Below are 115,343 nucleotides of genomic sequence, written 5' to 3'. Positions count from 1 at the left end.
TGATATCCAAGAACGATATCTCCCTGTGCCCGGAGTATACCGATAACATCAGTCAAATAATATTCCTGCTGGTTATTGGTATTGGTTACCTTCTCCAGAGCGGCAAATAGCTTAACGTTATCAAAACAATAAGTGCCTGTATTGATTTCGCTGACAGCGGCTTCGCTCTCTGTGCAGTCCTTCTGTTCTACAATCCTCTGCACTCCGCCATCTTCGCCACGGATAATCCGGCCATATCCGGCAGGCTGCTCCATAACAGCGGTGAGGACGGTTGCGGCAGCTTTCTGTGCTTCATGCAGCGCCATCAGCCCTTCCAGCGTCTCGGTCATTACCAGCGGAGTATCCCCGCAGATTACGATCGTAGTTCCTTCTTCGCCGCCAAGCAGATCTTTGGCTTGTTTGACGGCATGCCCGGTTCCAAGCTGGATATCCTGCAGCACATATTCGGCACTGTCGCCTACATAAGCTTTAACTTTCTCAGCGCCGTGACCTACGACGACGACTGTACGCTCGCATCCGGTCGCCTTTACTGTATCAAGCACGTGCCCTACCATCGGTTTGCCGCAGACGGGGTGCAGCACTTTGTATAATTTAGATTTCATGCGCTTGCCTTGGCCTGCAGCAAGTACAACAGCCATTCTTTTCAAGAATGCCAACCTCCTACTTCTTGAACTCACTACTGAATATATCTCATTCCGGGCAAAAAGAAAAGAGAACCATGAAGGCATGGTTCCCTTTTCTTCGAACCCCAATAAAATCCCCCCACAAAGTGGGGCTTTGGCTTCGAGGCTGACCTAGGTACTTTGCAGGGGCCCCAAAACATAAAATGTCTTATCTTAAAAAAACGGCATGGCTTTACGCCGCCCGGGAGGGCAGCAATCCTTGAGAGTCAGCGCTTCACAGCTTAAGCTCCCTCTTCAATGACTTCTTCTTCTTCCGTAGCGGCGCGTTCGTACTCGGCCAGAACCGCAGATTGAATCTTTTCGCGCGTTCCCGAAGAAATCGGGTGAGCGATATCGCGGAATTCACCGTCAGGTGTACGCTTGCTGGGCATTGCAACGAACATCCCGTTATTACCATCGATGACGCGTATGTCATGAACAACAAACTCGTTATCGATTGTAATGGATGCGATTGCTTTCATTCTCCCCTCAGAGTTGACGCGGCGGAGTCTGACATCCGTAATTTGCATGTGTGTGTTCACCACCTTTTTCCATCAGAGACTTGGTGTATAATTCCACACAGCAAAGCGAATTCCTTCTTTTTCATTCCATAAAATGCCTGAAAAAGAAGATTATTTTTGCAGAACCATTGATTTCGACACATTTCGTGCTGTTATCTTAGGATTCCTCACGGTTTCGACATTATGCACGGGTTTTTAATCTTGGAAATCCAGCTCCCTCAGGAGGGGAAATAGTTGCCGGGATACGCGGAAATGCGCCGCACCTTGGAATCTACCTCAGTAAGCTTTACGAGTGATACGTAATCATGCAGCAGGCGTTCTTCCTTCTCCACCGCTCCGGATTCTACAAGTACGCCTACACCGGCGACCTCAGCATTGAACTCACCGAGCAGATCAACCATCCCGCGTACGGTACCGCCCGCCTTCATGAAGTCATCCACGATCAGCACCCGGGATTTCTCACGCAGTGCCCGTCTGGACAGCGACATCGTATGTATGCTCTTGTGCGAACCCGAGACATAATTAATGCTTACCGCAGAACCCTCGGTCACCTGATGGTCGCGGCGCACCAGTACTACAGGTAGCCCAAGCTGTGCAGCCGTCGCATAAGCCAGCGGAATCCCCTTGGTCTCCACCGTCATCACGACATCAATCTCTACTCCGTAAAAAGCCGTAGCAATAATCTTACCGGCTTGCTCCATCAGGGACGGCAGTCCCAGCAGATCGGACATGTACAAATAACCGCCGGGCAGAATCCGGTCACTCTGCTCCAGCTGCCCGCACAGACGGTTCACGAAAGCTAGGGCCATGTCCATCTGCATCCGCGGAATATACCTGACTCCGCCTGCAGCACCCGCCAGGGTTTGCAGTTCGCCCATGCCTTCGCCTTCAAATACCTCTTTTATAATAGCCAGATCTTCACTGACCGATGACTTCGCTGCACCGTACCGCTCTGCGAAGGTCGAGAGCGGCAGCAGATCATGCGGCTTCTCAAGTAAAAATTGGGTCATATCAACCAATCGCTGGCTTCGTTTAAGTTTCTTCACGGAATGCTCCTCGCCAAAACCGAATATTATTATGAATAATATCATTTTTGTACGGATTTACACAAGCGAAAACGGTTATACCGTCCTTCAGTAGAAGACTTGTGCTTCGCTCAAGAAGAAACGGCTAAGCTGCCTGGGGCAGCGGTAACCGTTTCTGTGTGCCTCGGCTCAGCTCAGCGAACGCACGGCATAGACTTCCTTGCAGAATCCGCGGAGCCCGTTATAGATTCTTGCCACCTTGGACTGCTTCGATACCAGGCCGAATACTGTCGGTCCGCTGCCGGACATCAGTACCCCGTCTGCCCCCAGCTTCATCATCGCTTCCTTAAGCTGCTGTACCTCCGGGTGCAGCTTCAGGGTCACATCCTCCAGCACATTGCCCAGGCCCGCGCAGACCGCCGCGAAATCGCCGGCCTCAATCGCCTGCTGCATCCGGAGTGCGGACGGATGAACCGCGATGTTATTCGCGCGTACGCGTCCGTACACCTCAGCCGTCGATACATTAATCGGCGGCTTGGCCAGGACGACCCAGCATTGCGGCGGACTCGCTATTTGCGTCAGCCGTTCTCCCCTGCCCGTAGCCAGGGCAGTGCCTCCTGTGACGCAGAACGGGACGTCCGAGCCCAGCTCGGCGCCCAGTTCCTGCAGCTCCTGCGCCGGGATCCCGAGGCGCCAGAGCCGGTTCAGGCCGCGCAGCGTAGCCGCGGCGTCACTGCTGCCGCCGGCTAGGCCGGCAGCGACCGGAATTCTTTTGTCCAAGTGAATATGTACACCGCTTCTCACGTTATAGCGGTCTTTAATCAGTCTTGCGGCCTGGAAGGCCAGATTCTTCTCGTCCAGCGGAATATACCCGGCCTGGCTAGAGATAATAATGGAATCACGCTTCAGCTCGGAGAGCTCCAGACGGTCGGCCAGATCGACCATAGTCATAATCATTTCCACTTCATGAAATCCGTCAGCGCGCTTATGCAGCACATCCAGCATCAAATTAATCTTGGCCGGCGCTTTCTCATACATTTTCAAGGCGTTCACCCACCCTCAGCTTTTCCCGTAAAAACAACTTAACATATTATATGAGAAACTGGCAGTGAAGTCCATTAACAAAAGTTGAGTAAGCTTCTCCGGACCCCCGTATTTGGAAAAAGGTACCGCCAGCAGGCGATACCCAGGTTACAACTGCAGACCCCAGCTTTACGGCGTTACGATTTCCGTGCAGCCTGTTCAGCCAGCTGAATCGCTCTCTTGACCATGTTCCCGGCGTCAACTGCCCGGATTCCGCCCCAGCCTTCCTGCTCTACCGTTTCATAGAATCCAAGCTCCTTGGCCAGCTCTGTCTTCAGTTCCTCCGACATCATGCCCCGTCTTCTGCGGCTCATTACGGATTCCTCCCTGTATGCTATTGGATGATGAGCTACTGCTTATGTAGTATGCGGCCAAGGGGCACAGGTCATGCAGCGGAAAAACAAAAAACAGCCCCCCTGCAGGGAGACTGTCCGTGACGCTAAGCTTTAATATACATAATCCGCATCTGCCCATCGTCTTCGGTAACTGTGATTTCCACAGATTCAGTAAGGATATCGGCATAGCTATAGGAGACTCGCTTGAATGTTTGCTGCTCCTGATCCAGTTTGACAATAAATACAGAAGGGTACGTTTCTTCCAGGACACCGGTACGTTCAACGGTCTTGCGACGACCACCGTTAGCCCGCAACGTGATCTTATGACCGACGTGAGCTTCGAGACTGCGTTTGATTTCCAACAGCGCGTTATTAGCCATTGCCTGACGACCACCTCTTTCCTTGTCCATTATACAACTTTTCACAATCATTGTCAAAGCAAATAAATAATTATAGATGATGCTAAAATAGTTGTCAACGGAATTTTTTTAGAAGCACGAAGTCCCGGCTTAAGCGCCTTGTTATCGGTAATGCTGAACGCAAATCTGCCCATGAAAAAAGGAAGGATAAGCCGGATCGCTTATCCTTCCTTCTCTATATCCGCCGCTACAGCACCGAAGGCGCCACCTTCAGGGTAGCAAGATTCTGCAGCCGGGGCATCCCGATACGGAAGCTCCCGCGGGTCTCAATTCCGCCCATTCCCTGGTTGCCGCTAATGGTATGGTTCAATACATCGCTCAAATTGACCGTATCGCGGATCGATGTGAATGAAGCCTTGGCCGCAATATAGACGGGGTCCAGGGCATGAATGAGTATTCTTCCCGGTGAGCTGGCGAAATTCGCCCCTGTGCCCAGCAGCGCCTCGAAATGCGACTGGCAGGCCCCTGCAACAATCGTCAGGGCGTCGAAATTCCGCTCATACTCCCGGGCAACCTGGATAGCCGCAACAAAATTCTGCGAATTTTTGTAGCTGCTCAGGCTGTAGAGATCATAACCCTGCTGTTGCTTAAGTACTCCGTCATGACCGGTAATCACCACGATATCCGGACGCACACGGGGCAGCAGCCGGTACAAGGTCTCCGCCATTTTGGACTCATGAATATGATGCCCTTCGGCGGGTATGCGCAACTGCTCATACAGACTCAGGCTCTTCTTCAGGTACAGCGCGTCGCCATCCAAATGCAGCACCTTACCCGGCACTTCGAAAAATCCGGCTTCCTTCGGAGTTGGGGCCCATGTGCCAGTTGCTCCCGATACACTCTCTCCGCTGCGCTGGCTCTGCTCCTGACGGTCTTTGCGCAGCCAGCTCAGGGATTCTATGGCTTTGATCTGCGCCTGCTGCCCCCGCTCTGTAATCCGGGTAGGAGGCACCTGCACCAGATCATCCAGCGGAGAGTCCGCCAGCAACCGGAATTCCGTCCCCTTGATGACGGCTTTATTCTGCACTATATTCTCTACCCGGAAAGTCACATCGCCGCCATAAGATTTACGTATGACCAAGTCTCCTAAATTCATTACAACACCACCTCTACCCCATGTTATGGGCAAAGGTCCCGGTTGGTTCATCACCCGGAGTGTTTTCTGCTGATTATACGATTCCTGCGGCCAGCAGGACAGCGCTTAGCCGCGCATATTCCTCCAGGCTAAGTGTCTCTCCGCGGCGGGACGGCTCTATCCCTGCTTCAGCCAGCAGGGCCTCCAGACGCTCACGCCCCTCTTCAGCGAAGTAGCGGGCCTTCAGGTTATTGGCGATCGTCTTGCGCCGCTGGGTGAAGGATGCCTGGACAACATCGAAGAAATGCTTCTCGTCGGCAACTTCAACCGGAGGACGCTCTCTGACCTTCAGACGGATGACGGCTGATTCTACATTCGGCTGCGGAATGAACACTGTCCGGGGTACCATGCAGACCAGCTCGGGCTCGCTGTAATACTGGACGGCAATACTAAGACTTCCGTACTCTTTGCCCCCAGGAGAAGCAGCCATACGTTCGGCAACTTCCTTCTGGATCATAACGACGATGTTATCAAGCGGCAGCTTCTCTTCCAGCAGCTTCATGAGAATCGGGGTCGTCACATAATACGGGAGGTTGGCTACTACGCTAACCCGGTCCACACCGGCAAAATCTTCGGCAAACAGCTCCTGCATGTTGACCTTCAGTACATCATCATTGCGGATCTTTACATGGGGATAGGGTGACAGGACATCCCTGAGGATCGGGATCAGTCTGCGGTCAATCTCCACCGCTGTGACCGCACCTGCTGTCATCGCCAGCCTTTCCGTCAGGGCTCCGATACCCGGGCCAATCTCCAGTGCGCCTGCTGCAGAATCCAGACCTGCGGCATCGACAATTTTGTCCAGAATATTCTGGTCGATCAAAAAGTTCTGGCCCAGGCTTTTTTTGAACGAAAACCCGTACCGCTGTATGATTGCTTTGGTTCTAGTTGGGGATGAGATATTCAGAGTGTCGCTCATGAAGTAATGCCTCCCTGATCAATTTGGGCGAGAGCGCGCGCGAACTCTTCGCGTGTAATACCGAACATCGCCAGACGCTTGTACAGCTGCTTGCCGTTGCAATAACCGATACCCAGCAGATTGCCAAGCTGCATTCTTCTCTCTGCTGCCTGTGCGTGTACCATCATACCTGCGGCCATAAGATCATCCAGCCCGATTACAGCCGGTGCCCCTTCAAAAGAAGTGTGGACATGCTCCAGCGCATGGCGGATGGCCTCAGGCGAGGCATTCTCCACACCTATATCCCCTTTGCGGGTAGCATCCTTCTCCGGAATGAATGCGTGCTTGCATCCGGGTACCTTGGAGGAGACAATTTTGCGAATCCGCTCTCCGGCATGATCGGGATCCGTGAGGATGATAACCCCTCTGCGTTCCATGGCTAATGTAATCTTCGCAATGACCTTGCGGTCCACTGCGGAACCGCCTGTTTCAATCGTATCCGCTTCTACGGCCCGCTTAACGGCCACGGTATCGCTTTTACCTTCGACGACAATTAATTCTTTAATCATAAATAATTTACTCCCTTACTCTAAAACGCAAAAAGAAGAGGATTCGCTCCCCTTCTTTTTGGCTAAAGGATGTATAAGTGATGAGCGGCAGCTCTCTAAATTCCGTAAGTGCTACCCCCACTATATCTTATAAACCGCTAATTTGCAAAAGACTTGCCGCTTAGTTAAGCTCCGGCTTCACAGGTCCAATCACATAGATGGTCCGCGACTTCCGGCCGAAATTACGGGCATGGCTCAGTGAATCGTAGTAAACATCTACCTTGTTGCCTTTAATGGCACCGCCGGTATCCTCTGCTCGGCGAAACCCTAATCCCTCAATGTACACCCACCAGCCAATTGGTATTACATTCGGATCCACTGCAATAGTGCGGCCTTCCGTTACGCGTGTGCCGGAGGCGGTACGTGTTCCAATTCCCGGTTCTTCCGAGGAATACGCCGTCATGGATACGTTTTTGATCATTTTTTTGTATTCAAAATCTACGCCTGCCTTGCTCGTGACGTTGTTGCTCTTTGCGCTGACTTTGGATGATTTGGAGGTTGTAGTTGCTTTGGATGTAGTTGCTTTGGATGTAGTTGCTGCAGCTACAACAGGCTTCGGAACCGCTTTGGTACCGACAGCAATAACCTTATCTTTGGTTACCGTCTGAACTTCCTTGCCGACCATATTCATGGAGACTAGCTCCCCATCCTGATATATCTTCTCGATATGCTGGATGATCGCGCCCGGCTTGCCTGCCTGTGCAACTCTTACGTCTCCCTTATACAGAGAGGGGTCTGCGGTTTTGATGACCTTAAAAGGCAAGTTTACTGTCCGCTGTACGGTCTGCTTGGTAATACGGACAATCTTGACTTCCATGTCGGGTGTGACTGCGGTATCAAGCGAAGGGAAAATCTTGTCATTGCCCTCCAGGCTGTAACCCAGCTTGGTAATGGCATCTCCGAGCGAATCCTCGGTGGTGTATATGGTCTTGGTTGCACCGTCTGCAGTAAGCATAAGCTTCTGCGCACGGGTGATTACGACACGGTCGCCGTCTTGTATTTCATCACTAAGGCCAATAGATAGCTCATCATACGGCTGCAGCGAAATTTGTTCCTTTGCCAGCACATCACTGAGCAGCGCTTCCCGCGTCTCCAGTGTCTGTACCTGTCCGTCTATAACTAAAATAATTTCTTTATTACTCTGACCGTGTACGTACAGCAGAATTAACAGTGCGATAACAATCGATATCACACCTGCAAGTGAAAGTACGCGAGGATTCACTTGCTTCAACCGTAATGCGAAAGACCTGCTGGATGATTGCGAATCATGGGATACCTCTGGTTGGAATACGCCCACTCTCTCCATCCTCCTTACATAGCCCCGTCGTCCAAGTTATATCAAGGTGACTGCATCATTTCTGACGAAACTAGGTTTGAGATTGCAACAGGATACGCCCGCATTGCTCCAGCGTTTCCTGCTCATGGATCGCCTGCTCGGCATAGCTACTCCGGATATCTGTTATATAACAGTATGCCGGGAACATCCGCATTATTCAAAACAAAAAAAAGCCCAAAAAAGAGTTCACAGAGGACTCTTTCGTGGCTTCTCCGGTGTCGAATACGCGGGAATGTTTATGCACGAGGTTTCCTCTCTTACTTGCGCTTACGGGGTTAGCTGTCGGGTTCGGGCATAAGAGAGACGCCCTATCTCAGGTCACCCGCTCACGGCGGTTGCCCTCAAATTCACCCCAAAGACCACGTGAAGAAATCAAATAAATTCTGCGGCAATTCTGTGTTGTACTCTATGTACGGGCATGCGGCAGGGCATTTATTGGTTCCCCCGTTCTCCATACGGAGACTCAGCGAGACGATCCATGAAATAGTGACTGTCACAGTAACAACAGCTCACTGCACTGAAAAGATGATATCCTGTTTTGATGCATGTTGTAAAGGACGATTCAACCACGTTTACGTAAAAAAATGATTAAAATATTGTAATATTCAGCCGTTTTTAGACTATAAAAGTTTAATATATCGGCTATACTTCATTTTTCACCGCTTTTTCTCCCGTTTTCAGACAATTCCAAATCGTTCCAGTGCGTTCGCATACGTAATTTCCGCCAATTCCTGTAAATCAATCCCTTTTATTGCCGCAGCTGCCTCCGCTACCAGTCTTACGTGTGCGGTCTCATTCCGCTTGCCGCGGAAGGGGTGCGGAGTCAAATATGGGGAGTCCGTTTCGATCAGCAGCCGGTCCAGAGGAGTCTGGGCGAGCACCTCTTTGGGCACCCTGGCATTCTTAAACGTAATCGGTCCGCCGAAGGACAAATGGAAGCCGAGATCCAGACACATTTTGGCGCTTTCCCAGCTGCCGGAGAACGAATGCATCACCCCTCCAACCTCACCCGCTTTTTCCTCCCGCAGAATCCGGATTACATCCTCGTGGGCATCGCGGTTATGGATACAGATGGGCATCTTCAGTTCACGTGCCAGGCCAATTTGCTTGCGGAATACCTCATGCTGCACATCCTTAGGAGAGGTGTCCCAATAATAGTCAAGTCCGATCTCACCGATGGCCACTACCTTGGGATGACTGCAAAGCGAAGCGATCCATTCGAGGTCGCCCTCCTTCATACTGAATGCATCCTGTGGATGCCAGCCCACCGCTGCATAAATATAATCATATTTCTCTGCGAGCTCCATCGTTGTCGGAATCGTCTCCCGGTTGAAGCCGATATTGATCATTTTACTGACTCCGGACTCCAGCGCCCGGGCGATTACCTCCTCGCGGTCCTCGTCGAATTGCGGAGCATCCAAATGGGTATGTGTGTCGAATAACTGCATTATATTTCATCCTTTCCGCCTTCATTTCTATGATGAATTACAAGTATTTTAGGTTATTTTGCAAAAATATCTGCGATGGAGGGCGGCAGCTGTGGAAGGGCTTTCTGCAGCCTGTCCTGCGGGAAATAGAGATGGTATCTGCCTCGGTGAATCCCGCTGATTGAGCGTACAATATCCGATACCTCTGAGATCTCCCGCAGCTTATCATGACGGTCCAGAAGCAGAATCTGTTTGCTGTCAAAAGCATCCCCCGGACGGAATACATCATAAGGAAGATCTGTCGGAAAATCAATTTCCAGATCATAATCAGCACGCAGTCCGGCACCGGCAAAGCTGCGGCGGATTTCGTCAATTGTCTCTGTATCCAGATGCTCCATCTCCACATATTTATACAGTTTACGATGAATAAATCGGCTGCACAAGTCGCTTAAAATTTCATCTTTCTCCAGCGTCCACTGCATGAAGGCTGTCTGCATCAATGCCTCATCCAGCAGCAGGTACTGCTCCACCGTTACATCCCCGCGGAACAAATCACTTAGCGGCTCAATCATGAACCGGAAACCATAATCCTCCTGCACCAGCTCCTTGGCTCTGCGGAGAATCTGGCGCAGAATAATTTCCGAGCTGCGTGTTACCGGATGGAAATAGACCTGCCAGTACATCTGATAACGTGACATCAGGTAATCCTCAATCGCATGCATCCCGGATTCTTTGACAACTACCCGGCCGTCATAGGGGCGCAGCATCCGCAGAATCCGGTCAATGTCTATGGTTCCGTAATTTACCCCTGTATAATAGGCATCACGCAAAAGATAATCCATCCGGTCCGCATCCAGCGGCCCCGACACCAAATTGACAACAATTTCATGCTCATACGTTTTGGAGATCACAGAGGCTACTTTATTGGGGAAATCCTCAGCTACATCACGCAGAATAGCGGTGATTTCTGTATCCTCCAGAATGATCCGGCAGGTCCAGTCCTCATGATCCATTTCAAAAGCTTCTTCTATAGAATGGGAAAACGGGCCATGTCCCAAATCATGCAGCAGCGCCGCACACAGGGTAAGCAGACTCTCCTCAGGCATCCAATCCTTATATCCGCTCCGTTCAAACTGCGATATAATCCGCCGGGTAATTTCATAAACACCAAGCGAATGGGAAAACCGGCTGTGTTCTGCGCCATGGAAAGTCAGATAAGAGGTACCGAGCTGGCGGATGCGCCGCAGACGCTGGAACTCCTTGGTGTTAATCAGACGCCAGATAATGGTGTCCTGGACGTGAATGTAGTTATGAACCGGATCTTTAAATACCTTCTCTTCTGTCAGCGGTTGCTTCATGAGATCAACTCCTTTGAATAATATCCATAGAGATAGGGTGGAATTACAGTTATAATAATAAATATTGTCGTACTTTGTCGAATTATGACAATTTAGCAATTTACAAATCGACAAATATTTTCGAGGTTCTTTTTGGGATATATGCCTAACCAATGGCGGTATGAATGTTTCCTTCAAAGTTTCCTTAAAATTCGCCTCAAAAAAGGTTGACTGTTTTGGGAATGGTTGGTATTATAAATATCATAAAACAGTGAACAATGTCGAATATTGACGCTTTTGATAATTGAGAGGAGCAACGATTGTAATGATGAAATCAACAGGAATTGTACGTAAGGTAGATGAGCTTGGACGGGTCGTTATTCCAATTGAATTGCGCCGCACACTGGGTATTGGAGAAAAAGATGCGCTCGAAATTTACGTGGACGGTGAGCGGATCATGCTTAAGAAATATGAGCCTGCCTGCATTTTCTGCGGTAATGCTGAGAATGTAACCTATTTCAAAGGTAAAATTGTTTGTCATGAATGTATTTCTGCTATCCCTACCCCTGTGACAAACTAAACCAAATAGGTTATAATAGGAACTAATCACTAATCAAATTGTTAATTCTAACCTTTTTATATCTCCTTGGCCTCCCGTTAGCGCGGGAGGTATTTTTTTGCACTTTTTCGGGGACTTTCCCCGGATACCCCTTTACCCTATTTAAACATTAACTATTAAATTCATAACCCTTAGATCATAACCTTTAGATCATAAATCTTAGATCATAACCTTAACTTCTTCTTACCCTCCCAAACCCTCCCTATAGGGAGGGCCCCAAGGGCCCCGGCCCTCTGGACACCCGGAAGCTTGGTTAACTGTGCAGATGGAGCGGAAGGAAGTCATGTTCGGCGGTGGACCGGCCCTTTTCGGACTCCCTGAAGGTGCGTCCTCAGGGCCTTGCCATACGCAGTGTTTCGCCACACGCTTCGCTCTTGCGTCGGATGTGCGGCTACGCTCTTAGGTGACGCTAGCTCGTGGAACCGCTCTCCCTGCGGAATTGCTTTAAGGCGGAGCCGATTAGCAACTTTGGTGCGTACTGGTTATTTGCCTTCATGTTACCTTCGTGCTGCGGCACGCTCTCCCTGCGGGAATCGCTATCTGTCAGAGTGGCGTTAACATTGGTGCAGCCAGTTGATACTGGAAAATGTTTAGGTGCAATATTGGATAATTGGTCTTGGAAAAACTGGATAACTGCATTCTGTGCAGTTATTTAATACCAAAGTGAGTATCTGATTATTTTAGTTGTATTTCATGCAATTATATCCATACATATCCTCTAAATTATCCATTTTCCACAAATATAAATGCACAAAATACATTTATCTCTAATATTAGGAATAATTATATCCATATAAGTGTATAGAATACAATTATTTCATCAAGTATTCTAATCATCTGAGCTATTTCGGAGTTTATCTAACAGATGCTTAACTTGCAATAAACGTGATCAGTTCCGCTATCCTCTTATTCCCGCTCCAGCAGTGCATTATAAATATCGCGCTTGGCCAAGCCACGGTCAGAGGCCGCTTTTTTCATCGCGTCCTTACGCGGCAAGCCCGAGGTTTCATAGTGGGCAACGTGAGCTTCAATACTCAGCTCCCGCCACCAGGAAGACTCCGCGAGCTCCGCCTCTTCTTTGCTCTCTCCCTCAAGCACAATTACGTACTCACCAAGCGGAGGATGCTCCTCCAGCCAGGCACAACACTCTTCAATCGTACCGCGCAGAAACTCCTCATACCGTTTGGTCAGCTCACGGGCCAGTGTAACCCGGCGGTTGCCGAAGGCTTCCTGCAAATGGACCAGCGTCTTAGCGACACGATGTGGTGACTCATAGAAGAGCAGTGTGCCTTGAGCAGCACGGAGAGGTGCCAGAACGGCCCGGATATCCTTACGCTCTCTGGGCAGAAAACCGATAAATGTGAAACTGGTGGTAGGTAATCCGGAAGCAATCAAAGCTGACAGCGCCGCGTTAGCTCCGGGAATCGGAATGACCGGAATTTGATGACTTACAGCCAGTGCTACCAGGTCCGCTCCAGGGTCTGAAATCGCCGGCAGGCCGGCATCGCTGACAAGGGCTAAATTTTTACCTTCTATTATATAGCGTATCAATTCAGGTCCGCTTGCCGCCTTATTATGCTCATGGTAACTGAACAGCATGGAGGGTGTAATTTCAAAATGGCTCAGTAATTTACGCGTCTGTCTTGTATCCTCTGCGGCAATAATATCGCATTCCTTCAGCGTGCGCACCGCGCGGTACGTCATATCTTCCAGATTGCCGATCGGAGTAGCCACCAGATACAGACAGCCGCATCCTTCGGGCTTTGCTCCGTCATTGTTATTTTGAAAGCTGCTTTGGCAGGTTATCGTCATTGGCTGTTATCCTCTTTGTTCCCATAATAAATATCCATTATCTCAGGGCAGTATTGATTGTCCTCATTATATACGATTAAAGGCGGTTGTAAACGCACCTCCGGCTTCCCGTCGCGCGCCGCTTCAATCAGTACCATATTCGCCTCCAGATGCGCACGGGGATGTACAAAGCGGATCAGCTTAGGTTCCAGCCGGTGCTTACGCATTAGACTGATGATATCCACCAGACGCTGCGGTTTATGTACCATACTGACTTTGCCTCCAGTGCGGACCAGCCGGACACAGGCCTGAATGACCTCCTCCAGCGTACAGCCAATTTCATGACGGGCCATGGCCTGATGTGAATTCAGCTTCAGGTCGCTCCCGTTAAGCGGCATATAAGGGGGATTAACCGTTATTGCATCATATACACCATACCCTGCGGTATTATGCAGCTCCCGCAAATCACCTTCATGGATCAGCACCCGCTCCTCCAGCCTGTTCAAGGCTACACTGCGCCGGGCCATGTCGGCAAGACGGGGCTGAATTTCTATCCCTTCAATAGAAGCTTTGGTACGCGTGGTCAGCAGCATAGGGATAACTCCGTTGCCGGTGCATAGATCAAGTAATCTTCCGCGCGGCGGTATACTGGCGAACCGGGCCAGCAGCACAGCATCCATCGAGAAGCTGAATACTTCGTCACTCTGGATAATCCGCAGATCATGGGTTAACAAGTCATCGATCCGCTCTGCACTATGCAAGGGCACCGGGGTATCGTTAAACGAATGGGTCATTGTACATTCCTCCAAATTCAAAAAAAACCGTAGGCGAAAATCTCCTACGGCTGGATATCCTCATTTATTAAGAAAAGAAAGGCAGAACAGACAATCGCCTTCCGTCCGCAAATGCCCGAAATAGACATTGCAGATGTGGAAACCTTCATGGTACAGTCTGGCCAGATTATCGTAACCTTCTCCGACAACCTCTTCTTTGCCTTCGGCAGCCAGTATAGCCTCCGCCTCAGCAGAAAGCGCGGCCTTATCCAGAGGGGCTTCCCTTTTCAATATGATACGTAGCTGCTCATTCTCCAGACTAAGCTTCTGATTTGCTTCCATCAGCTCTTTAACCGTCTGTTTCCAATCTCCTAGAGTGGCGCGCATTTCATCCATCTGCGCTTCCATCTCCTGCATGTGTGCAAATATATTTTTCTTCTCCAAGTTTCCACCCCGAAAGTAACCTTATAATGGTTTACTTGACGACAACATCATCCATTGGAAGTTCTTTAACTTTGCCCACTTCAAACAACTGCACATGAACCGTGCGGCTTCCGGCATTGATACCTACTACTTTGCCATCACCCAGTGAGGTTACGACGATTTTGCCTACCGCCGGCATTTCTTCCTTCGTGCTCTCATAATTATCATGCTCAAACTTCAGACAACACATCAGCCGTCCGCATAATCCCGAGATCTTGGTCGGGTTCAGCGAGAGATTCTGGTCCTTGGCCATCTTGATGGACACCGGCTCGAAATCACCCAGCCAGGAGGAGCAGCAGAGCACCCGTCCGCAAGGTCCAAGTCCGCCAAGCATCTTGGCTTCATCACGCACACCAATTTGCCGGAGCTCGATGCGGGTTCGGAAAATACTTGCCAGGTCCTTAACCAGTTCGCGGAAATCCACGCGGCCCTCGGCAGTGAAATAAAAAATGATCTTATTACGGTCAAACGTAAATTCCACATCCACGAGCTTCATTTTGAGGCCATGATCGCGGATTTTATTTAAACAGGTGGTAAAAGCGTCCTTTGCAGCACCTTTGTTCTCTTCGACCACACGGGCGTCGGTTTCACCGGCAATACGCATGACCTTCTTGAGCGGCAGTACAACGTCTGCTTCCTGCACCTCTTTTTTGCCAACGACAACCTTACCGTATTCGACCCCTCTTGCTGTCTCAACAATAACGCATTGATCGCGCTCAATCGGGAAATCAAGTGGATCAAAATAATATATTTTACCCGCTTTTTTGAAGCGGACACCTACTACGCTGTACAAAAATTAACCCCCTTGTTTGCCGGTAAAAGGAATCCTTAAGCAAGCCTGCTTCCCAGATGATTCATGCTTGTCCTTCCTCATCCGTTAAACCCGTACTTCCAGGTGCTGAAGCGTTTATCCGGAGGATTTATCATAAATAACCCGGCCTGTTAACTTTCTAACCGGATTAAGAACTGCTCCAAACACAACTGGGTATTGGTATTGGAGCGGAGCCTGCGCTTGCTCTCCACCGCAAATTCCATGTAAGCCACCCATTGTTCCGTACTCCGCTGACGGGCAGCCTTGGAAATGAAGTCTAACTGATCTATGAAAACGATACTTTCGTGCTTTCGGTACAGGAAGTAGAGCATATCTTTGAACCATAAGTGAAACATGCTGAATAGAATATCCAAATGTTCACCAAGCCCGGTCTTGAACACCTTCTGCCCTGCAGTTGCTACTGCGGAGCTGCCTTTGCCCAAAGACTCCTTTGCTAATTGTAACACTAGATTTCTCATTTCTGCAAACCAATTCTGTGCCAAAAGTTCCCTGCAGCCGTCAAGACCTGCAGTCAGTGATACCGCGCACCGTGCCAGCGGCACCGGAACCCCTTCACTGGACAGCGCCTGAAGCATAATATCCGGATGCAGCGGGCTAAAGGGAATGCGCTGGGTTCTGGACTGGATCGTCGGCAGCAGGGAACTGCTGTTATCGGAGATAAGAATTCCTACCGCAGGAGCAGGAGGCTCCTCCAGAAATTTCAGCAGACTGTTGGCGGCTTGCACCGTCATTTTGTCCGCTCCTTCTATAATATAAACCTTCGGGTTAATTCCTTCCGAGCGGTAGGAAAAAACACGCTGAAGTTCACGGATCTGGTCAATCTTAATACTCGCCCCGTCGGGCCGCAGCAATGATAAATCGGGATGGTTGCCATGCTCCACCTTACGGCACTCCAGACATTCCCCGCAGGCATCATCCTTGCACTTCGTGCAGAATATCGCTTGGGCGAACGTCATAGCCATTCTGACCTGGCCGCTCCCTGGCGGACCGGTGAACAGATAGGCATGACTTACAGCGTCCTTGCGTAAGGCATTTTGAAGCAGCCGCTTGGCATCCTCCTGGCCTAATAGATCATGAAAAGACATATATTCCTCCAAGTTTGTCAGAACGAAAGGTTAATCAGCAGCCCGCGGATCTCTCCGACCCGTCCGAGCAGATCAATCCGGCCCTGCTCACTGTCCAGCAGATCATCTGCCATATTCAGCAGAGCGGCATCAATTTCATCCAGCAGCTTGTAACGTTTGCCCCGGCCGCGCCGGTCCCAGCCCTTGGTCTCCTTCAGGATCACTCCGCGGCGGGCGGTCTCCTCCAGGAACCGTTTGATCATGTTCCGGTAGATAGCCAGTTCACGGACGGTCATGGATTTGGATAGCCGGTCGCCTTGCTGCTGGATATCTTTAATCTGGCGGTTCAGTTCATCTATTGTTTTTTGCTCACTTTGCTGTTGAAATACATCGGTAAAGTTCTTTTGCTGAACAGGCCGCCGGTCAGCTTCCGTGGTCGACAATTCACTTTTTAAGGGCCTGTAGCCCGGGTTGATCTTCAAAGGTATCTACCGCCCTTATGGTTTATTGCTATATTATGCGTTAGTAATGCTCGAAACGATCAACCGGAAGGACGAATACTGTAGCTCCGCCTACCTGAACTTCCACGGGAAGAGGCAAATATGAATCTGTCGTACCGCTCATCGGTGTTACAGGTGTGACCAATTGTTCACGTACTTTACAGCTGTTGCGGATTACACTCAGTACTGCATCAACCTGAATATCATCTACCCCAATCAGAAAAGTGGTGTTGCCCGCCCGCAGAAATCCGCCTGTACTGGCCAGCTTGGTTGCACGGAAATTCGCTTTGACTAGTTCACTGGATAGCCGGTTGCTGTCCTTGTCCTGGATAATTGCAATGATCAAATTCATCTTCGTTTCCCCTCCTGCATGTTGTGTAATCACAGAATTTCTCGCAGCAGCAGCCAGCCCGCTGCAGGTCTGTGTGTAATCATTATACCTCTATTGTTTATTTGACAAAACCTCTTAGAAATCCTTTAATATCCGGTCTTTCAGTGTCTGTACAATGTCCTGCTCCACCATATGGATCGGGCGGTTGGCATCTAGTACAACAATCCGCTGCGGATCGGAATCCACCACGAGTTGATAACCGGCCTTAACCTTCTGGTGAAATTCAAGGCTTTCCAGATCCAGACGATTGACTTCCCGGTTCTGATTGGCTGCTATCCGAGACAATCCCACCTCAGGATCAACATCAAGATAGAAGGTAAGGTCAGGCATCCTGCCGCCGGTCGCGAACCGGTTAATTCCCCACACTTCCTCGATGCCAAGTCCTCTTGCATAGCCTTGATAGACCAGGCTGCTGTCAACAAAACGGTCGCAGAGCACAGTAATCCCCTCCTGCAGTGCAGGCTCGACTACTTCCGCCAGATGCTGGCTTCTTGCTGCCGCGTATAACAGGGCTTCTGTCCGGGCATCCATAGCCGTATGGGCCGGGTCCAGAATAATGGAGCGGATCTTCTCGGCGATTTCAATTCCGCCCGGTTCGCGGGTGATTAAGTAGGGCATGGAATGATTCTGCAGATAAGCCGCTACTCTGCCGAGTACGGTTGTTTTACCGGAGCCGTCGCCTCCCTCCAGAGTAATGAAGAAACCTTCTCGCTTCACTTATACTTCTCCGCCCTTCTGAATGTTGTATACCTTAATATGCTGTAAGGCGGGATCGGCACAGGCCTGAAATTTAGCCCCGCCATCGCGGAGGCTGCCCAGCCTGCCGCATATGGACTCTGTTATGATCTCTCCGGGATAAAGCAGCGGTATTCCGGGCGGATAGGGGATAACCATTTCGGCCGCCACCCTGCCCGCACTTGCTTCAAGCGATATACTCTCTGTCTCCTCAGCGGCAACCGGCTTCGTGGAGAACCGGACCGGAGCTGAGATCAGCGATGCGCTGAAATTGTTCCACGTGGAATTTGAGCTGGAAAAGGCTGACATAGCCTCTTCCCCATTATTGTATGATGCAGACGCCAGTATGGTCATGGAGGTGGGATCCGATTGAGATTCTGCGATAGGGCTAGAGGCAGCGACAAGGCCAGCGCCTGCTGCCTCATCAAGAGCAGAGCCGGATCCAGCAGCATACTTGGCCCCGGAGTCACAGGCTGCTTCTGTGCCTTCCGTCTGCGGCACCCCGCAGGCTGTCTGCGCCGCGATATCCCGCAGCGCCTCCAGCAGCACCGCTGCATCCTCTGCCTTCGAGCCGAGGCTGAAGGCCAGTACCACGTGCCGGTCGTCGCTCATCTCCGGCACGATCCCTCTTTCTTCGAGCCTGCGCTGCAGCTCGAAGCCCCCCAGGACCCCGGCGGCGTCATAAATGACCGCCTTAAAGGGGTCCTGTGTCCCGTACGCCGCCCCGCGCTGCGGCGGCGTATCTGTCTCTGCGGCGTCAGCATCGCCGCAGATGCGCTGCAGCGGCCCGGCCGGCTGCAGCAGCTGGAAGCGCGGCAGCGAAGCCAGGCCGCGCCGCAGGACGTCCACGGCGGCGAGCCCCGCCGTGAAGGCACCGGCGCGCTGGCTGTGCAGCAGCCGCCGGGCCAGATCGAGCGAAGCCATCACGGGGTATGATGGGCTGGAGCTCTGCACCATGGCGAGGCGCTGGCGGAGCAGCGCGCGGTCGAGCCATGGCCCTTGCACATGCAGCATGGCGCCCATCGTCAGCGCCGTCAGCATCTTGTGCGTGGACTGCACCACGCCGTCCGCGCCACAGGCAAGCGCCCCGGCTGGAAGCGCCGGGTGCTGTCCGTAATGCGCCCCGTGCGCCTCATCCACCAGCAGCGGAATCCCGCTGTCGTGACAGGCCTGCGCGAGGGGCGCAAGATCGCTGCCCATGCCGTAGTAATTCGGCATGGTAACCAGTACGGCGGCAGCCTGCGGATATGCCGCCAGTGCAGCCTGCACCGTTTCTGCCGCCGGTGCCACCGCAAGCCCGCTGCCAGGATCCATCTGCGGCTCCAGGAACACGGCGTGTGCCCCGGCCAGCATCAGTCCGTGGATTACAGATTTGTGGACATTACGCTGCAGAATAAGCAGCATTCCCGGCTCATAGCAAACGGTCAGGATAAGTGCAAGGTTCCCCGCTGTGCTGCCGCCAACCAGAAAGAAGCTCTCCTCTGCGCCGAAACAATCCGCTGCCAGCTCCTGTGCCTCCTGAATTACCCCTTCAGGATGATGCAGATCATCCGTTCCGGTAATCTCGGTCGCATCATAGCGCATCACGTCAGCCAGATACCCTGCACCCCCGGTATTCCGGTAAGCTTCGCCATTCTTGTGCCCCGGCACATGATAAGATATATTACCCTTAAGTCTATATTGTTCCAGCATTTCGTATACAGGTGCCCTGCCAGGCTGTAAATTGTTCATTTGTTCTTCCTTCCCTGGGGGTTACCTTCTATTTTAACGCAAATACACCCAAACGCCTATTATTATGCGCAAAGTCTTCCCGAAACAACAAAACGGCTTCCCACACCAGACCCTGGCGGAGAAACCGTTAGAGGAACTCTTTTATTTGCAGCCAACGCGACACACATCCACCGCCCGCTCTTTATATGCTTACTTGTAAATCGTTGCTGCTGCTCTCGGGTTAAGCATTCTTCTGCAGATTGATTTTCTTCATCCGGCCAATGAAAAAACGGTACTTGGCATCTTCAGCCTCTGTACGCACCATCTCACTCTCACAATCTTCACAGATGAAATGCGAGACAATCACAATGCCCTCTTCCTTTTCTTGCCCGCAGATGATGCAGGCCTGTGCGGTTTGCTGTTCCATATTCATCCCACCTTGACTCTTTTAAGATCAGTATGGTACACCTTCTATCATTTTAAACCTTTTCATAGTTTTTTCCTAATCCTTCATAGCCTGAAATATATATATTCGCCTAATGCCCATTCGGTGTATCTGATCCCGGGTTTAATAAAACACACGGTTAGGCCGATATTAATAACAAGAGAACTTGTGAGGAGGTCTGAATTTTCTTTATGGAACCAAACACCAAAGGCGCTGCTACATTCTATCAATACAAGCTTATCAAAAAAATTAATATTTCCGCATCCCTGCTGCGGGTCTATATTGCACTTCCTTTTGTGTTCCTTGTGCTGGAGACAGTTTTCCTGTCCTGGCTAAGCATTCTGTTCATGATTATTGCCGGACCCGTAATGCTGTGGATTCAATATGTTATTTCACGTTCAGTTCTGCTGATCTCCGGACACCCTATCGTAAAACGGTGGAAAATGTCCCTGCACCTGCCCTGGCCCGGTTATATGCCTGATCAATATATCAACTATGGCATCTTCCGCAAAGTACAAATGCATAACCTGTGGATCGGTCTCTGTATTACAGCGCTCTTTATCGTCTGGGCACCGCCTGCATTTACCGCATCTTTAGTAATATGCCATCTTTGGCTGCTGCTGCCCCGCCTGTATACTCTTCTGCGGCTGCGCAGCGAAGGGAAGGACGGCATGCTGAAATTTAATCCGGCGGATGCCTCCTATTACGCCCAATAATCTTAAGCGATCATACATACGGGCGCATATTCAACTTGCATCCCACACAAAAAAATCGCCGTCCGTATAGGGATGGCGATTTTTTTATTTGCTTTTTAATCCTTTGGTGGTGACTTTCTTTTCCTTCGGGATCATTACAATGAAGTAGCCATCATGCACGGTTAAGTGTACAATAAGTCCTTCCTTCTGAAAAACGCGGGAGCTTCCGGAATCCTCATTACTCTGCTCTTCCCATCCCCATGCCTTGATCTCCTCCAGATAAGGCTCAGGTACACCCTTCTTCTCTTTCAGCCCTGGTAAAGAGTACCTTACATAATCCATAGCCACGTTCGTAGTGGTCCTGTCGGGGGAACTGGCTTCTTTAGGAACGGGAAAGCTTTTCTCATTGAGCGCACCGTCAAAAGTCTCCCAGGTCGGCTCCTTCGTTCCGCAGCCGGCCAGCATAACTCCAACTATACAAAGAATAACTAATATCCATAAAGGTTGGGTTCGCTTCATACCTTAAATCCTCCTTACCTCTACCATGCATCTAAAGACGCAAGAAAATTCAAAGTTAGAATTTATCTGTAGTTCATTCGTATTAAGGCCTCTGCTTAATATTTGCACTTTTCTATTATACTTGGAACTATCGACACGTCGGTAACAAAAATGTCACTCGTTTGTAAGCGTTTCATTTATTGTTTCTGCTTATTTGTCCTCTTTTTCTCACTATATAAACAAAAAAGCCATTGTCGATTGCTCAACAATGGCTTCATGTGCTTGGCGGCGTCCTACTCTCCCAGGACCCTTCGGTCCAAGTACCATCGGCGCTGGAGGGCTTAACGGTCGTGTTCGGGATGGGTACGCGTGGAACCCCTCCGCTATCGCCACCAAACGGGCATTTACAGCGTAAATGCTTCAGGAATTTGATTCCTGAAAACTGAATCCGAAACGAATCTGCGTTGTTCGAAAGTTGGATAAGCCCTCGACCGATTAGTATTGGTCAGCTCCATGCATTGCTGCACTTCCACCTCCAACCTATCTACCTCGTCGTCTTCAAGGGGTCTTACTAATTGGGAAATCTCATCTTGAGGGGGGCTTCACGCTTAGATGCTTTCAGCGCTTATCCCGTCCGTACGTAGCTACTCAGCCATGCTCCTGGCGGAACAACTGATGCACCAGCGGTACGTCCATCCCGGTCCTCTCGTACTAAGGACAGCTCCTCTCAAATTTCCTGCGCCCACGACAGATAGGGACCGAACTGTCTCACGACGTTCTGAACCCAGCTCGCGTACCGCTTTAATGGGCGAACAGCCCAACCCTTGGGACCTACTTCAGCCCCAGGATGCGATGAGCCGACATCGAGGTGCCAAACCTCCCCGTCGATGTGGACTCTTGGGGGAGATAAGCCTGTTATCCCCAGGGTAGCTTTTATCCGTTGAGCGATGGCCCTTCCATGCGGTACCACCGGATCACTAAGTCCGACTTTCGTCCCTGCTCGACTTGTAGGTCTCGCAGTCAAGCTCCCTTATGCCTTTGCACTCTGCGAATGATTTCCAACCATTCTGAGGGAACCTTTGAACGCCTCCGTTACTCTTTAGGAGGCGACCGCCCCAGTCAAACTGCCCGCCTGACACGGTCCCCGTACCCGGTAAGGGCACTAGGTTAGAACCTAGATACGATCAGGGTGGTATCCCAACGGCGCCTCCGCAGAAGCTTGCGCTCCTGCCTCAACGGCTCCCACCTATCCTGTACAGATCGTACCCAAATTCAATATCAAGCTGCAGTAAAGCTCCATGGGGTCTTTCCGTCTTGTCGCGGGTAACCTGCATCTTCACAGGTATTAAAATTTCACCGGATCTCTCGTTGAGACAGCGCCCAAGTCGTTACGCCATTCGTGCGGGTCAGAATTTACCTGACAAGGAATTTCGCTACCTTAGGACCGTTATAGTTACGGCCGCCGTTTACTGGGGCTTCGGTTCACAGCTTCGGGTTTAACCCCTAACCACTCCCCTTAACCTTCCAGCACCGGGCAGGCGTCAGCCCGTATACTTCGCCTTGCGGCTTCGCACAGACCTGTGTTTTTGCTAAACAGTCGCTTGGGCCTTTTCACTGCGGCCCCCTCGGGCTATTCACCCTACCGAGGCACCTCTTCTCCCGAAGTTACGAGGTCATTTTGCCGAGTTCCTTAACGAGAGTTCTTCCGCGCGCCTTAGAATTCTCTTCTCGCCTACCTGTGTCGGTTTGCGGTACGGGCACCTTCTCCTGGCTAGAGGCTTTTCTTGGCAGTGTGAGATCATGACCTTCGCTACTACAATTTTCGCTCCCCATCACAGCCCAGCCTTAATGATGTGCGGATTTGCCTACACATCAGCCTCACTGCTTAGACGGACACATCCATCAGTCCGCGTCACTACCCTCCTGCGTCACCCCATCGCTCATAGCGGATTACGGTGGTACAGTAATTTCAAACTGTTGTCCTTCGACTACGCCTTTCGGCCTCGCCTTAGGTCCCGACTTACCCTGAGCGGACGAGCCTTCCTCAGGAAACCTTGGGCTTTCGGCGGATCAGATTCTCACTGATCTTTTCGTTACTCATACCGGCATTCTCACTTGTATGCTGTCCAGCGCTCCTTACGGTACACCTTCAACCTACATACAACGCTCCCCTACCCCAGATACAAAGTATCTAGCCATAGCTTCGGTGGTGTGTTTAGCCCCGTTACATTTTCGGCGCAGAGTCACTCGACCAGTGAGCTATTACGCACTCTTTCAATGGTGGCTGCTTCTAAGCCAACATCCTGGTTGTCTGTGCAACTCCACATCCTTTCCCACTTAACACACACTTGGGGACCTTAGCTGATGGTCTGGGCTGTTTCCCTTTTGACAATGGATCTTAGCACTCACTGTCTGACTCCCGGCAAGAAGTTAATGGCATTCGGAGTTTGACTGAGCTTGGTAACCCTTGCGGGCCCCGCACCCAATCAGTGCTCTACCTCCACCACTCCATTCACCGAGGCTAGCCCTAAAGCTATTTCGGGGAGAACCAGCTATCTCCGAGTTCGATTGGAATTTCTCCGCTACCCCCACCTCATCCCCGCATTTTTCAACATGCGTGGGTTCGGGCCTCCAGTGCGTGTTACCGCACCTTCACCCTGGACAGGGGTAGATCACACGGTTTCGGGTCTACGTCCACATACTCAATCGCCCTATTCAGACTCGCTTTCGCTGCGGCTCCGGCTTCTCACCTTAACCTTGCATGTTAAACGTAACTCGCCGGTTCATTCTACAAAAGGCACGCCATCACCCAGTAATAGGGCTCTGACTTTTTGTAAGCACACGGTTTCAGGTTCTATTTCACTCCCCTTCCGGGGTGCTTTTCACCTTTCCCTCACGGTACTGTTTCACTATCGGTCGCCAGGTAGTATTTAGCCTTAGCAGATGGTCCTGCTGGATTCATACGGGGTTTCACGTGCCCCGCACTACTCGGGATCCGTCTCGGAGAGAACACAGTTTAGGCTACAGGGCTTTTACCTCTATCGCGGGCCTTTCCAGACCTCTTCGCCTACCATATTCCTTTGTAACTCCATGTGAGACGTCCCACAACCCCAAGGGGCAAGCCCCTTGGTTTAGGCTGTTCCGCGTTCGCTCGCCGCTACTGACGGAATCACTATTGTTTTCTCTTCCTCAGGGTACTTAGATGTTTCAGTTCCCCTGGTCTGCCTCTACATTTCCTATGTATTCAGAAATGAGTAACTGCGAATTACCACAGCTGGGTTTCCCCATTCGGACACCCCCGGATCAAAGCTTGCTTACAGCTCCCCGAGGCAGTTTCGTTGTTCGCCACGTCCTTCGTCGGCTCCTGGCGCCTAGGCATCCTCCGTGTGCTCTTATTAGCTTAACCACAATTTTCTCCGCAGGAGAAATATTGAACATTGAATTGCTTCAAAGCCCGTTATTTCCTGACGAATGAATTGTATCAACTAATAACTATTTCAACTTGCTTACACAAGTTTCAGCTAAAAGATGTTCTAAAACGCAAATTCGTTTCGGTATCCAGTTTTCAAGGATCAAGTTCTTGCATATAATCTTGTAAAGAAGTATTGGTGGAGCCAAGCGGGATCGAACCGCTGACCTCCTGCTTGCAAGGCAGGCGCTCTCCCAGCTGAGCTATGGCCCCATATAGGTATTCAATTCTAAAATGTTATATGGTGGGCCTTGGTGGACTCGAACCACCGACCTCACCCTTATCAGAGGTGCGCTCTAACCAACTGAGCTAAAAGCCCATATAACAGATAACATTGTGAATCAACCAATAAATTGATTGTTCGCTTGGCGGCGTCCTACTCTCCCAGGACCCTTCGGTCCAAGTACCATCGGCGCTGGAGGGCTTAACGGTCGTGTTCGGGATGGGTACGTGTGGAACCCCTCCGCTATCGCCACCAAACGCATACGAAAGAGACTTGCTCTTTCAAAACTGAACACGAGTGAGTGTCCGAACCCGAAGGTTCTATTGTGGAAGCTTTAGCTTCCGATTTGAATGTCACCGTTGCAGGTGACGATTCTCCATAGAAAGGAGGTGATCCAGCCGCACCTTCCGATACGGCTACCTTGTTACGACTTCACCCCAATCATCTACCCCACCTTCGGCGGCTGGCTCCCTTGCGGGTTACCCCACCGACTTCGGGTGTTGTAAACTCTCGTGGTGTGACGGGCGGTGTGTACAAGACCCGGGAACGTATTCACCGCGGCATGCTGATCCGCGATTACTAGCAATTCCGACTTCATGCAGGCGAGTTGCAGCCTGCAATCCGAACTGAGACCGGCTTTGCTGGGATTGGCTCCACCTCGCGGTTTCGCTTCCCGTTGTACCGGCCATTGTAGTACGTGTGTAGCCCAGGTCATAAGGGGCATGATGATTTGACGTCATCCCCACCTTCCTCCGGTTTGTCACCGGCAGTCACTCTAGAGTGCCCAGCTTCACCTGCTGGCAACTAAAGTCAAGGGTTGCGCTCGTTGCGGGACTTAACCCAACATCTCACGACACGAGCTGACGACAACCATGCACCACCTGTCTCCGATGCTCCGAAGAGGGGCACTATCTCTAATGCTTTCATCGGGATGTCAAGACCTGGTAAGGTTCTTCGCGTTGCTTCGAATTAAACCACATACTCCACTGCTTGTGCGGGTCCCCGTCAATTCCTTTGAGTTTCAGTCTTGCGACCGTACTCCCCAGGCGGAGTGCTTACTGTGTTAACTTCGGCACCAAGGGTATCGAAACCCCTAACACCTAGCACTCATCGTTTACGGCGTGGACTACCAGGGTATCTAATCCTGTTTGCTCCCCACGCTTTCGCGCCTCAGCGTCAGTTACAGCCCAGAAAGTCGCCTTCGCCACTGGTGTTCCTCCACATATCTACGCATTTCACCGCTACACGTGGAATTCCACTTTCCTCTTCTGTACTCAAGTCACCCAGTTTCCAGTGCGACCCCAGGTTGAGCCCAAGGTTTAAACACCAGACTTAAATGACCGCCTGCGCGCGCTTTACGCCCAATAATTCCGGACAACGCTTGCCCCCTACGTATTACCGCGGCTGCTGGCACGTAGTTAGCCGGGGCTTTCTTCTCAGGTACCGTCACTCCGGTAGCAGTTACTCTACCGGACGTTCTTCCCTGGCAACAGAGCTTTACGATCCGAAAACCTTCATCACTCACGCGGCATTGCTCCGTCAGGCTTTCGCCCATTGCGGAAGATTCCCTACTGCTGCCTCCCGTAGGAGTCTGGGCCGTGTCTCAGTCCCAGTGTGGCCGTTCACCCTCTCAGGTCGGCTACGCATCGTCGCCTTGGTGAGCCGTTACCCCACCAACTAGCTAATGCGCCGCAGGCCCATCCCCAAGTGGCAGATTGCTCCGCCTTTCATTCTCTCTTCAGGAGAGGAAAGAAATTATCCGGTATTAGCTACCGTTTCCGGTAGTTATCCCAGTCTTGAGGGCAGGTTGCCTACGTGTTACTCACCCGTCCGCCGCTAAGTAAGAATGGAAGCAAGCTTCCATTCTTACTCCGCTCGACTTGCATGTATTAGGCATGCCGCCAGCGTTCGTCCTGAGCCAGGATCAAACTCTCCAAATTGTATTTAGAAAGAGCGATTGCTCATTTTGAAACATCTGACGAGAATTGTTATATTCTCTAATTTGGATCTCACCGAAGTGATTTCCGATACTCACTCGTTGTTCAGTTTTCAAAGATCAAGCTCGTTGTCAGCACCGCTTACCGCGTCACCAGCAACTCTTATAATATATCACATCCAACCGATCAATGCAAGCTCTTTTTTTAACTTCTTTTCGAGCTCGGCGTTGATGTTTCGCGGCCAGAAATAGAATATATCATGTATGGATTCTGATTGCAAGCATTATTTTGAAATCAATTATAAAAGCTATGCCCCTAATAACCGCCCGTACTCGGCCAGCCACAGATGACATAGCTTCTGTTAATCGTACCCGCTTCCCCTTAAGCAATAATCTCCTGAATATGCAGCTCGCGTTCATTGACCAGATTCACAATCCTGCCCTCTACCTGAACCATTGGTCTTGTGGGATTAGTGCGATCCGTGAAGATGATTTCTCCGTGACGCCCGTCGCTGAGCCGTATCCGTGTGCCATTATACAGATCCGTTGTTTTTTGAATGAAGGTTTGTACAATAACCGGGTCGAGCTTCCCGAAGCTCTCCTTCTGAAGCTGCTCCAGTACCAGATAAGGCGACTGAGCCTTTCTGTAGGCCTTTTCAAGCGTCATGGCATGAAAGATATCGGCTACTGCAACAATCTTGGCGTAGAAGTGAATCTGGGTGCCTTCCAGCTTAAGCGGATAACCGGAACCGTCGACCTTCTCATGATGCTGCAGGGCGGCTAGTCTGACGCCTTCGTTGATTGCTGTAACATTACGCAGCAGCTGGTATCCATAAGTGGTGTGCCTGCGTACTTCTTCTATCTCCGCACCCGTCAGGGGAGTCGGTTTGTGCAGCAAAGTCTCATCTACCTTAATGTTACCTATATCATGAAGCAAGCCGGCAAAGGCAGCCTGCATCCAATCCTTTTGCGGATATCCGCACCACTGGGCAATTTTATATGAAGTTAGGGCAGATAATACAGCGTTATGATAATTATAATCCTGGTCAAACAGGACACGCGGTGCAAACTTCAGGACATGATAATCCTTCAAATGGCTAATCAACAGCTCCAGTTGGCTCCGCAATTCAAAAATCGGAAGTACCGCTGCGGTTGCTGCACGATAGCTCTGCTTGATAAGCACCAGCATTTTCTCATACTCATCATGAAGCGGAGAATTACTTTTGGCTAGTACGGACTCATTGATCAGCGCACCTGCTTTGGCGGTCTGCTGCTTCGCTGGCGGTTTGGACACCTCTGGGGCTTTGTCCTCTCCCTGAACTCCCTCAATTTCAACTTGTCCTATCAAAAAAGCTTGGAGAATCTCAATATCCCGCGGAAGTATGATCTTGCCTTTACCGAATAACACTCCTCCCAAAGGAGTAATTACATCTTTAATAATCTTTGATCCCGCCTTGATCTCTCCAACGGATATGTTTGGCATAAATTCAGCCCCTTTATTTCTGTGACACCTGTAATTCTCTAATTATAGTATGTAACCCGGCAAGCGGCTAGAGAGAGGACTCCCTTTCCATAAATAAAAAAGCATGAGCTTCTATAATCAGAAACTCATGCTTTTGCTGCAAAGGATTATTCGACGCTACCGTCTTCGTTCCCGGTATCAGTTTCCGCTTCAGGCTCGCTGACTTCGCCATCGCCTTCTACTACTGCACCTTGAATTTCTTCGCCGTCCTCTTGCTCGGACAAGTCATCTTCCTCTTTATCCGCTCTGCAGAGCGTAGCCACTGCATCATCCTCACGGATGTTAATCAGCTTAACGCCCTGTGCGTACCGGCCCATGGTAGAAATTCCATCCATACTGGTCCGGATCAGGGTACCGCTGGTCGTGATAATCATCAGGTCCTCATCTGTCTTGACAACCTTCAGCCCGACTACCGGACCGTTCTTATCGGTAAGGTTAATGGTCTTGATGCCTTTACCCCCGCGTGTCTGGGAACGATAGTCGCCGGCAGGCGTCCGTTTACCATAACCCTTGGTAGTTACGATCAGCACTTCAAGATCCTTATCTACGCAGTCCATACCAATGACATGGTCATTGTCATCCAGCGTGATCCCTTTAACCCCTGTAGCACTGCGGCCCATGGAACGGACATCGCTCTCCGAGAAAGTAATCGACATTCCGCGTGCCGTACCAATAATCAGATTCTGCTCTCCATCTGTCAGCTTCACTTCGATCAGTGAATCTTCCTCACGCAGATTGATCGCTATCAGACCGCCCTTGCGGATGTTGTTGTAGTCTTCAAGAGGCGTCTTCTTCACGATTCCCTCGCGGGTAGCGAAGAACAGATATTTGTCGCTGTCCGCTTCCTCCACCTGGATTACCGCACTAATCTTCTCGCCCTGCTCAATTTGAATCAGGTTGATGATCGGCGTTCCCCGGGCGGTACGACCGAGCTCCGGAATCTCATAAGCCTTAATCCGGTACACTTTACCCTTGTCGGTGAAGAACATCAGGTAGTTATGGGAATTACTCACGAAGAGATGCTCCACAAAGTCCTGGTCCTTGGTGTCCATCCCGATTACCCCGCGGCCGCCGCGCTTCTGGCTGCGGTATGTGCTGACCGGAAGACGTTTGATGTAACCGGTATGTGTAATCGTGATTACAACCTCTTCACGCGGAATTAGATCCTCATCGAGAATACTCTCTTCCCCAACCGTAATTTCCGTACGGCGGTCATCAGAGTACTTATCACGAATCTCCTGCAGCTCATTGCTGATAATCTCCAGTACGAGATGCTCGTTAGCCAGAATCTCCTTGTATTCAGTGATTTTGGCGAGCAATTCGTTATATTCATTCTCAATCTTCTCACGTTCCAGACCGGTCAGGCGCTGCATCCGCATATCGAGGATCGCCTGAGCCTGCTCCAGGCTTAGACTGAAGGTCTCCATCAAGCCTTCACGGGCAATATCTGTTGTCCGTGAAGCACGGATAAGAGCAATAACCTCATCCAGATGATCGAGGGCAACACGCAGGCCTTCCAGAATATGCGCCCGGGCTTCCGCCTTCTTCAGGTCAAATACAGTCCGGCGGCGGATAACTTCGATCTGATGCTGCAAATAATGATACAGCACATCACGCAGGTTCAGAATCTTCGGTTCATTATTGACGATAGCCAGCATGTTAATCCCGAAGGTAGACTGCATAGAGGTATGTTTGTAGAGGTTATTGAGTACGACGCTAGGATTCACATCACGTCTCATTTCAACGACTACACGCATTCCGTTACGGTCAGATTCATCACGCAGATCCGTAATGCCCTCGATACGTTTCTCACGCACCAATTCAGCAATCTTCTCAACCAGTCTGGCTTTGTTGACCTGGTAAGGAAGCTCATGCACAATAATCCGCGCTTTACCGTTATTCTCTTCAATCGTCGCTTTGGCACGCATCGTAACCGATCCGCGTCCTGTGCGGTAAGCCTGACGGATACCTTCACGGCCCAAAATATAACCGGCCGTCGGGAAATCCGGGCCCTGAATATATTCCATAAGCTCCATAGGCGTAATGTCAGGATTCTTGATCATTGCCTGTACACCATCAATGACCTCGCCCAGATTGTGCGGAGGAATATTGGTAGCCATACCGACCGCAATCCCCGAAACCCCGTTCACAAGCAGGTTAGGGTAACGCGCCGGCAATACTACAGGCTCATTCTCTTCACCGTCATAGTTGGGAGCGAAGTCAACCGTTTCTTTGTTCAGATCGCGGAGCATTTCTCCGGCAATTTTGGACAGCCTCGCTTCGGTATAACGCATCGCAGCTGCCATATCTCCGTCAATAGAGCCGAAGTTTCCGTGGCCGTCTACGAGCATATAGCGCATGGAGAAATCCTGTGCCATACGTACCATTGTTTCATAAACCGCCGAGTCACCGTGAGGGTGATACTTACCGATAACCTCACCGACGATTCTCGCTGATTTCTTGTGAGGTTTATCCGAGGACATTCCAAGTTCCGACATCGCAAACAAAATGCGTCGGTGAACAGGCTTAAGTCCGTCCCGCACATCCGGCAAAGCCCGGCTTACAATGATGCTCATTGCGTAATCCATAAAGGATTCGCGCATTTCCACGCCAATGTCCCGATCCCTGATTTGCGGGTTATTTTGTTCAGCCATGAGTTGGTGGACCTCCTTCAGTTAAAAACCGCTACCCTTTATTATATTACTTTCACAAAAGCAGCACAATTAAACATGATAGCCTTTTATCTTCTATATTGATTTTCTTTTAGTACGGATAAGGATATACGCCCTTTCCGCTGGTGTCTTCAGTACATAGACTGTAAAGACAAGAAGAATGGCTTTATGACCCTGATTTCGTCCAAAAAAGCATAACCCCATATCCTTATATTATAACATTGTTTAGTTAGATTGTCCTGAAAATTCGCCACAGATGAACAAACGGATATACGTTCATCTGTGGCAAAACCGGCAACTGCACAACTACCCAAGGAGGCAGAAAATGAGGATTCAGCGCGTGTCCAGCAAGTGGGCAAAAACGAAAGTCATTCTTCAGAACCGCCTGCTCTCGGTCTTCATTCCGGAAACACGTAAATACGCCCTGGAAGATTTGAAAGAGCTGCTGGGTCTGTACGGAACGGTGTATATCAAACCTGACCGCGGCACCTACGGCAGCGGAGTCATGAGAGCTGAACAGCGGGTGGTTCATTTAAGCCCAAGCGAGCGGCAGCCGGACTTCATCCAACCGGAAACAGAACCTTTGACATGTGAAACAGAAGCACCGGCAGAACCCAAGCTGATGTATATTCTGAGATACGCCAAGGATGCAGAAATCTTCAATACACCGGAAGAGCTTCATGCTGCCCTATTGCCGCGGATTAAGGGACGTTCCTATCTCGTTCAGCAAGGCATTGATTTGCTTCAGCATCAGGACCGGCCGTTTGACCTGCGGGTACTAACCCAGAAGAATCTTCAGGGGTCCTGGGAGACTACAGGCATGCTCGGGCGGGTGGCTGCGCCGCAAAAGGTGGTCACCAACTATCACAACGGAGGCAGCATTTTTTCGGTAGATGCCCTGTTCAAAGAACATATGACGCCTGAAGAAAGGACGGCAACCATCCAGCAGCTGAAATCGCTGGGAGTCAGAATCGGGTCCCAGCTGGAAACTGCCTATCCGGGTCTCAAAGAAATTGGACTGGATGTGGCAATGGATCAGAATCATGATTTATGGCTGCTTGAAGTGAACACACTGCCTTCGATCATCGTCTTCAAAATGTTTCCGAACAAAGCCATTTACCGCCGTATCTACCGCTATGCTGTTGCCTATGGACGTTTGAAGCGCACCCGCCCGTCGCCAACCTACCGCCGCAGACGAACAGTCAAGCATTAAAATCACGCCAAAAACTCTCTGCCTGCATTAAAAAACCTCCGGTCCCCCCTATAAGGGAGGACCGGAGGTTCGTTATACAGCTTGCATTTAAATATCGAGATTTTTGACGGATTGGGCATGCTCCTGAATGAATTCACGGCGCGGCTCTACGTTATCACCCATCAGTGTATCGAAAATGCTGTCAGCCAGCATCGCATCCTCAATCGTTACCTGCAGCATCGTGCGGCTCTCAGGATCCATTGTAGTATCCCAAAGCTGCGCGGCATTCATCTCACCCAGACCTTTGTAGCGCTGAACGTTTACTTTGACGTTCTCACCAAAGCCGGCAATGATCTCATCGCGTTCCTTCTCGGTCTGCGCATAGCGGATGACTTTGTTGCGTTCGATCTTGAACAACGGCGGCTGGGCGATATAGATATATCCGGCATCGACAATCTTCCGCATGTAGCGGTAGAAGAACGTCAGCAGCAAGGTTCTGATGTGGGCACCGTCGACGTCCGCATCGGTCATAATTACAACCTTGTGGTAACGTGCCTTCGACAGATCAAAATCATCGCTGATGCTAGTCCCGAGAGCGGTAATAATCGCCCGGATTTCCGCATTGGACAAGATCCGGTCGAGCCGGGCTTTCTCTACGTTCAGGATCTTACCGCGCAGCGGCAGGATCGCCTGGAAATGACGGTCACGGCCTTGCTTGGCCGATCCGCCCGCAGAGTCACCTTCGACGATGTACAGCTCACTGATCGACGCATCCTTGGAGGAGCAGTCAGCCAGCTTGCCCGGAAGGGCGCTGACTTCAAGGGCACTCTTACGGCGGGTCAGCTCACGGGCCTTGCGGGCCGCTTCACGGGCACGGGAAGCCTGCAGCGACTTCTCCAGCACCTTGCGTGAGACAGCAGGATTCTCTTCCAGGAACTCCTGCAGCTTCTCGCCGAACAGAGATTCGACGATCCCGCGGACTTCACTGTTCCCCAGTTTGGTCTTGGTTTGGCCTTCGAACTGCGGCTCAGGAATTTTGACGGAAATAATCGCCGTCAGACCTTCACGGACATCATCTCCGGTAAGATTCTGGCTGCTATCCTTGATTACGCCTGCCTTGCGGGCATAATCATTGATAATCCGCGTCAAAGCACTCTTGAAGCCGGATTCATGCGTTCCGCCCTCATGGGTGTTGATATTGTTGGCGAAGGAATAGATGTTCTCTGTATAAGAATCGTTATATTGGAGAGCCACTTCAACGGCGATCATATCCCGTGAGCCTTCCACGTAGATCGGATCATCATGCAGGGCTTCTTTTTTCTCGTTGAGATACTTCACATACTCCACAATACCGCCGTCATACTTGAACGTATTGGACACTCCGGTCCGTTCATCCAGCAGAGACAGCTCAATGCCCTTGTTCAGGAAGGCAAGCTCGCGGATGCGGGTAAGCAGAGTGGAATATTCAAACACAGTAGTCTCGGTAAAGATCTCCGGATCCGGATGGAAGGTTGTTGTCGTTCCTGTCTCCTCGGTATCGCCAATTACCTTGATATCATATTGCGGCGCACCGCGTCTGTATTCCTGCTGGTAGACATGTCCGTCACGTTTGACCGTTACAACTACCTTCTCGGACAGTGCGTTAACTACCGAGATCCCCACACCGTGAAGACCGCCGGAAACCTTGTAACCCCCGCCGCCAAATTTACCGCCTGCATGCAGGACAGTCATTACGACTTCAAGCGTGGATTTCTTCAGCTTTACGTTCTCGCCGACAGGTATTCCCCGGCCGTTATCAATAACAGTCACACTGTTATCTTCATGAATTTTCACTTGAATCCGGTCGCAAAAACCTGCCAGCGCCTCATCGATACTATTATCGACAACCTCCCAGACCAAATGATGCAGACCTTTGGCGCTAGTGGAGCCAATGTACATGCCGGGACGTTTCCGAACCGCTTCCAGCCCTTCCAGTACCTGAATCTGGCTCTCATCATATGTCGGTTGATTCATTGACATGCCTTCACCTACTTCTTTCAGATTATCTCCTGTAACTACCGAAACATTATATTTCTAACAAGATTTTGGCTCTTTTTTTGAGAGTGGAGGAGGAGATAGGGGAGTAGTAGACAGTATTCTTGGTGACGACAATAGACTTCGCTTCCTCTTCACCAATGCGCTCCAGCTTCTTATCCTGCTGGGAATGAGTCATAAATTGCTTCGACACCTTGGAGGACTTCTCAATCGATATATCAAATATAGCAATCAACTCTGAGGATCGAATAATTTTCTCTCCGCCCAAATGAATATACATGGTCTTCCTCCGCTCTTTATAGCTCCACTGTGCCGCCGTGCACATGATACAGGCTTGCGCCTTTTAATTTATCGGCATTCAGTCCCTCTACACCGGTGGCGGTGATGAAGGTCTGTACCTTGCTTTGAAAGGTTTCGATAAGCTGGGTCTGACGATAGGGATCAAGTTCGGACAAAACATCATCAAGAAGCAGCACAGGATACTCTCCGATCTCCTCATGGATCAGTTCAATTTCCGCCAGCTTGAGCGATAAAGCTGCCGTACGTTGCTGTCCCTGGGAACCGTAGACCTGAGCTTCTCTTCCGTTGATAAAAAAGGACAGGTCATCCCTATGGGGACCCGTCAGCGTCATGCCGCGCCTGATTTCCTGATCTCTTGTTTGTGATAACTTTAACATAAATTTGTCCAATAAGACAGCTTCATCTTCCTCTTCACGCTCACCGAAAGAGGGGACATAGAGCAGTTTGAGCTCTTCTCCGCCGTTTGTAATGCCGCGATGGATGCTTTCTGCCCATATCTGCAGCTTCTTTATGAATTGTTTCCTTTTTTTGACGATTTTAACACCATGCTCTATAAGTTGCGCATCCCATATCTCCAGAAGCTCCTTGCCGGCAGCTTCTTTTCCCCATAGCTGCTTCAGCAGATTCCCTCTTTGGAGCAGCACCTTCTGGTATTGCTGCAGGTGAAACAGGTAGCTGGGCTGGACCTGGCCAATCTCCATGTCAAGGAACCGGCGCCTGATGCCCGGGGTGCCTTTGACAATCTCGAGATCCTCCGGAGCAAACATCACCACATTCAGTGAACCTACGAATTCACTAAGCCGGCGCTGCTCCAGTCCGTTAATTCTGGCTTTTTTGCCTTGGGGTGACAGGGTAAGCTCCAGCTTAAGATCACCGTATTTGCGCTCCACTTCGGCCACAATCTGTGCGGAACCTGCAGGAGCATCGAAGGATATGAGTTCCTTGTCCTTGGAGGTACGGTGGCTTTTGGTCATCGCCAGGACGAACAAAGCCTCCATGAGATTTGTTTTGCCTTGGGCGTTCTGACCGAGAATGAGGTTCACATCACCCAGGCTCTCCAGACGCAGCAGCCCATAGTTGCGGTAATACTGCAGACCGATATTTTTGACAAACAAGACCCTGTGCCTCCTTGGGTGTACTACTCTTTGACTCCGCCGCCTTCAACCTCGAATACGCCGTTATCCTGTACCTCTATCTTATCACCCGGGTAGAGCTTTCTGCCACGCCGTTCTTCTTTCTCCCCATTCACTTGTACGTGCCCTTCCTGCAGCAGCGCTTTGGCCATGCCACCTGTGGATACACAATCCGCCAGCTTCAAAAACTGGTCCAGCTTGATATATCCACTGTGGATAACTATTTTTTTCATCTTTTTTGTCCTTTCCACCACTTATCCACAGGCCATGGACAGGGCATTAATTAGTTGTGCGGTAAGGCAGAATGACGTACAGGCTGCGGCTCTCGTCGAGCGGTCTGAGAATAATCGGACTCATCATGCCGGTGAAGGCAATCACGAGCTGCTCACTCTCCACAACCTTCAGCACATCGAGCATATATTTGGAGTTGAAGGAGATCCGCAAAGGCTCACCTTTGAAATCAATTACTTCAAGTTCTTCCCGGACCTTACCCAGCTCTGATGAGCTGGAAGAAATCTCTACGTCGCCATTCTCAAGAGTCTGCATCCGGACGATGTTCGTTTTTTCTTCACGGGATAGCAAATAAGCGCGGTCAATCGATTCGCTGAGTTTTTTTGTATCAAGAGTTAGTTCTGTTTTGTAGGTGGTTGGAATAATTCTAGAAGTATCCGGATAAATTCCGTCCAGGATCCGCGAATAGAACAGCACTTTGTCGATTTTGAAGAGGACCTGGTTATCCGCAACGACAATATCCACCAGCATATTCTGATCCGGGATAATTTTGCTGAGCTCGTTCAGCGTTTTGCCGGCAATAACAATATTCGCAAACTGAACATTCTCTGTACCTTCCAGATGTGCTGCTCTTGTTGCCAGACGGTGGCGGTCGGTAGCCGTGAACTTGAACTCGTTATCGGCAAGATTCCAGAGAATACCCGTCAGAATTGGTGTTGTCTCTTGGGTAGAGATGGAGAACGCGGTTTGTTTAATCATATTCTTCAGCAAATCGCCTGGCATTGAGATGGTTTCATTCTCCTCAATGCTTGGCAGAACAGGGAATTCTTCAGGGTCCAGGCCAACAATCTGAATCTCCGTAGATCCGGAAGAGATATAGGTTTGAAAGCCCTCTTTGACTTCCATGTGAATTTCTTTGGAGGGAAGCTTCTTGATGATCTCGACAAAGAACTTGGCTGGAAGCACTACGCTGCCGGGCTGTTCCACTTTTACGATCGTATGGCTGTCATTCTCGGCAGGGATGAAGGATTGAATCGAGATATCCGTGTCACTTGCCGTCAATGTTACTCCCTGGTGGCTAACCTCAAGCTTTATTCCGGTCAAAATAGGGATGGTTGTTCTGCTCGAGATCGCCTTGGAGACATGGCCTATAGATTCGTTGAGTTCATTTTTGAGAATGCTGATTTTCATGATTTCACTCCTAGCTGAAAAATTGGGAAATGGGTGTACGTTTGACCTCTTTGAAACCTGCTCTTAGAAGATGAATTATTATAGTTATTTAATAGTATTAGTAGTAGGGGCTCCGTTTATGTGGATAAGTCGCTAAACAGCATAAAATTAAGCCTACCCACATGTGTATAGATTGTGTATAGGCTCTTTGTTCCTCTTAGGAAGGATTTTTAATTTTCTCCGCAAGATTATTTACCACTTTATAGAGCTCCTGGTCCACCTTTAATTGCTGCGTAATCTTCTCATGGGCATGGATAACTGTCGTATGATCGCGCCCTCCGAAGGCTTCACCGATCTTGGGAAGCGAATAATCCGTTAATTCACGGGAGAGATACATGGCAATCTGTCTTGGAAAAGCAACAGCCTTCGTGCGTTTCCGCGCTTTGAAATCCTCCATGCGCAAATTGTAGTATTCGCCGACTTTTTGCTGAATATCATTCATGGTGATCATCTTCGGCCGGCTGGAGGGAATGATATCCTTCAGCGCTTCAGCTGCCAGATGCGTAGTCACATCCTGATTAGTCAGTGATGAATAGGCTACAACGCGGATCAGTGCACCTTCCAGCTCGCGGATATTCGTGTCGATCTGATTGGCAATATACATCATCGCTTCGTTCGGGATATCCAGGTTCTCCGCCTTGGCCTTCTTACGGAGAATCGCAATCCGTGTCTCCAGATCCGGAGGCTGAATATCGGTGATAAGTCCCCATTCAAACCGGGAACGCAGCCGTTCTTCCAGTGTGGGAATCTCCTTGGGAGGCCGGTCGCTTGAGATGATAATTTGCTTGCGTTCTTCATGAAGAGCATTGAACGTATGGAAAAATTCCTCCTGCGTTGACTCTTTGCCGGCCAGGAATTGAATATCGTCAATCAGCAAAATGTCAACACTGCGGTATTTGTTACGGAAGCTTTCGCCGCGGTTGTCACGGATGGAGTTGATGAATTCATTCGTAAACTTCTCGGACGAGATGTAGATAACCTTATTGTTAGGGTTATGCTCCAGCACATAGTGCCCGATGGCATGCATCAAGTGAGTCTTCCCGAGACCCACGCCTCCGTACAAAAACAAAGGATTGTAAGCTTTGGCGGGCGCTTCGGCTACAGCCAGTGAGGCTGCATGCGCAAAACGGTTGCCCGAACCGATCACGAACGTATCAAAAGTGTATTTGGGATTGAGCAAATGCGTCTGTGCTTCTTCGCGTGAAACTGCGGGAGTGGTCGCCATTTGTTGAACTATTGGCTCAGAGGGTTTGTTCTCTTCAATTACAAATTTGACGTCAACCTGTTGTCCGGTGACCTCATAAACCGTTGCTCCTACCAATTTGGTGTAGCGACTTTCCAGCCATTCTACGGCAAAAGTTGTAGGCGCCGAGATAATAAGAGCCTGGTGGCTAAACGTTAAGGCCTTGGTAGCCTTAAACCAGGTATCAAAGCTCGGCTTGCTTAGTTTGGTTTGAATAATCGATAAAATTTGCTGCCATAATTCGGAAGTATGGCTGTCCACAGACTGTCACTCCTTTAAATCTTCCAAATGTGGCATCAGCCATGAAGTGGAAATGTCGAAGAAAATGGGTTGTTGCTGAATCTTATCCCCAATATGCAATATCAAGAGACAAAAAAATATGGATAAATTTGAATTGTTCACAACTTTATCCACAGCTTGTTGATAATATAGAGAACAAACAAATCTATTCACATTCAAAAGTAATACCATCATAGCAAAACCCCCCTTGTTTTTCAATGAGCCACGCTATTTTATCCACAAATTCAATCACTTGTGTATAATTTTTAGGAACACCACTACATATTGTTGATAAATTGTTTACCGTTCGACAGTTTCCGTCATGGCTTCGATATTTTTATACACAGGTTGTGCTCAGTTGTGAGCAGTCGACTATTTTTTTTGATCACAGGTGGATAACTATAATGTCCTGTGGATTACTTTTTGAGACAAAAGGGCTGTGGATAAGACGCGGAGGCCGAATTTTGGAGGGACGGAAGCAAACTGGGGATAGATAGACAGCAGCTGCTGAAGAGACCTGTGGAGAAATAAAAAAGAGGGAGGAAGGGGACAAGGTTGACTTTTGCCTTGATTATGTGTTTAAATATATAAAGGTGTTTTCTGTGAGGATATGTCTCCAAATTTAATTGATAATACTTGTAGATACTGTCCCTACTCTAAGGACGGCTTAGTCCGTTTCTGCTTATATGACAGTAATTAAGTTCCTGTAAGGGAGGTGCAATACATGAGACCGACGTTCAGACCGAATGTGAGCAAACGCAAAAAGGTGCATGGTTTCCGCAAAAGAATGAGCACGAAAAACGGCCGCAAAGTGCTGGCAGCCCGCCGCTTGAAAGGCAGAAAAGTTTTGAGTGCGTAAGTTAGGCCACTTAGGGACCACTGCGGTGGTCCTTTTTTACAAGATGAGAATTCAATGGGGTCCCCATAAAGTACCTGAGTAATCATCGAAGCAAAGCCCCACTTTGTGGGGTTATTTTACATGGGATCCCCGCAAAAGTTACGGATCACGCTTCACTACAGAGCCGCACTTTGCGGGGCTTTTTTTGATTGTTATATAAGGAAGGAAGAGGATGCCCGGCATTTTTCCCTTCTATATATAGCGCAGAATTGGATGCATCTCCTCAGAGTGGGAGGACCACTGTTATTCTGCAGCTGCAACAATAAAAGTTTGGCTCTGCAGAGGATAATAGCGCTACTGCGGGGCTTTTTTTGAAAGATGAAATTGTATACGCTTTGCATCATGAAGGAGCCTTATCTTTCCGCTGAAACGGATGCCGTTTATGGCATCACCTGAATGACTATACTAATTAGAAGATGAAATTCCGGAGCTTACGCGAAATCCGGTATTTGAATAGGAGAGTCCCGTGCACAAAAGTCTACGATTACGAAACCGTGCCGACTTCAGCCGCGTATACCGCCATGGGAAGTCATTTGCGAATCATCAATATGTGGTGTACTGGTTTCCCAGAAAAGAGGTGGAGCGTTTCCGCGTAGGTATATCTGTCAGCAAGAAGGTTGGAAACGCTGTGGTACGCAACCGGATGAGGCGGCTGGTAAAGGAAATTGTCCGTCACCATGAGCCGGAAATTATCGGGGGTCTGGACATCGTGTTCATCGTAAGAAAAGGAGCTCTCTCCAAGGATTACGGCGAGCTCGAGAAAAGCGTGCTGCATGTGCTTCGCAAAGCCAAGCTGCTCAAGGCTTTGCACAAGTAAGAGGGGCACAGGGGGCTTGTTTATTTGTATCCATAATTATGTTATGATTTACGGTGCAATGGAATGTTTATGAGAGGGGTTTTGAAGTGTCTCTAATGAAGACTAAGCGAGGAAAAATGTTTCTTCTCCTCGGGTTAATGGTTCTAATGATTGCTGTTCTGTCGGGGTGTTCTCCGTCTGGGGCGGCATCAGTGACGCACACTACGGAAGATTTGAAAAATGGAGGCTTCTGGCAAAGTAATGTCGTCTATTATTTCGCCATTGCACTGGATACTTTCGCGAAGTGGTTTAATGGCCAGTACGGATTAGCCGTACTTGTAATGGTTATCATTGTGCGTACGTTAATTTTGCCGCTTACCATGAAACAGGTTAAGAGTTCACGTGCGATGCAGGCCATCCAACCGGAACTTGAGAAGATTAAGAAAAAATATAAAGATGAGCCCGAAAAGGTACAGCAGGAAACGATGCGCCTGTTCCAGGAGAACAAGGTAAATCCGATGGCAGGCTGTCTGCCGCTGATCGTGCAGATGCCGATCTTCATCGCCCTGTACAACTCGATCTATTACAACCCGGATCTTAGATTGCATGACTTCCTGTGGCTGCAGCTCGGCAAGCCCGATCACCTGTTCATTCTGCCGCTTCTTGCCGCTGCTACGACATTCATTCAGACCCGTATGATGACCAAAATGAACCCGGTACAACAGCAGGGTCCAATGCAGTTCATGATGATGGTATACCCGGTTCTAATTTTCATCATGTCCTACAACTTCCCGTCTGCGCTTCCGCTGTACTGGTTCTATAGCAATCTGTACACCATTATTCAGAACTACTTCTTGTACCGCAACAACGATAAACATAAAGCGGCTATTGCCGCTGCAAGTGCCACGGCTACCGCTACTGCAGGTAACGGCAAAGCCAAAGAAGTGAATTTGACGAAGAGCAAGAACAGCAACAATAACGCCCGCAAAGATGTTACTCCTGCTGCAAAAGGCAATAGCAGCAAAGGGAAGAAGGGGGTCAAAAAGTCAAAATGAGCAAAGTCGTCGCGACAGGGAAAACCATTGAAGAAGCTGTAGAACGGGGACTTAACCAGCTTGGAGTTCAGAAGGACCGGGTAACGGTCAACGTACTTGAACAGCCGTCAAAAGGATTCCTTGGATTGATCGGTGCGAAGGGAGCCAAGGTAGAATTGACCTTGATCTCTGAAGCCGCACCGGCATCAGCGGCGAGTGCTCCGCTACTGTCTCAGCAGTCAACAAGAGAGAGCAAACCAGAGGCGATCAGCGGCGTACCGCGCCAGGATTCCGGACAACCGGTGGAGGAAGCTTACCAACAGGCCGTTCATTTCATTGTGGATGTCGCCAAGAGCATGGGGCTCGAGGTGGAAGTTGAAATCGTTCATACCAAGGAATCAACTGTTCTGCAAATATCCGGTCCGGATCTCGGGCTGCTGATCGGCAGAAGAGGACAAACTCTCGATGCTCTGCAGTATTTGGCTAATATTGTTGCCAACCGCTATTCCGACAGCTTCATCCGCCTTGTGCTGGATGCGGAGAACTTCCGTGAACGCCGCAAGAAGACGCTTGAGGAATTGGCGGACCGGCTCGCGGGACGTGTAGTCCGGACCCGTAAAGAGGTTGTCCTGGAACCCATGTCCCCGCAGGAACGCAAGATTATTCATTCCAGATTACAAGATCACCGGCAGGTAAACACGCTTAGCAAGGGTGAAGAACCGAACCGCCGCGTCGTTATAACATTGAAGTAGATCTATATGCCGCAATGACTCCTTGACCTATGCGAGGAGTCATTGTTTTTTTGAAATATAACAATTTATATGGTTCGCGAAATATATTACCCTTATATTTCCCGCTGAAACGTGCCGTCCTTTGAAGGAACGCTTAACCGTTCCCACTTGAAGAGACAAATAAGAAAAGATCAAGCCAGAGGTGAATAACAACATGCTTAGTGATACTATTGCTGCTGTATCGACGGCTCTGGGCGAGGGCGGAATTGCCATCATCCGGGTTAGCGGTCTGCAGGCTATCAGCCAGGTTGCTCCATTGTTCAAAAGCCGTATCCCCCTTACGGAAGCTGAATCCCATACTGTGCATTATGGACATATTGTAAGTCCGCTGGATGGGGAGCGGATGGAAGAAGTGCTGGTTACGGTTATGAAGGGACCGCGTTCTTTTACAACAGAAGATGTAGTGGAGATCAGTGCCCATGGCGGCGTAATCTCTGTAAGAAGAGTGATGGACCTGCTGCTGCAGCAGGATATCCGGCTGGCTGAGCCGGGGGAATTCACCAAACGTGCTTTTCTTGGCGGGCGGATTGATCTTTCCCAGGCGGAAGCTGTAATCGATCTGATTCGTTCCAAGTCGGACCGTGCCTTCTCGGTTGCGCTTAAGCAGGTTAGCGGTTCTCTATCCGCAAGGATTCATGAGCTTCGGCACACTCTTATTGAGATGCTGGCTCATATTGAGGTGAACATTGATTATCCGGAACATGATGTGGAGTCCTTAACAGCCGATTTCATCAAGGACAAGAGCCAAGAGGTTATGGAAGGCATTAACAAGCTGCTTCGTACAGCTAATGAAGGAAAGATTCTGCGTGAAGGGATCACAACAGCAATTGTGGGCCGGCCTAATGTCGGCAAGTCCTCCCTGCTTAACGCGCTTGCCCGCGACAACAAGGCGATTGTAACCGATATTCCGGGAACAACGCGTGATGTAATAGAAGAGTATGTTACGATTAATAATATTCCTCTGAAGCTGCTGGACACTGCCGGTATCCGTGAAACGATGGATGTGGTAGAAAGAATCGGTGTGGAACGTTCGAAGGCGGCTTTTAGTGATGCGGATCTGATTCTGCTGGTGCTGAATGCCAATGATGAGCTGCATGAGGATGAACTGGCACTTATGGAACAAATCCACGGTAGACAAGCCTTGGTCATCATGAATAAAATGGACTTACCGTCCCGTCTGGATACGGAGAAGCTGCGCTCCTTTTTCGACGAATCGAGCATTGTACCGATGTCTGTGCTGGAAGAGGAAGGACTGGATAAACTGGAAGAGGCGATCTCGGCACTCTTTTTCGGAGGCAAGCTGGAGTCAGGTGACTTGACTTACGTAAGTAATGTAAGACATATTGCCCTGCTGAAGAAGGCGCATAAATCACTTCAGGATGCCTACGAAGCTGCGGAGATGCTTATTCCTATAGATATGATACAGATTGATGTGCGTCTGGCTTGGGAGCAGCTCGGTGAGATCGTTGGAGATACGGCTGCGGATTCTCTGTTGGATCAGATTTTCTCGCAGTTCTGCTTAGGCAAATAAAAGGAGGGAACAGTTATGAATTATGATGGAGGCAGCTATGATGTTGTCGTCATAGGCGCCGGACATGCCGGCTGTGAAGCGGCTCTGGCTGCTGCACGGATGGGCTGCCGCACACTGATGATCACGATTAACCTGGATATGGTGGCCTTCATGCCATGTAATCCATCCATTGGCGGACCCGCCAAGGGCCATGTAGTGCGTGAAATTGATGCGCTGGGCGGGGAAATGGGCCGCAATATAGATAAGACTTTCATTCAGCTTCGGATGCTTAATACCGGGAAAGGACCTGCTGTCCATGCACTTCGTGCACAGGCAGACAAGTTCCTTTATCAGCATGCGATGAAGGAAACGATGGAAAAGACACCTAACCTGACCCTGCGCCAGGGTATGGTGGAAGAACTGATTGTTGAGGACGGCCGCTGCACCGGGGTCATTACGAAGACCGGAACCGTATATCACAGCAAAACTGTTATCCTGACGACTGGAACCTATCTGCGCGGCAAAGTGATTATGGGTGAACTGACTTATGAGAGCGGGCCAAACAATCAGCAGCCGTCCGTACGGTTGTCGGAGAATTTGCGTGAGCTTGGATTCGATCTTGTCCGCTTTAAGACAGGAACTCCGCCGCGTGTGCATAGGGATACGATTGATTTCTCCAAGACAGAAATCCAGCCGGGCGATGATAAACCGAAATTCTTCTCTTTTGAAACCAAGTCATCAGATAATGAACAGCTGCCTTGCTGGCTGACTTACACATCACCGGTCACACATCAGATTATTAATGACAACCTGCACCGGGCACCGATGTTTACCGGAATTATTGAAGGAACAGGTCCTCGCTATTGTCCATCAATCGAAGATAAGGTCGTGCGTTTCAGCGATAAATCGCAGCATCAAATCTTCCTTGAACCTGAAGGCAAAAACACATCGGAATACTATGTACAAGGTCTGTCCACAAGTCTCCCTGAGGATGTACAACTGGCAGTGCTGCGTTCCATTCCCGGTATGGAAAAGGTTGAAATGATGCGTAACGGCTATGCCATTGAATATGATGCGATGGTTCCAACACAGCTCTGGCCTTCCCTTGAAACCAAACGGTTGCCGGGACTGTTCACAGCCGGACAAATCAATGGCACCTCCGGTTATGAGGAAGCTGCAGGGCAGGGTGTAATTGCAGGCATTAACGCAGCGCGTAAAGTACAGGAGAAGGAGCCCGTGGTGCTTGACCGGTCCCAAGGTTACATCGGTGTTCTGATTGATGATCTCGTCACCAAGGGAACCAATGAACCTTATCGTCTGCTGACTTCGCGTGCGGAATACCGCCTGCTGCTCCGTCATGATAATGCGGACCTGCGCCTGACTCCAATCGGTTATGAAATCGGACTTATTCCAGAGCAACGGTATGAGGCATTTCTTGATAAAAAAGGGCGGGTGGACCGTGAAATCATCCGCCTGCAGGAAACGAAGGTTAAACCTGTTCAGGTGAATGAGGCCCTTGCTGGTTATGAATCGGCACCTATTGTTGACGGAAGCAATCTGCTGACCTTAATGCGCCGTCCGGAGCTTACTTACAGCTTCGTAGATATGATATCGCCTGCTCCGGAAGAGCTGGACGAAGATATGAAGGAACAGGTTGAGATTCAGATAAAGTATGCCGGATATATTGAGAAACAGCTCCAGCATGTTGAGAAGCTGCAGAAGATGGAGAAGAAGAAGATTCCTGATGATATCAACTACAATGAGATTCATGGACTTGCTATGGAAGCCCGGCAAAAGCTGACCAAAATCGCACCCATCTCCATCGGGCAGGCTTCGCGCATCGGAGGAGTAACACCGGCGGATATCTCGATTTTGCTGGTACATTTGGAGCATTATAACCGTGTGACAGCGGCGAAAGGATAATCTATGGATAATACGGCAGCCCAGTTCACCGCTCTGCTCAAAGAGCGCGGACTACAGCTCTCAACGAAGCAATTAGAACAATTCGAACTATACTTCCAGGAATTGATTTCCTGGAATGAAAAGATGAACCTTACAGGTATTACGGAAAGAAGTCAGGTGTATACGAAGCATTTCTACGACTCTCTATCTCTGGCTTTCTATCTGAATATGGATGAAACCAAGAGTCTTGCTGATATCGGATCGGGTGCAGGGTTTCCTGGAATCCCACTGAAAATTCGTTTCCCGCATCTGAAGCTGACGATTGTAGACTCACTCAGCAAACGGATATCCTTTTTGCAGCATGTATGTGACACCTTAGGCCTGACTGGCGTACAACTGATCCACGGACGTGCAGAGGATGTCGCCAGACAGTTTGTCCACCGTGATGCTTATGATGTGGTGACTGCACGTGCAGTTGCCCGCCTATCTCTTTTGAATGAATTTTGTCTTCCGTTCACACGTAAGGATGGAATCTTCGCTGCAATGAAGGGGAGCGACCCGGCTGAGGAATTGGCAGAAGCCAAACGCAGCTTCAAGGAACTTCGTGCTGAGCTGCAGAAGGTAGAATCCTTCAGCTTGCCTGTTGAAGAATCCGCCCGGCATATTATTCTCGTACGTAAGACTGGGGCAACACCAGCAAAGTATCCGCGTAAGCCAGGCGTACCAGCAAAGTCGCCCCTTGTATAATTGTTTCACGTGAAACAATTAAAATCATATTTGCGAAATTAGATCAAGCTCATGCAGAATGAGCTTGATCTTTTTTAATGAGATTTGTGATAGATGCCCAAGCATCAACGGCATTTTCACCAGTGTCGTAACATATTACCTCAAGACTGGCCCCTATGGAGTTTATTTGTGAATAAGAGGACCCGGGGGGACCTTTAGGCAGGAAAAATAGGTCTATATGGAGAATAGGATTATGAGCAGAAAAGTGATAGAATACTATAGTAAGACTTTTTATAGAGAAGACTCTTCTGCTACTCTGTTACTACCCTGGTTGCAGAGAACCGAGGGTCAGAAATATGGCCAGGCTGTTCTTGAATTAAAGAGCTAATCAGCGATCTGATTCATTCTTTAATTGTAAGGAAAGTGACTATGAATAGGATAGATGCTTTTCTCACGCTGTACGATAGGCTTTTCGTAAGAAAGGTTAGAAGGATCGTACTATAACGAAATTAGGTGGTTATGAACGGAATGAAAGAACAATTCACCAAGCTTTTTGGATTTACCGAGCGGAGCAGCGGAGAAGAGATCAAACAAATCCCGGTTCATGAGGTCATCAGCAGTCCATATCAACCACGGACGATTTTTGATGATGACAAGATAGATGAGCTATGCCAGACTATCAAAACTCATGGAGTTATCCAGCCGATCGTTGTGCGTATGCGTGATTCCCAGTATGAAATCATTGCCGGTGAAAGACGCTGGCGGGCGGTCAAAAAGCTGGGCATGGAGACTATTCCAGCTCTTGTACGCGAATTCAATGATTCACAAGCAGCTTCAATTGCATTGATAGAGAATTTGCAGCGTGAGGGTCTGACCTCTATTGAAGAGGCAATCGCCTATCAGAAGCTGATTGATCTGCATCAATTGACGCAAGAGAGTCTGGCCCAAAGGCTTGGCAAAAGCCAGTCAACGATTGCCAACAAAATTCGCTTGCTGAATTTACCGGAGGCAGTCAAAGTTGCACTGATGGAAAGAAAGATCACTGAGCGTCATGCGCGTTCGCTTTTGTCTCTGGACAGTGAAGAGATGCAGATGAAGGTGCTGGCTGAGATTATCTCCAAAGAGCTCAATGTGAAGCAAACAGAAGCACGTATTGCATTCTATAAAGCCGTTACACAGACTAAGAAATCAAAACGGGTATCCTATACAAAAGATGTTCGTCTCGCCCTTAATACAATACGCCAATCCATAGACATGGTGTCCGGTTCGGGGATGGAAATCAAGACCTCCGAGAATGACCGTGGCGATCATTATGAGATTGTTATTCAAATCCCAAAAAGATAAATGGTTTCAAAAGCTGAAGGCGGCCCTGAGGTGATTGGCCGCCTTTTCTATGACTAGCTCCAGACGTTATCACACATACACTTTATGGATAAGTTAATGTATATTTGTCTACACTTCCCGCACATGTGATGCCGTAGTATACAAATCATTATGCCAATACAACTCATGACCTTACAAGATGATTCTTTCTAACAATTCGAGGTGAAATAAGTGTCCAAGATTATTGCCATAGCAAATCAAAAAGGCGGGGTCGGTAAAACAACAACCTCTGTAAACCTGGGTGCCGGCATGGCTACTTTAGGGAAAAGAGTGCTGCTTGTTGATATTGATCCGCAAGGTAACACTACGAGCGGCGTTGGCGTCAACAAAGCGGATGTAGCAAACTGCATTTATGATATTCTTATTAATGAAGCAAACCCGCAGGAAACGATATTGGAGACCCAAATCGAAGGCCTTCATATCATACCGGCGACTATTCAATTAGCGGGTGCGGAAATTGAATTAGTCTCTACCATATCCAGAGAACTAAAGCTGAAGAAGGCCCTAAATGCGGTCAAGGCGAATTATGATTACATCATCATCGATTGCCCTCCATCATTGGGCATTCTTACCATTAACTCTCTGACGGCAGCGGATTCAGTCATTATACCGATTCAATGTGAATACTACGCGCTTGAAGGGCTAAGCCAACTGCTTAACACCGTAAGACTGGTGCAGAAGAATCTTAACCCTCACCTTAAGATAGAGGGGGTACTGCTCACTATGCTTGATGCCCGGACCAATCTGGGGATTCAGGTGATTGAAGAAGTGAAAAAGTACTTCCAGGAAAAGGTATATAGAACCATTATTCCGCGTAATGTCCGCCTGAGTGAAGCTCCTTCACACGGACAATCCATTATTACTTATGATTCCCGTTCCAAAGGAGCGGAAGTGTATTTAGAGTTGGCAAAGGAAGTGATTTCTTATGAGTAAGCGCCTAGGCAAAGGCTTGGATGCTTTAATACCTTCTTTATCCATTAACGAGGATGACAAGGTTGTAGAAATACCCTTGTCACAGTTAAGAGCCAATCCGTATCAGCCGCGTAAAGATTTCAACGAAGAAGCTATTCAGGAGCTGGCTGAATCTATCAGACAGCACGGGGTCATTCAGCCAATCATTGTCCGCAGTGTATTGAAGGGTTATGAGATCATTGCCGGTGAACGCCGGTTCCGTGCATCCCAGTATTGCGGCAAAGCAACGATCCCTGCGGTAGTCCGCAGCTTAAGCGACCAGCAGGTTATGGAGATTGCCCTGATTGAAAACCTGCAGCGTGAGAATCTAAACGCAATGGAGATTGCGGTTGCATATCAAGGGCTAATGGATCAATTTGCTCTTACCCAAGAAGAGCTATCACTGAAGGTGGGGAAGTCCAGATCCCATATTGCCAACTTCCTGCGGTTGCTTAGTCTGCCGGAGGAAGTGAAGGATTATGTTTCACGTGGAACAATTTCTATGGGTCATGCCCGGGCAATTGTAGCGCTGAAAGATCCGGAGACGATAAAGCAATTAGCCGAACAGTGTGTGGAACAGCAGTGGAGTGTGAGAGAATTGGAAGAGGTAGTGAAAAACCTCGACCGCAAACCTGCGAATGGGATTAAAGCTAAGGTGGTCAAACGCGATCCTTATATTGATAACGTTGAGGAAGTATTGCGGGAACGGTTCAAAACAACCGTTAAGATTAAGCAAGGTAAGGAAAAAGGTAAAATAGAATTAAATTATTACAGTGCCCAAGACCTGGAAAGATTGCTGGAGTTGCTCGGGAACTGATTTGGATATTTGTGCCGAAAACATATCCTGAGATATCCCTAAAACGGATATGGAGGGATATGTTTTTTAAACGGAAAATAGTGAGGTGAAGAGATGGAGAGACTGGTTTATCTGGATCATGCAGCAACCTCGTGGCCTAAGCCGCCTGCAGTGGCTGCTGCAATGATGGATGCTCTGGAGCATTCCGGGGCAAATGCCGGACGCGGTAACCACTCGCTGGCGATAGGTACAGGGCGCGTGCTGGTGCGGGCACGGGCTTTGCTGGCTCAACTGTTCGCTGTCTCCAATGCTCAGAATATTGCCTTTACCCATAACACAACCATGGGGCTAAATATGGCTATTAAGGGTACACTTCAACCAGGGGATCATGTGATTTCAACGATGACAGAACATAACTCTGTACGCAGACCCTTAGAGTATTTGCGCCGGATAATGGGTGTTGAAGTGGATTATTTACAGGTGGATGGTGAGGGGCAGGTTGATCTGCTAGAACTTCAAAATTCGTTCCGCCACAATACCAGAATGGTGGTTTGTAATCACAGCTCCAATCTGCTCGGGAGTATACTTCCTCTTGGGATTATCGGCGATATGGTTAAATCACACGGAGCTGTATTTCTGGTGGATGCTGCTCAGAGTGCGGGTTCACTAGATATAAATGTGCCGGAAATGAATATCGATCTGCTGGCTTTTCCGGGGCACAAAGGGTTGTTAGGACCTCAAGGGACCGGGGGGCTGTATATATCGCCACACTTAGATCTGGAGCCTCTGATGCACGGCGGAACAGGCAGCCAGTCGGAAAATAGTGATCAGCCCATGGTGCGGCCTGACCGCTATGAAGCGGGCACTCAGAACGCTGTTGGTGTAGCCGGGCTGCTGGCGGGTGTGAAGGAAATACTGGCCATGGGAACGGAACGGATTCATATGCAGGAATGGGAGCTGACGCAGAGGCTGATGGAAGGCTTGGCCGTCATCCCGGGGATTAGGATTCTCGGCCCTGGCCTGGGCATTCAGCGCAGTGGAATTGTAGCGTTTGTAGTGGAGGGACAAGAGTCAGCGGATATTGCCCATCGCCTGGACCGTGAATATAACATTGCTGTGCGTGCAGGCATGCATTGTACGCCGCTGGCCCATAAAGCCGCAGACACTTTGGAGAGTGGAGCGGTGAGGGCAAGTGTTGGTGTAAGCTCGACAGAAGAGGATGTTAACAGATTGCTGGATGCCATGGCCGAAATGTATGGTGCTTCACGAACAAGATAACAAGTGGATATGGCTTTGGCGTTCTTATAAAGGACGGTACCGTTTCGGCGGGAAATAGAAGGATAAGCTATCATGTGAAACCTGATGAATTTTTATATTTAGACAAAGGATGGTCCATATATGTCGGAATTAAATGAAGTAATAAGTGAACAGCTATCGGTGTTCCTTATGGGTTTTGCAGTGATAATTATTCTGCTGGCAATTGTTCTAATTATTCAAGGTGCCAAGATCCGCAAGATGCGGCGCAGATATGAAGCGATGATGACCGGGAACGGCATTGAGGATCTGGAGAGCCTGCTGGTAAACCTGAAGAACCAGGGAGATATGCTGGAGGATGGTCAGCGTGAGCATAAGGCGATGATTGAAGCCGCACAAGCCAAAATGCGGGGGATGAAGTCCAAGGTAGCCATGAAACGCTATAATGCCTTTGGAGAGCGCGGCAATGATCTGAGCTTCTCGCTTGCCATTCTGGATGACAACCATAGCGGAATTGTGCTGAGCAGTCTGCACAACCGCGAGAACTCATATATATACTCCAAACCGCTTGAAAAGGGAGAGTCGCAGTATCCCCTGTCTCCAGAGGAGAAGGAAGTTATTGCTCTCGCGCTGCAGCAGATCTAGCATGAAGGTTCCATTGCTTAAGTGCGGAGTATAGGCTGGAAGCAATGATATCGGATAATCTCATTACAAGGCTTAATCTCGTATTCTGCAGTACAAAATACTCCATGAAGCCGCCGACATTCACAATGCCTGTCAAATGGATATCACCTACTGGCGGGAGCTGCTTGTTGACCCCTGCTCCCGGCCGGAGGGGGCCGTCTACGACCTGGATGCAGCCAACGCTTGTTGACTGGCCCAGACAGGCATCAATTCCGATGATGAACGGGTTAGGGTGCTTCTGATAAATGAGGGAGAGAGTCTCCTCCAGGTTAACAGCATGAACTGGCTCGTCCAGCGTTCCGTAGAGATGGAATAAGGGGCTATGGAAGCGGGCAAGCGCAGTGCCGACCAGCGGTCCAAGTGAATCACCGGTAGAGCGGTCTGTGCCTACACAGACAATAACAATTGGTGTATCTGTACGTGTGCGTGAAAAGTGGAAAAGAAGCCGATGAGTAATCGCAGAATAGATATCGGGATCAGCATGTGATATTTTTAAACAGGATGGTTCTTGCAGGGATGAAGCTTTAGAAGAGAAATTCATATGATCTTCCTTTCTGTTCTGATGATCCTAGTATATGGATGAAAGTGGCTTTTTATACTATGGCGGCAATAGATAGGACGAATAGCCCAGAGGAGGCGCGGAGTGTGGAGGATGAACTGCTAATAGCCTTTGATTCGACCCAGCAGGCGCTGCGCGCTGAGATGCTGCTGGAATATGCGGAGATTGAAATTGATATATTTCCTACACCCAAGGAGATTACAGCCGGTTGCGCCATGTCGATCCAATTCTACCGGAGTGCATTGGAAGAGGTGCGGGTCATTGTGGCGGAGCAGAATGTAGAGATACGCGGGATCTTTGCCAAATCAAGTGATGGTATAGGATATGTGGAGGTTGTGGAGAAGGAGGGGCAGGATGAATAACTGGATGCTGGAAGTGACAACGCCGGGTCAGGCAGTCGACGAAGTGGTCCGCTTTAAGGATAGAATATGGGAATGGATAACCAATGCAGATATGTGGGCTACCGTGCTGTTTTCCGGGGTGCAGATTCTGCTGCTTTTTCTTGTGACCCGGGTGATTATTAAGGTAGTCTCCAATGTTATCGACCGTTCCCTGGAGAGGGAGACGCGGGGAAGGCGCTTAGCGAATAACCGCCGATTCTCAACAGTAGGCGGACTTATGAAAAATGTGGTTGCCTTCATCTGTAATTTTGTCATGATTATGATGATTCTGTCTGTATTCCAATTCGATCTGAAACCGCTGCTGGCCGGGGCCGGAGTTGTGGGGCTGGCGATAGGGTTCGGCGCACAAAGTTTGGTCAAAGATGTAATTACCGGTTTCTTCATCATCTTCGAGGATCAATTTGCAGTAGGCGATGTCATCCAGAGTGGAACCTATAAAGGTACGGTAGAAATGATTGGCCTGAGAACGACCCGGCTGCTGAGTGCGACAGGGGAAGTGCATATCATACCGAATGGCACGATTGTAAACGTTACGAATTATTCGCTGGCTAATGCCCTGGCGGTGGTGGATGTGCCTGTCAAAATAGAGCGGGGTTTAGAAGCAACACTTGCACTGATTGGAGAAGCGCTTAAGGGGATAGAGGAACGGAACCCCAGTGTAATTGACTATCCCAATGTGCTGGGTATTCAGTCGATGAGTACTTCGGAGTATGTAATCCGGGTGGCGGCTAATTGCATGCCTAACGCCAGAGATTCCGCAGAGCGGCAGATTCAGAGTGATATTAAGCAGGCCCTGGAGCAGCAAAGCGCTTTGGAAGCAGCCAAGGCAGAGCAGGAGGCTCGTGTGCAGGCAGACAGGGAGGCAAGGGAGGCTGAAGCGGCTCAAGAGGAGGAACTCTCTGAGAGCTCCCGTAGAGCCCGTGAGGAGCAACAGGCAAGTCCGAGAAGACAGATAGCTGCTGCGCAAGAGGGAGAGGAAGGGGAAGAAGAATAATGGAACGCAAAGTATTCGGGCTGGGTGATATTGTACAGATGAAGAAGCCGCATCCCTGCGGAACGAACGAGATGGAGATTATCCGTATGGGAATGGATATCCGGATTAAATGTACCGGCTGTCAGCATAGCGTCCTAATCCCCCGTGCTAAATTCGAAAAAAACATGAAGAAGGTTCTTCATTCTGCAAAGAGCGGAGCCGAAAACAATTAAGCTTGCAGCAGAGGTAAAGCGCTAGTGCAAATAGCTTGCAATTGTAACTTTGGCATGATACAATAATTCTTGCTGCGGAGAGGTACCCAAGAGGCCCAAGGGGGCTGACTCGAAATCAGTTAGGCGTGTCACAGCGTGCGTGGGTTCGAATCCCACCCTCTCCGCCACTTCAGCATTATATACATTAACTACTATCCCTTCGTTCAGGTGACGAAGGTTTTTTTATTTCTGCATGAAGACATACAAAAAGAGAGACCTTTGCAGGTCTCTCTCCAGAGGCAGTACATCAATGATGTTTGGAAATCTCTGTCTGTAGCCGCTAAAGTGAAACAGGTTGTGCCAGGCTGTTTTTTTTAGGAACAGCCTTTACTCTCCCCGGGTTACAATAGTTGCTGATTCAGAATCCCTGTGATTGTGTTCGTCTACGACGTTCAACGGAACCACACCTCTCTTTTGTACTGCCTGAGTATAGTATGTGCAGCCGGACAGGTTTTATACATGCGATGCGATTGGTTAATTAATGCACGCGTGCTTTCTCGACTTTTTTCCACTTGCGGTTCTGATTGGAGGTCTCAGGAAACGTGTCGCCCTTCTCCATTTCAATCCGCTTGGGATTCTGGATCTCGGTATGGAAGCTGCGCGCCTCGCCTACTTCTGTATAAACCCCCGGATTGGGGGCTTTATCGCCCTTTTCGTACTCTGTTTTCTCGCCCATAGTATGATAAGCCTCCTTCTGTAAAGTGGTGAAGCGGTTATATTGTGGCCTTGCAGAGACATCTTCATGTAATTAATATCGGTCCATGATCTGGTGCGTATGAATAAAGCTTGCATTCATCAGTGGGATTTGGTATATTGATTTGGTGCGAGTCTATGTTTGTGCTCGTTCCTTGCTCCTGACGTGATCAGGGGCCTCAGACCATAAGGAGGTGAAAATTATGCGCAAATATGAAGTCATGTACATTATTCGTCCTGACATTGAACAAGAAGCCGTTCAAGCAGCAGTCGAAAAATTCCAAGGCATCATCTCCAACGGCGGAGAAATTACAAAGCACGATGTGCAAGGTAAACGCCGTCTTGCGTATGAGATCAAGAAATTCCGTGATGGCGTTTATGTTTTGGTTAACTTCAATGCAGAACCTGCAGTAGTTACCGAATTGGAACGTCTCATGAAGATTTCCGACGAAGTAATTCGTTATCTCATTACGAACGACGTTGCCTAAGATATTGACAAGCTTTGTAACGAATCGCGCTATAAGGAGGGGATTGAATTGTTGAACCGTATCATTCTGATCGGTCGGTTGACCCGTGACCCGGAACTTCGTTATACTCCCGCTGGTGTTGCCGTAACGCAGTTTACGCTTGCCGTAGACCGCAACTTTACGGGCCAGAACGGTGAACGCGAAGCGGACTTTATCCCGGTAGTAACCTGGAGACAGCTGGCTGAGACCTGTGCCAATTACTTGCGCAAAGGACGACTGGCAGCCGTAGAAGGACGCATCCAAGTACGGAATTACGAGAATAATGAAGGTAAACGTGTATACGTCACTGAAGTTATTGCTGATAATGTCCGATTCCTGGAATCCTCGCAGAACCGTGAAGGCGGAAATGCACCAAGTGGTGGAAGTACTCCCGAAGAGCCTGCCTTTGGTGGCGGCGGTAACGGCGGTAACAGTGCACGCGGAAATAACAACAATTTCTCGCGTAACAACAATACTCAAGATCCTTTTTCAGGCGATGGAAAACCGATCGATATATCGGACGATGATTTGCCATTTTAATAAGGAAGGACTGAACTGAACATGGCTTTTAAACCAAGAGAAGGCGCGGACAACGACAAAAGACCGGCACGTCGTGGTGGACGCAACAAGCGTAAAAAAGTGTGCTACTTCACTGTGAACAAGATTACTCACATTGACTATAAAGACACTGAGCTTCTTAAGAAGTTCATCAGCGAACGCGGAAAGATTTTGCCGCGTCGTGTAACTGGTACAAGTGCAAAATACCAACGCGCTCTGACCATTGCTGTAAAACGCTCGCGTCAAATCGCGCTGCTGCCTTACACAACGGAATAGGACGTTTTATGAAGCAGCCGGCTTAGCCGGCTGCTTTTTTGCATGCATACAAAAGAATTACCGCGGGCAAAAACTGTATAATAGGGGCAGAATACTGGCTAGGCCATTTAAATAAAACTTGGAGGAATGAACAATGATCAGCGCAAGTCCTTACATCATTATTGAGCACGTGCAGGAGTCTGTGGAGTACTACAAGAGCGTTTTTGGCGGAGAGATCAAGGTTCTGAATGAACATAATGGCAAGCTGCTGCATGCTGAGCTGCATTTGGGGCAGACACTGATTCATTTCTCCGATGATTACGGTAAAGGTGCCAAGACAGAGGATGTAAGTGTTATTCTGGGGCTGGACAACGAAGATGAGATGCGGGCGATTTATGAGAAACTGAGCTCAGAGGGCGGGCAGGTCAAGGTGGAGCTGCAAAAAACCTTCTTCGGCGCACTTCATGGACAGGTTGCCGACGGTAAAAACGGAATTACATGGGTAATGAATTGCTTTGCCGGCAATTGACAACCGGATTCCAGATGTAGTAAATTACAGGTATCCTATAACTAAAGGGGAAATTTTGATGTTGGTGAGCGTTCTTAACTAAGCAACTTCATATCATTCCGGCAGTAAGCCGCAGCGTGCTCCAATCATTGCCAGGAGCATGTCTTGTTAGACTATGTCCTGGTGACATCTCTGATTAGCAGCGGGCTGTAAGAATGAATGATTTAGTTAAGAACACACGCGAAGCGTCATGATGGCCTCTTTACGGCTATTATTCTCTTTGTGATTAACCGTGCTCTTTGCAGCACGGTTTTTTCTGTTTTCAGGAGCTTTTCATCCAGCGGGTGGGGCCAGTACCTGAAGCCAAAGAGGAGAATAGCATTCAAAAGAGGGCGAAGACTGCCGCAGTGGCGGGTCTTCGCCCTTTTTGCGTTAGGGAGCAAACCTGAAATACAGGCATCTATATAAGGAGGAATCAGAGTGAATCTACAGAGTATGAACACCTTGGAATACGAGACAATCAAACAGGAGTTAATGCGCCATGCCGTATCCTATGAAGGGAGAAGATATGTGAGCGAGCTTGCGCCGATGACCTATCTGCCGGCCATACACCGTGCACTGGATGAAGCGGACGAAGCCAAAGAGCTGCTGGAGCGGGGGGCGAGTGTGCCCATTCCGTCACTGGAAGGCATTGAGTGGGTTCTGTCACTGCTTGGAACCGGTTATCTGTACAATGAGCAGGATTTCACCGCAGTATCCGTGTTCCTGCACAGCTGTGGACAGCTGCGTAAGTATATGGCTTCCAAGGAGCACAGTGCACCGCGTATTGCTGCTTACGGAGCTTCTCTGCAGGAGCTGAGTTCTGTCAGGGATGAGATCGAACGTTGTATCCGGCTGGGTGTTATTGACGATCAGGCCAGTAAAGGACTGGAGCGGGTGCGCAAACGGCTGGCTGTGGCCAAGGATCGTCTGCAACGAAAGCTGGAGAGTATTATGGCGCGCCATAAGTCCATCCTCCAGGAGAGTCTGATCAGCATGCGCGGCGGCCGGTATGTGATTCCGGTGAAACGGGAGTATCACAAGCAAATCAAGGGCTCCGTGCTGGATCAATCGACCAGCGGGCAGACCGTCTTCGTGGAGCCGGACGAGGTGGCCTCCCTTCAGGGAGAGATTGAGCTATTGTCAGCTGATGAAGCCCGGGAGGAAGGAATCATCCTAAGTATGCTTACAGGGCTGCTAGAGCAGGAACAGGCTGCTCTGCGGCTGAATATTGAAGTAACCGGCACCTATGATTTCATCTTCGCCAAGGGGAAGTATGCCAGGGTTCTTAATGCCCGGACTGTCTCTCTGAATGAACGCGGCTTCCTGCGGATGAATGGAGGCAGGCATCCTCTGCTCAAAGATATGGTGCCGGTCAGCCTGGAGTTTGGTCAGGGCTACAAATCTCTGATCGTAACCGGCCCCAATACAGGCGGCAAAACGGTAGTACTCAAAACGCTGGGCCTGCTGTCGTTGATGGCACAATCCGGTCTGCTGGTGCCGGTTGCGCCGGGCAGTGATTTTACCGTGTTCAGCAATGTAATTAGCGTAATTGGCGATGGTCAGAGTCTGACGCAGTCGCTCAGTACCTTCTCTGCACAGATGAAGAGTATAGAAGGAATGCTAAGTGATGCCGGCAGAGGCGTGCTGCTGCTGATTGATGAGCTGGCGGCAGGTACGGATCCCGGGGAAGGGTTCGCCCTATCGATTGCTATTCTGGAGGAGCTGAACCGTAAAGGCGCTAATATTGTGGTAACCACCCACTTCAACGAACTTAAGGTATTTGCTGCAGCTACACCGGGATTTCAGAATGCACGGATGGAGTTCGATAAAGAGACTCTGCAGCCGCTGTACCGGCTGACGATTGGCGAAGCGGGCGAGAGCTATGCCTTGCAGATAGCCGAGCAGCTCGGCATAAACAAACCGGTTATTGAGCGCGCCAAACAGCTTGTAGCCGAGCAGCAGGAGCATAGAGGCAGCCAGAAGCCGTGGAGTAGCCCTTACAGACAGGAACAGAGTTCGAGAGCTGCTGATGCTGAGAAGAGGAATGCTGCGTCTCAGAGCGGCAATCCGGATCAAAACCGGGATGATGCAGCTGATGCGGGGCACAGCGTGCCGGCGGCGAAGCCTGATTTTGAAGTGGGAGACGCTGTTTACGTCACTACGCTGGGGCGAACGGGAATTGTATATATGAAGAAGGATAGCCGGGGGATGGTCGGAGTGATGATCCAGAAACAGAAAATAACCGTAAACCATAAGCGTTTGAAGCCATATCTGTCCAAAGAGGAGCTATACCCGGCGGATTATGATTTTGATATTATTTTCGAGAGCAAGGATACCCGCAAGAAGCGCAAACTGATGCAGAAGAGGCATGTTGAAGGCCTTAGCATCATACATCCCGAGGAGGAAAAATAAGTGTGATTACTCCAGAAGTCTGCCCGTCAGGGCAGGCTTTTTTCACATTTCACGGGGGCTTCTGCAGACCAAATAGAAATTAAAGGCTTCACTTTAGAGCCAATATTGGTTATCCTCTATTATGTGGCATATTCAAATGTCCATGAGCTGAACAATCAGAGTTATAGTAAAATTCAGTGTAGTAACCGCTTACATAAAGTCTGATGGAACCCGGGAGGGAAGAAATATATGTCAAAACATATCATCGGCCGGCTAATGCTTCCGCTTATGCTTGCGGTGGCGTTGTCTGCATGCAGCGGGCCAAGCCCGGGCGCCCAGTCTTATATGACGCGCTTAAGCAAAACAGCCGATGAACCTATAGCAGGCGGGACAGTAACCTATGGATATTCATCTGCGTTTCAGGGCAATTTCGAACCGGCCTTTATTGAAGGGGAAGACGATGCGAATGTGCTTGAATTCACTACGGAAGCCATGTTCAAAGTCAACGATGACCTGTCTACGGCTCCTAACATTGCCACTTGGCAGGAATCCGAGGATCATACGGTATTTACGTTCACCATCAAACCTGGTGTCCGCTGGCATAACGGCGATGAGCTGACCGTGGAGGACTGGAAGTTTGCCTTGGAGACCATCGCCAGCCCGGATTATCCGGGCTCCAGGTATTATAGCGTGGAAATGATTAAGGGAGCCGAAGCTTACCACCTGGGGGAGGCCAAGGAAATCACCGGACTCAAGGTGATGGACCCGTATACGCTGCGTATTACGATGAATTCAGCGCGGGCGAACATGATCGATAACCTGTGGGCATATCCGATGAACAAAAGGTATTTCGAGGGCGTCGCAGTGAAGGATATGTTGGACAGTGATCAGGTACGTAAGCAGCCTATTGGCACCGGTCCTTTCATGATTAAGGCTATTGTGCCGGGTGAGAGTGTCGAAATGATACGGTTCGATGATTATTATAAAGGGAAAGCTCTGCTGGACGGAGTAACCTACAAGGTCATTGACAGCAAGGACATGACGGCACTGCTTGAAGCCGGAAGCATCGATATCGGGAGCCTTCCGCGGGATGCTTACCAGGCTGCAGGGCAGCTGAACAATGTGGAGATCAAAGTGACACCAGGGCTGTCTTATGAATATATAGGGTTCAAGTTTGGACACTGGGATGATGAGAGCGGCCAGGTGGTGATGGATAATCCCAAATTCCAGGACAAACGTCTCCGCAAAGCGATGTATTATGCGCTTGACCGGCAAGGGATTATTGATAAATATTCCTATGGCCTGGGAACACTGATCGAGACCCCTATTCCCAGCTCAAGCTGGGCTAAGATTGATGACCAGGATATAGATACCTATGCTTATCTTCCGGAGAAGGCAGAGAACCTGCTGGATGAGGCAGGATATCTCGATACGGACGGAGACGGGCTCCGCGAGGATCCAAGCGGTAAGAAATTCACGATTCATTACGACGCGATGTCCGGCAGCAAAACAGCAGAGGCACGTTCTGCAGCGATTCTGCAGAACTGGCGTGATGTCGGGCTGAATGTTCAGTTAAACGGCGGCAGCCTGAAGGAGCTGAACAGCTTTTATGAAGCAGTAGAGTCCGATGATCCGTCCGTAGAGCTATTTAACGGTGTATGGGGGCTGGCCAGCGACCCCGATCCTTCGGGCTTATGGAGGGCAACCGATTCGTGGAATTATCCGCGGTGGACGTCCAAGCGCAGCGAGGAACTCATCCGTGACGGGGTAAGCCTGAAAGCCTACGACCAGGATTTCCGCAAAGAGGCATATTATGAATGGCAGAAGCTGATTAATGACGAGGTTCCGATGATCTTTTTCTCCGAACGCTCTAATATTACCGCGGTTAATAAACGCCTCCAGGGTGTATCTACGAACGCGATCAGCAATATACGTGATCCGCAGAACTGGTGGATCAAGGAAATCGATTAGATAAATAATGACGGTCCGATCTGTTGCCTAGGCAGGCAGTGCGGGCCGTCATTTTTTATTATTTTCTGGAAATGAGCATCAAAACGGATTTTCCTGCGTCATATACTTTAAGGAATACAGGCGGCTATCGCGCCGATGCTGTCGTTATTTGTTGTTTCTTTTTAGGTGTGAAGTGATTACAATAGAAATATTGTTTATGTGTCAAAGCAGTTTTCCAGGTTTATTCTACAATTAGAACGACCCGAATCCCGGAAAGGGGGAACCATATCCTTAAGCAGGGCAGCGCATAGCAGCAAGAAGAGCCCAGTCATGACTGTCTGAAAGTCCAGGCAGGCATTGTAAATAGAGCACGGCAATCATATGTACAATCCACCATAAAGAAGGAATTATAATTATGAAAAAAATAAAAAAACTGAAGAAAAGATACATTGCACTCATTGTAGCCCTGGTCATTGTAGCCGGAGGATTTTTGTTCCAGAAGCCGCTCGCGGTGCTGGCCTTTGACCTCTTTTTGTCGGATCAGGTGGAAACCAAGCTGGCGGAAGAATCCTACCAGCCTTTGGAGAATAACGGTACAACTACCACAACGGTTAAACCTGCCCCGGTAGTATTCAAAAGCGACCCGTTCTCTTTAATGCTCCTGGGTACAGACCAGCGGGGCAATGAAGTGGCCAGGTCCGATACGATGATCTATGCCGTTATCCGTCCGGAGGATTATAAGATTCTGCTGATCTCAATCCCCCGGGACACCTACACGGAAATTATCGGGCATGGTGACAATAAGAAGGACAAAATCACGCATGCCTATGCTTTTGGCGGCCAGCAAATGGCTAAAGATACCTTGGAAGCATTACTGGGACATGATATTCAATATTATGCCACAATTAATTTCCAGGGCCTGAAGGATGCGGTTGACGCTATTGGCGGTGTTCCGCTGCCGATCAAGAAGGATATTGTCAACAAAGGTGCGGATCATGAGAAATTCACCATTAAGGCCAATAAGTCGAATTACAGTGGTGAAGAGGCGCTTAACTATACCCGTTACCGCGAGGATAGCGATTTCAACCGGACCAAACGCCAGCAGGTATTTATCGATGTGGTAGCGAATAAAATGTTATCAATCAGCCAAATCGGCAACATCCCGGAGCTGCTGGATATTATGGGCGATAATTTCAAAACAGACATACAGCCTTCAACGATCATCAGTCTGGCCAAGAAATTCATGGGCGGCAAGGATATGGATATCTCCAGCTTCACGGTGATGGGCGAAGGCGAACGCATCAATGGCGTGTATTACGATATTGTTGATGAAGAGGATCTGAGTGAAGCTAAGGCCATGATCGATAACTGGATGAATGCCAGCACACCGGTGGACCAGCTAATTGAACCAGGCAAAGCAGAGAATGCCCTGGAGCCTGCGGCTACAGCTACAGCCCAGTAAGGGCGGACGCGTACATTCTGTCCCCCATAAAAACAGCAGCCATCCGCAAGGTTAATGGCTGCTGTTTATTGTCTTCATGGTATAATGAACTGGAACGAATTGCTGTCTCAGGCGTATAACTACGGTGGGCCTTGCAGCACGGAAGGTAGAGCATCATTCCTTCGGAACTCTTTGAGGAGGATCAAGAGATGAATATTGCGTTTTTTTTACTTCCGAAACAGGAGGTAGCTTGCGTTACACTGGATTCGACGCTGCGCCAGACCTTGGAACGGATGGAGTTTCACCGCTATACCGCAGTGCCGATTCTGAACCGGAACGGGGAATATGCCGGAACAGTCACAGAAGGTGATTTGCTCTGGTACATGAAGGAGTCGGGCGGCGCCGTTACTTTTGAGAATGCTTCCAAATATCTGCTTAAGGATGTACCGCTGCGGATGAATAATCTGCCAGTATCCATTGATGCGGATATGGAGGACTTGATTAACCTGGCCAAAGTACAGAACTTTGTACCTGTAGTTGACGACATGAAACGGTTCATTGGTATTGTACGCCGGAGTCAGATCATCGAATATTGCGAAAAGGTTGTCTCGCGGCAATCCCAGGAATCGTTATAACCTCATCCATATGGCGACAAATGCTTAAGGAACCAAGGCCTGTATTTCCGGCGTAACGGAATGCGGGCCTTTTTTGAAAGGCGGGCTGTAGATACCTTCCGGTGTGCCTGTAAAGTCCATGAATTACACCCGGATCAAAGGATCCGCTATGCGGATGATCCGGGAGGCTGGCGTCCGTGTGGCTCGGAAATATTTATGCTATAATGGAGAATAATGCTTTTTGCCGGAGGTAGAGAGACGTGCCCAATGTGCCGAAGGACCTGGACGTGGCCAAACGCGCCAAGGTAATTGAGTGGTTAAAGACCGAAGTAATCGATCAAGTCTCACGGTTATTCAAAGCGTTGTGGGAAGGCAGTACCGCCCGTGTAGGCGACAGCCTGGCCAGCCTGATTATGAGCTCATATATATTGGGGCGCAGACTTGGTATCCCTTATCGTGAACTGGATGACTTGCTGATGGAGAAGCTGAGAAAGCACAGGCAGGAAGGCCATCAGCTGGAAGAATGGTACCAGGATATATCTGCACTAGAAGAACATATGCGTAAGAGGTGAATACTGTTGAAATTTCGCTGGACATCTGTGGCTTGGAGCATAGCTTATCTGCTGCTGCTGTTATCCCTGTCCACCCCATTACTGCTTATCACGACGCTGTTTATGATTATCCCGGCCATTGTGCTCTTTACGACTCTTAGCACGAAGCAGTTTATTCTGCATATAGTGCCGGTCCTGCTGATTGTGGGCCTGATTACACCGTTTTACGTATTGATAGCTATTTATTTCCTGATACCGGCCCTTGTAATGGGACGCCGGTATAAGAAACGCGCATCAGCGATGTCTACGCTAATTGCCGGTATGGTCGCAGTATTAGGTGAATTCCTGCTGATTCTGTTAATCAGTACTACATTCCTGCAGTTTAACTTGTACGATTATGTATACGATGTTCTGCAGACTTATACGGACTGGCTGGCCACTATGGGGGCAAGCAATCCTCTGCTCTCCGAGATCACCATTTCATCGGATCAGATTGGCATGATGAGCTGGTTGACCATCCAGGCTATTCCGATGACGCTCATCCTTAGCGCATTCATCATAGCTGTCATTACGCATTCCATTGTCCGTCCGATTCTGAACAGCATGGAATACGCGGTGCCAAGACTGAAGCCTGCACGGGAGTGGAGACTGTCCAGAGCCTTCATCTGGTATTATCTGCTTGGCGTAGTGCTCAGCCTGCTCTTCGGCGGTGCGGACAGCGGCTTCATGCTGATGGTCTCGGCCAATCTGCTGCCGCTGCTGCAAATCGCATTCAAGATTCAAACCATCGGTTTCCTCTTCTTCCTCATACATGAACGGAAGTGGAGCAAGATAGTAGCGCTGCTGCTGGCGATACCTGTTATCGTCCTGCCGGGATTCTGGATTATCGGTGTTGTCGATCTGGCGTTTCCGCTGCGGGAGCTTGTGAAGAAATCGAAACGATAGGGTGAGAGCTCATGCCAAAATTTCTGCAAAGACGCTGGCACGGGTATCATACCGTGTGGGCGTTCTTGCTGCTGCTGGTCCTGATTATAGTGGTCAGTATCTATAACTGGGTCCTCGGTGTTGCCAGCCTCTTCCTGGCCGGCACATTGTGTTTCACCATGCTGCAGGCCGAGCTGTCGTTCCGCCGCAACCTTGTAGATTATATTAACGGCCTCTCCTTCCGCATTAAACGGGTGGAAGGAGAGGCTGTAAGTATGCTTCCCTTAGGGATTATCCTGTACAGTGAAGACCGTACTGTGGAGTGGAATAACCGCAATGCCAGCCAGATCTTCTCCCGCAAGACTCTTGTGGGTGAAGATATGCAGGAGCTGATGCCCGATGTCATTGCTTCTCTGAAGAATATACCGCAGAAGCGCGAACCCGCCAAAGACGGTGCGCTGAAGGATCACCGCCAGGAGATCACGGTCGATGACCGTTATTATCAGGTGGTGGTGATTCCAAGTGAACGTCTGCTCTATCTCTACGATATCACTGAGCTGGTGGTCCTGCGTGAGCGGTATGAGGAAGAAAAGCTGGCGATCGGTATTGTAATGATGGACAATCTGGATGAAGCGGCCCAGGGAATGGACGATCAGCAGCGCACATCGCTGATCGCGAAGGTAGCCAGCGAGATTACGGAGTGGAGCAAGCAGTTTGAAGTCTATCTGCGCCGCCTGTCTTCAGAGCGGTATCTGATGCTGCTGAACCACCGCAGTCTCCAGGCGCTGGAGGAGAGCCGGTTCGTTGTACTCGATGAGGTCCGCGAGATGACGGCTGATCTCAAGGTGCCGATGACGCTCAGCATAGGCCTTGCCTATGGCTCGGAATCGGCCAGTGAGCTCGGTGCTCTTGCCCAGTCGAGTCTGGATATGGCACTGGGCCGGGGCGGAGACCAGGCGGCTGTGAAGGCGGGCCAGCGGCTCTCCTTCTATGGCGGCAAGAGCAATGCCGCAGAGAAACGGACGAGGGTACGGGCACGGGTGATCGCCCACGCCCTGCGCGATTTGATGCAGGAGAGCGACCGGGTGCTGATTATGGGGCACAGGGTGCCTGATATCGACGCTGTAGGTGCAGCAATCGGCCTGCTCAAGGCCGCGCAGATGTACAATGTGGAAGCCAGTATTGTAATGGAGACGCCGAATCCGTCCATTACCCGCATGATGGAGCAGATCCGTAAGGATGAAGCGCTATACAAGACCTTCATCACGACAGAGCAGGCGCTGCAGGTTATGACGGAGCATACGCTGCTGATAGTTGTAGATACACATAAGGCTTCCATGACAATGGAGCCGCGGCTGGTGCAATACGCCAGCCGGATCGTAGTAGTGGACCATCACCGACGGGGAGAAGAGTTCATCAATGATGCAGTGCTCGTGTATCTGGAGCCTTACGCATCTTCAACCTGTGAGCTGGTGACCGAGCTGCTGCAGTATATTCACGACAAGATCAAGCTCAGTCCGCTGGAGGCTACCATGCTGCTGGCGGGTATCACGGTGGATACGAAGCATTTCGCGCTGCATACCGGGTCGCGGACCTTCGAGGCAGCCGGATTCCTGAGGCGTGTCGGGGCAGATACGATTCTGATTCAGCGCATGCTGAAGGAGGATCTGCAGGAGTATATCTCCAAGGCGGAGATTATCAAGCATGCGCGGATGGTATATGATCATATCGCGCTGGTGGTTACTGCGCCGGGAATGAAAATTCCACAGCTGCTGATTGCCCAGACGGCGGATACGCTGCTGGGAATGACAAATGTGGTTGCTTCATTCGTGATCAGTGAGCGGCCTGACGGCCTGATCGGCATCAGTGCCCGGTCACTGGGGCGGATGAATGTACAAGTGGTTATGGAGAAGCTGGGGGGCGGCGGACATCTATCCAATGCGGCTGTACAGCTTGAAGGAACCACTAAGGAAGCAGAAGCCAGACTGCTTGCAGTACTGGCCGAAATTGAATCGAAAGAGGGGCTATTCGAATGAAGGTCATTTTCATCAAGGATGTTAAGGGTCAAGGCAAGAAGGGGCAGGTTAAAGAGGTATCCGAAGGTTATGCAGCCAACTTCCTGCTGCCGCGCGGACTGGTTCGTCCGGCTACCGACGGCAATGTGAAGACGCTGGAGAACCAGGCGGCAGCGGAACAGCGCCGTAAGGACCAGGAGAAAGAGGAAGCTGTTCAGCTCGGCAAAAAGATTGATGAGCTGACCTTGACGCTGAAGGCCAAAGCGGGCGAAGGCGGCCGTCTGTTCGGGGCGATCACCAGCAAACAGATCGGCGAAACGCTGGCGGCTACGCAGGGAATCGTGATCGACAAGCGCAAGATTGAGCTGAGCGATCCGATCCGCCATGTAGGCACGTTCCAGGTAACAGTGAAGCTGCACACTGAAGTAAAGGCTAACCTCACGGTGCAGGTAACGGAGGAGTAGAATGGGTGGAGATCTCTTTTTCGATCGGGTTCCCCCGCAGAATCTAGAGGCAGAACAGGCCGTACTAGGTGCGGTTCTGCTGTCGGATGAAGCGCTTATTACCGCGATGGAGCGGGTGAATACCGAAGACTTCTACGACAAACCGCATCAGATGATATTTGAGGCGATGGTGCAGCTCGGAGAAGAGAGCCAGCCGATTGACCTGATTACATTGACATCCCGGCTCCAGGACAAGGGGGAGCTTGAGGATGTCGGCGGTGTCAGCTACTTGGCTAAGCTGGCGCATGCAGTACCGACTGCGGCCAACGTCGACTATTATGCACAGATTATAGAAGAGAAGGCGATGCTGCGGCGGCTGATCCGTACAGCAACGCAGATTGTCAGCGAAGGCTATACGGGCGGCGAAGATGTAGGCATCATGCTGAGTGATGCAGAGCGGCGGATCCTGGAGATCTCTAACCGCCGCAGCGGCAGCGGGTTCATTGCCATCCGTGATGTGCTGATGCAGGTATTCGACCGGGTGGAGCTGCTCCATCAGAACAAGGGCGGCACTTCGGGGATTCCTTCCGGGTTTGCCGATCTTGACCATATGACGAACGGTTTCCAGCGTAACGACTTAATCATTGTGGCTGCCCGTCCATCCGTAGGGAAGACGGCATTCGCCCTGAATATCGCCCAGAATGTTGCGGTCCGTGCCAAAGAGACCGTAGCGATCTTTAGTCTGGAAATGTCGGCGCCCCAGCTGGTACAGCGTATGATCTGCGCAGAAGCCAATCTGGACGCCAATATTATGCGTACCGGTGATTTCAAAAGCGATGATGACTGGTCCAAGCTGACCATGGGTATCCAGTCGTTGTCTGAGGCTGAAATTTATATCGATGATACACCCGGGGTTACCGTTACAGATATCCGCGCGAAATGCCGCCGGCTGAAGAAGGAAAAAGGCCTCGGCATGATCGTCATCGACTACCTGCAGCTGATCCAGGGCCGCGGCAAAGCCGGAGAGAACCGCCAGCAGGAAGTATCCGAAATCTCCCGTACCCTGAAGCAGATTGCCCGTGAGCTCGATGTTCCGGTTATTGCCCTGTCCCAGCTCAGCCGTGGTGTGGAGCAGCGTCAGGACAAACGGCCGATGATGAGTGACCTTCGTGAATCGGGTTCGATCGAGCAGGATGCCGATATCGTAGCGTTCCTGTACCGTGACGATTACTACAATCAGGACACCGAGAAGAAGAATATTATTGAAATCATCATTGCCAAACAGCGTAACGGTCCGGTAGGCACGGTAGAGCTGGTATTCCTCAAGAACTTTAACAAGTTCGTCAACTACGAGCGGGCACATGCGGAACCGTTCGCAGGTTAGGCGAATTTCGCACAATACACGAACGATCGCACATCTTCAACTGTGATCGTTCGTTTTTATTTGACTTTAAAAAGTGCCGCTGTTACACTGATTATTGTGCTTTGGCGGGCTAGCCCGCCCTGGTGTCCGGAGGGCTGCGTACATAAGAAATCCGTACCGAGCCCATATTACAAGTGGAAACAGCTTCGCTGTCCTTATAAAGGGACGGCGGGTTTCAGCGTGGAAATAGAAGGATAATTTATAGCTTAATCATGATAATTTATAGCTTAATCATGATAATTTATAGCATAAGCATATAAATTCTTCTATTTTGAAAAATAATGGTGCTTGCTAGCACCTACGGAGGAATGAACATGTCAACGGTAGTCGTCGTGGGAACACAATGGGGAGACGAAGGCAAAGGAAAGATCACGGATTTTCTGGCAGAGAGTGCAGATGTGGTCGCTCGGTATCAAGGGGGTAACAATGCCGGTCACACGATTCTGATTGACGGGAAGAAGTTCAAGCTCAGCTTGATTCCATCAGGTGTATTTTATAAAGAAAAAACTTGTGTTATCGGCAACGGAATGGTTATCAATCCAGAGGCCCTGATTCAAGAAATTAATTATATTCATGAGAATGGCTTTGATACGAAGAACCTGGTGATCAGCGACCGCGCTCATGTCATTATGCCTTATCATATGCTGCTGGATGCGCTTGAAGAAGACCGCAAGGGTCCGAACAAAATCGGAACCACACGCAAGGGAATTGGCCCGTGCTACATGGATAAAGCAGCCCGCAACGGTATCCGGATTGCCGATCTGATGGACGCCGAGGAATTCGAACTGAGACTTCGTCCGTTGATGGAAGAGAAGAATCAGGTTATCACTCAGGTATATGGTGCAGAGCCGCTGGATGTAGAAGAAATTCTGACCAAATATCTGGAGTATGCAGAAGTGCTGCGCGGTTATGTGACGGATACTTCGGTAGTGCTGAATGATGCTATTGATGCAGATTCCAGAGTATTGTTCGAGGGTGCACAGGGTGTAATGCTTGATATTGACCAGGGTACTTATCCGTTCGTCACTTCATCCAATCCTTCCGCAGGCGGTGTCTGCATCGGTTCAGGCGTAGGCCCGTCTAAGATCAAACAGGTTATTGGTGTGGCTAAAGCCTACACTACCCGTGTTGGCGACGGTCCGTTCCCTACAGAACTGAACGATGCCACTGGTGATTATATCCGTGAAACAGGCCACGAGTACGGTACTGTAACCGGCCGCGCACGCCGTGTGGGCTGGTTCGACAGTGTAGTTGTGCGTCATGCCCGCCGCGTCAGCGGAATCACGGGTCTGTCCCTGAACTCGCTGGACGTGCTGAGCGGCCTCGAAACCGTCAAGATCTGCACAGGCTACAAGTTCCGCGGAGAGATCATTACGCATTACCCGGCCAGCCTCAAGATGCTCGCGGAATGCGAAGCTGTCTATGAAGAGCTTCCAGGCTGGAGCGAAGATATTACAAGTGCGAAGACCCTGGACGATCTGCCTGCTAACACTCGCAAATATGTGGAACGTGTATCAGAGCTGACAGGTATTCCGATCTCTATCTTCTCCGTAGGCCGTAACCGGGAACAGACGAATCAGGTACTGCCAATCTATATCTAGATTGAAGCAGAATGAATATGAATTACAGGAGCAGGGGCCTCGGAGGAGGCTCCTGTTTTTGTGTTTTGGCAGCTGTTAAGCGGCCTTTCTAGGGATAACAGAGGTTTCCCGGGCCGGGTTCTAGTCAATACTGGGAGAATAGGATCACCAAGGACTGATTCTCCGGAGTTGAATAGAGCAGGGCATAAGGGAGCGATGACGATGAAACTAATGAAACGGACACTTGGCATATGTCTGATTGTTGTACTGGCCAGCGGGTTGTCCATGCTGACGACTGCGTATGTGGTCAATACGTATATCCAGTCGGTGCTGGCGGGCTTTGATATTAAGGTAGACGGGCCTGAGCCGGGTATGCTTGGCTTCGTGAAGAGTCTGACGGGGATGGGAAGCAGCAGTTCCTCGTCTACGGATCCTAAGGATACTAAGGATACAATTAAAGAGGCAGACTCAAGCAAGGTGGACGGAGAAAAAGGAACTGGCGGAGATTCCCCCGCGAGTGAAACCGGGGATAAGGTGGACGAAACGGTGCCTGAGGATGCGCTGCCTGTAATGGGACAAGCGGCGGCCGGAGAAGAACAGAGTGACCGTGCACTGGATCAGGAGCTGGTAATGACGCCAGGCGCACTAAACGACTTGAAGGAGAATCTTCCCGCTGATGAGAAATCCAATATCTTCAATATTCTGATGAATAAGCTCCCGCAGGAGGAAATGCTAAAAATTTCCTCGGCTATGGAAGGCGGGTTGACAGAGAGTGAAGTAAAGGAACTGCAGGAGATCATTGCGAGGTATGTGGATGAGGAGGAATATGAGTCCTTAATGAAAATGCTTACACCTGATTCTGCACCCTCCACGCAAAATTAAAAAATGTCACTTTTTGGACACGGTATATCTGTTTAAAACGCATATTTTGGGATTAAACCCGCGATTTTCGCGGGTTTTGTTGTGTGAAGAAAGTTGAAATTTTTCTTCAGGCTATGGTACAGTAAAAAAGGACTATGAGGGGTTAATATTTTGTAACCTTTTCCGGGCCCAAAAAAGCAGCAATATTCATACTCATGCAAACAGATAAATAGATGACGTACAACATATAAAAGGGGCTCTAAAAATAAGTTTATCCGCTAAGGCGGACCGTATGGGCGGACTGAAAGGGAGAGTTTCATGAAAGGTTTTAAGTTTATGCGCCGGATGGGGAAACTGCGGAACAGCGAAGAAACATCCGCAGGGTCAGGTGCAGCAGGTCAACAGGGCAATAGCACTGCCAGCGAAACCCGGGTCTTTCAGCCGGAAACCAAACCACGCAGACTCCGGCGTTCATGGATTGTTGCCACTGCCGGTCTGGTTCTTCTGACTACCTTTTTAGTCGGAGCGGAGAAGAAACATGTTGCGGCGAATACAGTAACCTACTACAAGGTGCTGGTGAAAGGTGAAGAGATCGGAACTTTAAGTCAGGATTCGGACCTTAACAAGCTGTTTGAAGCGAAGAGACGGGAATATCAGCTTAAGTATCCGGATTCCGTCATGGTGCTGCAAACCAGCGGTATCACGACAGAGGTAGCCGAGGCGTACAAACCGGAGATCGACAGCGAAGCTACACTGGACAAGCTGGACGGCATGCTCAAAGCCTATGCGGTAGGCGTGGAATTGACGGTTGATGGCAAACCGCTCGGGATCGTGAAGGATCAGGAGACGGCAGCCGCGGTACTCGAGGCCGTGAAGGCGCATTATACTCCGCAGGCTGCAGCCACTGGCGCGAAGCTGATGAAGACGGCGGCCAAGACGACAGCAGCAGCACCAGCTAAGGCAGACCAAGTGGAATCGGCGGCCATCCGCGAGGAAGTCAGCATTGTTCCGGTCAAGGCAGACCCCAACAAGGTGCTTAGTGTAGAGGAAGCCGTGAAGGTGCTGACCGAAGGCAAGGAAGAGCCGCTGGTCTACTCGGTTCAGGAAGGAGACACGGTCTCTGCGATCGCTTCCAGATTCCAGATTACCCAGGCCGATATCTTCCGCAACAATCCCGCGGTCAAGGAGCTTAGCCTGCAGATCGGGGATCAGTTGCAACTGACGGTTCCCCAGCCTGATCTTACGGTCGTAACTGTGGAGCAGGTAACTGAACAAGTAGTTACAGAGCCTGAAGTCATTGTACGCAAAAGCGATCAGCTGGCGGCAGGCAAAAGAAAGGTGGTCCGTGCCGGCCAGACGGGACTTAAGACGATGCAATACAGGCTGACCAAAGAAAATGGACTGGTGGTCAAAGAAGAATGGCTCGGACAGACGGTTGTAAAGGCTTCGCTGCCTGAAGTGGTCTATTCGGGCACCAAGGTTGTCGGTGAAGGAACGGGAATGTTCGCCTGGCCGGTTACCGGAGCTACGATATCCAGCAGTTACGGCGAGCGTTGGGGACGTACACATAAGGGACTGGATATTGTATCCGGCAACCGTACAATCAAAGCCGCTGATGCCGGTACGGTAAGCTTTGCCGGTGTGCAGAGCGGATACGGTAATGTGGTTATCGTCAATCACAACAACGGATACGTTACTTACTACGGGCACTTAAGCAGAATCTCCGTCTCCGTCGGCCAGAAGCTTGGACAGGGCAGCCAAATAGGCATTATGGGCAACACCGGCCGCTCAACCGGAACACATCTGCACTTCGAAATCCGCAAGAATGGAACAGCGGTCAACCCTATGAAATATCTGAAATAATATATATATTTTAAGCTCCGCTTATAGAATGGCCAGCCGTCCGGATAATTTCGGGCGGTTTTTATTTAGTTAGATGTGACGCCCGTACAGGTATGTTAAAATAAAGGAATCAAGGACCTGAGTATCGTTAGAAAGGTGAAGCTGAGCATATGCAAATGGGCACGATTCTGGTAGTGGATGATGAACAACCTATTGCTGATATATTGAAATTCAATCTGGAAAAAGAGGGCTATGAGGTTATCTGTGCGTTTGACGGCAACAGTGCGGTTGAGCTGGCCCTGTCCAGACGCCCCGACCTGATGCTGCTCGACCTGATGCTGCCCGGCAAGGACGGGATGGATGTGTGCCGTGAGGTACGCTCTGCACATCTGGATATTCCGATCATCATGCTGACCGCCAAGGACGGAGAAATTGATAAAGTGCTGGGCCTGGAGCTGGGCGCCGATGACTATGTAACCAAGCCGTTCAGTACGCGTGAGCTGCTGGCCAGAGTCAAAGCCCAGATGCGCCGCCAGCATAAGCCGGCCTTGTCCGAAACGCCGAACGAAAGCGTGGAGAGCAAGCAAGGGGTATATCATTTCGGCTTATTCATCGACACGGATATGTATTTGGTCTACAAGGACGGCGAGCCGCTGGATCTGACGCATCGTGAATACGAGCTGCTGTATTATATGATTCGCCATGCCGGCAAAGTAATGACCCGGGAGCATCTGCTGCAGGCCGTTTGGGGCTTCGAATATTTCGGTGATGTGCGGACCGTGGATGTAACGATCCGCCGGCTCAGAGAAAAAATTGAGGAGAATCCCAGCAAGCCGGAATATATATTCACACGGCGCGGACTCGGTTATTTGATGCATAGCCCCAAAAGCGGAGGGCTGTGATGAAAGCACTGTCCTTTTTCCGGACGATTCAGGCCAGGCTTATTGTAATTTATGTGCTGCTGATTCTGATTGCGATGCAGCTGATCGGCGTATACTTTGTCAGCTCCATGAAGAATTCCCTGACCGATAATTTCACCAAGGATCTGAAGGCGCGTGCAGAGATGCTCTCGATCCTTACCGCCGACAAGTTCGGGAGTGAGACGGGCACGGCAGATGAAGAATCTGCTGTAGAAAGCCTGCGGGGCATGGTGAACAATCTGTATATTAACGGCGCAGAAATTCAGGTGCTGGATGCGAGCGGCAAGATTATTACCACCTCTGTTCCTTCACAGAATGATTATGTGGGCCGGCGCAATACGCAGACGGTTGTCAGCCGTGCCTTGCAGGGTATCAGTGACAACGAGGAATATATCATTGCGGATGACAACGTGCGCAAGAAGGTTGTAGCCAAGCCGGTGATTTCCGGTGATAAGGTCGTAGGGGCGATCTATATCGCCGCAGATATGAAGGATCTATATGCCACCATGAGCCGGATTAACAGCGTATTCCTCTCGGGGCTGCTGCTGGCGCTCGCGCTGACAGCGGTGCTGGGGGTTATACTCGCGCATACGATTACCCATCCGATAAAAGAAATGACCAAGCATGCCACTGCGGTGGCAGAAGGCCGCTTCAACCGGAAGGTCCCCGTATTCGGCAACGATGAGATTGGCCAGCTGAGCCAGGCATTCAACTATATGACGGACAGACTGCGCGAAGCGCTGTCGCAGAATGAAGAGGAGAAGGAGAAGCTGTCCTCCATCCTCGCGAATATGAGTGATGGTGTGGTAGCGACAGATGAGAGCGGCGCAGTCATTCTGATGAACACCCGCGCCGCCCTGATGCTTGGAGCGGAAGGGCCGCTTCCGGAGGGAGCGCCGCTCGATGAGCTGCTCGGCCTTGACCATGAGCAGTCCGGATCGCTGGCCCAGGGCAATGCGCAGTCGGCAATGCTCCATCTGTCTCCGATGGGCGGAGAGGACCCGAATATCGTGAGGGTCACCTTCACCCCGATCCACCGGCGCGATGGCGGCCGGATCGCCGGGACGATTGCGGTGCTGCAGGATGTCACCGAGCAAGAGAATCTCGAGGAGTCGCGCCGTGAGTTCGTAGCGAATGTATCGCATGAGCTGCGGACGCCGCTCACCACCATTAAGAGCTATGCGGAGGCGCTGGATGACGGTGCGCTGGATGATCCGCAGCTTGCCGTGCGGTTCGTCGGGGTTATCCGCAACGAAACGGAGCGGATGATCCGCCTGGTCACCGATCTGCTGCATCTGTCACGCCTGGATTCGAAGGAGTCCAGTCTGCGTATTCAGCAGACAGATATCTCCGAGATGCTGGAGGATGTGGCGGACCGCTTCTCCTTCCAGATCCGCCAGAAGCGGATTCATATCAGCACGAGAGTGCATAAGGAGGTAGCCGCTGCCTGGCTGGACCGCGATCAGATTGATCAGGTGCTGGGCAACCTGGTCTCCAATGCCTTGAAATATACGCCTGAAGGCGGAACGATCCGGCTTGAAGCCCATAAGACTGAGGATGGCATGCTGGCCGTTTCGGTACGCGATTCCGGGATCGGAATTCCGAAGAAAGATATTGAACGCATCTTCGAACGCTTTTACCGGGTCGATAAAGCCCGCTCCCGGAACATGGGCGGAACGGGTCTCGGGCTGTCCATTGCCCGGGAAATTGTCAAAGCGCACGGCGGCTCCATTTCCCTGCAGTCTGAGCTGAATGAAGGCTCTCTGGTAACGTTCACGCTGCCTTTGATGAAGCATAGGGGGAGTGAGGCGTGAAGGAGAAAATTAAGTCATGGATGCTGTTCCTGCTTATACTCGGAAGCCTTGTGGAGAGCTATTACTTAATTTACAGGCTGCCGGGCAGTGATTCGGCGGTATTGTCGGAGAGCCAATATGTGAAGACCGATATTATGGGACCTAAAGAGAAGGTAGAGAACCTGCTCTACCCGGATAAAATGATCATTCATATGGGAGAGGACAAGCACACGCTTTTCTATCCCAGCTCAACCTTCTATAATCTGATTCTGAACCGGCTGAAGGGGCGCAGCTTCGAGAGCTTCCAGCGCCGCTCCGTGCAGGATTTCGACTGGAATAAGATCCGCAGCGAGAATCCGGGCATTGAGCTGTCCTTCGGGGCAGGCATTCCGGTAACGCTGCTGCAGCGGGTGATGCAGATCTCGCCGGATTCGCTGTTTGAAGGAGAGAGCATCGACCGGATCTGGATTTACAATATCAAAAATGATTCCAAAGCGCATGCCATCTTCTTCAGCACACGCGGTGATATTGTGTATGAGGCGGCCAAAGCCGACCTGACGGTTCAGGATGTGCAGCAGCATGTGGATTTCGGCAAGAATCTGACGCCTTATACCGCTGTGAACGGCGAGTATTATGTCCCGGAAGCAGCAATTCCGCTGGTTGAGGTAGTGATGCCTGCGGGTATGTATACCATTGAGCAAATGCAGAGCAATCTGTTCTTCGATGCAGGCAGCACAAGATATATTCCTGAGAAGGACGGCTCCAAAATCTACACCGACAGCAAACGAAGCCTGCAGGTGGACCAGGAGCAGAACTGGATGAGCTATAGTGATCCTGCAGCACCTCCGGACGGGGACAGCACACCGGCGAAGGATGCGCTGGAGGCGGTGGAATTCGTCAATAACCATGGCGGCTGGAACGGAACCTACAGGCTGGCTGCGACAGAAGAAGGCCGGCAGGACCGCAAGGTGTCCTTTCAGCAATATTACGGTGCCTATCCATCTGGCTCCTATCCGATTATGAGTAATCCTCAGCTCCAGTACGGTGTGATCCATCTGGAGCTGCAGCAGGGGACTGTATCCTCTTATGAGCGCTCCCTGATGTATATGGATGAAGAGAAGTCCGAGAAAACAATTGTTGAGCTGTCCGGGGGTGAAGCGCTGAAGCAGCGGCTGGCCCGGATCGGCAGCTCCTTGCGGGTCACCGATCTGACGCCCGCCTATATGCCTACGCTGACTGAGGAGAAGCTGCAGCTTCGTCCGGTCTGGCGCGTGACGCTCAGTGACGGCAGTGTGCTGACGCTGAATTAGATTAGAGGAAAGCAAAGCTGATTTAACAAAAGGCGTGGAGGATCGAAGCGGGATTTTGGAACTGTAGGAGCGGTGGCCACCGCCTTTGTCTGCGGATATCCACCGCGAAAAGCGGTTGAATTAAAGAAATCTGTAGACGGGCAGCGGCCGGAAGTCCAATATTCACCGTAGTGACGTCTTAGCCTTACGTTGTTATCTGAGGAGGAAACGGTATGGACTGGGGAAGAGCCAAAAGTGTATTAATCTACGCCTTTCTGGTGCTGAATCTGCTGCTATGCTATCAGCTATGGATAGACGTGCGCGATCAGGTCAGCGCGGGGCTTGATTTCACTTCCCTGTCCGCAGAAACGCAGGCGGTGATGGAGGAGAAGGGCATCCGGCTGCTGTGTCCGATTCCGGCTGCCACTCCGCAGCTGCCGGATATCACGTACCGCTACTCCGGAGAAGAACAGAATGAAGTGCCGGTGAAGCTTAATGAGCCGATCGACAGCAAGCTGATGTATTCCTCGTTCTCCGAGCTGAGCGGTCTGCTGGAGAGCCAGATAACAGATATCGCGAATTACCGCTTTGATTCACAGGAGAGCGAGGTGGGCAAGTTCGTGCTTCATCCGCTGGTGGACAATAAGTGGTCGCTGTTCAGGGTAAGGCTGGAGCTGATCAACAGCGATCAGAAGATTGTGGCGTACCGCTGGCCGCAGATTGAGATCGGTGCAAGCCGGAGTGATAATCTGCAAAAGGTACTTCCGGCCTCACAGGCGCTAAGCAGCCTGATCGAGAAGTATTTTCCGGCCGATTCTGCGGTGAAGGAGATTGAGCTTGGTTATTACGGCGAATTGTTCAATTCCGAGAGTCAGGTGGCTTCGCCGATGTGGCGGTTTATGCTGGAGAACGGCAGTGCCTATTACGTGGATGCGATAAGTGCGGACATTATCAGTCCCAAGACAACAGAGTAGAAGGAGCAGGAGAGATATGGGGATTTCATTTACAGTACTGTCCAGCGGTTCTACCGGGAATGTGACGGTGGTGCGTAACGGCGAGACCACGCTTATGATCGATGCGGGCCTTAGCGCCAAACGGATAGATGAGCTGCTGGCGATGCGTGAGCTGACAGGAGCAGAGTTAGACGGAATTCTTGTGACCCATGAGCATTCTGATCATATTAAAGGGCTTGGGGCGATGGCGCGCAAATATGATCTTCCGATCTATGCGAATACCAATACCTGGGGAGCGATAGAGAAGGGGATCGGGAAGATTGCCGAGCATAACCGGGTCATTATGGAAACCGGGCAGCACCGGGATTTCGGCAGTATGCGGGTAGAGTCGTTCGCGATTTCCCATGATGCGGCGGAACCGGTAGCCTACAATTTCTATGACGGCAAAGAGAAGCTGTGCGTAGCCACAGACCTCGGGTATGTCAGCGACAAGGTAAGGACGGCAATATCGGATGCCGATGTGCTCGTGCTGGAATCGAATCATGATATTGAGATGCTGCGGATGGGGCGTTACCCGTGGAATACGAAGCGGCGGATTCTTGGCGATCTGGGGCATCTGTCCAATGAGGCGGCGGGAGCAGCGCTCAGCGAGATTCTGACGGGGCGGACCAAACGCACCTATCTGGCTCATTTGAGCAGAGACCACAACATGATGGATCTGGCAAAAATGTCTGTACGCGGGGCAATGGAGGACCGGGGCTGCTTCTTCAAAGACAGCGAGTTCAGGCTCTGTGACACCTACTATGACCGGCCTACGCCATGGGATAAGGTGAGCCAGTCATAAGGCGGTCCACTTCAGTGATTTTGTGCTCCAGCTCCTGGCGGGAGAACAGCCCTTTGTCTATCAGCAGCTCGATCATCGCACTTTGGACAAGAATCAGGTGGTAGTGTTCATCCTTGAGATCACCCAGCTTGCCGATAAACTGTACCAGATCCATACTTGTTGAGAATGACTCCATAGTCCGGCCCTCCTTTTGAAATGAATTTGTAGCGGGAATGTTAAAAATTCGCATCTTTTTTAACACAGAAAAAATGTGGGCGGCGGTGCTGCCTGTGATACAATCATATAGACCGTTCCTTTAAAGTTATGGGCTGTTGCTGCTTCTAATTCTAGTGTAGTCTTTTAGGTTGCAAAATATTCCGGATACAAGCTTATAAACTTTTTAGTAGGTTGCAAGAATAGGAGAGCCCCCTTACGCTTAGAACCCACAGGTATGTGGTGAATGAATCAAGTGAAACCTTTTAGCACTTTGTGAAGTCTAAGAGATATAGCGGTTAAGCTCGGGCGTGGTTGCTTGGCGTTCAGGTCTTGAATGCGGTGGCAATAGAGGGGAGAGGATTTAACGTGGGATTGTTTGATGATGATTTCTATTCAACCAAGGTGTCGCGGCGCAGAGCCGGCAAACAGGGTACCTCCAAAGGATACGCCGAAGGGAAATGGTCTGTCCGCAGATCACGGCGTTCGCTGGCAACATGGCAGGTATCGCTGATCAGCTCCGTATGCAGTGCGGTTGTGGCTGTGTTGCTGTTCAGTCTGGTGACGGGACAGTTCACCGAGGAGAAAGCACAGGCCCCGGCAGTCATTGACAAGGTGGCTGTGAGCAGTGCCGATCCATTTGACCGGATTATTCAGGCTGCTGCGCTTGTCCGCCCGGCGGCAGTAAGCATCATTAACCATAAGGAAGACAACAAGGAACTTAATATTCTCGATGAGTCTGCATTAGGATCGGGAGTTATCTATAAAAAAGATGAAGATAAGGCATATATCATTACCAATAATCATGTGATTGAAGGCTCCAGCAAGCTGGAGGTTGTTACCGTGGATGGTGTGACCCGCAAGGCAGAGCTGGTCGGTGCCGACAAGGTGAGTGATATCGCAGTGCTTTCTATTGATTCCAAAGGTATCAACACGGTTGCGCAGATCGGGGATTCCTCCAAACTGCGTCTGGGTGAGACGGTCATTGCGATCGGTAACCCGCTGGGCCTCGGCGATACGCTGACCTCTGGCATTGTGAGCAATACAGAGCGGACGATCCCGGTATCTCTGAACCAGGATGGGGTATACGACTGGGAGCAGGAGGTTATCCAGACCGATGCTGCCATTAATGAAGGCAACAGCGGAGGCGCACTGGTTGACCTGGACGGCAAAGTGATCGGCATCAACACGATGAAGATTTCGGATACGGGTGTGGAGGGGCTGGGATTCGCGATTCCTGCCAACCATGTAATGGAGACAGCGGATGAGCTTGCGGCTAACGGGAAAATTGCCCGTTCCTACCTGGGCGTGTACTCTGTAGATTTGAATAATCCGTATGTACCGCTTGCTGAAGACCAGCGCAAAGAGCTTAACCTTCCAACTACGGTAACCGACGGGGTTGTAGTATTGGATGCAGTGGGTCCGGCTAAGGATGCAGGCCTGCAATTCAATGATGTAATTACCAAGTTTGATGATAAGTCGATTACATCCACCTTGTCCCTGCGCAAATATCTGTACGACCATACCAAGATCGGGGATGATCTGCAAATTACATTTTACCGCAATGGTGAAGTGAAGCAGGTGACGGTACAACTTCTTGAGAAACCCGAGGAATAAAACCGGAAGCCGCCGTATATAATAATAAGGCAGTCAGGATAACGGAAACGGTTCATGCCGTCCTTTTATGCAAAATTTAAGAGGACGGAGCCCGTTTCAAGTCCAAATTAATGGGGTAAACAATGATATCGGCTATAAATATTACTATTTAGACCAACTGGTAACCCTTACATTGGGAAGAAGACCTTATAAGGGAAAAAACGGAGAAATTCGGATGGGACAGCTTGCCTTTGTTAATAAGGTGTGGTAACATGAAATTATTCATACAATTGATACCTAATTCTCGCATTGAAAAGGGCTGTCAAATGAATCACAACCTTTCTCAATGTGTGAATTTTTTCTTTGTCTGAAGATAAAAAGAACATATTAATTTAAATTTGTGGAGGTAACACACATGCAAACAGGTACAGTTAAATGGTTCAACGCAGAAAAAGGATTCGGTTTCATCGAAGTTGAAGGCGGAAGCGACGTATTCGTTCACTTCAGCGCAATCACTGGCGACGGCTTCAAAACTTTGGACGAAGGCCAACGCGTTGAATTCAACGTTGTTCAAGGCAACCGCGGACCACAAGCCGAAAACGTTGTAAAACTGTAATTAATAGAAGGTGCCGTCCCCGCTTGTGAAAGTTGGGACGGTCTTTTTTTATCGTTACTCAGCTTGTAACATAAAGGAAGGGAGGAACGGCAATGAACTACCGGAAGAAGCCTTTGGAGGAAGTACCGGAAGAAAATACCGCAATATGGGCCTGTACCAACGATGGATGTAACGGATGGATGAGGGATAATTTCGCATTTGAGCATGCGCCTTCTTGCCGTCTCTGTCATTCCCCGATGGTTCGTAGCATGAAGATGCTGCCGCAATTGCTTAATTCGAATGGCGATCTCAAATCGCTTAAGAAAGGTATTTCCATTACCTAAACCAATGCCTTTATGAACCAAGACAACTATAAATGATGGACAAATCCAAGACGGTGAAACCGTCTTATTTTTTTTGCTTTCTTTATGTAATATTGTGATATTTGTCACAAATTTATTGAATTTCATGCTCAAACAGGGTGTATAATGTGATAATTATCACACTTTAGGCCCTGAAAATTTGACAGAATAGACATATCGAATGGGGAGAAGGAAGGGGAGAAATATGGATACAGTAATGCTGTCGCGTATACAATTTGCGTCGACGACGATTTTTCATTATTTCTTTGTGCCGGTATCAATCGGACTAGCGCTCTTAATTGCTATTATGGAGACCATGTACGTTAGAAAAGGCAATGAAGAGTACAAAAGAATGGCGCAATTCTGGGGGAAGCTGTTCCTCATTAACTTCGCAGTAGGCGTAGTGACAGGGATATTGCAGGAGTTCCAGTTCGGAATGAACTGGTCTGACTATTCGCGCTTCGTCGGTGATGTTTTTGGAGCCCCGCTAGCTATTGAAGCCTTATTGGCATTCTTCCTGGAGTCCACGTTCATCGGAATCTGGATCTTCGGCTGGGATAAGGTATCCAAGCGTATTCATCTATTATCGATTTGGCTGGTAGCCTTCGGAACGATGCTCTCGGCATTCTGGATTCTGGCCGCCAACTCGTTCATGCAGCATCCGGTAGGTTTCCAGATCAACAACGGACGGGCTGAAATGAATGATATCTTCGCACTGATTACAAACGGTCAGCTGCTGGTGGAGTTCCCGCATACAGTGCTTGCCGCATACGCTACAGGCGCATTCCTGGTAACGGGGATCAGTGCTTATAAATTGCTTAAGAAGCAGGACGTGGCCTTTTTCCGTAAATCGTTCGAGATCGCGGCCATTGTCGGTATTATCTCTTCATTTGGCGTAGCTGTTGCCGGACATGCCCAAGCGCAGTATCTGGTTGAAACACAGCCAATGAAGATGGCTGCTTCTGAAGGGCTATGGGGTGAGAGCGGCGACCCGGCGCCATGGACAGTCTTTGCTAATATCGATACAGAGAATCAGACCAGCAGCGGAGAGGTGCAGATTCCGTATCTCCTCAGCTTCCTGTCTTACAGTAAATTCTCCGGTGAAGTTAAGGGTATGCTGGAGCTCCAGAAGGAGTACGAATTAGCGTATGGACCTGGAGATTATATCCCGCCTGTCAAAACAACCTTCTGGAGCTTCCGGATCATGGTTGCGGCAGGCTCGCTAATGATTGCACTTGGTGTGTATGCCATCTACCTCATGTGGCGCAAGAAGATGGACAAACCCAATACCTGGTTCATGCGGTTCATGTTCTGGGGGCTGCTGCTTCCACCGATTGCCAACACGTCAGGCTGGATTATGACGGAGATCGGGCGTCAGCCATGGACAGTATTCGGACTTATGACTACGGAAGACAGTGTATCACCTAATATTACAAGCGGACAGGTGTTGTTCTCGGTGATTTCGTTTACCGCAATCTATGCCATACTGGGTGCGGTAATGATCGGCCTGTTCATCAAGGTTATCAAAAAAGGTCCTTATGCTATGGATAACGAACACGGTGAATCCCACGATCCGTATAACAAGGAGGACTAACCCATGTCACTTAATGAATTATGGTTTCTGCTGATTGCGGTGCTGTTTGTCGGGTTCTTCTTCCTTGAAGGCTTTGACTTCGGTGTAGGAATGGAGACGCAGATTCTGGCCAAGAATGATACAGAGCGCCGGATACTGATTAATTCCATCGGTCCGTTCTGGGATGCGAATGAGGTATGGCTGATTACGGGAGCGGGCGCGATGTTTGCCGCCTTCCCGCATTGGTATGCGACGCTGTTCAGCGGATTCTATATCCCGTTTGTGTTCGCCCTGCTGGCGCTGATTGCCCGCGGTGTTGCCTTTGAATTCAGAGGTAAACGCGATTCGAAGACGTGGCAGAAAACCTGGGATGTCTGCATCTTCTTCGGCAGCTTCCTGCCGCCGTTCCTGCTGGCTGTGGTGTTCGCCAGCTTCATCAAAGGCTTGCCGATTGACGGGGATATGCAGATGTATGCCGGTTTCTTCGATATCGTAAATGCCTATACAGTTGTAGCGGGAATTACAGTAGTCCTGCTGTGTCTGGTACATGGACTGATGTTCACTACGCTCCGCACCCTGGGAGACTTGCAGGAGCGGGCCCGTAAGCTGGCCCAGAAACTGCTGATTCCTCTGGCAGTGCTGCTGGTGGCCTTCGTTATTATGACGTACAACATGACAGATATCTTCGACAAACGCGGAACCCTGCTATGGATTGTAGTTGCTCTAGGCGTAGTTGCTTATCTGCTCTCCGGATACTTTATGACCAAGAAGAAGGATGGTTATGCCTTCGGAATGACCGGGGCTGTAATGGCGCTGTCGGTAGCTTCGATCTTCATCGGACTGTTCCCGCGGGTGATGATCAGCTCGCTGGATCAGGCGTTCAACCTGACGATTACGAATGCCGCTTCCGGCCACTATTCACTGAAGGTAATGACGATCGTTGCCTTGACGCTGCTGCCATTCGTGCTTGGCTATCAGATCTGGAGTTATTTCATCTTCCACAAACGGGTTCACGAGAAGGAGCATCTTGAATACTAATGAATAAAAATTTGCTTGGGTACAAAGGAGTAAAGCCTGTCTTTCTGATTGTCGGCTTCCTTACCCTGGTGCAAAGCCTGTCCATTCTTCTGCTGGCGAAATCGCTGGCCGAAGTTGTCTCTGCGCTGTTTGCGGGAGAACCGCTGAAGGAACAAGGGGCTAAATCGCTCTTGTTCCTTCTTGCGTTTCTCGTGCGCCATGCCTGTGCCATGCTGATGAGCCGCACATCTTACCGCTTCGCGGAAGCTACCGGCAGCAGCATACGGAGACAAATGATGGACAAGCTGTTCCAGCTGGGACCGAGGCTGGCAGGTGACCGGGGAACCGGGAATGTGGTCACACTTGTGCTTGAAGGAGTAACCAAGTTCCGCACCTACCTGGAACTGATTATTCCGCGGATGGTCGGTATGGCGGTAACACCGGCTCTGCTGCTTGTCTATGTATATACCCAGGATACCTCCAGCGGTGTCATTCTTACCTTAACGATGCCGATCATCATTGTCTTCATGATTCTGATCGGTATGACGGCCCGCAAGCAGATGGACCGTCAGCTGAAGTCCTATCGTACGCTTTCCAATCATTTCGTGGATTCGCTGCGCGGGCTGGAAACCCTGAAATTCCTGGGGCGCAGCCGCAGCCATAGCGAGAGTATAGCAGCGGTCAGCGACCGCTACCGCTCGGCCACGATGCGTACGCTGCGAGTGGCTTTCCTGTCTTCATTCGCAATGGACTTCTTCACCATGCTATCGGTGGCATCGGTAGCGGTAAGCCTCGGACTGCGTCTGGTCAATGAGCAGATGACACTGGTTACGGGGTTAACGATCCTGATTCTGGCCCCGGAATATTTCCTGCCGGTGCGGCTGGTGGGCGCGGACTTCCATGCCACACTCGACGGCAAGGAGGCCGGAGAGGCGATGAAGAGTATTATTGACCGTGAGGCCGTGCAGGCGAAGCTGCTGGAGCCGGGGGAACAGGAAGCTATACAGGGTGGCAAGGCTCCGGGAGCGTTTTTCACGTGGAACAATAACAGCTCTTTACGGCTTAACGAAGTTAGCGTCAAATATGAAGAAGAAGGCGCATCCTCGCTCGAAGAGGTGCAGCTTGAATTCAACGGATATGCGAAGATCGGCATTATCGGGGAGAGCGGGGCAGGCAAGTCTACACTCGTGGATATCCTGGGCGGCTTCCTTCATCCGACCTCCGGCAATATCACGATTAACGGAAATGGGGTCAGTGCGCTTACGGATGAGGAATGGCGCAAGCAGACCGCTTATATCCCGCAGCGTCCTTACATCTTCAGCGGCACACTGGCTGACAATGTGCGGTTCTATTATCCGGAGGCTACGCAGGAAGCTGTTGCGGCAGCACTGGAGTCTGCCGGATTATCGAAGCTGGTATCTTCGCTGCCGGGCGGCTTGGATGAAATGATCGGGGGCGGCGGACGTTCGCTAAGCGGCGGACAAGAGCAGCGTGTGGCACTGGCACGTGCTCTCTTGAGCAGCCGCCCGGTTATGCTGCTGGATGAGCCGACGGCTCACTTGGACATTGAGACAGAATATGAGCTGAAGGAAACGATGCTGCCGCTGTTCGAAGGCAAGCTGGTATTCCTGGCTACGCACCGCCTGCACTGGATGACCGACATGGATCTGATTGTCGTCATGCAGCAGGGACGGGTAGCCGAAGTCGGCACACACAGTGAGCTGACAGCCCGTAAGGGTGCTTACTATGAGCTTATTCAAAGTCAATTGGAGGGAATCCATTGAAACGTGAAGGATGGTTTGCTCCCTATTACTCTGCCTACTTCTGGCGGTTCGTGCTGATCATTGCATTAGGCGCACTGACGATCTTCTCGGCGTCTTCCCTGATGTATACCTCAGGCTTCCTGATCTCGAAGGCATCGATTCCGCCGGAAAATATACTGATGATCTATGTACCAATTGTCGGCGTGCGTACTTTCGGGACAAGCCGGGCCGTCATCCACTATGTGGAGCGGCTCGTAGGACATGATACGATTCTTCGCATTCTCTCGAAGATGCGGATCCGGCTCTACAACATTCTGGAGCCGCAGGCCTTGTTCCTGTCCTCGCGCTTCAAGACCGGGGATATTCTCGGCATGCTGGCCGACGATATCGAATATCTGCAGAATGTGTATCTCCGCACGGTCTTCCCGAGCATCATCGCACTCCTGATCTATGCGGTAGCCGTTATTTCGCTCGGCACGTTTGATCTGGCGTTCGCCCTGCTTATGGGCCTGTACATGCTGATCCTGGTGGCCGTATTGCCGCTGATCTCCCTGCTGTTCACCCAGAAGCGTCAGCGTCAGGTGAAGCTGGAGCGCAACCGGCTGTATCAGAAGCTGACCGATGCCGTGCTGGGTCTGGGCGACTGGGTCATCAGCGGACGGCAGAGCCAGTTCGTCGACACCTATGAGGCCGACGAGCAGACCGTCGCCCGCACGGACGGTGCGCTGCGGCGCTGGGCGCGGCTGCGCATGTTCATCGGCCAAGCCGTTGTCGGGCTTGGCGTGCTGTCCCTGCTCTACTGGGCAGGCGGGCAGTATGCCGATGGAGCGATTGCCGGAACGCTGATTGCCGCGTTCGTGCTCGTCGTCTTCCCGGTAGCGGAAGCCTTCCTGCCGGTATCGGAGGCCGTGGAGAAAATTCCGCAATACCGGAATTCACTGGAGCGCTTGGAGGGGGTGGGAGCAGCGGAGGGAGCTGTGCCGCCCGCGGCCGAAGCAGCCAAGAATGCAGAAGCCAAAGCGAAGGCGGCTGCCGCTGTGCAGGCGATTCAGGCCAGCCGGCAGGCCCATATTGAACTGAAGTCGGCGGGCTACCGCTATACGGCGGGAGACGACTGGTCAGTGCAGAATATGACGCTGAACCTGCCGCAGGGCCGGAAGGTTGCTGTGATTGGCCGCAGCGGAGCCGGTAAATCGACGCTGCTCAAGATGGTGCAAGGCGTGATCACGCCAACCATCGGCTCCGCGACGATTAACGGAATTGACGCTGCGGCTTACGGTGAGCGGATTCCGCAGCTCATCGCCGTGCTGAACCAGAGCCCGCATCTGTTCGACACCACGGTGGCGAACAATATCCGGCTCGGGGACCCCGGGGCTTCGGAGGCAGCGGTTAAGCAGGCGGCAGCCCTGGCGAAGCTGGATCCATTGATCTCTTCGCTGCCGGAGGGGTACAACACTCCGGTACGCGAAGCAGGGCAGCGCTTCTCCGGCGGAGAGCGCCAGCGGATCGCACTGGCCCGTATTCTGCTGCAGAATACGCCGGTCGTTGTGCTCGATGAGCCAACGGTTGGCCTTGATCCGCGCACAGAGCGCGAGCTGCTGGCTACCATGTTCGAGGCGATGGCGGGCAAGACGCTGATCTGGGTTACCCATCATCTGGTGGGTGCGGAGCAGATGGACGAGGTGATTTTCATGGAGAATGGCCTGGTGGAGATGCGCGGCACCCATGCGGAGCTGATGGAGCGGGAACCGCGTTACCGCAAGCTGTATGAGCTGGACCGGCCAAGCCAATTCAATTCATAAATGTGCGGACGGCAAATAAATATGGATAAATCAAGAAGCTCTTTCCGCCCGGTTGCCGGGTAGAGAGAGCTTCTTTGATGTAGGAATAGCTGCATAATGTGCAATTATAAACGGCGATTAGTCGCAATTGCAGACTATAACTGTAGTTCATACAACTAAATCTGCCCGAATTCGCTAATGCGGTCTTTATAAGGCCGCTTAAGTGTACAGAATACAATTAAACGGATGCGGGGGCGGAAAACAGACCTTTAGTTGTACGAAGTGCAGTTAAAGCGCAACAGATGTACCGAAGGCGGGATAGCTGTATCTCTGCTGTGCTTCAACAAGCGATTGTCAAAAGTAGAATTGACTGCGTGTAATCAGAAGGGGGACCCGCCCGTTATATACCGTACTGCTCCGATACCCAATCCGCGAACATGGCATAGTCTTTCTCTACCTGCCCGGCATAGCCGTAAGCCCACTCTGCGATATAACGGGCAAAGGTATCAGAATCGGGACCCATGGCCTTGGCGATCTCCTGCTCACTGTGATAGTCGAGAATACCCTTGTCGACATCGGCATCGGCGCGGGCATGCATTTTAGCGGTCAGGCTGCCCATCTGCTGGATAACTACGGTCAGCTCGTCCATGTCTGCGATATTCTCCAGCTTCAGACTTTTTTTGTACGGGGAACGCTCTCTGACATAGAACTCCCGGCCGTCCACCGTTAAGAAGCCGAGGTAGGGATCAGCCTTGTGATGCATCGCCTGCTGGGTCGCGGATACACGTTTGCCCTGATGGGCAAAGGATTGCCAGAACGAATCCGAGTAGGGCAGGAAATAGGCGGGAACGGGAACACGGACTTCTTTTACCTCGAGTACCGTATCGTCGGTCCCGGCCTGCTCCATGCCGCCTTCAATGAGAATATAATAGCGGTCCAGTCCGATGGAAGCCGTTCCCGAGCCGCGCTTGACCGCGATGTCCTTGATCCGGAAATGCTCCTCGTTCAGGCTGCGTGTAACTACTGTCTGTGTATAGAAGCTCCAGGCCAGCTCCAGCTGTGCCTGCTCGGCAGCTCCGGGAATCAGCAGCTCCGAGGTCTCGAGGAATACCCGGCTGGTCTGCATCTGGGCAGTGACCTTCTCCAGGAAATGACTCTGCCGGCGTTTCTCCAGCTTGCGGAGCAGCTTCTTGACGGGGCCTTTGGCCGTATCCTCATCCAGGACGAAATTTCCGGGATTGTCTTTACCATCACAAAAGCGGTGAATTTGACGGTAATACGCCTCCGCATAACTCCGGCTCAGCTTAAGCTGTTCTGTCTGACCCAGCCCGAGCTGCCTGCCGGCAAGCGCAATACTGACCGCCATTCGCAGCAGATCGTACAGATAAGAGCCGACATACCCCTCGTCAAAATCATTCACATCATACACAATCTCCCCGTCTTCACTGCGGAAAGCGCCGAAGTTCTCGAAATGCAGGTCCCCTTGAATCCATGTAGGGCGGCCGGGTGAGCTATGGTAAGGGAAGTACTGCCGTGTCGTGTCAAAATAAAACAGATAGGCGCTGCCCCGGTAGAAGGAAAAGGCATTTTGCGCCATTTTGGTATATTTCTCCGTTCTTCGGTCAGGAGATAGGGCCATGATGCTGCCGTCGAACTCGTCAAAAATAGAAATCAGCAAATCCTTGCGCAGCTTTGAACGTGTACGTATGACTCCTTCGGTAATAGACTGGTTAACCATGCGGTGCTCCTTTCCGGAAATCGGTTATGGCTTGGTATATTGGTATAGTTGATTATATCTAATATTTCCATGGACTTCTAATTTGGCAGGCGTGATATACTGAAGTGGATTTTGCAGCAAGGATTATGGCGGGACGGGGTGGAAGCATGTGAGGATGAATTGTTCCTGCGACTATAGATAAGGGGATGTTAGAAGATGCAATTAACATGGGATCTGGACCGGATCTATCCCTCCTTCCAGTCGGAGCAATTTCAGCAGGACCGCAGGCTGGTGGAGACACTTGCAGGGGAGCTGAATACATGGTCAGCCTCGCAGATGAATAGCGCTCAGGATGCTGCTAGTGTGATGGGAGAGTTCCTTAGACAATATAATGCTTATCAACATATATATCTTCGTTTGTTCAGCTACGCGGAATTAAGGTTCAGTGCAGACAGCAGTAATACGGAAGCCGTTAATCTGATGGATGAGCTGGAGGAGGTTACTTACGGTGCGGGTGAAGCTTTAGTCAGCTTCAGCAAATGGCTGGCGAAGGTAAGCGCAGATGAACTGGAGCGGAGTATCGGGTCGAGCGCTTATCTGGAGCAGCACGGCTTCTACTTGCGCGAGCTTAAGAGTAAATCCGAGCATTTGCTCAGCGAGGAAGGGGAAGCGGTAATTGCCCGGATGCAGGCGACGGGGTCCAAGGCTTGGGAGCGGCTGTACATGCAGACGCTGTCTACCTTGCGGGTCGAGGCGGAGCTGGACGGGCTGAGCCGGAGTGTGTCGCTTGCCGAGCTGCGCAATCTTGCCTATGATCCCGATCTTGCGGTACGCCGGGCGGCGGCAGAAGCGGAGCATGAGGCCTGCCGCCGTGTAGCTGAGCAGAGTGCAGCCTGCATTAATGCCGTAACCGGGGAGGCTGCGGCCGTCTATGAGCTGAGGGGATATGCTTCACCACTGCATAAAGTGCTGGAAGCATCGCGGATGGATCAGAAGACACTTCAGGTGATGCTTCAGGCCATCGAAGAGAGCCTGCCGGACTTTCAGCGCTATTATGCCAAAAAGGCGGCGTTGCTGGGGCATGCGGGAGGGCTGCCTTTTTGTGATGTTTTTGCGCCTGTCGGGGCGGCGGAAGCTGCTGCGGAGCGCATCACTTATGCTGAGGCCCAGGCGATGATTATTGCCGGCTTCAGCAGGTTCAGCCCGGAGCTTGGCGCGTTCGCCCGTAAGGTGTTTGAGCAGCGCTGGATCGATGCCGAGCCGCGGAGCGGTAAAGGCAACTTCGGGATGTGCGTTGATATTTTCCCGGTTGGGGAGAGCCGGATCATTACCAGCTTCAATGGCAATTATATAGATGTGAGCGTGCTGGCCCACGAGATCGGTCATGCGTACCACAGCAGCCGCCTAGCTGGGGAAACGATGGTTAACACGGAATATCCGGTTCCGATTGCCGAGACGGCGTCGATTTTTTGTGAGAGTCTGATTCATGTGGAGCTGCTTCAGTCTCTGCCAGCGGGTGAAGCGGCTGCCATACTGGAGCGGAGTCTTTCAGATGCCGGGTATTATATCGTTGATTTCTATGCCCGGTATGGCTTCGAGAGCCGGTTATATGCCCGCAGGAAATCCGGTGCTCTGTCTGTGGAGGAGCTGAACGCGCTGATGATGGAATCCATGCATGCGGCTTACGGTGAAAGTGTGCTGCCGGACTCGATTCATCCTTACCAGTGGATCAGCAAAGCCGGGTATTATATGGCGGGTAATGAGTTCTTGAACTTCCCGTATTCCTTCGGATTATTGTTCTCCAAAGGGCTGTATGCGCAGTACAAGAAGCGGGGCGGGGCCTTCGTAGAACGCTATGAGCAGTTCCTCTCAGCGACCAGTACCATGAGCATTGCGGATGCCGCGAAGCTGATGGATATCGATGTACATTCACTGGCATTCTGGCAGGATGCGCTCGGGCTGATTGCCGGGGATATTGATAAGTTTACGGGACAGGGATAAGGACGGATTTTTGCGCTGCGGAAGGTTCCTTTTTGCCGGGAAATGTGGTAGAACAGTAGTAGAAGTATACACCGAAGCGGCACAGAAAGGGATGCTTGATTGAATGTATGTAGTGTGTAAGGAACACGTAGAGCTGGCCATCGACAAATTTGTGGACGAATACGAGGATGCACCCGATGTAGTGGATCTGAAGGAGACGGAGTTCTCGGACTGGGACCCGCCGGCGAAATGTGCGGAATGCGAGCAGAATGCGGAATATCTGGTGGTCTGAGGACTGCTGTAATTAAAAACACCCTGTAGCCGTGAAGGCTGCGGGGTGTTTGGGCTTTCCGGGTTCTGCGGGCAGAGAGAGTGCGTAAGCTTTTTAGGCGTCTGCTGCTTCCGCCATTTCGGCCAGCGAGCTGCTCTGGCTGCTGCGCCCATATATAAAGGCTGATACAATTGCGACGATTGCCGCAATGGATAATCCCCAGTAGATGTTGGAGTAAGCCGTCTGGAGCGGTAGACCACGTTGCCATTCCAGAGCGCTTGCGGCCATCGCCACGCTGAAGGCTCCGCTGAAGAACTGCAGCAGCTGGAACAGCCCCATTCCGGAGCCAATCTGCGAAGCAGGCAGAATGCGCGAGATTTCGTTCGATACGCTGCTGGACAGTACGGTGAACGAGAGACTCATAATCATATAGACGAGCATGACAGCAACCCACGACCGCCCGGCGAACAAGGCGAACAGTACGGTCGCGGCCAGTACCAGGAACGGTGCCAGGCGCAGAATTCCGGCATTGCCGTAGCGGTCAATGATCCGCCCCACGGTGCGGGAGACGAAGATCGCCAGCAGCGAGCCGGGGAAGATTACCAGTCCAGCATGGCTTGCGCTGAAGCCGAAGCGGTGAACCAGAATCTGCGGCAGCAGGAACAAGGTGGCGAAGCTGCACAGGTAGGAGGCGACACCAACCAGGGCCAGCACGAGATAGGACCGGTTACGGAACAGCGCCGGCATCACGAATGGATCAGGAGTGGTGCGGATTCGGCCGACAAACAAGATAATTGCTATAATTCCGGCGATCAGAGCAACCCACAGTCCGCTGGTCAGGAACAGCAGCAGACCGGTGGTGCCGACACCGAGGAACACACCGCCCAGGATGTCGAAGGAGCCGCGGGTAGGAACTTCCTTAGGCAGCAGGATCAGGAACAGCGGTACCAGGAGCAGAATAGCTGCCGTGACCGCGAACAGCCAGGTCCAGCCGAGATACTCAACGATGGAACCGCCTGCTACCGGACCGAGACCCAGTCCCAGCGAGACGGCGGACATGATTGTCGCCATTGCTTTGCCGCGGCGGGCCTGCGGGACATAGCGGGTGAACAGGACGAGCGATAAGGACATGACTGCGCCTGCCCCCGATGCCTGCAGAATGCGCACAATAAGCAGGAAGATAAAGTTGGTGCTGAAGAAACCGGCCACGGCAGCAAGCCCTAGCGTAAGCAGCCCGATAACCAGCAGACGGCGGATCGGCAGGAAGTCAGAGAGCCGGCTGTATGTGATTGAGGCAATAGAGAACATGATGGAATACCCGGTAACAATCCAGGAGGCGGATGCTGCTGTGATGCCGAAGGTCTCGGTCACATCAGGCAATGCCAGATTGAACATCGCTGTATTCATAATGACGAGAACAACAGCAACGCTGAATAGCAGAGTCAGCAGTCCTTCGCGTGGAAGAGTTGCCTGCGGAGCAGCGGTTGAATCGTTTGTACTGTCCTCAGAGGTATGTAATGAGGTCATTTAAGGGCCACTCCTTTGTTATTGGACTTATTTAAAATAAAAAACTAAACATTTTTATTTTATAGTTCGATTACTTACGAACAATTGAAATATAGCATGGGCTGATGTAAAATGCAATTAGGAAATAAACAAATCATCTGGAATTTAAAATATATAAATGAATGACAACTATTTGTATTTCAAAGGAGTCTTTCTTATGAAGCAGCTTCATCATCCGGAACGCAAGGATATTCAGCTCGCCTCTGTGCTGTATGCGCTTAGCGATCCTGTCCGTTTATATGTCGTGTCGGAAATCCGCAAACATGGCGCACAGGCCTGCAACAGCTTCAAGGTGCCGATTGCCAAGTCCACCCTGACCCATCATTCCCGGACACTGCGCGAAGCCGGCATAGTGAATACGCGGGTGCAGGGCACGCAGCGTATTCTGTCACTGCGGACAGAGGATCTGGAGGAGCGGTTCCCTGCTCTTCTGGATTCAATATTGCTGGCGTATGAAAAGACGGGGCCCGGTGAGGGATTCGGGGAGCAGGAGCAAGTGGCGGAAGAGCAGGGATAGCGCGAGCAGTAAGATAGCTGAAAGAGCCAGGAGACAGGAATTGTAAAGGCGGATTCCGGTTTATTTTTACCCGGAAATGTGGTAGAACATAGAGGATAACCTTAAGCAGAAAGGACGTAGCGGATACGTCCTTTTGCTGTTTATATAATGAAAATAACGATGGCTGAGCGTTGGAATACTATTATAAAGTCCTCTTGATTTGGCGAAGGCAAACTCAGGGGGGCTTCTCCAGAAATTCAGCGAATGGCACAGGTATATAGAAGCATAACCCACAGGAGGAAGACATGTTCATTCAGATTATCGGCGTAGGCAAATTGAAGGAAAAGTATTTGGTCAGCGGCATCGCAGAATATGCCAAGCGGCTGACGCCATACCTCAAGTTCCAGATGATTGAGGTGGCGGATGAGAAGGCACCTGACAACCTCAGCGATGCAGAGGTTGTTCAGGTCAAGGTGCGCGAGGGCGAGCGTATCCTCGCGCATATCAAGAGCGAGGCGCATGTCATTGCGCTCGCGATCGACGGCAAGCTCTGGAGCTCGGAAGAGCTTGCCTCCGAGATCGATCGGCTCGGCACCTACGGGACGAGCCATGTCGTCTTCGTCATCGGAGGCAGCCACGGGCTCTCCGATGAGGTAATGCGCCGCGCTCAGCAGCGCATGAGCTTCGGCCGAATGACGCTGCCCCATCAGCTCATGCGGCTGGTGCTGGTGGAGCAGGTTTACCGGGCGGTGAAGATCAATCGGGGGGAACCGTATCATAAGTAGGGGCAAGTTTTAGTGGAAACTGCATAATAGGCGTGGAGAAGGTTGGCATGGCAAAGAAGCGCTCACACAAGCTGAGATGATCAAGGGGTGAGTATTTGAGGTGACTCATTTATCGTTTCCTTCGATTTCTTAGTCTCTTTTCATATGGATCTACTTTATGATCATTTGAAGCGGATTCTTCTACGCTTTATTGGTATTCTCGATAGTAGTTCATGAAACTGAAATAGTACTTACTTTGTTTGATATAGCTAAATAGGGTCAGCGGAGCAATGTTAAAGCTTTGACTACATAAAAGTCTAATACTAATCGACGTGCATTCAGCATCTATAACTGGCTATATGACTTGAGGGCTTCTATTAGACGAGCCGTCTAACTTTCTATTGGGACTAGTCGGTCTAGTCCATCAAGTCTGTGACCGTACTGATGAGAAAGATGATCAAGAAGAGATTGGTAGGCAGCGAATACATAAGAAGAATAGACAGTAATTTTGATTTTCCGACGTTGTTGTCTCCAAAGTTATTGATTTGGTATCACTACTTTCCGGATGAAGTCCCCAAACAAATTTAATCTCTATTCAGCTCCAACCCCTGTGTTAATTCTCGTCCCAATGGTTTTAGTTCATCTATGTCCTTAGATAAAGGCAGTATACCAAGAGGATGCTCCCCCAAAGGCTATCCTTTTAGGCGTGGCTAACCGCCTGTGTAGGCTGAATTGACACCAAAATTTTTTCCAATATATGATATGATAAATACATTCTGGGAAACAAAGCAAGCGGGAGAGGAACGTCCTAATGTCATTGGAATTTATCGAGAATGTCCACAAAATCGTATACCATCAACTTGAAGAAATGGTGCGTAGGCTGGATGAACGTATGGAACTCAAGTTGTATGCCATCGTACTGCAAGAAGACTGTAGTCCGTTGGCGACCGCCAGAATTAAGCGGGTTCTGACTGGGCAGCGTGACGAGGAAACTCAGGTCATACTGGAGAAGCTGAAGGGGCCTGACGAAGCACTAAACAAACTGGGTTTATCCGGCCAGCCGTGGGATACCGTGGAGCGACTGGACCGACACATTCGTGAGATGGTACGCGACAGAGAGCCATCCGCTGGAACCTCATCGGAGCACTCATTGGAGGATTCTGCGGGGGAAGAATTCATGGATAATGCCGAATCGACTACTCCACTGGTTACCCAGGTACATTCAACTAGTAGTATCATTTATCCGAATCAGTTGAACTTAGCGCTGAAGGGGAAGCAATTCCAACTGATCTATATTCTATCGATTGATTACGCAGGTCCGCAGGTCCGTCGAGTATTCTATGAGGTTCCAAATCTTTCTTTTTTACGGATGACACTGGATTATTACTTTATTGATTATTATAAAATGGATGTGGACTATAGGCTCGGCGAGGAACTTGAATCCAAATATAAGGAGAACGAGATTGGGTTCCTACAGCGTATGGCGCGTATGTTTTTAGGTAAAGTTCAACAGTATATTACAGACGGTGGGGAAGAAAGCATTCAAGAAATACATGGAAGAGTATTGGAACCAAACCACCAATACTATATCAACATGCTGATGGAGAAAATTGAGGGCATCGCTACCCGGACGTACGAAGGAGAAAGTCCTTTTGGCTGCATGCTACTTATGAGTCCCAAATTACTAAGCGAGCGAACCGGGTTGGTGAAGTATGCAATTCAGTTCGAAGGAGAAGAAGGGATTTCCTTGGAGGACGGTCGACGTATCCGAAAATTGCTGGAGATGACCAACAATGAAAGCGATTTGTTCCTAATTGCCGATGAGCATATCATTTATGGAATCGGTGAGGTGGATTGGAGCCTACTGGGAATGGATCACGTGTTTAAATTGGAATTCAAAGGCTTATCGCGTTATGATCTGATGCTCATCACAATGAGAGAAGAGGGAGCTACTGATAAGCGTGTTGAGACGAACGAAGATAAGAAGATCTTCAAAATGACGACCAATCTCCGTATCATATCGGATAAGATACTAGGTGTCTCTTTTAAGAACCCAGAAATTAGCCAAGAACGGTTTGATCTGGATCTATTTAAGCGGATTACCGTGGCCACGTTTACCAAAGATACGTCTATTCTTGAGCATAACTTGGACAAGCTTGGCAAAATGATTAAAGAGGCGACTAGGCAGCAGAGCGGTACCATGGTTGTCATTACGAAACCGGAGACGGCCAAGAGCGAAGTACAGCGGCTGCAGAAGCAATCCACTCCTATTCTCAAAACTTCGATTAATCCAGCATTTATAAAATATTTAACTGCAATTGATGGTGCCTTATATTGTGATACCGAAGCAGACTGCCATGCAATCGGCGTGATTTTGGATGGACTGGCCCAAAAGAATTTAGGCGACGCTAGTCGTGGGGCAAGGTTCAACTCGGCGTACCGGTATCTTGAAAAACTGAGATTGGACCAGACTGCCTGTGTAATTGCCATCATCTCTGAGGATGGTATGGTAAACTTAATTCCCGAGCCGATTACAGAGAGAACGGTTCGGCAGATGGTCAAGGAATATGTAGATTACATCAAAGAGACAGAGAATGGAAAGACAGCGGAAACAAAAGTGAATGCGTATGAAGAACGGCTTGAGCAGGCTGGACGTACTGTCTATATCGACGATGATTATTATTTTTTGCTGGGCGACACGTGGTTTGAGCATGAAGATTATCTGAAATCATCGGAGCATTATCGTAGAGGGATTCTGCAGAGCAGTGATCTTCATATTGCGTATCACAGGAAGCTAGCTAAGTCAGATTTTAGATACTCCTCCGAGTTAGAACAAACAGAGAAGACACTTGTTTTGCAAAAGCTACTTGACACTGCGACCTATATTATTGCCAACGGAGACACTGAGGTAACTGCTGAAGATTATAATTTGCGTGGAATTGCCCAGCATAATTTAGGGAAATCCTGTAAAGATTCAAAACAAAAAAAAGAGTATTTTAAGAAAGCGCTGGAGGACTTTAACCAATCAATCAGCCGAATAAAATCCGGAGGATATGTGCTGTTCTCCAACCGAGCTAATCTTTATTTCTCTATGGATAGGCACGAGGATGCCTTGGATGACTACATAAGCGCAGAGCTTGAGAAATCCCTTGATAATCACTGCAAAAATATTATCAAAATAGCATGCAGGGCCCCTGAGCTCTTGATCTACGCCCTTACCCGTTATTCCGAGCGTAAGGGAGACAATTGGGGAAACAGTGAGCTGGGTAGGCAGTTATTGGAGCAAGGTTCTCAGCGGGCCGCAGATTATCCGGAAGTGGCCGCAACTATGCAACAAATAGAAAGGGAGGACAGCCCTCCACAAGACCCTGATAGTGTAGAATAGCACTGTGCTCCCTGGACGGGTGGCATGCTTTAAGATAGAAAAGGATATTCAAAATTTATAACAAATTATTTATTTGGTTAGTCTATTCTGCCTTGATACGGCATAAATAGTGAGCTAGATAACTATAAAGATAAATTTGATCGAATTTGGAGGTATGTTATGGCCACACAACCCATTATTAATGGAAAAGTAGTTGAACGTTCATATGAAGATTATCGTAATAATTTCTATCTAGTTAATCGAAGGTATCAAAGAAAGCTTGTATGGGGTGTATCGGAAAAAAGAGCCTTTATTGATTCCTTGGCAAACGGGTATCCAGTTCCATTATTCTTATTTTCAATAAATAGATATAAGGACTTGGTGAGAAACGAAATAATTGATGGAATGCAGCGCTTAAATGCTATTTTCTCATTTATTGAAAATGAGTATTCTCTTGAGAATGGATATTATTTTGATCTCACCGCAACCGCAACAACAAAAGATTTACTAGATAAGGGGATTTTGGAACAAAAGAAACCTATTCTTGACCGTTCAGTATGTGTCAAGATTGTCAGTTATGAGTTACCGTATTCAATTTATAACGAAAGTGACCCTAATGTTATTGATGAAGTATTTAGAAGAATTAATTCAAATGGTCAGCACTTATCTCGTCAAGAAATAAGACAAGCAGGGGCCACTAGTGAATTTGCTGAATTAGTAAGATTACTATCTACACAGATTCGCGGTGATGTCTCCCACGATGATATTCTATTACTATCTCATATGAAGGGTATAAGTATTAACCAAGATACGAATGGGTCTGGAATAAACGCAGATTCAGTATTCTGGGTGAAAGAAAATATAATAAATAAAGAAGATTTACGCCAATCAATGGATGAGGAGCAAGTAGCAGATTTATTGGCTGCAATGGTTTTAAACCCATTACCCCCATCAAATGTAAGTGTTTTGGATGAATACTACGGTTTCAGGAATGTTGACTCCGAAATAAGAGGAAAAAGATTAGAAGAAGCCATATTAGCCGTAAATCCAGAAAAGCTTTCAGAGCAATTTTTATATGTGCTTGATGAGATTAAGAGAATCTTTCACAATCGTCAAAAAACAATAATTGGACATGTTGTTGGCCCAAGAATTTATAAGGGTCCAAGATACTTTCAAGTTTTGTTTTTATCACTTTATGAGTTACTTGTGAAACAAGAGAAAAAGATAATAGATTATGATCGCTTGTATAATCAATTTGAATCTATTAGTAGTCGAACAATGAATATTGCTTCAGGTGGGGGATGGTGGACCAGTAAAGAAAAGACTGAACTAGTAGCAGCGACGGTTGGTGTTCTTGCCTCTAGTTTTGTGAGTAGAACTGATGGCGATCCGATGTATTATTCTTATACCACCGAGGTCGAAACATTGCTTAAGCAATCTAATACGGAAAATAGCCAATACGATTTTAAACAAGGTATTTATAAATTAGCAACAGGGGAACGAAATGATGATCTGATAAAGAAAATATATAAGACCCTTACAGCGATGGCCAACGCCGGGAGAAATGCGGTGGGATATGTTCTTGTTGGCGTGGCTGATAATGTTGAAGATGCGATAAAAATATCTGAAAGATATAAAACTAATCCCATTAAAATAGGCTCTTTTTATATAACTGGTGTCGATGGAGAAGTAAATGAGTTTAATAAGAGTAATTATGATGAATATTTTGCAGTATTTAAAAATGCTGTTAATAGTATGCCTATATCAGAGCATTATAAGAGACAAATTGGATCGAAAATAAGAATGGTCAACTATTACTCCAAATCCGTTATCATTATCAAAATAACCTGCGATAATGGAGCTGCAATTTTTGAAAATGGATATTACACTAGATCAGGTGCAAGTAATGATCCAGTTCCTGTTTCGCCGGAAAGCATGCCTTCCTTCTTTGCCCGATTCATATAGAATGACATGACATTAAAGAATTATTATATCTCCCAGCAATTCTGTACTTCCTCCCGATTCAATATAGTTATCGGGAGGTCTTTTTGCTAGCTTAGTTCCCAACCCTTTTCAGGATATAGTATTAAAATAACTTAACCTAATAAAAGATTACTTGAAGAACGCCAATATCTATGAGGCGTCTATAATTTATATTGAAGAAGAAGTATATGGAATTTACAACATATTCCCTTAATAACAATAAGAGCGGAACATAAGCTAGCAGCTTCATGCCCCGCTCTTATTTATGTTCACTCGTTTTCTTGCACTTTCTCATACTCTATCTCAATCAGCTTGAAAAAATCAGATGGTTTGATTTTCAGTCCCTTACAGAGATCAAATATTTTCGTGACGGAAGGCTCATTTCTGCCAACCTCAATCATGGAAATGTAGGATCGGTCGACATTGCATTCATGGGCCAGATCTTCTTGGCTTAGACCTTGTTTGATACGTATAGCTTTAACGGTTTTTCCGATTATCTGCTTAATGATGTTGGACGGATCGCTCAAGGAAAATAACCCCTTTTAAGTCCATTATCAATCTGATATAATGGTCGTGACAGATAAAGTATTCAACAAAAAGTAAAATATATACATATTTTTAGCCCCTTCTGCACTTCCCTGTAGTTTCTCTATGATTCAAAGTTGCTCAGCCCAAAACATACCGCACAGATAATGTACCTTCATCTAATTAAAAATATTCTTACAGTCTAAAGGAGGCCCTACCGTGCGCCCATCCTTTCTAAAATCACTCAACCTTGATGTTATTGTGGAGATGATAGAGATGGCTTGCCGCTTGGAGAAGTGGGACAAAGTCATTGAGACATCGGAGATTTTGTATGAATGTGTGCAGTACTTGTATCAGGAACAGCAGTATCGGAAGGCTAAGTCTTCGCCATTGATAACAATCGAGCTTGAGCATCCACTGGTTTATTATTACGGATTCAGTTATCTGACTCGGGGGATGGCTTATCAAACGAAAGAGAACTATGAGGAAGCACAGGTATACATAGATAAGTATGCCGAGTTGGGATGGTTGGAGGATCTAGGTGAGGACGGGCTGGAAGTTGTAGAGGAATTCAGATTTCTGGCACAAGCAAACGGGCGTGCACTTGAACTTATGTCTGGGCGGGTGGGGGTTCTGACTTCTTATACTGCCTTTCTGCGAGAGAATCCAGAAGAAGTACTGCCCGGATTGGATGTGATTCTGCAGGCTGCGCTGCGGTATGGGCTGGATGTGGACGAGTTGCTGATGATGTTCGCGGAGCATACAGCAGAATTCAGCACATATGAGGATGAGGGCAATTTAGTACACTTTTATCGCTTCAGTTATCAATTGGGGCTGTACTATAAGCGGGCGGGAAGACTGGTGGAAGCACTGGAGCAGATACTGCAAGCAGTGAGGCTGTCCTATCGGTCGGGGAACGACAGTCATTCTACTAGAAGTCTGGCGCTCTTTGAATCGTTGCGCGATTGGGCAACGGTGGAGCAGGTGAACGAGGTTCAGGCGTTAATTAAGAGGTGAACACCGTGATGGATAAGGAAATATTGAAGCTCGTCGTAACCCGGATTCGTGCTCTTCGGAAAGAGCGTGGCGAGAAGAACGTTTCTTTATTGAATTTACATAAGATAGCGGAATCGCTTGAAGTTAATTTAGTTCAGCTGTTTGCGTATCAGAATGAAGAGTTTATGGTTACCTCAGCTGAGAAAGATATTCAGGATATTGTAGGTATGCTTCGTGACGCTAATGATGAGAAGATACGCGTGGCGAAAAATGTACTTAAAGAATTATTATGAGATACGTCCCGCAGAGCAAATGAGGTCATTTAAAACAAACGCACAAGCCACTGGCTTGTGCGTTTTGCTGTAGCAAAAGTGTAGTTCTTATTTTATGATTAATGGCAATAGTCTGAAATTTGGTTACTAATAACCTTATTAATTTACTAAGGAGCAGCCATGACATCATTTATCGGATTTATAGTAGTTATTATCGTATTATCCATCTTAAGCGGAATGATGCAGGGGACTAAGAAGAAGAGAAGACGCAGTACTGGCAAGCGGAAATCTGCTGTTAAGAAAAGCAGTAACAAAAGTGTGAAAACGACTTTTAACCGTTCTTCAACAACGTGCAGACCTGACGATGTACTTTTAAGAACATCTTTGGATAAAATTAATGGTGCTGAGTTTGAGCGATTGTTGTCTCTGTACTTCAAGGATCAAGGCTATTCTGTTAAAGAAGTAGGAGTAGGAGGCAAGGATGGTGGTGTAGACTTGGTTATCGTCGATAAACGCGGTGAGAAAACTGCGGTTCAAGCCAAATGTTATGCTGATCACAATAAAGTACAGGTTATGACGGTTCGCGAACTGGTAGGTGCCAAAAGAAATCATGACTGCATCCTGTCTCTGCTGGTCACTACGTCCGATCTTACAGCCGATGCGAAGCGGGAGGCGGAGCAATTCAAGGTTGATTACTGGCATGGTGGTCTTGTCGAGAACAAGCTCCGGTCTTGGGGGAAATGGCAGCCTGTCAAAACTAAAGCAAAACCAAAAAGGGCCGCTGGTTCTACAGTTAAAGATGTAACCTGCGCATGCGGGGCTCCAATGGTTCAGCGTAAAAATAAAGAAGGCGCAGTATTCTGGGGCTGCAGTAATTATCCGAGCTGCCGAAAGACCAGGGCTATATAGGCGTAACAAAAAAATCTTTAATAAAGAAATGTCGCTTTAACTAGCGTACAATTTATGGGTCACAAGGAGGAAGAAATGACTGAATTATTAGCTCCAGCAGGAAGTATGGAAGCTTTAAAAGCTGCAATTTCTAATGGTTGTGATGCAATATACTTAGGAATGCAAAAATTTGGTGCACGTGCATACTCATCTAATTTTGATTTAGAAACGTTAAAAGAGGCTGTTACGTATGCGCACCTGAGGAACGTTAAAATCTATGTTGCCATGAATACCATCGTTTTTGAAAACGAAGTTGAAGAGATGAAAGAGCAGATACAGGAATTAAATGAAATCGGTGTGGATGGAATTATTGTCCAGGACCTGATTGCTTTCGATTATATCGTTAAAAACTTTGTTGATATGGAAGCACATTGTTCAACTCAAATGGGAATAGACGATGTAGACGGAACTTTATTATTTAAAGAACTTGGTGCGAAAAGAGTTGTTCTGTCCCGTGAGGTCAAGATTGAAAAAGTAAAAGAGATCAAAAGAATAGCTGAAATCCCCTTAGAAATTTTCGTTCACGGTGCTTTATGTGTATCTTATTCGGGGAATTGTCTAATGTCAGGATTGCTCGGCAATCGGTGCGCAAATCGTGGAAGATGTGTGGGTTCATGCCGTAAGGAGTATGAACTAATCGATAAGACAACAGATACATCTTTAGGGAAAAGCTATATTCTATCTACTAAGGACTTGAACACCATCGATTATATCGATGATTTAAAAGAAATCGATTCTTTAAAAATAGAAGGCCGAATGAAGGCGCCTACGTATGTTGCTAATGTTGTATCCAAATATCGCAAGGCCTTAGATCATAAAATAACCGAAGAAGACAAAGAAAATCTGAAAAAAACATTCAATAGAACATTTACTAAAGGGTATTTGTTTCACGAAGACAGGAGAAATATTACAAACATCTTAAAACCTAATAACTTTGGTTATGAAATTGGAACAATCAGCGGGATTGTTAAAGACATGTATGAAATAACACTTACACGTCCTTTAAATCAGAACGATACCATTCGAATCAGTCACAACAATGAAGATATTAATCTAACGGTTGCCAAACTGTACGATAAAGAGGGCGAATTAATCAACAAAGCAGAGGATGTCTGCTATATCAAAATCAAAGAAAAGATGTCTAAGGGAGATTTAGTATATAAAACGAAGGATTATTTCTATAACAAAGAATTAGAAGCATCACTGGAAAAAGAATTTAAGCGGTTTAACCTCGATATTAGAGTATATGCATGTCCAGATTCAAAGCTTGTCATAGATGCGGAAGGCTTAGGCTTTAATTATTCCTATGAAAGCGAGGAAATACTGGGCGAAGCCATTAATAATCCAACAACAAAAGACCAGGTAATCAAGCAATTCTCAAGATTAAATGATACGATATTCGAACTTAATCATGTCGAGTATGAGGAATGCAATGCATTTATTCCAGCTAAACTGTTAAATGCAGCAAGAAGAGATATTGTACTGGGCTTGTATGACTTAAAGCTTAACAGCCAGCAGAAAAGAACCAAGGCTTTGGAAGCAAAAGAAAAAATAAGCTTTGCCCCTGGAAAACCATACCTTACGGCCTCTGTAACGACTAAGGAACAGTACGATGCTTGCGTGAGCTGTGGAATTAAGGAAATCTATTACGAAAATGTGGTTAGAAGAAATCAGAATGATTATAAGGAACAAGAAGGACAGCTACTAATTGGAGGATATGGGGGGATTAATCACTATAGAGAAACAAACCCGTTTGTTACGGACTATTCTCTAAATGTTATTAATGCGACTAGTTGCTATGAATTATATAAATTAGGTGCAAAACGAGTCACTTTATCTTATGAATTGAATAAGAGCCAAATTGAAGATTTAATGAATGCCTATGTTAAAGAAAATGACGGCTATCCTGCACTGGAAATGATTGTATATGGCAGGGCTCCTTTGATGTTTACCAAATATTGTCCGATGAAAAAAATGAATCAATGCAGAATTTGCAAAACGAAGAGCTATGAGTTAAAAGATGAGCACGGAACGTTCCCTATCATTTCCCATGATGATTGTACAACGACTCTCCTTAACGGGAAGACGCTTAATCTGTTGGATGAGCTACAAGATATCCAAGGAATTGAGGCGCTCAGATTAAACTTTACAGTTGAATCCAAAGAGCAGGTTGTGAAAGTCATTAATATGGCCTCAGGCAAATTAAATGGCTCAATGAATAATGCTGTCTTTAATCAGGATACAGACACAAGAGGACATTTTAATAAAGAGATTGTGTAGGTAGCCAAAGGGATGGTTCTGGCGAGAGATTGGTGCAGAACGGGAAGAGTGCAGAGTGAATAGCGAAAGAGTTAAGGTATGAAGGAATAGTGAGGCCTTCAATTTCGTTCTATAGATGTTACGGTGAACCGTATCATAAGTAGGGGCAAGATTCTGTTGCACAGCATACCGTTTCGAGGGGGCAGCAATGAATAAAACAGACCGTTTATTAGCTATCGTGCTGGAGTTGCAAGGCAGGAAAGTGGTACGTGCCGAAGATTTGGCGGCCCTGTTTGAAACCAGTGTACGGACCATTTATCGGGATATTCAGGCGATCAGCGAAGCAGGTGTACCGATTATAGGCACTACAGGTACAGGGTATTCCTTAATGGAGGGATATTTTCTGCCGCCGATCAGCTTCACTATAGAGGAAGCCGTGACCTTACTCATAGGGACGGATTTTATCGAGCATCGATTTGATAATGATTATCGTGACAGAGCTAAGGCTGCTCGGAGGAAGATCGAGGCCACTTTATCAGACGGTGTCCGCAATGAGAGCTCCCGTATACGCAAGGCGCTGCGATTGCTTGCTCCGGGCAAACAGGCAGCTCTGTCAAATGAAAGGGATAATCTTGATAAGATTCGCCGGGTAATATTAGATGGGCGAAAGATCAGATTTCATTATTCGAAGAAAAGTACCGATTCTACGGGGAGCCACCATAGCGATCGCACCGTAGCTCCCTATGGCCTCGTACTCGTTGAAGGATCATGGATGCTCGTGGCTTATTGCGACTTACGCCACGATATTCGCCATTTCCGATTGGCCCGAATGTCTGAACTTGTAGAACTGGAGGAGCGATTCGAGCTTCCTGTACATTTTGACTTAAGAGAGTATACCCCTCGGGATGATCGCCACTTGCGAGTTCTTCTTCGATTTAATCATGACCTCGCAGATAAGGTGAAGGAATCCAACTATCATTACATTGAAGAAATGATAGAGCATCAAGCTGGATTAGATGTGGTTTTACGCGTACGCCAACTGGATGAATTGCTGCAATGGGTGCTCGGCTGGGGAGCGGGTGTAATCGTATTGGAGCCTGAATTATTCCGGAATAAGATTCGTGAGGAAGCCCTAAAAATTTCAGAACGCTACTGACATAACGCTGTCAGTAGCGTTGTTTTATTATCAGGTATGTAAACATAAAGGAGTATAGGAAGGAGGGTGTTTTGTGAATTTTGCTTCTGTACGCATCATTACCGACGATGTGAATCGTCTCGCCGAGTTCTATGAAAAAGTCCTGGGTGTTTCGGCGGTGCACCCCGCGCCTGTTTTTGCCGAACTCGTTATGCCAGCATGTACCCTGGCAATCGGCCACTCCCAAACGGCGCAGCTATTCGGCGCTGGTTCCGTAGTGGCAGCGAGCAATCACACTGTCATCATCGAGTTCCGCGTCGACGATGTCGAAGCCGAATACGCACGCTTGAAGCCAATTGTCTATGATTGGGTAAAAGAACCGACCACGATGCCATGGGGAAACCGTTCTATGCTGTTCCGTGATCCCGACGGCAACCTGGTAAACCTCTTCGAGCCGGTGACCGAGGAAGCGATTAAACGGTTCAGCGGCAGGCATTGATTAACTGACCTTCATGAGGGTCATGTCGAGTAACTGGCACAGGGTGTCTGATTTTCTACATCAGACACCCTGCAGTGTTCACGCAGGATTACGCCGCTATTATCTAGTATTTACTATGTCTTCTTTCGTAAGTTCCTGGTATAGGGTAAGTTTCTCTTCGGCGAGAGAAATCATGTAATCAATTTCTTGCCGCCTGGATTCCAGTCCCATCAGATGTTTCTCAAGGATTTCAATCCGCTTTTTTAAGGTAGGATTATAATTAGAGGGATTCTCCCCTTGTTGAATTTTATCCATTACACAGCCCTCACGAGTAAACTCCGTAATCTCCTCAAGCGATAAGCCCAATTTTTTTAGTTTATTTAGACATTGAATGTAGGATACCTCGCTTTCTTTGTAGACACGTGCCCCTCCACTACTACGCTTGGGTTCATGTAGTACCCCGATTTTTTCATAATAACGAATCGTATAAGGAGTTAATCCCGTTTGTACTGACACCTGACTTATCGTAAGCATCCGATTTCTGTCCCTCCTTTTTAATGCTGGTATTGAAAAATATTATACCCTGAAAACTCTCTTGACTTCTAGTTGACTCTAACTTGTAAGTTAACTTTACGAATTGAAATACAGGAACAAACACTAAGGGGTGTAACAATGAACAACGAATATTTCACGATTCAACAAGCAGCGGAAGGGATCTGGGGTGCTATTTCGGTTCCAGGCAGCGGTTCTCTGGGGAATGCAGCAATTATTGATCTTGGGGATTTAACCGTTGTAGTGGATACAACCAACCTGCCGCATTCTGGTGCTTTGTTACGTCATACTGCTGAACAACTAACAAACAAACCGGTTAAATATGTAGTGAATACACATTTTCATGGAGATCATGTCAACGGCAATCAGGAATTTATGAAAAGCGAATTTATATCTACTGTATGGACAAGAGATTTGCTATCAGATATGGGTGAAGTGAATATTGATTTCATGCAGCAAAACATTCAAAAGTTAATGACTAGCCTAAATCATGTACGTTCAAAGCAAAGAGATCCCCACATGCTAACTGAAATCGACTATGATCTTTCCGTACAGCGGGCCCTTTATGATGCCATCCCTTCCCTATGCAGGGTGATCCCCACGATAACTTTTGACGATAAACTCGTTATTCAAGGAACAAAGCGATCAATCGAAGTTTTATCTTACGGAGGCGGTCATTCTTTAAGTGATGCTGTTGTGTACGTTCCAGAAGAGCAAACCTTGATCGCTGGTGATTTAATATCGACTAAGACCATTCCGGTCATACCCTACGGTAATCCATACGCTTGGATACGCATCCTTAAACGCATTCAAAAAGACCTCAAGGTCAATACTGTCGTTCCGGGACATGGAGATGTATCTAATTCAGATCGAATCACGGATGTCATACAATTTTTGGAGAAAACGATCACTTATGTTTCTGGAGCTGTAAAAAGCGGGAAATCAGAGTCTTACTGGCTGGAACAAGGGGTATTAAAAGGCTATGAGGATTGGCATCTGCCCCAGTATTTCAGCTTGAACTTTCGCTGGCTCTTTAACAGTATGCTTGTTCAAAACAACAGATGAGACAACATGAAATAGAGATCTTGAAAAAAACGAAGTAATGGAAGTTGCTGATGTTGGTCTACCACCACTTCTTATTCAGTAGGTTAGGCATGTCTATGGCTGTTGAATCATTTGGAATAATCTTGACAATGCACTGGAGAAAATGGAATTCCGGCGATGTACAAACCATACATGCAAGTCCCGGTACCCTTCAGGAAGACGATGGGAAGATATTTGACCCGCCTCTTCCGCCTTGGTAATTGACGATTGTGGCAGCATAGACACGCCGAATCCAGCGGCTACACCACTTAGAATTACTTCTAACGTTCCAAACTCCATAATCTGATAAGAGCTCATCCCGCTTTCTCCTAGGAATTTCTCAGCTTTTGCGCGATGTGTACATCCAACGTCGAAGAACAACATCGGCTTCGTAAGCAATTCGCGCATGTCACTCTTACCCGGTTCCGAGATCAGCACCAACTCCTCGTTGAAAGCCACAACATGTTCTATATCAAGCTGGTCAATGGGTCCATAGACAAAGGCTCCATCTAGTTCGTAATCAAGCACCTTTTGTAAGAGACCATGCGTTTCGCCAGTGATGAGCGATAGTTTGACATCGGGATATCGTAAGTGATACTTGGTCAGAAGAGGAGTCAGATGAATAACTGCTGTCGTTTCAATGGAACCTAAGCGGAGAAGGCCCGCAGGATGCTCCGAGTATTGTGTGGATTTCACAGCCTCGTCCATCAGAGTCAGTATTTTATCCGTATACTCCAGCAAGTTCTCACCTGCCGGCGTTAACGTCATCCCCCGATTGGATCGACGAAAAAGAGGGAGCTTCAACTCAGCCTCAAGGTACTGAATCCGGTTCGTCACATTGGACTGCACATAGTTCAAGACTTGCGCGGCCTTCGTTATGGTGCCCTCGCGAGCAACAGCTTGAAATATTTTTAAATCTCCACTTTCCATTTCCATGTCACCTGCCTGGTATAATTCTTTATGATAGTCGCCTTCAGTTTTGATCATTTTACTGGATTATATCCTTTATGTACAATTCAATATAGATTCATTAATAACGACTTAAGGGAGTAATCAAGATGAAAGCAATTGTACATGCTGGACAAAGTGGCCTGAAGGGCTTGAAATATAAAGATATTAGGGACCAAAAGCCGGGGGTTGGCGAAGTAAAAGTAAGGATAGAGGCTGCAGGGCTGAACCATAGGGACTTGTTCATCATGGCAGATCGAACAGAACAGGATGTCCCTCTGGTTATTGGTTCTGATGGCGCGGGCAGGATAGAAGCAGTAGGTGAAGGCGTATTCAGCCATCCATTAGGTGCCGATGTCATCATTAATCCATGTATCGGATGGGAATCCGCCGATAATGTTCCGTATGTTCCAGCCATTGTAGGAGGTCCTTCAGATGGTACATTCGCCGAGTCTATCATCATTCCTGCGCAAAATGTCATCAGCAAGCCAGCTTACCTGTCTTGGGAAGAAGCGGGTGTGCTACCCCTGTCCGCCTTGACGGCCTATCGAGCTCTGTTCACGAGAGGCCGCTTACAGCAAGGTGAACACGTCCTTATTCCTGGCATTGGTGGTGGTGTTGCGACTTATGCCATGAAGATGGCTTCAGCGGTGGGTGCGCGTGTTAGTGTGACATCACGTAGTGAAACGAAAAGACAAGCTGCACTCATTAATGGGGCTGACCATGCATTTGACAGTCATAGCGATTGGAGGGAAAGTATGGATGGAGACACCGTCGATCTCATCCTCGACAGCATCGGACCTGCGACGTTCCCACATTACTTTGACATTATTAAACCGGGTGGCCGTATTGTCACGTTTGGGGCAAGCTCGGGAGATCGAATGGAGATCCCGATGCGGTCCATATTTTTTCCCCAAATTAGTATCATTGGTACCTCTATGGGAAGTAGTGAAGAATTTGCTGCTATGCTTCAATTTATGGAACGCCACTTGCTTCGTCCTATCATTGATCGAGTATATCCTTTACAAGATACAGTTCAGGCATTTCACAGAATGCAGAAGGGGGAGCAGTTCGGTAATATTGGAATAAGAATAGATTGAACAGACAACAGGGCAAATGAGGTCGTAAGAAGCGGTTCAGGCTAAATGTTATGCTGACCATAATAAAGTTCAGGTTATGACCGTCCGCGACAAAAGCGATATAAATCTGAGCAAAGAATATCTTTAGCGTTGTGGGGTGTTTTTTGTCCCTATCTTGCCCCTTCAGAGTTGTGAAAGTCATTAATATGGCATCAGGTAAATTAAATGACTCAAAGAGATTGTGTAGTCGTGGAATTCATTAAATGTTCTAAAATCAATCATAAGGATGATCTTCAGATGAAAATATTATTAGTTGAAGATGATAAGACGATCGCGTCGGGACTGGAATATTCGCTGCAGCAAGAGGGTTATTGGACCGTTCTCTGCCATGATGCCGCTTCAGCCCGAAAGGTGCTCGCCGAAGACATCGATCAGTTCACTTTGTGCCTGTTCGATTTACAGCTTCCAGACGGAACGGGCTATGAATTATGCAAGATGGTGAAGGAACGACGGGATATCCCGGTCATTTTCTTAACAGTGATTGATGATGAGGTCAATGTCGTGATGGGACTCGATATGGGAGCCGATGATTACATTACCAAACCTTTTCGGGTTCGCGAGCTTCTCTCCCGGATCAAGTCCGTCTTGCGGAGATACCAGAAGCTGTCCCATGCCGGAGCGGTCATTGACATTGACAATGTGCGCATCCATACGCTGGAAGGCAAAGTATATAAAAACGGTGCCGAAATTTCGCTAACCGCCTTGGAATACCGCTTATTGCTGATCTTTGGCAACCACGTTGGACAGGTCCTCACCAGGAATCAGCTCTTGGAGCAAATCTGGGACGTGGCCGGCGACTTCGTGAATGACAACACGTTAACGGTTTATATCAAAAGGCTAAGGGAAAAGCTGGAGGATAATCCAGAGCAGCCGGCTCTGATCAAAACGGTACGCGGTTTAGGCTATAAGGTTGGTGATTAGATGCTGCGCAATCGGGAAAATCAAATATTATTACTCGTCATGGGTTCGATCAGCTTATCGGCGATCGTCATTGCTGCTTTCATTTCGTCTGTCACCGCAGCCCTGGTTATTATTGTATCCGTGCTGCTTACCGGCACAGCTGTATTATTCACAAAACGGAGATATTACGAGCTAGAGAAGCTGTCCGTCTATTTGCGGGAGATTAGCAGCGGCCAGGCCTCCCTTGACCCTCGCGATAATCAAGAAGGTGAGCTTAGCATCTTAAAGAATGATATTTACAAGGTGACACGCATGCTCTCCGAGCATCGTTCGCTATTGCAGCGGGATAAGCTTCAACTGACCGACGCCATCTCCGATATTTCACATCAGCTCAAAACGCCGATCACCTCTATGACAGTCATGGCAGATCTGTTAAGCGCCCCTGATCTGCCTCCACTCAAAAGAACGGAGTTCACCCATCATATTCGCATTCAGCTTGAACGGATCGATTGGCTTGTTTCATCCTTATTAAAGCTAGCGAAAATGGAAGCGGGAACTATCCCGTTCAAAAAAGATCGAATACACATGGGAACCCTAATCGAAAAGGCACTGGAGCCGGTTATGATTCCGATGGATATTAAGGGACAGACCGTTTCCATCACAGGGGATGACAACGTCTCTTTTGCCGGCGATTTCCGTTGGACTGCTGAAGCGGTTATCAATATTTTGAAAAATGGAGTGGAGCATACACCTGAGGGCGGTGCGATTACCATCACATTTTCCGACAACGTGCTATATACGGAAATCGTTATTGCTGACAACGGAGAGGGCATTCCGAAAGAGGATTTGCCTTATATATTCAAACGTTTTTATAAAGGAAAGAATGCTAATGAAGGAAGTATCGGTATAGGGCTTGCGATGGCTCACAGCATCATTGCAAGCCAGAACGGCGTGATTGATGTAACGAGCGGCAGCGGGAGGGGTACAGAGTTTCGGATCAAATTTTATAAGCATGTGATTTAACAGCATTCCGTAAGTGACTGAACTGTCACCTCCAACGTCACTGTAAAGTCATTTTGGACAGTTAAAATGATATTTATCAGATGAACAATGGAGGTACAACCATGCAAATGAAGCAGCAGCGCAAGATTACTTTTATTATCACGATAGGCTACACCCTGATTATTCTTTATTTTATGCTTTTTGCTTTCGGCAGAGCGGATACGGTAGATCAAACCAGTCAGTACACCTTTATTTTTTTGCCGGACGGTTTTTTTAGGGTGCCGGGTCTTTCCGATCTTCTACATCCGACACTGATGGACTTGGTGGGTATTGGAAACTTTGCAGCCTTCATACCTTTTGGCATACTGTTTCCGTTGTTATACCGCACTAGCTTTGTTCGCTTCATGACAGGGTTTATCCTGTCCATTCTTGTGGTGGAGACCATCCAGGCCCTAACATTCCTCGGCAGCTTTGACACGAACGACGTCATAACGAACTCAGTGGGCGCTGCTATTGGATTCGGGGGCTACAAGATTGGCTTCCGTACAAAAAACTACTGGAGAAATATCGCTGCTACAGGAATTGCCAGTGCTGTGTTAATGCTCGGCGTATGGGGGGTCTTCGGAGTAGTTGATCAAGTGTTCACCAAAGAGTTGGCCCCTTTTGTAGCGATCAACGAATGGGAAGATAGTACCGGAAATCGAGTAACGGGAACCAAACAGGACAGTCTTAAGATTGGCGGTCAAGACGTGACACCCCAATATAATGTGTATGGCATCGAAGGTAAAAAGAAGGAAACATATACGTATTCGCTAGGCAATAAGAGAGATCTGTATCTTAGCTTGAATTATGGAATTCCTGATCATAAGGATTTTCAGGGCAGCCTTAAGGTTACCGTTGACGGGCATGAGCTCCTGTCTGTATCTGCAGAAGATCAGCTCCATGAGCCGGACAATAGGATCCTTCATCTCACCGGGGCTAAAGAGCTTAAGATAACCATTGAGGGGAATGAAATCCTTTGGGATGTTGGATATAGAGAGATGGTATATAACTGGAATTGAGCATCTAGGGAAGGAGGGATGGCAATGGAGATTTTAACCATTGAAAATTTGTCCAAAATATACGGCACAGGCGAATCGGCGGTGAAGGCGCTTGATGATGTTTCCTTTTCGGTCCAAAAAGGTGAATTCGTCGTAATTATCGGACCTTCCGGATCGGGGAAATCGACACTCCTTCATATGCTGGGCGGTGTGGATCGACCGACTGGCGGGAAAGTGTATGTTCAGGATACGGATATGTATACCTTGGACGAAACGCAGCTGGCCATCTTCAGACGCAGGCAAATCGGGCTGATCTACCAGTTTTTCAATCTGCTTCCCGTCCTGACGGTGGAAGAGAATATTACGCTGCCGCTCTTGCTGGATCAACAAAAGGTAGATCAAAAGCAATTGGCTGATCTTGTGAATACGTTGAATTTACAGCATCGGTTAAACCATCTGCCGAATCAGCTATCCGGTGGACAGCAGCAGCGTGTCTCGATTGGCAGGGCGATCATCGGCAATCCTGCGATCATGCTGGCCGACGAACCCACCGGGAATCTGGACAGCAGGAATAGCAGCGAGATCGTCGATTTATTGAAAATGCTGAATAAGACCTATCATCAGACCCTGCTCGTAATCACGCATGACGAACGGATCGCCCTGCAAGCCGACAGAATCATTTCAATTGAAGATGGGAGGATTGCCAAAGACGAGGTGATAAGGCGATGAATATTGTCAATACATTAACCATCCGGCATCTGAAGCAGAACAAGAGACGAACACTTGTGACTATTCTTGGCGTAATTATTTCGGTATCCATGATGACCGCTGTCATTACGCTAATTTTTTCCTTTGCGGATTTAATGATCAGACAAACGATCACAGATACAGGGGAGTGGCATATTCAGTATCAAGATATAACCAAGGAACAGCTTGCGGCGATACAGGGCGATGATGCAACCAAAACGGTTGCAATCACAAGAGACCTTGGGTATGCCCCATTAGAAGGGGGACAAAATTCCAATAAGCCGTACTTGTTCATTAAGGAATATGATGTGCAAGGGTTCACACAATTTCAGATTGAAATAAGCAAGGGGCGTCTTCCGCACACGGACAAGGAGGTTGTGATCTCCGAGTCTGTTACAACAAATGGCAAAGTGAAGTACGAAATCGGCGACCGTCTAACGCTTCGCGTCGGCGACCGATTCGAACAAGGGGGCGATCATCCCCTGGATCAGACGGAACCGCTGCGCAGGAAAGACGGCACATTGACCGAGACATTACAGCATAGCATAATTAGGGATTATACGGTGGTAGGCTTCATTAAACCTCCGGTGTCGGAACCGGCCCGGGCCCCGGGTTATACGATCATTAGCTATGTCGATGATCATATCATCGGGGGGGACGATCGGGTCGATGCGTCGGTGGTCTTGCAGCAGGTCAATCCGTTCTTGTTCGCACATGCGGAGAAGCTGGCTGAGAAAAACCAAATGGACACTGTCCAATATAATAACGATTTGCTTCGTTATTATGGCTTGTCCAGCAGCGGAGCCTCATCCAGCATGATGTTCTCATTATCGGCAATCATTATGGGGGCCATTATAATTGGCTCGGTTGGACTCATCTATAACGCTTTTGCGATATCCGTCTCGGAACGTTCCCGCCATTTAGGGATGCTCGCGAGCGTGGGGGCAACGAAAAGGCAGAAGCGAAATTCCGTATTTTTTGAAGGTATCGTCATTGGTTTGATCAGCATTCCCATTGGCATCTTATGCGGTCTTGCCGGAATCGGAATCACCTTTTCGTTCATGAACACAATGATTGAAGGGGCATTATGGACTAGTGAAAAGCTGAGGCTTATCGTCACGCCGTTATTGCTCTTGATTACTTGTCTTGTTTCGATGCTGACAATTTTCGTTTCGGCGTATCTCCCGGCGGTTAAAGCATCCAGGGTATCTCCCATGGACGCGATTCGCCAAACCACCGACGTAAAGCTTACGGCCAAAGCAGTGAAGACGTCGAAGATCATTCGTAAGCTCTTCGGAATCGAAGCAGAAATCGGGCTGAAAAACTTAAAAAGGAACAAACGAAGATATCATGTTATTCTTTTTTCGCTGGTCATCAGCATCGTTTTGTTTTTGACGATATCGTTTTTCACGACTGGCCTGACACGATCTCTGGCATTGTCGCTGGAAGGCATCAATTACGATATTGAAGTGTCGTCCAGTAATGGCGAAAGACTAGATGACCGGTTGATGCAATCGCTTGTATCTCTGGATGGCGTCACGGAATATAGCGTCAGTCATGAGTTAGTCAGGAACGCTTGGGTCGATGCAGCAAGCATCGCCGACGAGTTGCAAGAGAAGGTTAAGCAGGATAAGAGTATGCTGCAAGACGGGAAATACCCTTACGAAATTAAGCTCTATGCACTGAATGATTCGAGCCTGCAAGCCTATGCCAGAGCGGCTCACGCAGATTACGAACAGCTTACGGATCTGGATCATCCCGCCGCAATCGTGATGGATACGATTCATTATAAAGATATAGATACGGGTAAATATATTCAGACGAAGTCCATATATGCGAATATCGGTCAACATATCGAGCTAACGAGTTTTTTTAAAGCGAGCGGGGAAGAAACGAAGGCAAATAAAGTGATATTTGCCGCATTGACGGATAAGGCACCGATGGGGATGAGCCCGTTAGGCGTAGGCGGGTTAAATATGATCGTGTCGGAACGCGTCATGAATCGGCTGGCAGACGGCGAGGAGCTGGCTAACGCTTCGATGTATCTCCATATGAAAAGCACGGAACCGGTGAAAACGCAGCAGGAAATTGAAGCGTTGAATGAGACCAATCTGAATGTCTACAATGTATATCAATCCAGAATAAGAGAAGAACAACAGATTCTGCTGATGAACGTCTTTTCTTACG

At 49.1% G+C, this 115,343-nt stretch carries 104 protein-coding genes, 3 tRNA genes, 4 rRNA genes and 1 riboswitch (2 of these 112 only partly in view); of the genes, 66 read left to right on the top strand and 45 right to left on the bottom strand.

The window, feature by feature from the left end; translation table 11 throughout:
* From glmU to NSQ73_RS30325, 12 genes are all read right to left on the bottom strand, one after another.
* Positions 1-647: the 5' portion of a bifunctional UDP-N-acetylglucosamine diphosphorylase/glucosamine-1-phosphate N-acetyltransferase GlmU gene (glmU, locus tag NSQ73_RS30380; protein WP_340989922.1), read on the bottom strand. It extends 754 nt beyond the left edge of the window; only the first 647 of its 1,401 coding nucleotides appear in the window; its start codon is at positions 645-647; its stop codon lies off the left edge, out of view.
* Positions 648-904: 257 nt separating this feature from the next.
* A complete protein-coding gene (spoVG, locus tag NSQ73_RS30375; RefSeq protein WP_036696395.1) occupies positions 905-1,192 on the bottom strand; it encodes a septation regulator SpoVG in 288 nt (95 codons plus the stop codon).
* Positions 1,193-1,401: 209 nt separating this feature from the next.
* Positions 1,402-2,229 carry a pur operon repressor gene (gene purR / locus NSQ73_RS30370; protein ID WP_340989920.1) on the bottom strand — a complete coding sequence of 276 codons (828 nt, stop codon included), beginning with the start codon at positions 2,227-2,229 and terminating at the stop codon, positions 1,402-1,404.
* Positions 2,230-2,397: 168 nt separating this feature from the next.
* Positions 2,398-3,252, bottom strand: coding sequence for a 4-(cytidine 5'-diphospho)-2-C-methyl-D-erythritol kinase (gene ispE, locus NSQ73_RS30365; protein WP_039305763.1), 855 nt, complete (start codon positions 3,250-3,252; stop codon positions 2,398-2,400).
* A gap of 176 nt (positions 3,253-3,428) precedes the next feature.
* Positions 3,429-3,605 (bottom strand): small, acid-soluble spore protein, alpha/beta type, encoded by a 177-nt coding sequence (locus NSQ73_RS30360; protein ID WP_039305760.1) that lies wholly within the window; start codon positions 3,603-3,605, stop codon positions 3,429-3,431.
* A 125-nt stretch (positions 3,606-3,730) separates the two neighbouring features.
* Positions 3,731-4,006, bottom strand: coding sequence for a biofilm formation stimulator Veg (gene veg, locus NSQ73_RS30355; RefSeq protein ID WP_036696386.1), 276 nt, complete (start codon positions 4,004-4,006; stop codon positions 3,731-3,733).
* 226 nt (positions 4,007-4,232) lie between these two features.
* Positions 4,233-5,141, bottom strand: coding sequence for a sporulation peptidase YabG (yabG, locus tag NSQ73_RS30350; RefSeq protein ID WP_171715664.1), 909 nt, complete (start codon positions 5,139-5,141; stop codon positions 4,233-4,235).
* Between the two features lie 73 nt (positions 5,142-5,214).
* Positions 5,215-6,099, bottom strand: a complete 885-nt coding sequence (gene rsmA, locus NSQ73_RS30345) for a 16S rRNA (adenine(1518)-N(6)/adenine(1519)-N(6))-dimethyltransferase RsmA (protein WP_042132680.1) — start codon at positions 6,097-6,099, stop codon at positions 5,215-5,217.
* A complete protein-coding gene (rnmV, locus tag NSQ73_RS30340) occupies positions 6,096-6,647 on the bottom strand; it encodes a ribonuclease M5 (RefSeq protein ID WP_039305750.1) in 552 nt (183 codons plus the stop codon). Before rnmV ends, rsmA begins: the two co-directional genes overlap by 4 nt.
* Positions 6,648-6,807: 160 nt before the next feature.
* Positions 6,808-7,983, bottom strand: a complete 1,176-nt coding sequence (locus NSQ73_RS30335; protein WP_340989918.1) for a 3D domain-containing protein — start codon at positions 7,981-7,983, stop codon at positions 6,808-6,810.
* Between the two features lie 288 nt (positions 7,984-8,271).
* A riboswitch (cyclic di-AMP (ydaO/yuaA leader) is annotated at positions 8,272-8,501 on the bottom strand.
* Positions 8,502-8,699: 198 nt separating this feature from the next.
* Positions 8,700-9,470, bottom strand: a complete 771-nt coding sequence (locus NSQ73_RS30330) for a TatD family hydrolase (RefSeq protein ID WP_039305744.1) — start codon at positions 9,468-9,470, stop codon at positions 8,700-8,702.
* 53 nt (positions 9,471-9,523) lie between these two features.
* The gene (locus NSQ73_RS30325) at positions 9,524-10,807 is read right to left on the bottom strand and encodes an HD domain-containing protein (RefSeq protein ID WP_042132678.1); all 1,284 of its coding nucleotides are present in this window, start codon (positions 10,805-10,807) and stop codon (positions 9,524-9,526) included.
* 304 nt (positions 10,808-11,111) lie between these two features.
* Here NSQ73_RS30325 and NSQ73_RS30320 point away from each other — a divergent pair, with 304 nt between their 5' ends.
* Positions 11,112-11,366, top strand: a complete 255-nt coding sequence (locus tag NSQ73_RS30320) for an AbrB/MazE/SpoVT family DNA-binding domain-containing protein (RefSeq protein WP_019914502.1) — start codon at positions 11,112-11,114, stop codon at positions 11,364-11,366.
* Positions 11,367-12,311: 945 nt separating this feature from the next.
* Here NSQ73_RS30320 and rsmI read toward each other — a convergent pair.
* The 10 genes from rsmI to NSQ73_RS30270 form a co-directional block, all read right to left on the bottom strand.
* Positions 12,312-13,217, bottom strand: a complete 906-nt coding sequence (rsmI, locus tag NSQ73_RS30315) for a 16S rRNA (cytidine(1402)-2'-O)-methyltransferase (protein WP_340989916.1) — start codon at positions 13,215-13,217, stop codon at positions 12,312-12,314.
* Positions 13,214-13,990, bottom strand: a complete 777-nt coding sequence (locus NSQ73_RS30310; RefSeq protein WP_340989914.1) for a tRNA1(Val) (adenine(37)-N6)-methyltransferase — start codon at positions 13,988-13,990, stop codon at positions 13,214-13,216. The genes rsmI and NSQ73_RS30310 overlap by 4 nt, the downstream gene beginning before the upstream one ends.
* A 60-nt stretch (positions 13,991-14,050) precedes the next feature.
* Positions 14,051-14,413: a DNA replication initiation control protein YabA gene (yabA, locus tag NSQ73_RS30305; protein ID WP_039305729.1), complete on the bottom strand. Its 363-nt coding sequence runs from the start codon at positions 14,411-14,413 to the stop codon at positions 14,051-14,053.
* 31 nt (positions 14,414-14,444) lie between these two features.
* Positions 14,445-15,245, bottom strand: coding sequence for a PSP1 domain-containing protein (locus tag NSQ73_RS30300; protein WP_039305726.1), 801 nt, complete (start codon positions 15,243-15,245; stop codon positions 14,445-14,447).
* Between the two features lie 149 nt (positions 15,246-15,394).
* Positions 15,395-16,369, bottom strand: coding sequence for a DNA polymerase III subunit delta' (gene holB / locus NSQ73_RS30295; RefSeq protein WP_042132675.1), 975 nt, complete (start codon positions 16,367-16,369; stop codon positions 15,395-15,397).
* Between the two features lie 17 nt (positions 16,370-16,386).
* A complete protein-coding gene (locus tag NSQ73_RS30290; RefSeq protein ID WP_039305718.1) occupies positions 16,387-16,830 on the bottom strand; it encodes a YaaR family protein in 444 nt (147 codons plus the stop codon).
* 40 nt (positions 16,831-16,870) lie between these two features.
* Positions 16,871-17,200 carry a cyclic-di-AMP receptor gene (locus NSQ73_RS30285; protein ID WP_036723983.1) on the bottom strand — a complete coding sequence of 110 codons (330 nt, stop codon included), beginning with the start codon at positions 17,198-17,200 and terminating at the stop codon, positions 16,871-16,873.
* Positions 17,201-17,314: 114 nt separating this feature from the next.
* A complete protein-coding gene (tmk, locus tag NSQ73_RS30280; protein ID WP_039305713.1) occupies positions 17,315-17,956 on the bottom strand; it encodes a dTMP kinase in 642 nt (213 codons plus the stop codon).
* The gene (locus NSQ73_RS30275) at positions 17,957-19,705 is read right to left on the bottom strand and encodes an aminotransferase class I/II-fold pyridoxal phosphate-dependent enzyme (protein WP_340989912.1); all 1,749 of its coding nucleotides are present in this window, start codon (positions 19,703-19,705) and stop codon (positions 17,957-17,959) included.
* A 220-nt stretch (positions 19,706-19,925) separates the two neighbouring features.
* Positions 19,926-20,111 (bottom strand): sigma factor G inhibitor Gin, encoded by a 186-nt coding sequence (locus tag NSQ73_RS30270; RefSeq protein WP_039305710.1) that lies wholly within the window; start codon positions 20,109-20,111, stop codon positions 19,926-19,928.
* Between the two features lie 209 nt (positions 20,112-20,320).
* Between NSQ73_RS30270 and NSQ73_RS30265 the strand changes: the two genes are divergently transcribed.
* Positions 20,321-20,845: a hypothetical protein gene (locus NSQ73_RS30265; protein ID WP_042132673.1), complete on the top strand. Its 525-nt coding sequence runs from the start codon at positions 20,321-20,323 to the stop codon at positions 20,843-20,845.
* An 84-nt stretch (positions 20,846-20,929) separates the two neighbouring features.
* Here the strand turns inward: NSQ73_RS30265 and NSQ73_RS30260 are convergent, their stop codons facing one another.
* The 9 genes from NSQ73_RS30260 to gyrA form a co-directional block, all read right to left on the bottom strand.
* On the bottom strand, positions 20,930-21,343 hold the full coding sequence (locus NSQ73_RS30260; RefSeq protein WP_340989911.1) for a hypothetical protein: 414 nt from the start codon (positions 21,341-21,343) through the stop codon (positions 20,930-20,932).
* A gap of 259 nt (positions 21,344-21,602) precedes the next feature.
* Positions 21,603-21,719 (bottom strand): 5S ribosomal RNA (rrf, locus tag NSQ73_RS30255).
* Between the two features lie 78 nt (positions 21,720-21,797).
* Positions 21,798-24,728: ribosomal RNA gene (locus tag NSQ73_RS30250) — 23S ribosomal RNA — on the bottom strand.
* A 200-nt stretch (positions 24,729-24,928) separates the two neighbouring features.
* Positions 24,929-25,004: transfer RNA gene (locus NSQ73_RS30245), tRNA-Ala, on the bottom strand.
* A 29-nt stretch (positions 25,005-25,033) separates the two neighbouring features.
* Positions 25,034-25,110 (bottom strand) — tRNA-Ile (locus NSQ73_RS30240).
* A gap of 44 nt (positions 25,111-25,154) precedes the next feature.
* Positions 25,155-25,271, bottom strand: a 5S ribosomal RNA gene (gene rrf / locus NSQ73_RS30235).
* A 125-nt stretch (positions 25,272-25,396) separates the two neighbouring features.
* Positions 25,397-26,954, bottom strand: a 16S ribosomal RNA gene (locus NSQ73_RS30230).
* The 16S, 23S and 5S rRNA genes sit together here with 2 tRNA genes alongside, the layout of an rRNA operon.
* Positions 26,955-27,332: 378 nt before the next feature.
* Positions 27,333-28,433 (bottom strand): HD-GYP domain-containing protein, encoded by a 1,101-nt coding sequence (locus tag NSQ73_RS30225; RefSeq protein ID WP_042132672.1) that lies wholly within the window; start codon positions 28,431-28,433, stop codon positions 27,333-27,335.
* Between the two features lie 146 nt (positions 28,434-28,579).
* Entirely contained in the window at positions 28,580-31,126 is a 2,547-nt protein-coding gene (gene gyrA / locus NSQ73_RS30220) for a DNA gyrase subunit A (RefSeq protein ID WP_340989909.1), read from the bottom strand.
* A 343-nt stretch (positions 31,127-31,469) separates the two neighbouring features.
* On the opposite strand from gyrA, the gene NSQ73_RS30215 reads away from it, so the two are divergent.
* Positions 31,470-32,357 (top strand): YheC/YheD family protein, encoded by an 888-nt coding sequence (locus NSQ73_RS30215; RefSeq protein WP_340989907.1) that lies wholly within the window; start codon positions 31,470-31,472, stop codon positions 32,355-32,357.
* 87 nt (positions 32,358-32,444) lie between these two features.
* Here the strand turns inward: NSQ73_RS30215 and gyrB are convergent, their stop codons facing one another.
* The 6 genes from gyrB to dnaA all read right to left on the bottom strand — a co-directional run bounded on the left by gyrB (position 32,445) and on the right by dnaA (position 38,768).
* Positions 32,445-34,355 carry a DNA topoisomerase (ATP-hydrolyzing) subunit B gene (gene gyrB, locus NSQ73_RS30210; protein WP_042132667.1) on the bottom strand — a complete coding sequence of 637 codons (1,911 nt, stop codon included), beginning with the start codon at positions 34,353-34,355 and terminating at the stop codon, positions 32,445-32,447.
* Positions 34,356-34,401: 46 nt separating this feature from the next.
* Complete coding sequence (remB, locus tag NSQ73_RS30205; protein WP_039295738.1) at positions 34,402-34,650, bottom strand: extracellular matrix regulator RemB; 249 nt, start codon at positions 34,648-34,650, stop codon at positions 34,402-34,404.
* Positions 34,651-34,666: 16 nt separating this feature from the next.
* A complete protein-coding gene (gene recF, locus NSQ73_RS30200; protein WP_039295741.1) occupies positions 34,667-35,785 on the bottom strand; it encodes a DNA replication/repair protein RecF in 1,119 nt (372 codons plus the stop codon).
* A 23-nt stretch (positions 35,786-35,808) separates the two neighbouring features.
* Positions 35,809-36,036: a S4 domain-containing protein YaaA gene (gene yaaA / locus NSQ73_RS30195; protein WP_039295744.1), complete on the bottom strand. Its 228-nt coding sequence runs from the start codon at positions 36,034-36,036 to the stop codon at positions 35,809-35,811.
* A 46-nt stretch (positions 36,037-36,082) separates the two neighbouring features.
* Positions 36,083-37,225, bottom strand: a complete 1,143-nt coding sequence (dnaN, locus tag NSQ73_RS30190) for a DNA polymerase III subunit beta (protein ID WP_039295747.1) — start codon at positions 37,223-37,225, stop codon at positions 36,083-36,085.
* Positions 37,226-37,421: 196 nt separating this feature from the next.
* Positions 37,422-38,768, bottom strand: coding sequence for a chromosomal replication initiator protein DnaA (dnaA, locus tag NSQ73_RS30185; RefSeq protein WP_039295750.1), 1,347 nt, complete (start codon positions 38,766-38,768; stop codon positions 37,422-37,424).
* Between the two features lie 742 nt (positions 38,769-39,510).
* Here dnaA and rpmH point away from each other — a divergent pair.
* The 12 genes from rpmH (at position 39,511) to NSQ73_RS30125 (ending at position 51,472) form a co-directional block, all read left to right on the top strand.
* The gene (rpmH, locus tag NSQ73_RS30180) at positions 39,511-39,645 is read left to right on the top strand and encodes a 50S ribosomal protein L34 (RefSeq protein WP_039295761.1); all 135 of its coding nucleotides are present in this window, start codon (positions 39,511-39,513) and stop codon (positions 39,643-39,645) included.
* Between the two features lie 505 nt (positions 39,646-40,150).
* The gene (gene rnpA, locus NSQ73_RS30175; protein WP_042140607.1) at positions 40,151-40,501 is read left to right on the top strand and encodes a ribonuclease P protein component; all 351 of its coding nucleotides are present in this window, start codon (positions 40,151-40,153) and stop codon (positions 40,499-40,501) included.
* An 86-nt stretch (positions 40,502-40,587) separates the two neighbouring features.
* Positions 40,588-41,535, top strand: a complete 948-nt coding sequence (locus NSQ73_RS30170; RefSeq protein ID WP_340989905.1) for a YidC/Oxa1 family membrane protein insertase — start codon at positions 40,588-40,590, stop codon at positions 41,533-41,535.
* Complete coding sequence (gene jag / locus NSQ73_RS30165; RefSeq protein ID WP_039295766.1) at positions 41,532-42,266, top strand: RNA-binding cell elongation regulator Jag/EloR; 735 nt, start codon at positions 41,532-41,534, stop codon at positions 42,264-42,266. The genes NSQ73_RS30170 and jag overlap by 4 nt, the downstream gene beginning before the upstream one ends.
* 193 nt (positions 42,267-42,459) lie before the next feature.
* Positions 42,460-43,836 (top strand): tRNA uridine-5-carboxymethylaminomethyl(34) synthesis GTPase MnmE, encoded by a 1,377-nt coding sequence (mnmE, locus tag NSQ73_RS30160; RefSeq protein ID WP_340989904.1) that lies wholly within the window; start codon positions 42,460-42,462, stop codon positions 43,834-43,836.
* 15 nt (positions 43,837-43,851) lie between these two features.
* Complete coding sequence (gene mnmG / locus NSQ73_RS30155; RefSeq protein WP_171717769.1) at positions 43,852-45,738, top strand: tRNA uridine-5-carboxymethylaminomethyl(34) synthesis enzyme MnmG; 1,887 nt, start codon at positions 43,852-43,854, stop codon at positions 45,736-45,738.
* Between the two features lie 3 nt (positions 45,739-45,741).
* Entirely contained in the window at positions 45,742-46,464 is a 723-nt protein-coding gene (gene rsmG / locus NSQ73_RS30150) for a 16S rRNA (guanine(527)-N(7))-methyltransferase RsmG (protein ID WP_340989902.1), read from the top strand.
* 507 nt (positions 46,465-46,971) lie between these two features.
* Positions 46,972-47,787: a nucleoid occlusion protein gene (gene noc, locus NSQ73_RS30145; RefSeq protein WP_039295780.1), complete on the top strand. Its 816-nt coding sequence runs from the start codon at positions 46,972-46,974 to the stop codon at positions 47,785-47,787.
* 210 nt (positions 47,788-47,997) lie between these two features.
* Positions 47,998-48,759 (top strand): ParA family protein, encoded by a 762-nt coding sequence (locus tag NSQ73_RS30140; protein WP_042140602.1) that lies wholly within the window; start codon positions 47,998-48,000, stop codon positions 48,757-48,759.
* Positions 48,752-49,594 (top strand): ParB/RepB/Spo0J family partition protein, encoded by an 843-nt coding sequence (locus tag NSQ73_RS30135; RefSeq protein WP_042140601.1) that lies wholly within the window; start codon positions 48,752-48,754, stop codon positions 49,592-49,594. Before NSQ73_RS30140 ends, NSQ73_RS30135 begins: the two co-directional genes overlap by 8 nt.
* Before the next feature lie 93 nt (positions 49,595-49,687).
* Positions 49,688-50,851 (top strand): aminotransferase class V-fold PLP-dependent enzyme, encoded by a 1,164-nt coding sequence (locus NSQ73_RS30130; RefSeq protein WP_340989900.1) that lies wholly within the window; start codon positions 49,688-49,690, stop codon positions 50,849-50,851.
* Between the two features lie 120 nt (positions 50,852-50,971).
* Entirely contained in the window at positions 50,972-51,472 is a 501-nt protein-coding gene (locus NSQ73_RS30125; RefSeq protein ID WP_340989898.1) for a DUF4446 family protein, read from the top strand.
* On the opposite strand, the gene yyaC is transcribed toward NSQ73_RS30125, so the two are convergent.
* The gene (gene yyaC, locus NSQ73_RS30120; RefSeq protein ID WP_039295795.1) at positions 51,444-52,052 is read right to left on the bottom strand and encodes a spore protease YyaC; all 609 of its coding nucleotides are present in this window, start codon (positions 52,050-52,052) and stop codon (positions 51,444-51,446) included. The two genes, NSQ73_RS30125 and yyaC, sit on opposite strands and share 29 nt — an antisense overlap.
* Positions 52,053-52,156: 104 nt before the next feature.
* On the opposite strand from yyaC, the gene NSQ73_RS30115 reads away from it, so the two are divergent.
* The 4 genes from NSQ73_RS30115 (at position 52,157) to NSQ73_RS30100 (ending at position 53,844) form a co-directional block, all read left to right on the top strand.
* The gene (locus NSQ73_RS30115; RefSeq protein ID WP_340989896.1) at positions 52,157-52,432 is read left to right on the top strand and encodes a DUF3343 domain-containing protein; all 276 of its coding nucleotides are present in this window, start codon (positions 52,157-52,159) and stop codon (positions 52,430-52,432) included.
* Positions 52,425-53,465 (top strand): mechanosensitive ion channel family protein, encoded by a 1,041-nt coding sequence (locus NSQ73_RS30110; RefSeq protein WP_340989895.1) that lies wholly within the window; start codon positions 52,425-52,427, stop codon positions 53,463-53,465. Before NSQ73_RS30115 ends, NSQ73_RS30110 begins: the two co-directional genes overlap by 8 nt.
* Positions 53,465-53,677 (top strand): DUF951 domain-containing protein, encoded by a 213-nt coding sequence (locus tag NSQ73_RS30105; protein ID WP_340989894.1) that lies wholly within the window; start codon positions 53,465-53,467, stop codon positions 53,675-53,677. The genes NSQ73_RS30110 and NSQ73_RS30105 overlap by 1 nt, the downstream gene beginning before the upstream one ends.
* 76 nt (positions 53,678-53,753) lie before the next feature.
* Positions 53,754-53,844: transfer RNA gene (locus NSQ73_RS30100), tRNA-Ser, on the top strand.
* A 350-nt stretch (positions 53,845-54,194) separates the two neighbouring features.
* Here the strand turns inward: NSQ73_RS30100 and NSQ73_RS30095 are convergent.
* On the bottom strand, positions 54,195-54,392 hold the full coding sequence (locus NSQ73_RS30095; protein ID WP_039295806.1) for a YjzC family protein: 198 nt from the start codon (positions 54,390-54,392) through the stop codon (positions 54,195-54,197).
* A 220-nt stretch (positions 54,393-54,612) separates the two neighbouring features.
* Between NSQ73_RS30095 and rpsF the strand changes: the two genes are divergently transcribed.
* The 21 genes from rpsF to NSQ73_RS29990 all read left to right on the top strand — a co-directional run bounded on the left by rpsF (position 54,613) and on the right by NSQ73_RS29990 (position 78,112).
* Positions 54,613-54,897 (top strand): 30S ribosomal protein S6, encoded by a 285-nt coding sequence (gene rpsF, locus NSQ73_RS30090; RefSeq protein ID WP_038598251.1) that lies wholly within the window; start codon positions 54,613-54,615, stop codon positions 54,895-54,897.
* A gap of 48 nt (positions 54,898-54,945) precedes the next feature.
* Entirely contained in the window at positions 54,946-55,455 is a 510-nt protein-coding gene (ssb, locus tag NSQ73_RS30085; RefSeq protein WP_039295814.1) for a single-stranded DNA-binding protein, read from the top strand.
* Between the two features lie 21 nt (positions 55,456-55,476).
* Entirely contained in the window at positions 55,477-55,749 is a 273-nt protein-coding gene (gene rpsR, locus NSQ73_RS30080; RefSeq protein ID WP_036699837.1) for a 30S ribosomal protein S18, read from the top strand.
* 133 nt (positions 55,750-55,882) lie between these two features.
* The gene (locus NSQ73_RS30075) at positions 55,883-56,257 is read left to right on the top strand and encodes a VOC family protein (RefSeq protein ID WP_340989893.1); all 375 of its coding nucleotides are present in this window, start codon (positions 55,883-55,885) and stop codon (positions 56,255-56,257) included.
* A gap of 459 nt (positions 56,258-56,716) precedes the next feature.
* Positions 56,717-58,690, top strand: a complete 1,974-nt coding sequence (locus NSQ73_RS30070; RefSeq protein ID WP_340989890.1) for an endonuclease MutS2 — start codon at positions 56,717-56,719, stop codon at positions 58,688-58,690.
* Positions 58,691-58,918: 228 nt separating this feature from the next.
* Positions 58,919-60,640 (top strand): oligopeptide ABC transporter substrate-binding protein, encoded by a 1,722-nt coding sequence (gene opp4A, locus NSQ73_RS30065; protein ID WP_340989889.1) that lies wholly within the window; start codon positions 58,919-58,921, stop codon positions 60,638-60,640.
* A gap of 394 nt (positions 60,641-61,034) precedes the next feature.
* Positions 61,035-62,081: an LCP family protein gene (locus NSQ73_RS30060; protein WP_042241211.1), complete on the top strand. Its 1,047-nt coding sequence runs from the start codon at positions 61,035-61,037 to the stop codon at positions 62,079-62,081.
* A gap of 188 nt (positions 62,082-62,269) precedes the next feature.
* Positions 62,270-62,695 carry a CBS domain-containing protein gene (locus NSQ73_RS30055; protein WP_039295831.1) on the top strand — a complete coding sequence of 142 codons (426 nt, stop codon included), beginning with the start codon at positions 62,270-62,272 and terminating at the stop codon, positions 62,693-62,695.
* Positions 62,696-62,943: 248 nt separating this feature from the next.
* Entirely contained in the window at positions 62,944-63,246 is a 303-nt protein-coding gene (locus NSQ73_RS30050; protein ID WP_171717780.1) for a MazG-like family protein, read from the top strand.
* A gap of 6 nt (positions 63,247-63,252) precedes the next feature.
* Entirely contained in the window at positions 63,253-64,170 is a 918-nt protein-coding gene (locus tag NSQ73_RS30045) for a DUF2232 domain-containing protein (protein ID WP_340989888.1), read from the top strand.
* Positions 64,171-64,181: 11 nt separating this feature from the next.
* A complete protein-coding gene (locus tag NSQ73_RS30040; RefSeq protein ID WP_171717762.1) occupies positions 64,182-66,185 on the top strand; it encodes a DHH family phosphoesterase in 2,004 nt (667 codons plus the stop codon).
* The gene (gene rplI / locus NSQ73_RS30035) at positions 66,182-66,628 is read left to right on the top strand and encodes a 50S ribosomal protein L9 (RefSeq protein WP_039295840.1); all 447 of its coding nucleotides are present in this window, start codon (positions 66,182-66,184) and stop codon (positions 66,626-66,628) included. Before NSQ73_RS30040 ends, rplI begins: the two co-directional genes overlap by 4 nt.
* 1 nt (position 66,629) lies before the next feature.
* A complete protein-coding gene (gene dnaB / locus NSQ73_RS30030; protein ID WP_042140590.1) occupies positions 66,630-67,991 on the top strand; it encodes a replicative DNA helicase in 1,362 nt (453 codons plus the stop codon).
* Between the two features lie 353 nt (positions 67,992-68,344).
* Positions 68,345-69,631, top strand: coding sequence for an adenylosuccinate synthase (locus tag NSQ73_RS30025; RefSeq protein ID WP_042140589.1), 1,287 nt, complete (start codon positions 68,345-68,347; stop codon positions 69,629-69,631).
* 201 nt (positions 69,632-69,832) lie between these two features.
* Positions 69,833-70,492, top strand: a complete 660-nt coding sequence (locus NSQ73_RS30020) for a hypothetical protein (RefSeq protein ID WP_340989886.1) — start codon at positions 69,833-69,835, stop codon at positions 70,490-70,492.
* 297 nt (positions 70,493-70,789) lie between these two features.
* Positions 70,790-72,334, top strand: a complete 1,545-nt coding sequence (locus NSQ73_RS30015; RefSeq protein ID WP_340989884.1) for a M23 family metallopeptidase — start codon at positions 70,790-70,792, stop codon at positions 72,332-72,334.
* 149 nt (positions 72,335-72,483) lie between these two features.
* Complete coding sequence (yycF, locus tag NSQ73_RS30010) at positions 72,484-73,215, top strand: response regulator YycF (protein ID WP_039295853.1); 732 nt, start codon at positions 72,484-72,486, stop codon at positions 73,213-73,215.
* Positions 73,215-75,047 (top strand): cell wall metabolism sensor histidine kinase WalK, encoded by a 1,833-nt coding sequence (gene walK / locus NSQ73_RS30005; protein WP_042140586.1) that lies wholly within the window; start codon positions 73,215-73,217, stop codon positions 75,045-75,047. Before yycF ends, walK begins: the two co-directional genes overlap by 1 nt.
* Entirely contained in the window at positions 75,044-76,336 is a 1,293-nt protein-coding gene (locus NSQ73_RS30000; protein ID WP_340989882.1) for a YycH family regulatory protein, read from the top strand. Before walK ends, NSQ73_RS30000 begins: the two co-directional genes overlap by 4 nt.
* 212 nt (positions 76,337-76,548) lie before the next feature.
* Positions 76,549-77,289, top strand: a complete 741-nt coding sequence (yycI, locus tag NSQ73_RS29995; protein ID WP_076243730.1) for a two-component system regulatory protein YycI — start codon at positions 76,549-76,551, stop codon at positions 77,287-77,289.
* Between the two features lie 16 nt (positions 77,290-77,305).
* Positions 77,306-78,112: an MBL fold metallo-hydrolase gene (locus tag NSQ73_RS29990; RefSeq protein ID WP_076243729.1), complete on the top strand. Its 807-nt coding sequence runs from the start codon at positions 77,306-77,308 to the stop codon at positions 78,110-78,112.
* On the opposite strand, the gene NSQ73_RS29985 is transcribed toward NSQ73_RS29990, so the two are convergent.
* Positions 78,081-78,287, bottom strand: a complete 207-nt coding sequence (locus NSQ73_RS29985; protein WP_039295868.1) for a hypothetical protein — start codon at positions 78,285-78,287, stop codon at positions 78,081-78,083. The genes NSQ73_RS29990 and NSQ73_RS29985 overlap by 32 nt on opposite strands.
* Positions 78,288-78,673: 386 nt before the next feature.
* On the opposite strand from NSQ73_RS29985, the gene NSQ73_RS29980 reads away from it, so the two are divergent.
* The 7 genes from NSQ73_RS29980 (at position 78,674) to cydC (ending at position 87,012) form a co-directional block, all read left to right on the top strand.
* The gene (locus NSQ73_RS29980) at positions 78,674-79,921 is read left to right on the top strand and encodes a trypsin-like peptidase domain-containing protein (RefSeq protein ID WP_171717757.1); all 1,248 of its coding nucleotides are present in this window, start codon (positions 78,674-78,676) and stop codon (positions 79,919-79,921) included.
* 394 nt (positions 79,922-80,315) lie between these two features.
* Positions 80,316-80,516: a cold-shock protein gene (locus NSQ73_RS29975; RefSeq protein ID WP_019914582.1), complete on the top strand. Its 201-nt coding sequence runs from the start codon at positions 80,316-80,318 to the stop codon at positions 80,514-80,516.
* Positions 80,517-80,608: 92 nt separating this feature from the next.
* Entirely contained in the window at positions 80,609-80,839 is a 231-nt protein-coding gene (locus tag NSQ73_RS29970) for a cold-shock protein (protein WP_039295880.1), read from the top strand.
* A 223-nt stretch (positions 80,840-81,062) separates the two neighbouring features.
* Positions 81,063-82,451 (top strand): cytochrome ubiquinol oxidase subunit I, encoded by a 1,389-nt coding sequence (locus tag NSQ73_RS29965; protein WP_171717756.1) that lies wholly within the window; start codon positions 81,063-81,065, stop codon positions 82,449-82,451.
* A gap of 3 nt (positions 82,452-82,454) precedes the next feature.
* Positions 82,455-83,468: a cytochrome d ubiquinol oxidase subunit II gene (cydB, locus tag NSQ73_RS29960; RefSeq protein ID WP_340989877.1), complete on the top strand. Its 1,014-nt coding sequence runs from the start codon at positions 82,455-82,457 to the stop codon at positions 83,466-83,468.
* Complete coding sequence (cydD, locus tag NSQ73_RS29955) at positions 83,468-85,231, top strand: thiol reductant ABC exporter subunit CydD (protein ID WP_340989875.1); 1,764 nt, start codon at positions 83,468-83,470, stop codon at positions 85,229-85,231. The genes cydB and cydD overlap by 1 nt, the downstream gene beginning before the upstream one ends.
* Positions 85,228-87,012, top strand: a complete 1,785-nt coding sequence (gene cydC, locus NSQ73_RS29950) for a thiol reductant ABC exporter subunit CydC (protein WP_340989874.1) — start codon at positions 85,228-85,230, stop codon at positions 87,010-87,012. The genes cydD and cydC overlap by 4 nt, the downstream gene beginning before the upstream one ends.
* A 379-nt stretch (positions 87,013-87,391) precedes the next feature.
* On the opposite strand, the gene NSQ73_RS29945 is transcribed toward cydC, so the two are convergent.
* The gene (locus tag NSQ73_RS29945; RefSeq protein ID WP_340989873.1) at positions 87,392-88,729 is read right to left on the bottom strand and encodes a DUF2252 domain-containing protein; all 1,338 of its coding nucleotides are present in this window, start codon (positions 88,727-88,729) and stop codon (positions 87,392-87,394) included.
* A 195-nt stretch (positions 88,730-88,924) separates the two neighbouring features.
* Here NSQ73_RS29945 and NSQ73_RS29940 point away from each other — a divergent pair, with 195 nt between their 5' ends.
* A complete protein-coding gene (locus tag NSQ73_RS29940) occupies positions 88,925-90,709 on the top strand; it encodes a M3 family oligoendopeptidase (RefSeq protein ID WP_340989871.1) in 1,785 nt (594 codons plus the stop codon).
* A gap of 103 nt (positions 90,710-90,812) precedes the next feature.
* Positions 90,813-90,980, top strand: coding sequence for a CxxH/CxxC protein (locus NSQ73_RS29935; RefSeq protein WP_063776434.1), 168 nt, complete (start codon positions 90,813-90,815; stop codon positions 90,978-90,980).
* 93 nt (positions 90,981-91,073) lie between these two features.
* Here NSQ73_RS29935 and NSQ73_RS29930 read toward each other — a convergent pair whose 3' ends face one another.
* Complete coding sequence (locus tag NSQ73_RS29930) at positions 91,074-92,486, bottom strand: MFS transporter (protein WP_340989869.1); 1,413 nt, start codon at positions 92,484-92,486, stop codon at positions 91,074-91,076.
* A 196-nt stretch (positions 92,487-92,682) separates the two neighbouring features.
* Here NSQ73_RS29930 and NSQ73_RS29925 point away from each other — a divergent pair, with 196 nt between their 5' ends.
* The 4 genes from NSQ73_RS29925 to NSQ73_RS29910 all read left to right on the top strand — a co-directional run bounded on the left by NSQ73_RS29925 (position 92,683) and on the right by NSQ73_RS29910 (position 99,114).
* Positions 92,683-93,042, top strand: coding sequence for an ArsR/SmtB family transcription factor (locus NSQ73_RS29925; protein ID WP_340989867.1), 360 nt, complete (start codon positions 92,683-92,685; stop codon positions 93,040-93,042).
* A 284-nt stretch (positions 93,043-93,326) separates the two neighbouring features.
* Positions 93,327-93,806 carry a 23S rRNA (pseudouridine(1915)-N(3))-methyltransferase RlmH gene (rlmH, locus tag NSQ73_RS29920; RefSeq protein ID WP_340989866.1) on the top strand — a complete coding sequence of 160 codons (480 nt, stop codon included), beginning with the start codon at positions 93,327-93,329 and terminating at the stop codon, positions 93,804-93,806.
* A gap of 790 nt (positions 93,807-94,596) precedes the next feature.
* Positions 94,597-97,170, top strand: coding sequence for a diadenylate cyclase (locus tag NSQ73_RS29915; protein ID WP_340989865.1), 2,574 nt, complete (start codon positions 94,597-94,599; stop codon positions 97,168-97,170).
* A 159-nt stretch (positions 97,171-97,329) separates the two neighbouring features.
* Positions 97,330-99,114, top strand: coding sequence for a GmrSD restriction endonuclease domain-containing protein (locus NSQ73_RS29910; protein WP_340989863.1), 1,785 nt, complete (start codon positions 97,330-97,332; stop codon positions 99,112-99,114).
* Between the two features lie 287 nt (positions 99,115-99,401).
* On the opposite strand, the gene NSQ73_RS29905 is transcribed toward NSQ73_RS29910, so the two are convergent.
* Positions 99,402-99,659: a helix-turn-helix domain-containing protein gene (locus NSQ73_RS29905; RefSeq protein WP_081972309.1), complete on the bottom strand. Its 258-nt coding sequence runs from the start codon at positions 99,657-99,659 to the stop codon at positions 99,402-99,404.
* 217 nt (positions 99,660-99,876) lie between these two features.
* Between NSQ73_RS29905 and NSQ73_RS29900 the strand changes: the two genes are divergently transcribed.
* The 6 genes from NSQ73_RS29900 to NSQ73_RS29875 all read left to right on the top strand — a co-directional run bounded on the left by NSQ73_RS29900 (position 99,877) and on the right by NSQ73_RS29875 (position 105,766).
* Positions 99,877-100,674, top strand: a complete 798-nt coding sequence (locus NSQ73_RS29900) for a DNA-binding protein (protein ID WP_340989861.1) — start codon at positions 99,877-99,879, stop codon at positions 100,672-100,674.
* Between the two features lie 8 nt (positions 100,675-100,682).
* Positions 100,683-100,946 carry a helix-turn-helix domain-containing protein gene (locus tag NSQ73_RS29895; protein ID WP_445669722.1) on the top strand — a complete coding sequence of 88 codons (264 nt, stop codon included), beginning with the start codon at positions 100,683-100,685 and terminating at the stop codon, positions 100,944-100,946.
* Positions 100,947-101,105: 159 nt separating this feature from the next.
* Complete coding sequence (locus NSQ73_RS29890; protein WP_340989859.1) at positions 101,106-101,834, top strand: restriction endonuclease; 729 nt, start codon at positions 101,106-101,108, stop codon at positions 101,832-101,834.
* A 75-nt stretch (positions 101,835-101,909) separates the two neighbouring features.
* Positions 101,910-104,153, top strand: a complete 2,244-nt coding sequence (locus tag NSQ73_RS29885; RefSeq protein ID WP_340989857.1) for a U32 family peptidase — start codon at positions 101,910-101,912, stop codon at positions 104,151-104,153.
* A 187-nt stretch (positions 104,154-104,340) separates the two neighbouring features.
* Positions 104,341-105,288 carry a helix-turn-helix transcriptional regulator gene (locus NSQ73_RS29880; protein ID WP_340989855.1) on the top strand — a complete coding sequence of 316 codons (948 nt, stop codon included), beginning with the start codon at positions 104,341-104,343 and terminating at the stop codon, positions 105,286-105,288.
* 73 nt (positions 105,289-105,361) lie between these two features.
* Positions 105,362-105,766 (top strand): VOC family protein, encoded by a 405-nt coding sequence (locus tag NSQ73_RS29875; protein ID WP_171717749.1) that lies wholly within the window; start codon positions 105,362-105,364, stop codon positions 105,764-105,766.
* 99 nt (positions 105,767-105,865) lie between these two features.
* On the opposite strand, the gene NSQ73_RS29870 is transcribed toward NSQ73_RS29875, so the two are convergent.
* A complete protein-coding gene (locus tag NSQ73_RS29870; RefSeq protein WP_042140568.1) occupies positions 105,866-106,279 on the bottom strand; it encodes a MerR family transcriptional regulator in 414 nt (137 codons plus the stop codon).
* Between the two features lie 138 nt (positions 106,280-106,417).
* On the opposite strand from NSQ73_RS29870, the gene NSQ73_RS29865 reads away from it, so the two are divergent.
* Complete coding sequence (locus tag NSQ73_RS29865) at positions 106,418-107,362, top strand: MBL fold metallo-hydrolase (RefSeq protein WP_340989853.1); 945 nt, start codon at positions 106,418-106,420, stop codon at positions 107,360-107,362.
* 93 nt (positions 107,363-107,455) lie between these two features.
* On the opposite strand, the gene NSQ73_RS29860 is transcribed toward NSQ73_RS29865, so the two are convergent.
* On the bottom strand, positions 107,456-108,310 hold the full coding sequence (locus NSQ73_RS29860) for a LysR family transcriptional regulator (protein WP_042141825.1): 855 nt from the start codon (positions 108,308-108,310) through the stop codon (positions 107,456-107,458).
* 128 nt (positions 108,311-108,438) lie between these two features.
* Between NSQ73_RS29860 and NSQ73_RS29855 the strand changes: the two genes are divergently transcribed.
* The 6 genes from NSQ73_RS29855 to NSQ73_RS29830 all read left to right on the top strand — a co-directional run.
* A complete protein-coding gene (locus NSQ73_RS29855; protein ID WP_042140566.1) occupies positions 108,439-109,428 on the top strand; it encodes a zinc-binding dehydrogenase in 990 nt (329 codons plus the stop codon).
* A gap of 276 nt (positions 109,429-109,704) precedes the next feature.
* Positions 109,705-110,388 (top strand): response regulator transcription factor, encoded by a 684-nt coding sequence (locus NSQ73_RS29850; protein WP_042141824.1) that lies wholly within the window; start codon positions 109,705-109,707, stop codon positions 110,386-110,388.
* Positions 110,389-111,390: a sensor histidine kinase gene (locus NSQ73_RS29845; RefSeq protein WP_340989852.1), complete on the top strand. Its 1,002-nt coding sequence runs from the start codon at positions 110,389-110,391 to the stop codon at positions 111,388-111,390.
* A gap of 101 nt (positions 111,391-111,491) precedes the next feature.
* The gene (locus NSQ73_RS29840) at positions 111,492-112,430 is read left to right on the top strand and encodes a VanZ family protein (RefSeq protein ID WP_340989850.1); all 939 of its coding nucleotides are present in this window, start codon (positions 111,492-111,494) and stop codon (positions 112,428-112,430) included.
* A 24-nt stretch (positions 112,431-112,454) separates the two neighbouring features.
* Positions 112,455-113,138 carry an ABC transporter ATP-binding protein gene (locus NSQ73_RS29835; RefSeq protein WP_076243716.1) on the top strand — a complete coding sequence of 228 codons (684 nt, stop codon included), beginning with the start codon at positions 112,455-112,457 and terminating at the stop codon, positions 113,136-113,138.
* Positions 113,135-115,343, top strand: the 5' portion of a protein-coding gene (locus NSQ73_RS29830; RefSeq protein WP_340989847.1) for an FtsX-like permease family protein. It continues 383 nt past the right edge of the window; 2,209 of the gene's 2,592 nt are visible here — the first part of the coding sequence; its start codon is at positions 113,135-113,137; its stop codon lies beyond the right edge, outside the window. Before NSQ73_RS29835 ends, NSQ73_RS29830 begins: the two co-directional genes overlap by 4 nt.

The organism is Paenibacillus sp. FSL R10-2736, from assembly GCF_038000245.1.
In the GTDB taxonomy this organism is placed as follows: domain Bacteria; phylum Bacillota; class Bacilli; order Paenibacillales; family Paenibacillaceae; genus Paenibacillus_AQ; species Paenibacillus_AQ phytohabitans.
This window is presented reverse-complemented; position numbering and strand designations above follow the sequence as displayed.

Coding starts and splice junctions, on each gene's coding strand:
- spoVG (WP_036696395.1), bottom strand. CDS start 1,192: ATGCAAATTACGGATGTCAGACTCCGCCGCGTCAACTCTGAGGGGAGA.
- NSQ73_RS30360 (WP_039305760.1), bottom strand. CDS start 3,605: ATGAGCCGCAGAAGACGGGGCATGATGTCGGAGGAACTGAAGACAGAG.
- veg (WP_036696386.1), bottom strand. CDS start 4,006: ATGGCTAATAACGCGCTGTTGGAAATCAAACGCAGTCTCGAAGCTCAC.
- yabG (WP_171715664.1), bottom strand. CDS start 5,141: ATGAATTTAGGAGACTTGGTCATACGTAAATCTTATGGCGGCGATGTG.
- rsmA (WP_042132680.1), bottom strand. CDS start 6,099: ATGAGCGACACTCTGAATATCTCATCCCCAACTAGAACCAAAGCAATC.
- rnmV (WP_039305750.1), bottom strand. CDS start 6,647: ATGATTAAAGAATTAATTGTCGTCGAAGGTAAAAGCGATACCGTGGCC.
- NSQ73_RS30330 (WP_039305744.1), bottom strand. CDS start 9,470: ATGCAGTTATTCGACACACATACCCATTTGGATGCTCCGCAATTCGAC.
- NSQ73_RS30325 (WP_042132678.1), bottom strand. CDS start 10,807: ATGAAGCAACCGCTGACAGAAGAGAAGGTATTTAAAGATCCGGTTCAT.
- NSQ73_RS30320 (WP_019914502.1), top strand. CDS start 11,112: ATGATGAAATCAACAGGAATTGTACGTAAGGTAGATGAGCTTGGACGG.
- rsmI (WP_340989916.1), bottom strand. CDS start 13,217: ATGACGATAACCTGCCAAAGCAGCTTTCAAAATAACAATGACGGAGCA.
- NSQ73_RS30310 (WP_340989914.1), bottom strand. CDS start 13,990: ATGACCCATTCGTTTAACGATACCCCGGTGCCCTTGCATAGTGCAGAG.
- holB (WP_042132675.1), bottom strand. CDS start 16,369: ATGTCTTTTCATGATCTATTAGGCCAGGAGGATGCCAAGCGGCTGCTT.
- NSQ73_RS30285 (WP_036723983.1), bottom strand. CDS start 17,200: ATGAATTTGATCATTGCAATTATCCAGGACAAGGACAGCAACCGGCTA.
- NSQ73_RS30275 (WP_340989912.1), bottom strand. CDS start 19,705: ATGAACAATTTACAGCCTGGCAGGGCACCTGTATACGAAATGCTGGAA.
- NSQ73_RS30270 (WP_039305710.1), bottom strand. CDS start 20,111: ATGGAACAGCAAACCGCACAGGCCTGCATCATCTGCGGGCAAGAAAAG.
- NSQ73_RS30265 (WP_042132673.1), top strand. CDS start 20,321: ATGGAACCAAACACCAAAGGCGCTGCTACATTCTATCAATACAAGCTT.
- NSQ73_RS30260 (WP_340989911.1), bottom strand. CDS start 21,343: ATGAAGCGAACCCAACCTTTATGGATATTAGTTATTCTTTGTATAGTT.
- NSQ73_RS30225 (WP_042132672.1), bottom strand. CDS start 28,433: ATGCCAAACATATCCGTTGGAGAGATCAAGGCGGGATCAAAGATTATT.
- gyrA (WP_340989909.1), bottom strand. CDS start 31,126: ATGGCTGAACAAAATAACCCGCAAATCAGGGATCGGGACATTGGCGTG.
- NSQ73_RS30215 (WP_340989907.1), top strand. CDS start 31,470: ATGAGGATTCAGCGCGTGTCCAGCAAGTGGGCAAAAACGAAAGTCATT.
- gyrB (WP_042132667.1), bottom strand. CDS start 34,355: ATGTCAATGAATCAACCGACATATGATGAGAGCCAGATTCAGGTACTG.
- remB (WP_039295738.1), bottom strand. CDS start 34,650: ATGTATATTCATTTGGGCGGAGAGAAAATTATTCGATCCTCAGAGTTG.
- yaaA (WP_039295744.1), bottom strand. CDS start 36,036: ATGAAAAAAATAGTTATCCACAGTGGATATATCAAGCTGGACCAGTTT.
- dnaN (WP_039295747.1), bottom strand. CDS start 37,225: ATGAAAATCAGCATTCTCAAAAATGAACTCAACGAATCTATAGGCCAT.
- rpmH (WP_039295761.1), top strand. CDS start 39,511: ATGAGACCGACGTTCAGACCGAATGTGAGCAAACGCAAAAAGGTGCAT.
- jag (WP_039295766.1), top strand. CDS start 41,532: ATGAGCAAAGTCGTCGCGACAGGGAAAACCATTGAAGAAGCTGTAGAA.
- mnmE (WP_340989904.1), top strand. CDS start 42,460: ATGCTTAGTGATACTATTGCTGCTGTATCGACGGCTCTGGGCGAGGGC.
- mnmG (WP_171717769.1), top strand. CDS start 43,852: ATGAATTATGATGGAGGCAGCTATGATGTTGTCGTCATAGGCGCCGGA.
- rsmG (WP_340989902.1), top strand. CDS start 45,742: ATGGATAATACGGCAGCCCAGTTCACCGCTCTGCTCAAAGAGCGCGGA.
- noc (WP_039295780.1), top strand. CDS start 46,972: ATGAAAGAACAATTCACCAAGCTTTTTGGATTTACCGAGCGGAGCAGC.
- NSQ73_RS30135 (WP_042140601.1), top strand. CDS start 48,752: ATGAGTAAGCGCCTAGGCAAAGGCTTGGATGCTTTAATACCTTCTTTA.
- NSQ73_RS30130 (WP_340989900.1), top strand. CDS start 49,688: ATGGAGAGACTGGTTTATCTGGATCATGCAGCAACCTCGTGGCCTAAG.
- NSQ73_RS30125 (WP_340989898.1), top strand. CDS start 50,972: ATGTCGGAATTAAATGAAGTAATAAGTGAACAGCTATCGGTGTTCCTT.
- yyaC (WP_039295795.1), bottom strand. CDS start 52,052: ATGAATTTCTCTTCTAAAGCTTCATCCCTGCAAGAACCATCCTGTTTA.
- NSQ73_RS30110 (WP_340989895.1), top strand. CDS start 52,425: ATGAATAACTGGATGCTGGAAGTGACAACGCCGGGTCAGGCAGTCGAC.
- NSQ73_RS30105 (WP_340989894.1), top strand. CDS start 53,465: ATGGAACGCAAAGTATTCGGGCTGGGTGATATTGTACAGATGAAGAAG.
- NSQ73_RS30095 (WP_039295806.1), bottom strand. CDS start 54,392: ATGGGCGAGAAAACAGAGTACGAAAAGGGCGATAAAGCCCCCAATCCG.
- rpsF (WP_038598251.1), top strand. CDS start 54,613: ATGCGCAAATATGAAGTCATGTACATTATTCGTCCTGACATTGAACAA.
- rpsR (WP_036699837.1), top strand. CDS start 55,477: ATGGCTTTTAAACCAAGAGAAGGCGCGGACAACGACAAAAGACCGGCA.
- NSQ73_RS30075 (WP_340989893.1), top strand. CDS start 55,883: ATGATCAGCGCAAGTCCTTACATCATTATTGAGCACGTGCAGGAGTCT.
- opp4A (WP_340989889.1), top strand. CDS start 58,919: ATGTCAAAACATATCATCGGCCGGCTAATGCTTCCGCTTATGCTTGCG.
- NSQ73_RS30060 (WP_042241211.1), top strand. CDS start 61,035: ATGAAAAAAATAAAAAAACTGAAGAAAAGATACATTGCACTCATTGTA.
- NSQ73_RS30055 (WP_039295831.1), top strand. CDS start 62,270: ATGAATATTGCGTTTTTTTTACTTCCGAAACAGGAGGTAGCTTGCGTT.
- NSQ73_RS30040 (WP_171717762.1), top strand. CDS start 64,182: ATGCCAAAATTTCTGCAAAGACGCTGGCACGGGTATCATACCGTGTGG.
- rplI (WP_039295840.1), top strand. CDS start 66,182: ATGAAGGTCATTTTCATCAAGGATGTTAAGGGTCAAGGCAAGAAGGGG.
- dnaB (WP_042140590.1), top strand. CDS start 66,630: ATGGGTGGAGATCTCTTTTTCGATCGGGTTCCCCCGCAGAATCTAGAG.
- NSQ73_RS30025 (WP_042140589.1), top strand. CDS start 68,345: ATGTCAACGGTAGTCGTCGTGGGAACACAATGGGGAGACGAAGGCAAA.
- NSQ73_RS30020 (WP_340989886.1), top strand. CDS start 69,833: ATGAAACTAATGAAACGGACACTTGGCATATGTCTGATTGTTGTACTG.
- NSQ73_RS30015 (WP_340989884.1), top strand. CDS start 70,790: ATGAAAGGTTTTAAGTTTATGCGCCGGATGGGGAAACTGCGGAACAGC.
- yycF (WP_039295853.1), top strand. CDS start 72,484: ATGCAAATGGGCACGATTCTGGTAGTGGATGATGAACAACCTATTGCT.
- walK (WP_042140586.1), top strand. CDS start 73,215: ATGAAAGCACTGTCCTTTTTCCGGACGATTCAGGCCAGGCTTATTGTA.
- yycI (WP_076243730.1), top strand. CDS start 76,549: ATGGACTGGGGAAGAGCCAAAAGTGTATTAATCTACGCCTTTCTGGTG.
- NSQ73_RS29990 (WP_076243729.1), top strand. CDS start 77,306: ATGGGGATTTCATTTACAGTACTGTCCAGCGGTTCTACCGGGAATGTG.
- NSQ73_RS29985 (WP_039295868.1), bottom strand. CDS start 78,287: ATGGAGTCATTCTCAACAAGTATGGATCTGGTACAGTTTATCGGCAAG.
- NSQ73_RS29975 (WP_019914582.1), top strand. CDS start 80,316: ATGCAAACAGGTACAGTTAAATGGTTCAACGCAGAAAAAGGATTCGGT.
- NSQ73_RS29970 (WP_039295880.1), top strand. CDS start 80,609: ATGAACTACCGGAAGAAGCCTTTGGAGGAAGTACCGGAAGAAAATACC.
- NSQ73_RS29965 (WP_171717756.1), top strand. CDS start 81,063: ATGGATACAGTAATGCTGTCGCGTATACAATTTGCGTCGACGACGATT.
- cydB (WP_340989877.1), top strand. CDS start 82,455: ATGTCACTTAATGAATTATGGTTTCTGCTGATTGCGGTGCTGTTTGTC.
- cydD (WP_340989875.1), top strand. CDS start 83,468: ATGAATAAAAATTTGCTTGGGTACAAAGGAGTAAAGCCTGTCTTTCTG.
- NSQ73_RS29945 (WP_340989873.1), bottom strand. CDS start 88,729: ATGGTTAACCAGTCTATTACCGAAGGAGTCATACGTACACGTTCAAAG.
- NSQ73_RS29940 (WP_340989871.1), top strand. CDS start 88,925: ATGCAATTAACATGGGATCTGGACCGGATCTATCCCTCCTTCCAGTCG.
- NSQ73_RS29935 (WP_063776434.1), top strand. CDS start 90,813: ATGTATGTAGTGTGTAAGGAACACGTAGAGCTGGCCATCGACAAATTT.
- NSQ73_RS29930 (WP_340989869.1), bottom strand. CDS start 92,486: ATGACCTCATTACATACCTCTGAGGACAGTACAAACGATTCAACCGCT.
- NSQ73_RS29925 (WP_340989867.1), top strand. CDS start 92,683: ATGAAGCAGCTTCATCATCCGGAACGCAAGGATATTCAGCTCGCCTCT.
- rlmH (WP_340989866.1), top strand. CDS start 93,327: ATGTTCATTCAGATTATCGGCGTAGGCAAATTGAAGGAAAAGTATTTG.
- NSQ73_RS29915 (WP_340989865.1), top strand. CDS start 94,597: ATGTCATTGGAATTTATCGAGAATGTCCACAAAATCGTATACCATCAA.
- NSQ73_RS29910 (WP_340989863.1), top strand. CDS start 97,330: ATGGCCACACAACCCATTATTAATGGAAAAGTAGTTGAACGTTCATAT.
- NSQ73_RS29895 (WP_445669722.1), top strand. CDS start 100,683: ATGGATAAGGAAATATTGAAGCTCGTCGTAACCCGGATTCGTGCTCTT.
- NSQ73_RS29890 (WP_340989859.1), top strand. CDS start 101,106: ATGACATCATTTATCGGATTTATAGTAGTTATTATCGTATTATCCATC.
- NSQ73_RS29885 (WP_340989857.1), top strand. CDS start 101,910: ATGACTGAATTATTAGCTCCAGCAGGAAGTATGGAAGCTTTAAAAGCT.
- NSQ73_RS29880 (WP_340989855.1), top strand. CDS start 104,341: ATGAATAAAACAGACCGTTTATTAGCTATCGTGCTGGAGTTGCAAGGC.
- NSQ73_RS29870 (WP_042140568.1), bottom strand. CDS start 106,279: ATGCTTACGATAAGTCAGGTGTCAGTACAAACGGGATTAACTCCTTAT.
- NSQ73_RS29865 (WP_340989853.1), top strand. CDS start 106,418: ATGAACAACGAATATTTCACGATTCAACAAGCAGCGGAAGGGATCTGG.
- NSQ73_RS29860 (WP_042141825.1), bottom strand. CDS start 108,310: ATGGAAAGTGGAGATTTAAAAATATTTCAAGCTGTTGCTCGCGAGGGC.
- NSQ73_RS29855 (WP_042140566.1), top strand. CDS start 108,439: ATGAAAGCAATTGTACATGCTGGACAAAGTGGCCTGAAGGGCTTGAAA.
- NSQ73_RS29850 (WP_042141824.1), top strand. CDS start 109,705: ATGAAAATATTATTAGTTGAAGATGATAAGACGATCGCGTCGGGACTG.
- NSQ73_RS29845 (WP_340989852.1), top strand. CDS start 110,389: ATGCTGCGCAATCGGGAAAATCAAATATTATTACTCGTCATGGGTTCG.
- NSQ73_RS29840 (WP_340989850.1), top strand. CDS start 111,492: ATGCAAATGAAGCAGCAGCGCAAGATTACTTTTATTATCACGATAGGC.
- NSQ73_RS29835 (WP_076243716.1), top strand. CDS start 112,455: ATGGAGATTTTAACCATTGAAAATTTGTCCAAAATATACGGCACAGGC.